The organism is Domibacillus aminovorans (assembly GCF_001643235.1).
In the GTDB taxonomy this organism is placed as follows: domain Bacteria; phylum Bacillota; class Bacilli; order Bacillales; family Domibacillaceae; genus Domibacillus; species Domibacillus aminovorans.
Genome location: NZ_LQWY01000023.1, coordinates 1 through 109,422, shown reverse-complemented (window position 1 = coordinate 109,422; position 109,422 = coordinate 1). Strand labels below are relative to the sequence as shown.

Genomic DNA, 109,422 nt, shown 5'->3' with positions numbered 1-109,422 from the left:
AACGTTGGCGTTTATTTTGTTCAGTTTTCAAAGATCAATTTCAACTGCTGTTATCAACGACAGCTTTAACATCATACCATTTATTCAATATGAATGTCAACATGTTTTCAGAAGTAATTATTCCGATAAAACATATCACTTGTTAAGAATTTGACTACATCTAAACATCCACTCACTCCAAGTTGATGTTATATCAGTAGCAGATCAACATTTTACCATTTCCCGAAACATAAAGTCAATAATTTTTTCCGAAAAATCACTTGTGGATAGTTATTATCGAATTTCAAATGTACTAGTGATTTACAAAGTCACAATAATTAGCGACAGGAATTAATATAACATACATTCAAAAATAAAGTCAATGATTTTTCAACTTAATTTTTCATCTGATCTACATTACCTTTTATAAAAAGGAGTTCTGCTTATTTAAATAAATACTCCTTTTTGATGCGTTTCTTCTATTAATCATAAGCAGCATATAAATGAATCGATATAAAAAGTTAAACCGAGGCATGTGAATGAACCTCTTTCCGAACTTCCCATGCATGCAGCAATTTGAAAATTGGCGGCAAAATGAGGCAGACAGCAATAATTCGTAGCACCTGTACAGCAACGACAAATGTCGAGTCGGCATCAAGAACAACAGCAGTTGTCGCCATTTCAGCGATGCCACCTGGTGCAAATGCAAGTGCCGCAGTCATGAACGCCATTCCAGTCATTTCCGAAACAGCATAGGCGCATGCAAACATTGCGACAATTAAAACTATGGTGCTGATGAACGCGACCGTTAACGTTTGTTTTAATCCGATAAACATTTCTTTCCGGAAACGCGAGCCAATTGATACCGCAATTAGAATTTGCGAAGCGACCATCACGCTGTGCGGCCAGAATGCGGCCATATCATGACCTACGTATGAGGAGCTAACGGACTGAACGATCGCAACGGCGACCATGCTTCCAAGCAGCCATGGCGCCGGAAATTTCAACAGTTTTCCTAACCGGTATCCTCCATAAGCAATAACAGCCAGTACCGCAGTCCACAAAAGCTGATTCAGTTCAAATGATAATGCCGCAGGCCCCGCCTCAACCGGTATCGATGCATGAAAAACGGGTGCCGACACGATGACTGGGATGATTAAAATAACGAGGAAGACACGCATCGTTTGAATGAGGCTGACGACCGCTGTGTTTGCGCCGACTTCTTCCGCCATTCCAGGCATCGCGGACAATCCACCCGGTGCTGTGCCAAAAAAACTCGTCAGCATATCCGTCCGGCTAAATTTCCATAGCATATAACCGGATAGCAGTGAAAACACGATTGACAATAACAACATGACGAGAATAACCACCCAGTGCTGCTGAAAAACGGATAAGACCGATAAATTTATTTTTTGCCCGAGCTCAATGCCTAAAATACATTGCCCGATATAAAGCCAGTATTTCGGTGTTCCTTTGGATCCCAGTAAATGTGGCTTTGCGAAAGAAATAAGTGCTGCCGTTAGCAGCGTTCCGAGCATCCAGCCGATCGATAAACCCGTCATCGACAATAAAAGACCACCCACACTGCTCATCGCCATAAACAACCATTTATTTTCTTTCATTATATCTTCCCTCTTTCTGTTTCTTGTACAATTAACTATAATATACATACAGAAATAAATAAAATAATGGTTTAATATGATCAATCATAAATAAAAATTATGTCTATTGGAGGGGATTTTATATGGATGAGCGTGATTGGCTCTTTTTGCAGACACTTTATGAAGAAAAAAATATTACGAACGCAGCAAGAACGTTGTATATTTCACAGCCTGCTTTGACAAATCGATTAAAACAAATTGAAAAAGAATTCGGCGTTCAAATCGTCAATCGCGGCAGGCGCGGTGTTCAGTTCACACCGCAAGGCGAGTATTTAGCAAAATGCGCGCACGAAACGATTCATCGCATGCAGCAAATAAAAGAAAATGTACTCAATATGGAAAATAAAATCGCCGGCACACTGCGACTTGGTGTCTCCACCTTTTTCACAGATTACAAACTGCCCGGCTTGCTGAAATTATTTAAAGAGGAGTATCCAGATATTGAGTTTAAAGTAACGACGGATTGGAGCAGTCAAATCGCTCATTTAATCCATAACCAGGATGTACATGTTGGATTGGTGAAAGGCGACTACAAATGGAAAGACCAAAAGCGGCTCTTATTTGACGAATCGATCTGCATCGCCTCAAAAGAAAAAATTGATTTGAGTGATCTGCCCGACTTACCTCGTATTGATTACCGCACCGATCAAAACTTAAAAATGATCGTCGACAATTGGTGGGCAGAAAACTATACAAAGCCGCCACTTGTCAGCATCGATGTCGATAAAGCCGGCACGTGCAAAAACATGGTCGCCAACGGACTCGGCTATGCCATTTTGCCAAGCATGATTTTAGACGATCTTGAAGACTTGCATAAAACCAAACTAAAAACGAGTGAAGGCGAGCTGATTATCCGTAAAAGCTGGATGTTCTTTCACGAAGAGTCTCTGCAACTAAACATTGTGCGAGCATTTGTTGAATTTATTGAGCGAATCGATCTGGAAGCCATTCATTAAAGTAGTAAAAACTAAGTAAAAAAAACGAGATGCCCCACCAATTTCGGGACACCTCGTTTCTTCATTGGTAATTAATTTCATTTTGAGCCATCCAGTATGTTTTGCAGACCAGCTATTGCTTGCTTTTGTCCAAACAGTGTGTACGGACCGGCAGTTGCCATAACACCACCTGCTTCCGTGACGAGTAATTGTCCGGCTGCTACATCATAAAACGCTGGGCTCATGTAAAGTGCCGCATCAAAACGGCCCGCTGCAATGTAAGCTAATGTTACGGCTGCAGTCCCAATAATCCGCACTCTGTACACATCATTCACAATTTTACCAAGAAGTTCGAGACGCTGCGTGTTCGCTTCTTTATTCCCGTCTTTTGCAAAATCGCTATGGGAAATGATTGATTCTGCGAGACTGACTTCACGCACCTGAATCCGCTCACCGTCTTTAAACGCACCGCTGCCTTTTGACGCCCAGTATACTTCATTCAACCCTGGAAATGAAAGGACCCCTACAACTGGATCATTTTTATATGTTAGTGCGATCGATACACCATATAAAGGAACACCCATGCTGTAATTAATCGTGCCATCGATTGGGTCAATCACCCATTCAAAATCACTGTCACTATCAATCGCCCCTGCTTCTTCACTAAAGATGCGATGATCAGGATAGGCTGCTTGAATGCGTTCGATGATCAGTGCTTCCACTTTCAAATCCATTTCCGTCACGAAATCTTTTGCGGCTTTCAACGTCTGCCCGCCTGCTTTGCCTTCCTGAGGTAAAATAAACTGTCCTGCTTCTTTTCCAAGCTCAATCGCAAATGCTAAATAATCTTTATACATATAATCGCTCCCCATATCTATGTATTCTTCCCCTTCTATCATACAGCATCCAAACAGATGGGTCATTTAAAAAAAGGATCAGTCCCAGGCGGACTGATCCTCTCATCTGATTTTCCCATCTTCAATCCGCACAATGCGGTCACATACATCAAGCATTCGTTCATCGTGTGTCACCATGATGGCTGCTTTATTGCGCCGTTTCACTCCATCGGCAATCATTTCAACAACGTCCCGGCCACGTTTTAAATCAAGGCTTGCAGTCGGTTCATCCGCAAGTAAAATGTCTGGATCATTCATCCAGGCCCGGGCAATCGCCACACGCTGCCGCTCGCCGCCTGACAGCTTTTCTGGATAATGACCGGTCCGGTGCGATAACCCAAGCTGTTCCAGCAGCTCATCCGCCTTTTTTTCACCAGCTGTCTGTTCTCCCGATAATTCTGCAATCAAAAGAAGCTGATCGCGCACCGTTAAATAGGGAATTAAGTTAGACGTTTGAAAAATGAAACCGATTTTCTCTAAACGAATACGATGGCGTTCTTTTTCAGACAAATAGCTAAGATCTTCTCCCCCAACCAAAACGCGTCCAGACGATGGTGTCAACAAAGCACCCGCAATCGATAAAAAAGTACTTTTCCCCGATCCGGATGGTCCGACGACGGCCACAAATTCGCCTGCTTTCACTTCAAATGAAATATCATTCAATGTATTTGTATCTCCGAATGACTTATTTACATGATCCAGTATTAGTTTCGCTCCCATTAAAATGATCCTCCCATCGCGTCAAGCGCATCCACTTTCGTTACTTTATACAACGACAACAAAGAACCAAGTACCGATACAGCCAAAAAAAGAAGCGAAGTGCCTGCCGTAAGCGATGGCGTCAAATAAAATGGCAAATCCACTGGCAAGACAAAAGCGATTCCATAAACGAGCGCAACACTAATGAGTAAACTTACGATCGAGATGATGATCACCTGATAAATAATCGTCCGTGCAAGATAGATTGAATGCGTACCGATCGCTTTTAAAACGCCAAATTGATGCATTTTTTGAATCGTCATGACATAAAAAAATACCGCAAGCACAATTGCTGCAATCATAAACAAAAAGACAATCATCATCATCAATGATCCTTGTTCTTCTTTATAACCAGGAATACTTTGCAACGCTTCTTTTTTTGTCAGCAATTCTACACCATCTACGTGTATACTCTTTGATTGAACGGCCACGGCACTGACAGGCCCCTCTGTTACAAAGATCGCAGGCGTATGGCTGAATGACTGTCCTTCTGTTAAGCCGGTCACCGTCATCACTTCTCTAGTAATAGAGTCCGTGAATTGATCACCAATTGTCATTTGCAGCGACTGATCTGCGACAACACCTGACTTACCTTCTACAATTCTTGGCATAATCTCACTTTCCGGATTCATCGAAAACACCGTTACATCGACTTTTCCAGTATGCTCAATCGTCATCATCCGAACACCGAACGGTTCGCCGCCAATCGCATCTACCTGTCCAGCCGATAATTCGGAACGATTCAGCCGGTTATCTGCTTCCTCCTGCAAAACAAAATAGTCGGCATCCATTTTTTGAATCACTGCTGCATTATCAGAAGCAAGCCCATTCGCAAGACCAGTCACAAACAGGACCAGCCACGCCACAAGCACCATAATGAGCCCGATCAGCGTATAACGGAGCTTCGCGTATTTCATTTCTCTAATCGCTAAAAACATCATTTATCCACCTTTCTTTTTCCTTGTACACAGTGTAAGAAAGAAAGATGAACGCAATATGAACGGATTATGACAAAATCGGCAGACTGACTGAAAATGTTGTTCCTCCTCCAGTTTCACTTTCTACTTTAATCGATCCATTATGCAAATGAACGATCTTTTGCACGATCGAAAGGCCGAGTCCTGTGCTGCCTTCTTTTCGGTTTCGCGCTTTATCGGCTCGATAAAAGCGATCAAATATAAAGGGCATGTCTTCTGGTGCAATTCCCTGCCCTGTATCCGTGATCGTAACGATACACATCCATTCCGTTTTCGATACATCAATTGAAATCGTACCGCCCGCTCCCGTATATTTAATACTGTTTGTAATCAAATTCACCCATACTTGATGAAGCAATTTCTCATCTGCTGTAATGGAGGCAGGCGCGATATTCAAACTGAACGCCAGATCCTTTTCCTGCCAGCTCCATTCTGTCATTAAGATAACCTGCTTTATTTGTGCTGAGACATCGTATGATTTTTTCTCCAACGTTGTGTCTTCCTTGTCAAGCGTGGCGAGAGTCAGCAGCTGCTTGCTTAAGCTGGACATTCGCTGACTTTCTTCTTCAATGATCGTTAAATAACGCTCGCGTTCGGCATCTGATAGCTTTTCAGTTCGAAGTGTTTGAGCGAAACCTTGAATAGAAGCAAGTGGCGATTGTATTTCGTGCGATACGTTTGAAACGAATTCCTGACGCATCTCATCAAGCTGCGATAAACTTTTCGCCATCTTAGCAAAATGATTAGTAAGCTTTCCGATTTCATCTTTCCGCTTTACATTCAAGTCGACATCATACATGCCTTGCGCGATTTTCTTCGTTGCATCGGTCAATGTCACAATGGGTTTGACGATGTAACGCGTACTCATAATCACGAGCACTATACTTATCAGAATTATCAGCAACACGAGCACAGAGAAGAAAAGGCGGAGTTCACCAAACTGCACTTCTGTATTCGGGCGTATAAACAGCGCATACCGATCACCATTTATCATCACCGGTACGCCAATCGTGTTGACTGCTTCATTGTCAAAAAAACCGGTCACAAATGCGTTGCCGGCAAAATGCGAAATGCCATGGTATGTTTCACCAGCTTGAACGCGCCTGATAATGTCTGCACCTAAGTTACGATCGCGAAATGCACCGCCATAGTCATTCCCACCCTGTTCATTAACGAGATAGATTTGGTAACCAAGCGCCCCAATGTGATTCAAATAGTTATCTTTATTCAATGATGGATTATTCTTTGTAAATGCTGCAATGTTCTGTGCCATAGCCGTTATTTTTTCATCATTATACGGCTTTAAAAATTGTTGATAATACACATTTGAAGCGATAAAGGCGATAAAACTGCTCACGAGCATGACAAAAATTGTTGTCCATACGATACGTAAATAGAGCGTCTTCATCATTGCTTTAACTCCATTTTATATCCTATACCCCTCACGGTTTTGATCAAAAAATCATCGGTCCGCCCTGAAAATCGCTCGCGAAGCCGCTTTATATGAACATCTACCGTTCGGTCGTCTCCCGAAAAATCGATGCCCCAAATGAGATGAATCAATTCTTCCCTCGTAAAAATCCGTCCTGGAAAACTCGCCAGCTGAGCCAATAATTCAAACTCTTTCATTGGCAGCATCATGAGCTGTCCTCCACACTCCACTTCATAGCTACGCCGGTCAATCGTCGTGCCATTCATGATGATTTTCTCTTCATTCACCTTCTGATACCGGCGGAGCAACGCCTTTATTCGAAACAGTAATTCCTTTGGAGCAAAAGGTTTCGTCAAATAATCATCCGTTCCGACTGCATACCCTTTTTCTTTATCCTCAAGCTGATCTTTCGCTGTCAATAAAATGACCGGCACATCGTAATGACGCCGAATTTCTTCGCATAGCTCATATCCGTTCTTATTTGGCATCATGACGTCGACGATCGCTAGATGAATCGTCTTTTGCTCAAGGAGAAGAGACGCCTTCGCTCCATCGTCTGCTTCAAACACGACATACCCTTCTTCCTGCAGTGAACGCCGGACAAGTTCGCGAATATGCACGTCGTCATCCGCTACTAAAATATGAATCATTCGCTCACATCCTTTTTTCATTCATCATAACGCAAACAGCCTGCAGAGAAAAATCTCTACAGGCTATTATCTATTTTCAACTACTTAGCCGCCGATGTACGACATGCCAATTTTCTTTCGATTCTTCGCCGTCTGCTCTGTCCGTTCATCCGAATAGCGGTCGTCTCGTTTTTCCCATATACTTCGGATAGCAGATGCAAGCTCCTTATCCTCAGCGCCAGACCGGATGATCGCCCGAAGGTCGTGCCCCGCTGATGCAAACAAACACATATAAAATTTTCCATCTGATGACAGACGCGCCCTTGTGCATGAGGAACAAAATGATTCGGAAACCGATGTAATAAACCCGACTTCCGCCGTCGAATCTGCGTATCGGTAACGACCGGCCACTTCCCCAAAATAATCAGCATCTACCGGCGTAAGATTTTCATTTTTTTGCAGCTGTGCTAAAATCTCTTTTTTCGTCACCACTTGCCGGAAGCTCCAGCCGTTATCATTACCGACATCCATAAACTCAATAAATCGAAGCGTAATGCCACGCTCTTTAAAATAAGCCGCCATTGGTACAACTTCGTGGTCATTCACACCTTTTTGTACAACCATATTTACCTTTACCTGAAAGCCGAGTGCCTTCGCATAGTCGATGTTCTCAAGAATCGGTCCCGGTCCGATGCCGCGCCCGTTCATTTTCCCGAACGTTTCTTTAGACAACGAATCGAGGCTTACATTCAATCGTTTTAAACCCGCTTCAAATAGGGCTTTGCCGTGCTGTTTCAGCAGCAGCCCATTCGTCGTCAGTCCAATATCATCAAGTCCGTCAATCGCACATAACATCCGAATGAGTTCCGGCAAATCTCTTCGCAGGAGCGGTTCGCCACCGGTTATACGAATTTTCTTCACGCCGAATGCAACAAATTGTTTCGCTAATCGTGTCATTTCTTCAAATGATAACAGCTCGCTTTTTGGCATAAAGGCATAATCATCGCCAAAGACTTCTTTCGGCATACAGTACGTGCATCGGAAATTACAACGATCGGTGACTGAAATACGCAAATCACGCAGCGGTCGCTTTAGCTGATCCAATACGTGGAGACTGGTCATGGCAATCCATCCTTTTTATTTGTCATTATCCTCCGCTGACGGGTGGAATAAAGGCGACATGGTCCCCTGGTTTCACGGATTCGGTTTCAAGTACATACTCTTCGTTCACAGCCACTTGTACGGCTGAAAAATCAAATGCCGGGTATGTATCCGCTGCCCACTTCACAATGTCTTCCACTGTTCCGTCTGCCCATTGAATGTCTTCTGATGCTTTTCCAGCTGCTTCTTTCAACCCTGCAAAATAATGAAGATGAATCATCGTCATTCACTCCCTGGTTTATATGATTGGTCGCCTATCCACTCTTCGCCATCTTCCCACATTTCTTTTTTCCAGATGGGGACGACTTTTTTGATTTGTTCTATCGCGTATTCATTCGCCTCATAGGCCGCTTTCCGGTGTGGCGATGATACAGCAATCACGACGGCAATATCTGAAATGGAGAGCGCTCCGATACGATGGACAATCGCAACACGGGAGCCCGGCCACTTTTGTTTAATTTCCACACCAATTTCCGCCAGTTTCTTCTCCGCCATCGGTACATATGCTTCATATTCTAAATACATGGTCCGCTTGCCATTCGTCCATTCGCGCACTGTACCCGCAAATAATGTGACAGCTCCCGCTCCTGGATGCGTGACATACTCTATATAACGCGCTGGTTCAAGTGGTTCGGTCGTGACTTCAAAAGGCTTCATTAATTGAGCACCCATGATTCCACCCCTTCTTCTGTTCCAATGAGCAGGACATCGACTTCATCGCCCTTTTGAAAGCCCCTTGTTCCACCCGGCAGGACAATAAAGGCATTGCCCCGAGCGATCGATGTCACTGAGTTTGATTTATTAAATCCAGCTGGTGCGATAAAAGAGCCTTTCGGTGTCGATTTATAGACCGCCCGGATAAAACGGTTAAACGGATTCGCTTTTGCAAAATCGGCTGTTAACACCGCTTTTGTATAAGCCAAATACGGCTTATCATTGCCCATCATCGATAATAGGACCGGTCTTGTAAATAGTTCAAAACCGACAAAGCAAGCGGATGGATTTCCAGATAAACCAAATAAGAAGGTATCGTTTACATGCGCTACAGTTGTCACACTCCCTGGGCGCATCATTACTTTGTTAAATAATACTTCCGCGCCGAGCCGCTTATATACGGCTGGCAAATAATCAAAGTCACCGACCGATACACCGCCTGTCGTGATGACCGCGTCACATTCATGGACAGCTTCTTTCACCATGTTAAAACAAGCATCCTCATCATCCGGCAGCGTGCCAAGCAATCGGCATTCGATCCCCATTCGTTTCAGCTGGGCCGCAATCATTGGCCCGTTTGAATTGCGAATTTTGCCCGGTTCAAGCGATTCATTTACGTCAAGCAGTTCTGTGCCTGTCGCTAAAAGCCCGACGATTGGCCACTTTGCCACCTGCACGTTTGCGTAGCCAAATGTCGCGAGCACTGCAATGACCCCAGGCTGAATAAATGCGCCTGCCTCTACGATGACTTCTCCTTCTTTTGCATCTTCGCCTTTTGGCGACACATTTTCCATTGGCGCAAACGGTTTACGAATGGTAAACGTTTGCCCATCAATCACAGTCTGTTCAAGCATGACGATAGCGTCCGCCCCTTCTGGCAACGGCGCCCCCGTCATAATTCGGACTGCTTCTCGTTCGCCTAACGTATGTGATGATACCGCACCTGCACCTATGTGATCCATAACGGTAAATGCGATTCGTGATTCACCGGATGCACCTTCTGTATCAACCGATCGCACTGCAAATCCGTCGTAAGGAGAACGATCAAACGGAGGAACGGGGTGGCTTGCTATAACCGGTTCGGCTAAAATGCGGCCATACGCTTCTTCAAGCAGCACCGACTCGCTTTTGACATGTGCCACCCGTTTCATCACTCTGTCTACTGCTTCTTTTACTGGAATCGGCTTCCGTTTTTCGACCACGATAAACGCCTCTCTTTCTTTTTCTCATGATATACTACTTTCATAACGCACTGAGAAAGGATGAAACTTATGTCTGAATTGACTCATTTTAACGAACAAGGACGAGCGAAAATGGTGGACGTATCCGATAAATCAGAAACCGTCCGAACAGCTATCGCGCACTCGTCTATCGAAGTAAGTAAAGTCATTTACGATCAGATCGCTTCTGGCCAAAATAAAAAAGGGGATGTATTTGCGGTCGCACAAGTTGCTGGTATTATGGCTGCCAAGCAAACCTCATCCATTATCCCCATGTGCCACCCAATCCCGCTCACAGGTGTCAACATAACGTTTAAATGGGATATTGACGTCTCAAACAACCATTATGCCGTACTAATTCATGCCGAAGCGAAAACAAAAGGCGTCACGGGCGTTGAAATGGAAGCATTAACGGCTGCATCCGCCGCAGCTTTGACAATTTATGATATGTGCAAAGCGGCTGACAAAGAAATGGTCATCGGCCCAACATTCTTACTTAGCAAAACCGGCGGGAAAAATGGGGATTACGAACGCGCACGCAATTAAGCGGCGTGTTTTCTTTCATCTGCATACGTGACAACATATAAGAATGCGGATGAAATGGCATCGATGCCAACAGAAACCGTTTCATCATTTCCTTACTTCATGAAGCAAATGTGCTGCTTCCGGCAAAATCAGTCGCTTCATTGCCAAATCTACAGCCCCCCGCGATCCTGGAAGCGCAAACAAAAGTTTATTTCCACCTGCTGTTCCGGCCGCTGCCCTTGATAGCATCGCCTTCGTACCGATATCTTCTGTGAAGCTCAAATGGCGAAAGATTTCCCCAAATCCCGGAATTTCTTTTTCAAAAAACGGTTGGACCGTTTCAATCGTCACATCACGTGGAGCAATGCCTGTTCCACCTGTCACAATAATAAGATCCATTTCTTTATCGTGAAGCCATTTTTGTATTATCCGCGCAATAGCTGTCTGCTCATCCGGCACGATGACGTAATCGATTATTGTATGTCCGGCCTTTTTGAGCAGCTCTTTTATATGAATACCACTTTTATCTGTTTCTTCTGTTCTCGTGTCGCTTACAGTTAGCACTGCAACAGATACAAGTAAATCATTCGAAAAGTCTACCGACATGGTCCGATCCCCCATTTTTTCAGCTGAATAATTGATTGTACAGCTTCATTGCTTTGTTTACATCCTGCATATCGTGAAAAAAGAGCCGGCCGTTTGCGAATAAGACAATCCGGCTGTCTTCGTACATCATTTGCAAAAAATAGGGTGTCCGTTTACGCGTTAGATCAAGTTGTTTAGCAATCCGTTCACCGTCATCAAGCGTTAACTGCCTGCCTGCAGCAGGTGTCAGTTGAATGATATCGCGACCACATAAAACAGCCGCTTTCGTTTCTTGCGATTGATTCAATGATGGATATGTTCGTTCTTTGCCGCATGACGGGCAGTCTGGCCGCTTCATTTTACGGAGGCCGAATTGATTTTGCTCATTCATCCATACATCAATCCGAAGCAGCTCTTTTCGCATTGCGTCGTGGTTCCCCGTCAGCCATTTCATCACTTCGGCACATTGATAGGAAGCCGTAATCTGTACAGCAGGCGCAATCACTCCTGCTGTATCACACGTTTCTCCAGATGAAGGCAGAACCGGGAGAAGACAGCGGAAGCAAGCTCCTTGATCCGGAACAAATGGCATGACCACACTTGATCCACCGACACACGCTCCATACACCCATGGAATACCATATTTCAAACTCGCATCATTGATGGCGAGTCTCGTTTCAAAATTATCTGTTCCATCTAGCAGAATATCACTTGTTGCAGCTAGTTTTTCAATGAGTGCGGCGTCTGCGTGATCCATCCACACTTCAACCCTCACATCGCTGTTAACTTCCGCAAGCCGCTTCTTCGCCGCAACGACTTTCGGAATCATGTCACGTGCATCTTTCTCTGTATAAAGCGGCTGTCTATGCAAATTAGACACTTCCACATAATCCCGGTCGACGATAAGTAGCTGTCCAACACCGGCACGTGCCAGTATGTCTGCTGCTGCTGAACCGAGCGCGCCGCAACCAATAATGGCGACCATCGATTCAGCGAGACGGTTTTGTCCATCTGCTCCAATCGGCCGGTAGGTCTGCTGCTTCCTATACCGGTTTTCCATGCTATCCTTCAACCCTCTTCATCATCATTGTTTATTCCTTTTATATGACCATCGCATAAAATGCTCTTTACCTACAGAGTACTTCAACAATTTATGTAATAAAGCATAACATTTTTTCACTATTAAGTTCATTATATTCTGACTTATTTTCATGTTTAATGGATTGTACGCCTTCTCTTTATAACAAAAAGACCGGCTAAACGTGACCGGTCTTCCTAAAAGATCATTTAATAGATTATTTTTTTGGATGACGTCGTCCAGTTTTCAAATGGCTCTTTACTCTTATCTATAACCAACTTTTTCATTTTCAACGAACGCTCTTCAATTGGCTGCCCCAGTTCTTCGTAAATAAACTGGTCATCAAATCCAATCGCTGCAGCTTCTTCTTTCGTACAAGCATAATACACCGCATCCGGCCGTGCCCAGTAAATCGCACCGATGCACATTGGACACGGTTCGCAGCTTGTGTAAATCTCACAGCCAGTCAACTGAAAGGACTCTAGATGCTGGCATGCTTCGCGAATCGCCTGTACCTCTGCATGTGCCGTTGGATCATTTGAAGCGGTTACTTCATTGCTGCCTCTCCCAATAATTTCTCCATCTTTGACGACAATGGCGCCAAAAGGGCCGCCATGTCCAGTATCAACGTTTTCTTTCGCCAACTGAATCGCGTGCGCCATTAATGATTCCTGTTTAGTCATGACTGATCAACTCCTCCATTCGTGGATCGCCTTCTAGCATTTCCTTGAATTGGACCACTACCCGGTCCCGAATCTGATCCGGCACCTGATTTAAAAACTGCTTCGCCTCAGATATCTTATCAATTTCTATAAGGACAAGGATGATACCTGCATATCCTTCTGTTTTATAAGGCGCTGTTTCAATCAATTCTTCATATTCCGTGAGTGCATCATCCGGCTGTCCAGTATACATATACGCATCGCCAAGCATTTCCCGCACAACCGCATCAGATGGATGACGTTCTTTCAATAGAAGCAAATGCTTCTTCGCTTCTTGAATATACTTCTCTTTCCCGCTTTCCGTTCCATGACTCATCGCCGCTGCCGCTGCTTTAAATCGCAAACTGTCATCATCGTGATTCGAGAGATAACGTTTCAACACTTTCAACGCGTCATCTGCCACACCTTGCTCGATGAAAAAGATAGCCAGCCTGTCGTACGCACGCGGATCGTCTGGCTCAAACTCAATCGCTTTTTCATAATATGCCGTCACCGTTCCAACAAGGCTCGCTGTTTTAATTCCGCTTGTCAGCTTCTTCAGAAGCCCACGATGCTCTTTTTCCGTCTGCTCCCGAACACACAGTACAAGTACATCAGCACTGTTTCGATAAACAGATGCTGTATCTTCATCCAGTAATTCCATCTCTCTTACGAACTTCTCGACTTTCAACAGCTTTTTCGATCGGTAAAGAGCTTCCACCCACGGTTCATATAATGACTCATTGTCAGGTTCTTTTTGAATGAGTGCTTCGATAAGCAACAATGCTTCTTTTATATTGCCTGCTTTTAAATACAATGAAGCCAGCTTTGCCTGAAGCTGGACAGATTCTTCTTGTTTGAGCAGACAGATCGCTTCATCTATATCGAGCATATCTGCGAGCGCACCAAGTCGCCATTCTTCATCTGTCGTTCCTTTTAATTTTCCCAGCTGCGTGATTACTTTTTGCCGCTCTGCAGGCGTTGACATCCACTCTGAAAAAAGATCGAAATCACACGCCTGTGGCATCTGCTCAAGCACATGAAAAAGATGTCTTTTTCCTTTATTGCAATCACTCGTTTCCATATATAAATGAGCAAGTTCATCATGTGCGGCTGTAAAATTATGATCCAGTTGAATACAGCGGCGCAGATGAAAGACCGCTTTTTCATACTCTTCAATAGCCCGATACAGTTTGCCGAGCCGGTAATGAGGAAACGTGCTTTTCGGATCAAGTTCCACCGCTTCTAAAAGCAGCCATTCCACTATCTCCATATTCTCCATCTGCTCATGAAAAATCGCTTCATAGCAATAAATGTCGCTGATCGGGTACCGGGCACGCAGCGTTTCCGAAAATAACGCCGCCCGATGAATAAACGGTGTGTCTTCCACGTAATCCACATACATGGAAACATGCTCCGATAAATCATCGCCTCCTGCTGTGAGACCCGCTTCCATAAAGTTGAGCGCCAGCGACTGCTGAATTTCCCGTTCTGCTTCTTCCATCATCATCGCACCGGCCCGCACAAGTATATCCGGCCGGGTTTCTGCGCGAATCACTTGTTCCGCCCGCTCCCAATCATCTTGTTTAATAATCGACTGTGCTTTATATACAACCGCTAGCAGTTCACCATCGTCATCGAGCCTCACTGCTCTGTCATACGCTTCTTCCGCATGATCATACAGCTCACGGCCCATCCGCGTATGGCCGATATACAGCCAGAGAATACCTGTTTTCGATTCCGGTACAAAATCCTCAGCTCCCGTGCGTAAATACGCTTCAGCCCGCTCCCATTTTTCTTCCTCCATCCGTATTTCTGCAATACGCAAATACGGATACGGTAAAGCCGGGTTCATATCAAGCGCACGCCTCAGCCATTTAGATGCCTGCTTATCGCCAAGCTCCATATAGCAGCGCCCAATTTCATATGCGTAATAATCATTGTTTGGATATTCTTCTGAAAGCTGTTCAAACGCGTGAAGTGCTTCTTGAACGGCACCTGACTCCAACAAAATAATTGCATATGTCGAACGGGTAAACTCATCTGTTCCGGCTTGTTCAAGGGCCGTCAATGCATGGTGTCTCGCCAACTGAAACTGTGAAAAATCCGCATAGCTTCTCGCTAAATATGCATAAGCAGACGGCTGGAACGGATCTTTTTCAAGTGACCGATTCAAATGAAAAATCGCTTGCTCCGTTTTGTCTTTCTGATAATCGACGACTCCCATCAAAAAATGAGCATATGCGTTTTTCTTTTTCACGTTATTCATAACATCTTGAAACTCTTTACCTGTTTGATCGTGCGTGTAATACGACTGCGCAATCAAAAGTTGCACATCTTCGTCATCGTCACCAAATCGCTCCATCACATGACGGATCCATTTTTCCTGATACAGCTTCGCTTTTTCATGCTGAATCATCGATAGACCGAGAATCGACGCAAAAATTTCGCCGTCATTGTTTTCCAGAAATGCAAGAAATGAATCGATTGATGCCTCTATGTTTTGTTCTATTTCTTCCAGATGAACGAACATGCTTTGGAAAAATTGATGTTCCTTTTCATCTAAAGGCTTAAGTAGATGCATCTGTTCTGTCGTGACGAATACGACAGACAGCCGATCTTTTAACCGGTACATTTTCGCCGCCTCATCATACGACACCATAACCGCTTCAAATTCATTCGGATCCTGCACTAGCAGTACGCCAAGTCGATCATCATACCCAACCACGACCTGCACATGCGAGTTGTTTTCAATCAACATATCGAGCATGACCGGGCAGCCTGCGTCAATAAACTGTTTATATAAATCGATCGTCCCTTTGAAAAACTTCGATGTAAAACCAAGCGACGTCATATAATCAATCGCGGTCATTAGCTTGGATCCTGTCACATCAAATACGTACTCCGCCACTTCATCCTGCGATATTTTTTGACCCAATGCCTGCAAAACCATCGACAACGCAGCCGGCACGCAGTAATTAAGCTTTTGTCTGACCGGCTGAATCGTGAGTTCTTTATACTCGCCATCAGGATTGATCGTCCGCTCGCCTAATTCAGTCGATTGCAGCACCTTTTCATGTTGTGAAATCCATGCCTGCAGCTCGTCCCATTTTTCAAGACGGTACAGCGCTTCTGCTTTTAAATAAAGGAAATAATCGATGTTTGCGTGAAATGGATTTTCTTCGTTTAACCATTCCACGTTTTCAAGAACATCTGCGGATCGGCCCATATGACGTAATCTGCGTATTTGTTCCAATTGAAGCGATGGCAAATCCGGAAACCTTTCCGCTCCTTTTTCCAAAAAGTGAAGCGCTTTTTCATGATCTCCCTGTCTTGATAACAGGTCAGCATAGACGAGATAAGAGATGTCACCCCGTTTGTCAAACGATAGATTGAGACCTTTCACAATCTCCTGTTCCGCCCGCACCCAGTCGTTCGTTTCCATGTAAAAAGCGGCGAGCTGATCCGGCAGAAGAACACCACCTGCTGTTTTAATGCGTTCCATGTATTCGTCCGCTTCCCGGTAACGATGCAGCTGGCACATCGTCCAAACGAGCAAAAGATAAGCCTCCTTTTTTTCTTCGACAGATAATGAATCGATGTCCTTGTCAAAAAGGTGCCGCTTCATTTTCGTCTCCGCTTCCATGCTTTTCCCCTTCTCAAGCAAACTGTAGCAGTACCACGAAAAAGTGCGCACTGATTGAAATCGCTTATTTGCCATGACTGCTAAAAAATGACTGTAACTGTGCATAGACCCAGCTTCCGCGAGCCGGATCAGCCGGTAATAGTCCTCTTCCGATTCAATTTTAGCAAGAAACTCGCGCAAAGCTTTATATGATTTCAATTCCCAGAGCTGCCGAATTTTCCCGATCAGTTCTGAAACAGTTTTAATATCAGATGGTTTCATATTGCAACGCCCTTTCTGAAAGTTTTCACATAACTTTCAGCGTAGCAGACATTCGAAGTACAGGCAAAGAGATTTGTTGTTGATTGTTAACGAATGGACCAATTTAGTGGAGATTAACAGCACGCTATCATCTCATACAAAAAGGATGATCTCAACGGTTATAGAATGAGCGCAGCCTTCATTCTTGATTCACGAATATCTTTCCCACCTCCTTGTAAATGGAGCTCCACGATCGTTTGGCAAAACAGATGGGGATCGACTGCTCGTTCGCTTTTCGTTTAATGACACTTGAAAGATTATGATTAATATAGTCTGTTAAGACAAGAATGAGGTCGACTTTTTGAGGGATATTCGTTTTTACCATTTTGGCCTTTCGACCGCTCACATGAATCACTTCATCAAATCCATGATGCTCCAATTTGTCTGCTAGTTTATCAATTTTGTCTCCACCTACAACTAATAATGAGGTCATCTTACTATCTCCTTTCTTTTTTTAAAACAAAAAGCTGCCTACCTTTAAAAGATAAGCAGCTTTCAGTCGCCTGATCAGCCTGTTTAAATCGAATAATCCTCTGGAATAAAAACACGAAGCTGGTTTGGTTTAACGAAAACGTCCTCGCCTACTTTTAGCTCCAGCTCTCGGTATCGTTCTCTCGTTAATTCCGCTTCTAAAAATTGATCGGTATCTTCTCGTTTCAACTCGATGTGAACAGATCGGCCGACGGCATGAACGTGGACAACCTTTGCTTGTACGGCTTCATTCGATGTATCTTCTCTGTCAATAGTTACGTCATGCGGACGAACGTAGCCGACAGCCTGCTGATTTTCTGCGCTCTCAAAGCCCGGTGCATCAATTTCCACATTTCCATAAAGCAGCTTTCCATTTTGAAGCCTGCCTTGAAATAAATTTACATTCCCCAAGAAATCATATACAAATGGACTGTTTGGATGATCGTACACTTCTTCCGGACTGCCGATCTGTTCAATTTTCCCTTCATTCATGACCACAATCCGGTCGGCTACATCGAGTGCTTCTTCCTGATCATGTGTCACAAAAATACTCGTAATATGGAAGTTATCATGTAGTCTTCGCAGCCAGCGCCGCAGCTCTTTCCGTACTTTTGCATCAAGTGCGCCAAACGGTTCATCAAGAAGCAGCACTTTCGGTTCAACGGCGAGTGCCCGTGCTAGTGCAACACGCTGCCGCTGTCCGCCGGAAAGCTGAGACGGGTAACGGTCCGCGAATGCGTCAAGCTTTACAAGCTCGAGCAGTTCATTCACTTTTGCTTCGATCTCTTTTTTCGACGGCCGCTCTTTTTTCGGACGTACTTTCAATCCGTAGGCGACGTTGTCAGACACGGTCATATGCTTAAACAATGCATAATGCTGAAAAACGAACCCGACTTTTCGCTCTGTCGTACGAATGTGGGTCATGTCTTCTTCACCGAATAAAATGACGCCATTGTCCGCTTCTTCCAGACCTGCGATAATGCGGAGCAGCGATGTTTTTCCTGACCCGGATGGACCGAGCAGTGCCACGAGCTCTCCGGTTTTGATATCAATATTTATATCATTCAGCGCGTTAAATGAGCCGAATGTTTTTGATACTTCTTTTATTTGAATACTCATATGAAAGCCCTCCTGTCTTATCCGTGCTGACTTGTTTTCCATTCAATGAAATTTTTCAAAACGAGCGTGACGATCGCCAAAATCGACATAAGCGATGCGACAGCGAACGAAGCGGAAAATTGATATTCATTGTATAAAATTTCAATATGAAGCGGCATCGTATTCGTCAAGCCGCGAATATGTCCGGAAACAACCGAAACGGCGCCGAATTCGCCAACTGCCCGGGCATTACAAAGGATGACTCCATATAATAAGCCCCATTTAATATTCGGCAACGTGACGAGAAGAAACGTTTTAAATCCGCCGGCACCAAGTGTTAAGGATGCTTCTTCCTCTGCCGATCCTTGCGCCTGCATGAGCGGGATCAATTCACGAGCAACAAACGGGAATGTGACAAACAGTGTGGCCAGTACAATACCTGGTACAGCAAAAATAATTTTAATGTCCTGTTCGAATAAAAATTCACCGAATAAACCGTGTGCGCTAAATAACAAAACGAATACGAGACCGGCAATAACAGGTGAAATCGCGAACGGCAAATCGATAATTGTAATTAAAAGGCTTTTTCCTTTAAAATCAAATTTTGTCACCGTCCACGCAGCGGCTACACCGAAAATAGCGTTAAGCGGGACCGTCAGCAAGACGACGATCAATGTCAATTTGATTGCTGACAGTGCATCCGGGTCTGTAATGGATGCGAAATACACACTCGCTCCCTGTTCAAATGCTTTTATAAAGATTGCAATGAGCGGCAAGACGAGAAAGATAAGCAAAAACCCGAGTGCAAGCGCGATAAGCAGGACGCGAATCCAAAGCGGTTCTTCTGCTGTCCGCTTGCCTGTGTTTTTACTGCCATGCTGCATTGGAATATGCCCGGCCATGAAATTCCCTCCTTAATTATGAACAAACTTCCGATTCGTCCACCACTGTATTCCGTTAATGAGCAGAAGCAGGACGAACGAAATGATGAGCATGACCGCCGCAATCGCTGTCGCCCCGGCATAATCATATTGTTCCAGCTTTGTCATAATAATGAGCGGTGTAATTTCCGTTTTCATCGGCATGTTTCCTGCAATGAAAACGACCGAGCCATATTCACCAAGCGCCCGCGCAAATGCAAGAGCAAAACCGGTAAGCGTCGCAGGCAAAATCTCTGGAATGATCACTCTAAAGAATGTTTGAATTCGGTTTGCTCCTAAAATAGCGGAAGCCTCTTCCATTTCCTGATCGAGGTTTTGAAGTACGGGCTGTACCATCCGCACAACGAATGGCAAACCAATAAATGTTAACGCGATCGTAATACCAATAGAAGTAAACGCAACTTTAAACGATAAAAACTGACCGATCCAGCCGTTTTCCGTATATAGTGTTGTTAATGCGATACCCGCTACGGCGGTAGGAAGCGCAAACGGTAAATCTACCAGTCCGTCTATTACGCGCTTGCCTGGGAATGAATAACGAACGAGCACCCAAGCAATAAGCACGCCGAATATCACATTTATACAGGCCGCTGCAAACGCGGCTCCAAAACTTAGTTTATAAGAGGCAACAACACGCGGTTCTGTCACTGTCGCCCAGAAATCCGCCCAACCCATTGATGAAGTATTAATAAAAATCATCGATAGCGGCAGCAAGACGAGCAAGCTGACATACAACATCGTAAACCCGAGCGACAGCCCGAATCCCGGTAATATGCTATGTTTCTTAAATCTCCAGTTCTTCGCCATGACATCACCTTCATTTCTATAATAAATAAACGATATAGTTTAAAAAATAACGGCGGGAACGAATCCCACCGTCTTCGCCTTATTGTGGCTGATAAATTTCATCAAACGTGCCGCCATCGTTAAAGTGTGTTTCTTGGGCTTTTTTCCATCCACCAAAATCATCGTCAATAGTGACGAGATTAATGTCTGGGAATTGATCGGCGTATTTCTTTAATACTTCTTCGTTACGTGGACGGTAGTAGTTTTTCGCGGCGATTTCTTGACCTTTTTCCGTGTACAAGTATTCAAGATACGCCTGCGCAACTTCTTCTGTGCCTTTTTTCTCTACGTTTTTATCGACAACCGCAACCGGCGGCTCCGCTAAAATACTAATTGATGGGACAACAATTTCAAATTCGTCTTTTCCAAGTTCGTTCAGTGAAAGAAATGCCTCGTTTTCCCAAGCAATCAGAACATCACCAATGCCACGTTCCACAAATGTCGTCGTTGAACCACGTGCACCTGTATCGAGCACTTCCACATTTTTATAAATATTTCCGACGAATTCTTTAATCTTCGCCTCATCGCCATTAAACTGCTGATCCGCGTATGCCCAGGCAGCCAAATAGTTCCAACGTGCACCGCCTGATGTTTTCGGATTTGGCGTAATAACCGATACGCCTTCTTTCGCTAAATCATTCCAATCTTTAATGCCTTTTGGATTGTCTTTACGTACTAAGAAAACAATCGTCGACGTGTAAGGAGTTGAGTTATCTTCCAATCTTGTCTGCCAGTCTTCTGCAATTAAATTACGGTTCGCGGCAACTTCATCAATATCTCCAGCAAGAGCCAGTGTCACAACGTCCGCTTCCAAGCCGTCAATCACTGCACGGCCTTGTTTCCCGGACCCTCCATGCGATTGCTGGATGGTGACTTCCTGGCCCGTTTCTTCTTTCCAATGTGTAGCAAATTCTTTGTTAAACTCTTCATATAATTCACGCGTTGGATCATAAGATACGTTCAAAATTTCAACCGGTTCTTTTTCAGCAGTAGAGTCCGTTTCTCCGCTCCCACTGCTTTCTTCTGAGCCGCAGCCCGCTAAAATAGCCGCTGTCGCTGTAATCGCAACTAAAAATTTGGATGCTGTTTTCTTTTTTTGCATCGTGTAAAACCCCTCTCACCTGTTTATTTTCATATAAAAAAGGCAGACTTTATTTAATATTTACTTATTAAAAAAGTCTGCCTTCAGTCTGTCTGATCGGCTTTTTATTGAATTCTTATTTGTTTTGGTCTTTCAAATGCCTGACTTTTCTTCAAAGGAAACCGCTGCTTTTCCAGCCGGTCAATTTGTGTAATTTGCGAATCATGTATGACAATTTCCACCGATCCGTATTCAATTCCCTTTAGCGACTGCACAATACGCTCAATCCACTGATCATCAATTCTTTTTTCTGACATGTCGTTCCCCTCCATTTTTAATCTTGACTATATCAGTCGACTTTTGCACAAAAAAGGCTCCAAGTAATCTACATTCAAAAAAACGTTTAGATTGCAAGGAGCCTTCAGTTGTCTGATCGGCAGTCTTTTGTATGTAGTTTTTTTATAACCAAGTATTTAGGTTTGTTTTATTTGATTAATTGGATTATAGCGCATCCTTTATAACATGTCTATACGTTTTTTTCAAAAAATTGAATTTATTTAAATTATATTGGTACAACTGGCCGCAATTTGCCTTGCAGTAAATCATCCAGTGTCGTTTGTTCTAACACGTAAGCGATCGTGTCTGTCATAAGTGTCTTTTCAGAAATTTCACTGATCGACATTAACTCTTTTCTTCTGTCCAAGTACGATTAAAGCACGCAGCGCATACTCTCCACGACTAGATACTTTTATTTTGAGTTCCTCCTTTCCCCAAAACCTACTAATTCGATAAGATTTATTTAAATTATATGTGGTTCCTAAATAAATGTCTATAAAAAAAATGAAAAAAGCGATCTAAATTCGATCGCTTTTTTCATTTCGTGCTCTATTCATCTGTGAAGCATTCAAAATAAGTACTTTTATATTCGTCATTGAATTCCTCCCATTTTGCTTTCATACAGTGTCTACCCTTTTTCCAGAAAATTAGTCTTCACTTCACTTTATTATATCCGTTCTCTCCATACGGCTGTAATTTTTCCAGCCACTTCTCTTCTAGCTTCTCGAGTTCCCTTTTTTCATCAAAAAAGCCGTTTTCTTTCTTTTTTAATACTTCAAGCACGTCGAATTCAAATGAATCCTTTCCGAACTCATTCCACTCTTTTTGCAGCTCTTTATGTGTACTTGAACCGGCTTCAAGTTCAAACTTGCGTCCGTTCAATGTTTTTAAATTCCGTGTGCTTGCAATGAAAGTCTTACCGTTCACCATATTTTTGATTTGATAAATCCCTGCTTCTATTGTTGTTTCTTTATATTGCTGTTTCAATTCTTTTTTGCGGTCCATTTTACTTTCCTCCATTACTCATTCACCCAGTAGGCACTGCCGTCTGATCTTCTTCTTAAAAATCCATATTCGATTAAATACCGTCTTACTTTGACGTAATCATCAAAAATCGCAGCGATGATTTCGTTCACTTCTTTTTCGTTATAAGTCTGCCCTACAGAAAACTTCTTGGCAACTTTTCTCATGACAATGAGGCGCTGTTTTTCTTTTGGTGGAAACGTAAGCAGTACACCATCCGGCATAAATTTCGCAATCGTCTTTGCCTGCTCCTCTTCCGTTACATCATAGCGGCTGTCAATCATCTTCGCTTTTTGATGAGGCGGCACGAGCGACGGCGCATGGGCATCTTTTTCTTTTAGCAGCTCCATTAATGCCAAAAACATTTTCGCCTGACGTTCTTTTTCTTTCAGCACAAAACGGTGATTCCGGATTGTCGACGCACTGCCAATTCCCATCTCTTTCTGTACTTCTTTATCATTTTTTCCTTCATAAAAAAGACGCATTAGATTATTTTGATGCTCCGTTAAGCCAGTCAGTTTTTTATCCATGCCTATAATGTAATCAAATACTGATTCATGCGATTGCTCTATGTGAAGCTGCATATATCGCTCTGCTTCATATAAGACTTCTTTCTCCGGATAAATAAGTCCCTTTTCAACTTTTGTTCCGCAAAGCAAACAAAGAAAGTTCTTTTTTTCTTCTACATACCCCCGCTTTAATTCATCTAGCGGCGCATTCCAAAAACGTTCCGAAACACCCATTAACCAAACACCACCTAAATAAGTTTCTCTATTAATAAACATATTATATTTTTGTTTGTTTTATGTCAACTTTCCGAAGAGATCTTATCTAAAGTTGATAATACTTTAGCCAAACACCATTCTTTATAGCGAAAAATGATTTTCGCAACTTAAATCGTGTATAATTTATACAAAAGACAGTCTCTAACAATTTCATATATTGCTGGATGAACTCGTGTCTTAAAATAGATGGGAGAATGAGAGATGGGTACGTTATATTCAATTGGTGAAGTATTGATTGACTTTATTCCGCTTCAAAAAGGACGGGCATTGAAAGATGTCGTGTCGTTTGAACGAGCTCCTGGCGGTGCACCCGCAAATGTAGCAGCAGCCGTTGCCAAACTGGGTGGCCACTCTAAGATGATCACGAAGCTCGGAGCGGATGCATTTGGTGATTTTTTATTAGAAAAATTAGAAGAAACTGGCGTGGATACAAGACATGTCATTCGCACACATGAAGCAAATACAGGGCTCGCATTCGTTTCACTTCGAGATGACGGCGAACGTGATTTTTCATTTTACCGGAAGCCGTCTGCAGATTTGCTTTTGACGGCTGATGAAGTGGATGAGTCAATCTTTGAAGCTGGCGATATTTTGCATTTTTGTTCGGTTGATTTAGTCGACAGCCCGATGAAGCAGGCCCATGTAAAAGCGATGCAATCAGCAAAAGAAAGCGGCGCCTTAATCAGCTTCGATCCAAACGTACGCCTGCCGCTCTGGGACAGCCCCGATGCGTGCCGCGAAACCATTCTCGAGTTTATTCCTAAAGCACATATCGTGAAAATTTCCGATGAAGAGCTTGCTTTTATAGCGGGAATAGAGGACGAGGATAAAGCGATTGCGTCGCTGTTTGTCGGTGATGTACAGACGGTTATTTATACGAAAGGGGCTGCCGGTGCAACGCTTTATGTACAGGATATAACAATTGATTCTAGCGGTTATTCTGTTGACGTACAGGACACCACCGGAGCCGGTGATGCTTTTATTGGTGCATTGCTGTATCTACTGCTTGAAGCTGGGGCAGATCAAAAAGGACTCTCTGCTGTTCTCGCACACCACGGCCATTCCATCCTGGCCTTCGCTAACGCAGCTGGTGCAATTTCGACAACCGGAAAAGGCGCGATTTCATCATTGCCTTCTAAAAATCAAATTGAAGACATGCTCAAAACCCCCTAAGCACCGTGCTTAAGGGGGTTCTGCTTGTTTATCAAGTTTTATGACCAGTCCACCTCATTTCTGACCGGTTATCGAGTTTTTTGCATACTTATGTAAAATAAACTTTTTATTACGGCTGAATTGTATATTGCCACACACCATCCACCTTTATTTTCGCAACATGTCCCCGGTTTTCCAAATAATCAAGATGACCGATCACTTCCGACATAACGAGAGAAAACTGATCGTAATAAACATTTTTATAATAACGTAAGGCGATTTCAGCTGCTGTAGCCGAACCGTTTTCAATAAAAGAAACAAATTTCCCCGCTTTTTTATCGATGCGGCTTAACCGATTTTGAATCAATGATTCCCCGTTTTCAATTAACGTCCCGTGTCCTGGGAAAACGATATTCATTTTTAAATCCAGACATTTTTTCATGGAATTCCTATGCTGGACAAGTGTCATCATTCGATTACCTGAAGAATCCGGTTCAACTAGCGCATTGCTCGATATGTGGCTGATCAGCAAATCACCTCCGAACAGCCATCCCCTTTTCTCATCATAAAGCGCCATTTGATCCGGCGCATGACCAGGCGTTTCGATGATACGTAATGAAAGACTTGTCAAAAAGTCATCCTCGATCGGTGTTAAACTGGCTTGCAGCGCGTTGTCCTTATTTTTTTCAATGGCCTCTCTAACAAAACGAGCCTGCTGTTCACCGGCTTCCCCGCATCCCATCTCTTTGTACAGTTTTTCAAAGAAATCGGCTCTTTTCTCCAAAAAAGCTGGTTCCCGTTTTAAACGTGGAACAGCCTCCTTGTGAACGAAAACGGGTATTGGATGGCGTGAGACAATTCGATCGACAAGTCCTACATGATCAATGTGATGATGTGTCAATATAATACCGGTTAAATCGCTAAGTGAAAGATTATTTACTTCGAGCGTATGTAGGAGTGTATTCCAGCATGCTTCATCGTTCATGCCAGCATCGATCAAATAAAGCATCTCTCTTTCCTTGAGCAAAAAGAAATTCACGCTTTTCAAACTGGAAGAGTTCGAAACGATCACCGGAAAAACAGTCTGTCCATCTCGTTCTATTTTCATCATTATCCATCCTTTTGTTTTTTCTTAACACATACGTGCAGACGAACGCACCATCGACGTTACAGATTCCCTCTACCGACACTTTGTCCATTTTCATTTTCGTCATTCGTTACTTTTTATCATGTTATGTATCCTTTTATCTGTAACATTCTTATATAAGAAAGAATAAACCTGTATAGGACAAGGGATGGATGGCGTTATAGATCGTCTTCCGGTTCATCTGTAACGGTTTTGTATACGAAGAAACCCGCAATCGTCCATCATCTTCTTCCATACTACCATCCCTTTATAAAAAAGATAAACCATTGCTCGTACTGGCGCATAAGCTGTCATAAATGCGTTAAGTCTAATTATTATTCGCCATTTAATTAACGAATGGCGCCATATCCTTTATAATAAGAATGATCAAATAAAAAGGATGGTGAGCAGCTATCGATGCGCTGCAGATTGTAAATGAATTAAAAACGAAGATAGATGAAAAAACGATTGAGTTGTTCTTCCCTTTATGGAAGCACACATATACAAAAACAGGCGGCACGGCAGACATTTTCATTAAGCCAAAACATATACAAGATCTTCAATTGGTCATCGAATATGCACAGTCGTATCACATTCCACTTACTGTTTTAGGAAACGGTTCGAATGTGCTTGTGCGGGATAAAGGGCTGCGTGGGATCGTTATTACACTTGAGCATTTTAATACGATTGCTGTAGAAGGCAATCAAATAATTGCCGGAAGCGGCGCAAAAATTATTGATGTATCACATACGGCATTAGAGCATCATCTGACTGGCCTCGAGTTTGCCTGTGGAATTCCTGGCTCTGTTGGAGGGGCGCTTGTCATGAATGCCGGTGCATATGGCGGCGAAACATCGACCGTTTTAAAAAAAGCGACCGTTTTTTCTCATTCGGGCGAACTTATTGATTTAGAAGAAAAAGACTTTCATTTCGGGTATCGTAAAAGTGTCTTTACCGAGAAAGACTACATTATTGTAGAAGCTCTGTTTGAACTGCAGCCTGGTGAGCATGCAAAAATTAAAGAAGAGATGGATACTTTCACAGCGCTTCGCGAAGCAAAACAGCCGCTTGAATACCCATCGTGCGGAAGTGTCTTTAAACGGCCAACCGGTTATTTTGCTGGCAAATTAATTCAAGACAGCGGCCTGCAGGGCGCGCGTATTGGCGGCGCCGAAATTTCAACGAAACATGCCGGATTCATTGTGAATGTGGACGGTGCTTCCTCAACTGATTATTTGAAATTAATTCAGCATGCACAAGATACAGTACGAGAAAAATTCGGCGTCGAGCTTGAAACAGAAGTGAAAATTATTGGTGAAGATTAAAAACGATTCCGTTTCAAAAGTACACACCTTTTGAAGCGGTTTTTTCTATTTCCAAGTAAAAAAACATGAAGGAGCGTTGTCCTTACTTTGAACCCAGTTGAGCAATTCAATTTTTGTTCTCACTGTACCATACTCCATTTTGCGATTCTAATTGAAGAAGATATTCTTTTAAATCCACGCCTCCCCGGTAACCAGTTATCGCTCCATTCTTTCCAATAACACGATGACATGGCACATTGATCAGTACCGGATTAGCACCAATCGCTCTTCCCACGGCGCGAACTGCCTTAGGTCTTTGAATGAGCGCGGCAATATCGGAATACGAATATGTTTTTCCATAAGGAATCTGCTTTAACGCTTCCCAAATTTCTTCTTGAAACGGCGTTCCTTTTACATCTACGGGTAGGAAGAACGATTGCCGCCTACCTTTAAAATATTCGTGTAGCTCATCTATATACGGCGTTAAAGCTTCTTCATTTTCCACAAGAGACGCTACTGGAAAACGTTTTTGTATCCAGGCTTCAAGCTCCTCATAAGATTCCCCAGGTAAGCCGACATAGCAAAGTCCCTTTTCCGTTTTAGCTGCGTATAATTGCCACTGGCCGTATTCTAGAATGGACCACTCGATTACTTTTTCTTTTTTATTCATCATGAATGAGTTCTCCTTCTCCTTGTTCACGTTTTGGTCGTATGTTTTTCGATAGCCAGATGGTGTTTTGCCAAGTCTCTTTTTGAACAATGTATTGAACTACCCACCACTTAGCACTCTTACGAGTTGCTTGAAGTGGGGGATTCCTAAGATCACCAACGTATCCGTCAGTTATTAATTAGGCTAACCCTGTCGTCCCGACAGTTAGAAGTCTGATCGCTTCATTTTGAAGATTCAAACTTGCGTTAATATCTCGATCATGGTGAGTGTGACAACCTGGACATGTCCATTCACGTACTACAAGATTTTTAACGTCTTTATTTTTATAGCCACAACAAGAACAAAGTTGAGAACTTGCGAATGTTTTTCCTACAGCTACAACCTGTTTTCCATACCATTTCGCTTTGTACTCAAGCATCGTTCTAAATTGCGACCAGGATACTTCACTGATCGCTTTTGCTAATTTTTGATTCTTTAACATATTCGATACTTGCAAATCTTCAATGCCGATTACATCGTGGTTTTTGATGATCTCGGTACTGATTTTGTGCAAGTAGTCGGTGCGTGAGTTGACCATTCGTTCATGAATACGAGCTACTTTTATGCGCTGTTTTTGATAATTCTTTGATTCGGATAGTTTACGCTTCTGCTTGATGGCCATTTCTTTTCTACGTGAAAGAATACGTTGCTCTTTCGCCAATTTCTTTTCAAGTGAACGGAAAAACTTTGGATTCTTATATACTGTTCCATCTGAAAGAATAGCAAAATCTTTCAATCCAACGTCAATACCAACGGATGAACCTGTTTTTGGTTTTTTTTCAACTTTTGTTTCGACAAGGATAGAGACAAAATACTTACCACTTGGATTACATGTAACAGTAGCATTAAGAATACGACCTTCAACCTCACGAGTTTTCGCGAATTTCACTAATCCAATTTTCGGCAGTTTGATTTTGTTATCAATAATCGCAATATTGCCGTTAGTATGCTTTGTTGTATAGGACTGCACGTTATTATTTTTAGATTTGAATCGTGGTGCTTTGTTCTGTTTTTTGAAAAATCGTGAATACGAATCAGCTAGATTTTTCAAAGACGATTGCACCGCAATACTATCGACTTCTTTTAACCAAACTAATTGCTTCTTTAGTTGTGTTAATTGAGCAGAACACGTATTATACGTCAATCCTTTACCTGTTTCTTTATACGTATCATTCCACTTGGAAAGAAAGTGATTGAAAACAAAGCGGGAACAACCAATTGTTTTGGTGATAAGGATTTCTTGTTTTTTAGTAGGATAGATCCGAAACTTATACGCTTTATTTACGATCATAACTTCCACCTACTTGTCTATTATGATACACTTATGATATCAAAATATATATTAATTGTATATCATTTTAGGAGTGACATCATGGAAAAACAATCAGTCGTGCTAAGATTTCCTAAAGTTCTTTTAAGCAGAGTAGACAAGTTCAAAGAAGAAAAAGGGTTTAGTACCCGTACTCAAACGATTATCTACCTCATTCAATATGCGCTCGAACAATCGGACAATCGAGACCGCTAAAGCGACCCCTTGTCTAATGAGGATTCATCCCCCCACTTCATACTGAGCTGCGCCCTTCACGTATTTGAAGATGAGGGTATTCTCGCCTGAAAGTCTGATAAAATAAGGCGTGTTCGAAAATCCCACAGCCGTTCCGATGTCAGCGATTGATTGCCCGGTTGTCTCAAGCCCATGGATTGCTTTTTCAAGACGTACCTGTTGAATATATTCTGTTGGCGATAGGCCTCTCACACGCTTAAACAATCGCTGTAAATGGTAAGGGCTGCCGTCGGAAATATCCGCCAATGTATGAAGTGTGAGGGGTTTAATATAATGTTGATCAATCCATTCAACAATTTGCTCGACCCACTCCTCCGCAGATAAATGCAATCCATCGGGTTTACACCGCTTGCACGGCCTGAATTTTTCCTCTAAAGCGATATAAGCATTTTTGAAGATTCGTACGTTTTCTTGATTGGGCACCCTGGATTTATAGGAAGGCCGACAAAAGATGCCTGTCGTTGTTACCCCATAAAAAAATGTTTCATCGTACGCTGCATCACATTCCGTAATGGCTTTCCAGTACTCAGCAGGAATGGTTGTTTTTTTCACTTCCATCACGTGTTCACCTCTACTTTTATTCTACACGTTAGCACTTATAAATAAACGATTTATCAATTAAAAAGCAAGATAACGTAATTTTTTGCATGTGATAAAATCTCTTTAAAAAAAGCGGATTTTACGGGATTCTAACAGATTTCTATCTTCAAACTATATCTTCTAATAAAAACAAAAAAGCCTATTTTGAATTAACGAAAAAATCCAGAGAGAAATTTCATTTCTCTCTGGATTTTCTTCATTTAGAGGGGTCTATGAGACATCCTCTTTCTATTTATGGCTGCGCAACCACCCAGTTATCATTCGACCAGCTGCCTTCTGCCGGGCGGTCGGTGACGATGAAATCCACCTGCTGCAAAGGCGCGATGCAGTGTGTGGCCCGCATGTTCATTTTTGAATAGTCCGCGAGCGCATAACTTGTTTCCACCTGCTCCATATACATCTGGCCGAGCACGGCTTTGTCGCTGTCGTAGCAGGAAAGGCCAAATTCCGGATGAACCCCGTCAACGGCAATAAACGCTTTGTCGGCATGAAGTTCCCGTACCACTTTCGTCGTCAAGCTGCCGGCCGTCCGCCAGTGATCTTTTTGTACGAGTCCACCGAGGAAAATGATGTCGCCTTCAAAATCCGTCTGCATTAACCGGTTGGCGAGCGGAAACGATGTGGTCATCACAGTGATCTCTTTAAACCGGCTCAGCCCGTCTGCCATTTGCAAAGTTGTTGTTCCTTCATCGATAAACACAACATCACCTTCTAAAATAAACGAGACGGCCTGTTCGGCGATAAGCCGCTTTTCCAGCCGGTTTTTCGTTTCCCGATTTAAAATCGGCGGTTCCTCTTTTTCACTGAGCCGAACCGCACCACCGTATACTTTTTTTAGCTTTTGATCTTTTTCCAGCTCATCCAAATAGCGACGGACCGTTTCCGTCGACACGACAAATTCCTCGGCAAGATCCGAAACTCGTACACTTCCATATTCCGCGACGTACTCCATAATCTTTAATTTTCGTTCTTCCGCCAGCATCGGCGTCCACCTGCCTTTATACATACGATTCTTCAGGCAAGACAGCTTTCTTTTCGATATGAACATGAATGCCTCGTTTTTCAAGCAACGGGAAAAATAATTCTGGATGGGCGCCAAATGCCTCTTCCGGCGTCAGCACACCCGTTTTTTCCACGTCTCCTTTCGCCATGCGTTCCGCCGCCACCGCAAACGGAATCGCCACATTACGCGTATACGCACGCAGCCCTTCCCAACCTGGCACGGACCCATCGCTTTTCGGGTGCGTATGCGTCAGCTCATAACAAATCGCCTCGCCGTCTTTTTCCCCGATCACTTCTATATGAAGCGCATAGCCATACAGTTCAGTCGACTGTCCTTCTTCTGATTGAAGCAAGTATGAACTGATGATATCCATTATACCCTCTTCTTCGCCGCCAACACTTACTTTTTCATTTCGTAAAATGCCATACTCATACAGCGCACGCACGAGACGCATGTTTTGCTCCGGCCATGTACCGCGTGTTTCAATTAGCTGGACGCCTTTGTCTTTCAATGCTTTGGCGAGCGTTACTGTTTCGGAATGCGGAATAATATACTGTACCGTATGACCGTACGGCTCCGGCAATTGAATATCACGCGGACGGGCAAACGGCTCCACCTGAACAAATTCACCGTTTTCAAATACGACACGCCCTGGCAGTTCTGGGTCATATTCATACGTCGTCGTTTCCGCAATGGATTTGGAAAATGCAATCGGACGGAACGACCCGTGGCTCACCCGGACGGACTGCACCGAATCCAGACGGTTCGCTGCGTACATCGCCATCATTTGCGTCAGGCCCGGCGTCATTCCGAAGCCTGGCAGCATTGTTTTTCCGTTTGCTTTAAACGTCTCTTCATAGGCAAACTCTTCCCCGAATCCATTCAAATTAATTCCATGGCAGCCCGCCGCTGCAATTAATTTCGTTGTTTGGCCATTCAATTGAATTGTCGTCCCGTCCAGCACAATATCAAACCCGGTCATCTTGGCGATCGTATCCGCTTCGTCAAATACATTTACTTTCACAAACGACACACGCGGATCATTCAGCCACTCTACCACCCTGGAGCCTTCTTCTTCATTGTAATCACCAATCACAATTTCTTCGAATACAGAATGCTCCACCAAATCAAAGACAGCTTCTCTGCTGATTCTACCTGCTCCACCTAGACAAAATATTTTCATATGCGTATCTCTCCTCTCACAGTCATATATGTTTTAATTGATTCAAGCAGCCGCTGAATATCCGAAACGTGTATATCACCAATGGTCCCGATCCGGAATGCAGGAAGATCCGTTAATTTACCCGGATAAATAATAAATCCATCAGCTTTTAACGCTGTATAGAAAGTGTCAAATGAAAACGTGCGGTCTGGATACAAAAACGATACGATAAATGGTGATTGAATTGATTTCGAGACGGCCGTTTTAAAACCAAGTGCTTCCATGCCGGCAATAAGCGTTTCTTGATTTTTACGGTAACGTGCTTCCCGCACCGGGACGCCGCCTTCTTCTATGAGTTCAGCAAGTGCCTGTGAAAACGCATGAACCGCATGTGTGGGCGAAGTGAACCGCCATTTACCGCCGTCATTTTCCATCGTTTCGAACTGATCGTACACATCAAGCGAAAGCGACGGTGCACATCCTTTTCGCGATTTTAACAACGCGCGGTTTGCTAGTACAAAACCAAAACCCGGCACACCTTGCAGGCATTTATTTGAACTGGAAACGAGAACATCCATGTTCCAATCAGCCATTGACATATCCATGCCGCCAAAGCTCGACATCGCATCGACCATCGTCGTTTTACCAAACTGTTTCGCAATCCGGCAAATGTCTTGAACGGGATTCAAAAGCCCCGAAGTCGTTTCCGAGTGAACGAACATCACGTGTGTAATCGATGAATCAGTCCGCAGCTTTTCTTCAAATGAAGCAACTTCAAGCGCCTTTGTATCATCTGCCGTCACCGTGCTGTACGGAATGTGTAAACGTTCGGCAATTTCCACTATCCGCCGGCCATACGCACCGTTTACGCCAATGAGCACATGATCTTCTTTCGATATAAACGTACCGATCGCCGCTTCCACTGAAAATGTGCCGCTGCCCTGCATCAAAACAGCGGTATACTGATCCCCGCCGCCAGCCAGTTCCACGAGCCGGCTGCGTATGCCGCGCGTCAGCTTTTTGTATTCTTCTTCCCACGTACACCAGTCACCCATCATTGCTGTTTTAACGGTATCTGTTGTTGTCAGTGGACCTGGAGTTAAAAGGAGAGAACGGACCATGATGATTCCTCCTTTTCCGAAAGAGTACGATCAAGTTCACGAATAAACGCCGGCAGCTCGCCAATGGAGAACAGCACCGCATGTGCACCTGCCGCCATTAATTTTTCACGAACAGCCGCTTCACGAACAGCGCGCTCGTCTTCTGTCAAATGCGATACTTCCTCTATTGATAAGCCAAGTTCACTTGAGCCATAAATTAACCCGACTGTCCATGCACCTGCATTCCGGCCTTCTTCCATATCGACGGTCGTGTCGCCCACTTTCACAATTCTGTTCATCGGATACACACCGAGCTTCATCGCCGCATAATACATCATCCATGGATATGGACGGCCTGCATCCACATCATCCGCTGTCACAGTCACATCCGGCTCATAGCCTTTTTCCGCCGCACCTGCACGCACAATATCGATCATCTCCCGCGTATAGCCTGTTGTTGTCCCAATGACTAATCCCATTTCCCGCAGTGTCTCGACCGCTTCCACCGCGCCTGGCACTGGATCTGTGTATTCATCAAGACTTTCAAACAAACACGCTTCAAACCGTTCATTCAGCTCACGAACATCCGCTTCTGTCGGCTCTCCTTGCCACTGTTTTCGAATCGACGGCATCTCAAGCATCGTCCGGATATGATCGATTTTCGCCATACCCATCGGCTCGCGTGTCTCATCCATCGTGACCTGAATCCCTTTTTCTTCAAATATTTTCACAAAACTTTCAACCGGCGCCATGCATCCGTAATCTACTGTCGTTCCCGCCCAATCAAGAAATACACCTTGAATTTTTTTCATCACGCAGTCTCTCCTTTTCGTTTTGTTCTTTTTCCTGCCATACGCAGCAGCTGTTCATATAGAAAACGCACAACAACATTCACAAGGACAATTAAAAGCCCCATCGCCGCTGCTGCTTCGATATTACCTGCATCATCCAGGCTGACAATCGAAACCGCCGCTGTTTTCGTATCCGGCGTGTACAAGAAAATAACCGCCGAGATCGTGACCATCGAATTGACGAAAAAATACATCGCCATTTCCAAAAGCGCCGGTGCACACGATGGTAGTGTGTAATGAAGAAACGTATCGATCCGCGTCAGCCCCAGTGTTTTCGCGACCTGCTCACATTCCGCATCCAGCTTCTTCAAAGCCGTCCGCGCCGTCATATAAGTAACAGAGAAAAAATGAAGAACCGTTGATACAATCACGATCGCCATCGTTCCATACAATGCGTGCAGCATATTTGGCACCACCAGTCCGAAGAATAACCATTCGGGGCGACTGAAAAACAGCACGTAGCTGATCCCGATCACAAGACCCGGCACCGCCATCGGAAGCAGGCTCATAAAATGACCCATTTTCGCGAGTGTAGCCGGCAGAGCACCATTTTGAAGCCAGTACGCAAACAAAAAGGCAAAAAGAGTACCGAATACCGCCGTACCAGTCGCTGCAATCAAACTGTTTAAAAAGACTGTAAACCCGTCTCCTGTGTAACTGTTAAACGTGAAATGCTCAAGTGAAAATCCGAATGTATATGGCCAGACCGGGGTCACAGACGCCACAATCATCATCAAAAACAAAACCGCAACAACGAGCGCCATGCCGTATGCGAATGAACCGAACAACACATCACGGACCCGATGTATGCCAATCTCAAGTGCTTTTGCTTTTGCATTCAATGAAAACGACGGCTTTTGTGACGCAGATTGGTCAACCACAAATGCGATCAGTGCCGGTGTCATTAGTAAGATCCCGGCTACTGCGCCGAGCGCAAAATTTTGCTGCCCGACGACTTGCTTGTACACATCGGTCGCGAGCACATTGTATTGTCCTCCAACAAGTTTCGGTGCACCGTAATCTGTAAAGCTAAGCGTGAATGCTACCATTCCGGCACTCACAAACGCGAGCCGAATGCTGGGAATCGTAATGCCGAAAAGCCGGCCCGCTGAACTGATACCCATCGTTTTCGCGGCATCATACAATCCTTGATCCGATTGACGAAGCGCGACGTACATAAGCAAAACGACTTGTGGGAAAGTATAGATAATCTCCGCCATCACAATGCCGACCGGGCCATACAATTCGATGTCAACACCTGGAAAGAGACCAAACAAACCGGTCGTCACAATCCCCTGCCGCCCAAATAAATAAATGAGCGCAATCCCGTGCATCATCGTCGGGACAAAAAGAGGTAACATGGCAAACCCGAGCAACACCCGCTTCCCTTTCACATTCGTACGCGAAATGGCAAATGCATACACAAAACCAAACGATAGTGCAAAAACCGTTGTCCAAAGAGCAATCGTCAGCGAATGCTGAAAGCTTGTTAACAAAGTCGGATTGGACAAATAGCTGATTGCCTGGCCAAATCCGGTCCATCTGCCTTCTTCATCTTTGGCCACTTCGAGAAACAACGCCGAAATTGGCATAAAAAGCAGACAGCCTAATGATAAGAAAATAATCGTTAATTGAAGCGGGCGCCACAATGAAACACTTCGCTTCAATATTTTCACACCAGAAAGTGTCGTCACACCATCACCACTTTTTTTGAAGGCCGTGCTTCATGCTCATGCACGGATAAATAGACAATCTTCCTTGGGCAAATGTTTCGGCTGTCCACGACGTCTGCCGGCAAATCCACAATGAGTTTTTCATTTAAAAGTGGCGATGTTCGATCTGTGACACTCACTTTCAGGCGGTAATATGCGCCTTTAAACATCATGCTGTCCACATACGTCTCCATGCCGGATTGGGCGTTAGCAACGAAGAAATGCTCGGGACGAATCACGCGTGTTTCCCCCAATTGTTCGATCTGGTTCGACGTTCCAATAAAAGATGCGACGAACGAATCAGCAGGAAACCGGTACACATTTTGTGGTGTATCGTACTGGGCAATGCGTCCGTTGTTCATCACCGCAATCCGGTCAGCCATGGTGAGCGCTTCATCCTGATCATGCGTGACCATAATCGTTGTCATACCAAATTCGTGATGAATACGGCGAATTTCCTGTTGTAGCTGATGGCGCACATTCGCATCAAGCGCCGATAGCGGTTCATCAAGAAGAAGAAAATCCGGTTCGATCACAAGTGCGCGCGCCAGTGCTACCCGCTGTTGCTGGCCACCTGACAATTGCTGCGGTGTCCGGTCTGCGAGTGCTTCAAGTCCGACAAGTTGCAGCATATGCATCGCTTTATCTGTGCGCGTCTTTTTTGACAGCTTCTTCGGCTTGAGAGCAAACTCAATGTTTTTGCGCACCGTCATGTTTGGAAACAGCGCATATGACTGAAACACCATGCCAATGTTTCGTGAAGAAGCAGACGAAGCTGTAATATCAGCTCCATCAACGTTCAACCCTCCTGATGTCGGCTGATCGAGCCCCGCAATGATCCGGAGCAGCGTTGATTTCCCGCATCCGCTCGGTCCAAGTAAACTGACAAACTCTCCTTTTTCAATGTCGAGATGAATTTCTTCAAGTGCGGTCGTCTGGCCGAATGTTTTCATTACCGATTTAATTTGAAGTGATTTTGCCATCATGATCTCTCCTTTATTCTTCCGGTTCGGCTTTCGTTCCATATTTTGATTCCCATTCTGTTAAAATCGTGTCCCGGTTTTCCGCCGCCCAGTACAAGTCATTTTCCTTATACATCTTTTCTTCTACGTTTTTCGGGAATGATGCCGGCAGCTCAAATTCCTTATTCATTGTCGTAAATCCATTTGCGTCAAAATACTTCTTCATCACATCTTCTTCGATAGCCCAGTCCAAAAAGGCATGCGCCGCTTCTTCATTGCCAGCATCCTTTTTATTGATTAACGCATTGGCTTCCACTTCCCAACCGAGTCCTTCTTCCGGCAGGATCACTTCAACCGGCGCGCCGTCTTCTTTCATTTGAACCGCTGTATAAACAAGTGAAATACCAATCGGATATTCACCTGCCGCCGCCATTTTCGCCGGTTTTGATCCCGAATGCGTATACGTACCGATATTTTCATGAAGCTTGTCCATGTAAGACCAGCCTTCTTTTTCGCCCATCATCTGCAGCCATCCATTGACTGTTAAGTAGCCGGTTCCGCTTGACGCCGGGTGAGGCATAACAATGAGTCCTTTATATTCTGGTTTCAGTAAATCTTCATATGTTTTTGGCACCGGTACATTCAGCTTTTTCAATTCTTCCGTATTCACTGCAATCCCCGTCATAAACGCCGTGTTGCCTGTCCATTTAAGTGGTTCATTTTTGTCTTTAAAATCCGGTTTAATGTTTTCCGCACCTGCTGGCGTGTATTCTTTCAGCATGTCTTTTTGATCCAGTGCCAGCAAACTTGATGCCGCAAGACCCCATACAACATCCGCACTTGTGTTTTCCCCTTCTGCGAGAAGCTTAGCTGTCATAATACCTGTCGAATCACGGACGATTTTGACATCCACCTCTGGATACTTTTCTTCAAAAGAAGCCATATAATCAGGGATCAATTCTTCTTCCACCGCTGTATACACGGTTAAATCGCCCGATACCCCGCTTTGTGCATCCGTCGGAACACTTTTTTCTCCTGAACAAGCTGATACGAATAATAAACTAGAAAGCACGGAAAACCACATGCGTTTTTTCATTTTTTCAAGCTCCTTTTATATGGTTTTGGTTGTGATTTCATTGTATCTTGTGATTATTAATGAAATATTAACGAATGGTTAAGTTATTGTTGTGGTTTTGTATGGTTTTATGTAGCTTTTTAAATATTTACTTGTTTTTATGAAACAAGTGGCGATTTTCCTTCTTTCTTTGTACGTAACAAATAAAAGGACTCGCCACTTTTTAGGCGAGTCCTTTTTTATTTCTTCACTTCAATCATAATCGCATCGCCTTGCCCACTGCCGGAGCAAATTGCTGCAATCCCGATGCCTCCGCCGCGGCGGCGTAGTTCGTATGCTAACGTTAAAATAATACGCGCACCACTTGCCCCGATCGGGTGACCGAACGCAACGGCACCGCCATTTACGTTCACCTTTTCAGGATCAATGCCCGCAATTTTATTGCTGGCAAGCACGACAGCCGCGAATGCTTCATTGATTTCAAATAATTCAATGTCATCGACCGATTTGCCTGTTTTCTTTAATAGCTCATTAATAACGAGTCCCGGCGTTTGCGGGAATTTTTCCGCTTCGACCGCTATTTCCGCATGGCCAATCACTGTCGCAAGAACGTTTTTTCCTTCTTTTTCAGCCCGCTCATCACTCATTAACACGAGTGCCGCTGCCCCGTCATTAATACCCGGTGCATTCCCAGCTGTGATGGTGCCGTTATTGCCGAATGCCGGACGTAATTTTTCAAGCACGTCTTTCGTTATCTCTTTGCGCGGTGATTCATCTGTATCGACAACAACAGAATGTCCTTTTCGCTGCGGCACTGCAACCGCAACGATTTCTTCTGCCATTGTTCCGCTTTCAATTGCTGCAACCGCTCGCTCATGACTGCGTATCGCCCACTTATCCTGCTCTTCACGTGTCAATCCAAACTCTTCTGCCGCTTTATCTCCATATGTCCCCATATGAACGCCGGTAAAACTGCATGACAATCCGTCATAAATCATTAAATCGACCATTGGCATATCGCCCATTCGTGTACCCCATCTTGCTTTAAATACCGCATATGGTACGTTCGACATTGATTCCATGCCACCTGCTAAGATCACTTCCTCGTCGCCCGCACGAATGATTTGATCGGCCATTGTCACGCTGCGAAGACCGGATGCACATACTTTATTCACCGTTTCCGTTTTAATATCCCACGGAATGCCTGCTTCACGTGCTGCCTGCCGTGATGGAATTTGCCCCTGTCCTGCTTGAAGAACATTTCCAAAAATGATTTCATCCAGTTCTTCCGGCTTTACGCCCGCGCGCTTCATTGCTTCTTTCATGGCCATGCCGCCGAGCTGTGATGCGGTTAAGGTGGAAAGCGCACCGCCGAATTTACCGATCGGTGTCCGTGCGCCTTCTACCATGACTGTTTTGACCATTTCCTTCACCTCCGCACGTTCTAGTGAAACGGCAAAGTCCGCTTCAATTATTTTCCGTAGTTTTTCATCGTGTCTTGCAGCTGAGCAATCCGCTTCATGCCATCTTCTCGTGCTTTTTTATTTTCTTCTTCAATCGCTCTCGTTTCATCGAGCCCTTTTACAATTGTGTTCCAGCTTTCTTCAATAGTTTCAATTTTGATGCTCGGTCCACCAGCAAGGCGGGCGATTTCAGTACTCTGGTTCGCAATGTTTTGCGAATTTCGCAGCAGCATTTCATTTGTACGTTTGTCTAATTCGCTCATAGAATCCGCTACAAGCTTTTGGCGCTTCGCTGCAACTGCTTGAATGATACCATTTTTAAAAATCGGAATCGTCGTAATGAAAGCAGAGTTGATTTTCCCAATCAATTTCGTATTCCCACGCTGCAATAGACGAATTTGTGGCGCTGTCTGCAGAGCGACCATTCTAGCCATTTCAAGGTCATACACTCGTTCTTCAAGCGATTGAACAGCGTTGTTCAGCGTATCAAGTTCCATTTGTGCCAGCTGATCACCGGCTGCCGACCTCTTTTCTAAACTAGGTAGATGACTTTTCAATTCTTCTACTTTTATTTGTCCGGCTACCACATATTTTTCAAGCGCCATGTAATACTGATAGTTTTGCTGATACATTTCATCCATATTGTTTGTCGAACGGATCATCTCATCTTTGTACTTAGAGATTTCAATATGAATTTTTTCAATATCTCGACCCAATGTCTGATATTTGCCAAATATTTTTTCAATCATTTTTTCGCCGCGATTAAACAGTTTGCCTAGAAATCCTTTCGGCTCCGCAAAATCATTTTTGTCAAATTGGTCCATTGTTTTTCCAAGTTGTTTTAATAAAGTCCCTGAATCTGTCACGCTTGTTGAACGCATCGATGCCAAAATCCGATCGGAAAATTGAGAAATTTCTACGGCTGGTTCTTTTCCGAATTCAAGCAGTCCTGTTTGATTTCGTATATCAATAGAGCGGGCTAAGTCCAGTACTTCCGGTTCATTACGAAGTTGAAGGCGCATGTCTTCTGCTTTATTTTCTGTTAATACTTCCAGTTCATTTTCTCTCATGTCCTGCATCTCACTCATTTCCTCCCATTTAAAAATTTAGAAATGAAGCCGCTTAAAATAGAGCTTTCTTTTTTATAGTGGTCAAAAGGCAGATCAAATACCATATCTTCAAGCAAATGATGATCAAAGTATTTTTTATTGATAAATAATTCTAGATCATTCAAGCCTGGCGGGTTATACAAAATAAGATCAAGACCAAATTCATTTAATAATAAGAGTAAAGCAGCATCTGCTCTGGACAACTGACCGTTTTTTTCATTATTATATAAAATCAATTTCGGTACTTCCTGAGAGTAATCAAATGTCTGCAATAATTGCAGGATTTCCTCCGGCATCGACATCGAATGTGTAAATAAAAACAGCTGAACATCTTCGTCTGTTTCTCCTGGTGATTTCTCCATTTTTGGATCTTCACACATCCGAGAGATAGCCGATGCAATGCTTTTTTGCAATCCATCATGCAGATGACCATATTGCCACCAGTTGCTTTTTACCATTTTTTCCGGATCAAGACGGTTTCTTTCACCAAGCGCGTGCTGGTAATGAAATTGATTGTTCACCTTTTTTTCTTTCATATAAGGCAATTGTTTGATCGTTAGTGTACTTTTTTGAGTACGCAACCGCTGCATATTTTCCCAGTATTCTTTTCGGTTTTTGGAAACGCCTGACACTTTAGCGAACAGTGCAGGAATTTTCACTTCTCCATCTTGTACAGAAAACCCCGGTCGAATAAATGAAGGCTCTTTTGCTAACAAAAAAATTTCATCGTAAGTCGTCTTTAATGTTACAGAAACCGGTAAGTAATCTCGAAATTGCCACGGTTTATAAAATGAGGATCCTTCATGGTTTAACACTTGTTCAATTTCTTTCGACGCGCGATACGCAACGGTTCCTTGCTGCTTCGGTTCCTCTTTTGGAAAAGGCTGTATCTTCATCTTTGAAGGATACTGTACGACGAGCGTATGTTTATTTTCTGGATCGATCTCTTTGAAATCGTCCTTTCCTTCTGGATGAATGAGTACAACGTCCATTCCTAAAAGAAGCAAATAATAAAGAAAATAAACTTGGCTTTTGCTCGCATCCCCATACCAAACAACATGAGGGATATCTTGTTCCATATCCAGTTCCTTCATCCATTGATCCAAATGGTTCCACGTCCATTTGATCAAATCAAGAAACACACGTCTAAATTCAGGATGGCCAAATGCCCCTGAATGATTGGATTGAAAAAGCTGCAATACGTCTATGAGCGCCGAACGAACAAGCCGGTTAAATTCAGGATTTTTTGCGTATTTAGGAAGCAGGCGCTCTCCGTCTAAAAAAGCGACAAAGCGGTTTACTGAGAGACTTGGTTCGTTTTGGATAATATGATAGATGCGCTGGACAGATTGAAACCGGTCGGGCGGCATCGATTTATCAAGTGTTTCAGACAATATATACACATGCGGCTGCTGGCTGATGAAATAAAGCGTACCCATATAAGCCGTTTCATCAAAGCCGGCACCGAGTATACGTGCAGCTATCTGACTGTATTGCATGTCATCCGTTTCTTTTTTTATCCGGGCCGATCTATAATCGACCGGCCGAGTTCATCGATCCAATTGGTTTCATCAATTGGCATGATGATCGATTTTCTCTTCAACTGCGCTCTCTCCTTTAGTCATCTTTATAAAAAAGTAAGGAGTGTGAGCTGGTGTGATGAACGGGATTTAAGGTTAGATTACAGTCTTTTGGACAGCATCGTTTCAATAATTTCCTCTGCTGCGATCATGCCTTCTGTTTGCGTCAATGGCAGATGAGCGTTCCTTGCGGCTGCTTCACCGTGTTTTGGAATTAAGCCAAATACCGCTTTTTCGACCAAACAGACATCAAGGTTAGAATCTCCTGCTGTAAATACCGTTTTCTTTCCCTCTTTTTCCGAAAGATAGTTCACTGCGTCCCATTTGTTCACAAAGCCTGGGATAAAATATACTTTTCTTCCTTGTAAGGAAAAGAACCAGCCGCGCTCCGCTGCCCACTCCGAATATTCATTCATCAGTTCTGCTGGAGCAAGTTCAGGTTTAATAAGTAAATAGATAAAAAAGTGGTCCACCACTCGAATGGAATCTAGCCATACAGGATCTGCCGTTTTTTCTATTTTTCTCTTTACATCTTCTAAAGACGTATGACTGTCATTGATTTTTGTTTGAACAAACTCTTCCCAATAACGATCTACTTTCCCATCTTTCAACACGACGCCGCCGTTACACGTAATCGCATATGCTGGCCGAATCTCTTCTTGGAAAAGTGAAATTCGGCTATACTGTTCGACTGTTCTCGTCGTCACAGGAATAAACATCATTTGCTCTGACAGTTCTTTTAAAAGCTGAATCGCTTTTTCTGTCATAAAAGAGATCTCTCTTCCATTATATACTTCAACATTACGAACAGACAGCTCTGTTTGTTTCGGATCGAAAAACTTGCTCGAATAAATGAGTGTGCGATCTAAGTCGCTTGCAAAAATCATCGGTCTTGCTCCAATGGCTTGATTAATCCGCAGCATGTATAAGACATTTCCGTAAATTCCTCCACCGGGACACCCCGTTCTTTTGTTAATTGAAAAATATGTTTCAAGCGTGGATCTTGCCGATCTTTCACAAGTATTTTCCATGGCATACGGCGCAATAGAACACGTGTCGTCTCTCCTACGCCCGGCTTAATCAAATTGATATCGTCTAGTCCATATTTATTTTGAATCATGTTAATGGACTTGAGTCCTTCCCAAGTTGGAGAGCGATCGCTTGTTTTGACCGTTTTTACTGCCTCTTGAATGAGAGGAGCAGCTGATTCAAATTCATCTGTAATAACATCAATATAATGAATCGATACATCTTCATCTTGCAGTTCTTTATATACTTTCGCCCCGTGGAAATCTGTTTCCTTCATCCACTGGTCATTTAAAACCGTCCGACTGACAAGCCCCGAAACTGTCGAATTTAAACATGCATTTGGAATAAGAAAATCTTCTCTCGTGCCATATAAAGAAGAGCAATAGCCGGGATCAGCCAGTACAGCTAGTTCATCATCCAATTTTATTCCATGTTTTTTTTCGAATTTATGAGTGGATTGCGTTAATTCTTTTGTAATAGCACCTTTTCCCGTCCATCCATCAATAAACACAAGCCGTTTACCTGGATGGTGATGAAGCATATAAAGCAATGCATTTTCATCTATACCGCGTCCTCGAATAATCGATACGCTGTAATGAGGTGGCGAAAAACCAAACGTTTTTTTTATATATCGCTTCATCAAAATACCAATCGGCGTACCTGCTCTAGCAAGGGAAACGAGAACAATGTCTCGTCCTTTTTTTTCAATAATAAGTTCAGAAACCGTTCCAACCGCCACCGCCACTTTTTGTTTATATGTATTAAGTGAATCGTGAAATAACGTCAAATAGTCTTTTGTCGGCTCGTATTCAACAGGAAGCATCTCTGAATAATGCACACCTTGTTGAATGGCTCGTTCCCGCTCATCTGTCTTTTTTTCAAGGCTTGCGTCTGATAAATCTTTTAATAAAAAGACGACATCTTCTGATGAATAACTTCCTGTGACCATTTGCATGTCTTGTTTAATCACCCGGAAATCCCCTTTCAAATGAAATCAACCACGTGAATGTGCGGCACATGATAAAACTGACGCAAGAGCGACTGTCTTCTTTCTTCACTCACTGTCCGTTCAAAAAAGAGAAATACTTCGTCATATTGGGAATTTAAGATGTTATACGCATATTGAACAATGCCTGGATCGTCCGGACTTTCAAATACGAGCCTGTTTTTGATCGGATATCCATCGTTATTTAACGGAAAGATCGGGCTTCTCGTTGTCGAATGGTACGATATGCCATCTCCCATATAAACGGAAGCTTTCATCGGTAAGTGCATAAACTCCCCTGTTCCGAGACAAAGCGTTTTCTTTCCTACTCTTTTTGTTTTTAAATACTGACCTACTTGACGGCAATAGTCTTCAATAGACTGTCTATGTTTTGAAGACAATCCAAACCTTCCTGTTAATGCTGAATACGGTGTATCGTTTTTCGTGCCGTGTGAATCAACAGATGAATATGGATAATGCGCAATAGGAGACGAAATGTCGCGAAGATGAATCGAATGGTCATTTATCTTTTCAAGTGGTATTTGTTCATCAGCGTCAACCTGTTCCTCCACATCAGGTGTGCCTTTCACTTGAATCGCACCGGACAATAAAGAATACGTTTTAATCTGAATTCCCCACATGTCCTCAAAATCCTTTAAACGCTGCCGATCCTCTTTCGTCCGCCAATCGAGAAGAGATAGCACCGTGTACTCTTTGCGCGGATATTTCTTTTGAATCGACGATATAATGTTCAAAGCCGTTTTCCCTGTTGTGATTTCATCATCCACCAGGCAAATGGGCTTGTCATGATCGAACATTTCTTTAGGTGCATAACAAAGCTGGTCTGTCGCATGCGAATGCTCTTCTTCAAAATAAAGAGTCACTTCTTGATCAACAATCCGTTCTCGCGTGGAATGAATATAAGATGCATTCGTAAAGCAATCAAACACACCGTGACCGAGCGCTGTCGCTGTTTCCGCAAATCCGATGAACACAACCGGTTCGTTCAGTGCAAAGCTGAGCTCTTTTGCGACGGAATAAGCCGCTTCCACACGCTCCTTTGATCCATCTTTCAACGCTTCAATAAGCTGCTCTTTTTCAGCCAGCGTTTGACTCATTTCTTCTTCGTAATAAATCGATGCAAGCAACGCCGACGAAATAAAAGGGATGCATGGATGCAACGGAATGTGTTTTCCCAGTACTTTACTGACAAATAAAAAAGATCGCTTTTTATTAATTCTTGCCGCCATTTCATATAGTGATTCTACCGGGAGATTATATGGATTCGCTTCTATTCGTATATCTACTTCCAAAGAGCCATTAATGTTATGTGTATACTGGTTCGGATAATAAATCGATGAATGTGTGGTTTTCATGAAACACCCCGTATATATCTGACTTTACTAACGTTTTTTGTGCCCACTTTAAATGCGGCTTTATTTCATTCATTTTGTTTTGAAACTCACTTTTAAATACGCCCTTTTCACCGTTCGCTTGCCTTACAATACTTAATGCGTCCACATATTCTTCTTTCGTCACAACATGCAATGCTTGTACAGGTAAAAGATGTGTTGGGTGAATAATCGTTTTCCCGACTAATCCATTTGCTTTATCAAGCAGCGTTTCTTGAATTAACCCGTCGAAGTTTTTACGAATTAATTCTTTTCTCAGAAGAATCCCTTCCGAACCGAGCTGTTTGAAAAATGGTGTCTGACGTAGTTGTGGCTTCAAAATTCGGCTATTTGCCGAAAAATGCTCCCATACAGGACCCGATATGACAAACCCGTTTGGTTCCCGTCCGAATATATTCACGATATCAGTAATGAGTTCATTTATGAGCGAAATTTCATATACGGTTGTCTGACTATTTCTTCTGATCCCGTACAATCCGCACAAATCCGTAGCACCAATCCGAATGTTCAATATAAGGTCTTTATAAAGAGTGGCGGTTTCTTTTAACTGAAGCAATTCTTCTACACGCTTTTCCTTATAAAGGACTTCGGGCGACTCTAAAATAGGCATCCCGTATAAAATAGTCCCTGACTCTTCAATAATGGACTGCAGCGTAGAAAGAAAACCTTCTGCGTTTGCTGAAGAAAACTTCGGAAAGACGAAACCCGTCAACGATAATAATGAACGATGCAGACGAACCGCCAATTGAGCCATTTGATGTGCACTTCTTACTCGAATAAAAATAAGCGGCATTCTATCATCTGTCAAACGTCCTTCATTCAAAGCTTCGGAAATTATTTCCATATGCGAAACGAGCTGATCTTCTGCCCGTTCTACTTCCAGATCTCCAACAGCATCTTCCAAACAAATAACAACTGTCGAAAGCTCTTTAAATTTATTACTAATAATTAATTCAGCAATATCAACTCTTGTTGCTGGCATGTATAAAACCGGTCCGAGACCGTAAGCAAGCATGTGTTTCGGTGAATGCTTATGAATCATTTTTGGTTTTTGATAAAAAAATCCTTCTAACTGAAACGCTGGTAAATGATGAAAATACTTCAAATTCAACACCTTCTTACATCAACTTTTTCATTTTTGTAAAAAAGAAAGAAGGAGACGTCTCCTTCTTTCTTTTTTTATCAACTCTTCTTATTCAGCCCGTTTACGTTGGATCTATGAAAGGAAGCGTATGTATCCATAATACCTTGATTAATCTCTATTTCTTCTCTTAGCAAAAAAACCAATAAAAGGATTAAAACCTTTTATTGGTATGTTGAATTACACTTCCAAACCATAATTTTGGCAAAGCGACATGAGTCCGCCGGAAAAACCACTGCCTACTGCACTGAATTTCCAGTCGTTCCCGTGCTTGTACAATTCACAAAACACAACAGCTGTTTCAATTGAAAAATCTTCTCCTAAATCGAAGCGAAGTAATTCCTGTCCTGTTGCTTCATCCGCAAGTCGGACGAACGCATTCGACACTTGCCCAAAATTTTGACTGCGTAATTCCGCATCATGAATGGTAACTGCAATACCAATTCGCTGTACATAAGAAGGTATTGTAGAAAAGTCGACAACGAGCTGCTCATCATCCCCGTCACCTTCTCCTGTCCGGTTATCCCCTGTATGCACAACAGCTCCACTCGGATGTTGAAGGTTGTTATAAAAAATAAAATCATGGTCATTCTGACAGCGGTTGTTTGCGTCAACGAGAAATGCCGACGCATCAAGGTCAAATGCCTGACCTCCTGAATATTTATTCGTATCCCAGCCGAGACCGATGACCCCTTTAACGAGACCAGGGTTCGTTTTCGTTAAATCAATTTTTTGCCCTTTTGACAATTTAATCGACACAGTGAAATCACTCCCAAGTGTGTGGTATGCGTGATTAAGCTTGCAAGCCGTAATCGTTGACGAGTGATGCTAATCCGCCTTGGTATCCGCTTCCAATTGCACTGAATTTCCACTCGCCATTATGTCTGTACAACTCGCCTACAACGACTGCTGTTTCAATCGAGAAATCTTCTCCAAGGTCATAACGGATCAGTTCTTCCTTGCTGTCATCACTTACGATACGCACAAAGCTATTCGATACTTGTCCAAAGTTCTGGCTCCGCTCTTCCGCTTCATGAATCGTGATCGTGAACGCAATTTTTTCAATCGATTGCGGCACGTCAGAAAGATTGATTTTCACTTGCTCGTCGTCTCCATCGCCTTCGCCTGTCAAGTTATCACCTTTGTGAACAACAGAACCATTGCCGCCCTCAAGATTATTAAAGAAAACAAAGTCTTTTTCACTTTCACATTTACCGGCTGCATTTAAAAGAAATATAGATGAATCAAGGTCAAACGATTTACCGCCATCATACTTATTCGTATCCCAGCCAAGACCGACTGTAATTTTTGATAAACCAGGATTACTTTTCGTTAAATCGACTTTTTGACCTTTGCTCAATGAAATTGCCATGTAAAAAACCCTTCTTTCTGATTATTTATTTTGATTTAAGCAAATTTTTGAACGATTTCACTCAATCCTGCGTCTTGTGTTCCAGTACCAACTGCCGCAAATTTCCAATCCGCACCATTTCGATAAATTTCAGCAACAAGCAAGCTTGTTGAACCTGAATAATCTTCTGATAAACTGAATTTAAGCAACTCTTCTTTACTAGTAGAGTTCACGACACGAATAAAAGCATTTTTAACCATGCCAAAATCCTGTTTACGTGCTTTGCAATCATAAATATTTACAACGAATACAAGTTTATTAACAGAAGCCGGGATCTTTTTCAACTCGATTAAGATTTGTTCATCATCCCCGTCACCATCGCCTGTTAAGTTATCACCTGTATGTACAATACTTCCACAGCTGCTTTTTAAATTACCGAAGTAAATGAGATTTTCTTTACCTGCAAATTTGTCATTTTGAAGCATAATAACCGAAGCGTCAATATCAAAACTTGAACCACCGCCGCCGCTAAACATACCTCGTAATCCGCCCGCTTTTTTCTGTACGGGATCCCAACCAAGACCAACCATGATTTTTTCCAGTCCTGGATTGCCTTTTGTCAAATCAATTCTTTGCCCTTTCTGAAGGACAATAGCCAAATCAATCACTCCTTAACAGTTAGTAAACGGAAAATCTCCATCGTTATTTGGATGACTCTTTCCATCTTCTACAAGTCTTATCATACTACATCCATCTTATTAATTACAAAAAAAAAGCCATGCAAACATTAAAATTGATTGATATGACGGATTAGCCTCCATGCAAAAAAGACCACGACTTATTTTGATTGTCGCGGTCTTCTTATTCTATTACGTGCAGAAGTTATTTATTCCATTTCACATTTTCTTGCTTCTCTTCATTTACCGTCAGTTGAAACACATCCGGTCTTGAGTAGTGGCCCGTGACATCAAAGTCAAACTGGCTAAGTGCAATGTCCTGCAAATTTATATCTGCTATGATAATATCTTCACGTCCATAAACAGGTTCTGCTATATAATCACCAAGAGGGCCCACAATCGCGCTTCCACCTGTACACATTTCATCGGGAGACGAAGCGAGTTCATCGTAGCAGACGAGATCAGTCGGATACATATCTTTCGTCACATATTGATTGCATGATAGAACAAAACAGCGTCCTTCCGCAGCAATGTGACGAATCGTTGACTGCCATAGATCTCTCGAATCCGCTGTCGGTGCAATATAAATTTGCACACCTTTTGCATACATCGCTGCCCGTGCAAGCGGCATATAATGTTCCCAGCAAATGAGCGCACCCATTTTTCCATACGGTGTATCGAAAACAGGCAAAGTGCTTCCATCGCCTTCTCCCCAGACGATTCGCTCCGCAGCAGTTGGCTTCAGCTTCCGATGTTTTCCAAGCAATGTTCCGTCCGGTCCGAAAAATAAAACCGTGCAGTACAGTGTCCCTCCACTCGTTTCCTGGTCCCGTTCAATGACACCAATCATTAAGTAAACGCCCGCTTTTTGCGCTGCTTCACCAAGTCGATCAGTCGCTTTACCAGGGACCGGAATCGAATTTTCTAAATAGCGAAGCCAATCTTGCCTACCTTCAACGGAACGGCTGCCTATTTTCGTACCGAATGAAAGACCGCGTGGATAAGCGGGAATAAATGCTTCAGGGAATACGACAATTTTCGCGCCTTTTTCAGCAGCTTCTATCGTTAAATCAATCGCTTTTTGCGTTGACGCTTCCCCGTCCATAATGACAGATGCCGCCTGTACAACAGCTACTTTTACCTTCATACTACCGTTCTCTCTTCATTCAAAATGGCAGCCATTTCTTTTATAAATTCGGCATTTTCTTCGAGTGTACCGACTGACACGCGAATATAATCAGGCAGTCCCCAGATTGCCCCATACCGGACAATGATCCCTTTTGCGAGCAGCTTCTCATAAAACTCTTTCGCAGCGGGACCTATTTGAACGAGCACGAAATTGCTCATACTTTTACTATAACCGACGTTCATTTTCTCCAATGCTTCATACAATTGTATGCGCCCTTTTTCGTTCACTATTTGGGAGTTTCGTACATGCTCATCATCATTGATTGCGGCCGTTGCCGCTGCCTGTGCAAGAGCATTAACGTTAAACGGTTCTTTCACTTTTAAAATTCGCTGAATAATATCTGCTCGGGCTACACCAAAACCGACTCTTACACCGGCAAGCCCGTAAATTTTCGAAAACGTCTGTAAAGCAATAACCGGATAACCAGATGCGATGTATTCGATTCCATCTGTGTAATCATCGGCCGCGGCATAATGCGAGTATGCCCCGTCAAACACAACGAGTATATGATCAGGCAATTTATTTAAAAGCTGTTCGAACTGATTCTTCGGTAAATAGGTACCGGTTGGATTATTCGGTGAACAAAGATAAACGATTTTCGTCCGGTCCGTTACCGCATCTAAAATTACGTTAATATCATATTCAAAATCTAGTTCTAGTTTTGCAAGAACTACGTTTGCCCCCATTAAATGAGCACCAAAATCGTATTCACTAAAAGATGGAGACGGCACGATAATTTCATCGCCATTTTCAAGAAATGTTTCCGATAAGAGCGTGATCAGTTCGTCCGCTCCGTTTGTAATGATTAACTGGGACGCAGCGACATTCAGCTTGTCCGCAATGGACTGTTTTAAATGCACGGCGTCCGCATCCGGGTAGCGATTCAACGTTACAAGCTGCTGCATAATCGCTTCAACTGCTTTACTCGAAGGACCGAGCGGATTCTCATTCGATGCCATTTTAATAACACGGTCAAGTCCAAGTTCTTCTTGTACTTCCCATATTGGTTTCCCCGGTGAATATGGTTGAATCTTTTCCAGTACTTTACGTGATTGAATCATTTTCTCTAACATCCTTTCTTTATAAAAAACCGGAGATCGCATAGGATTAGCGGTTTCTTTTAATAGTAGAGCAGAAAAGTATAAAAGGAGCAGCCAGTTTACTATATATTCAGTCTACCGCTTTCAGTTACTATTTAAGTGGAAGATCGTTTCTGATCACCTGCAGATACTTTTATTTAATGGCATGATGCTCTTTTATGACGCGTAATGATTTCATTGCATAATCTTCCCCACCCTGTACAGGTAGGCCTGCTTCTATATTTTTTTTCGTATATAATAGATTTTCCTCTGTAATAATTTCACCCGGAATAAAAATCGGAATACCTGGCGGGTATACCATGATGAATTCAGCAATAATTCTTCCTGCTGACTCTTCAAATGGGATTGCTTCAGTTTGAGCATAAAAGGCATCACGCGGTGTTAATGCAAGTGCTGGAATTTCAGGCAAAAACACAGAAGCTTCTACATTAAAGTTCGCCTGATGTTTGAACTCAATCGAAAGTTCTTTTAATGCATAAACAATTTTTTGTAAGCCTTCTTCTGTATCACCTGGCGTGATAATACAAAGAATGTTATACAAGTCAGACATTTCAACCTCTATGTTAAATTCATCGCGGAGCCATTTTTCTACTTCATATCCGGTAATGCCTAGATTCTTCACTGAAATAACAAGTTTTGTGGGATCCATAGCAAATGTAGCGTCTGTTCCTAGAATTTCATGACCAACACAATAAAGATCGTCAATTTCATTAATTTGAGATCGCGTTTGTTCTGCTAGACGAATTGTATTTTCTAATAAAGCTCTTCCTTCGGTCGCTAAAAGTTTTCTAGCTGTATCCAAAGAAGCAAGCAAGATATAAGAAGTTGATGTAGTTGTGAGCATACTTAAAATCATTTGCACACGCTCTTTTGAAACAAGACTTCCTTGTATATTCAAAATCGAACTTTGCGTCATGGAGCCCCCTAGTTTGTGCACGCTTGTAGCAGCCATGTCAGCGCCGGCTTGCATAGCAGAAAGAGGCAGCTCATGATGAAAATGAATATGAACACCGTGTGCTTCGTCTACAAGTACCGGTATACCATAGGAATGAGTAATGTCTACAATCCTTTTTAAGTCTCCGACAATGCCGAAATACGTAGGATTAATAACAAGGACGGCTTTGGCATCAGGATGCTGTTCCAGTGCTCTTTTTACAGATTCCGGCGTAATTCCATGTGAAATCCCAAGATTGAGATCTACCTCCGGATGAATGAAAATAGGTGCGGCACCCGAGAATACAATGCCACTCATGATTGATTTATGCACATTACGCGGCACCAAAATTTTATCACCAGGCCCGCAAACTGACATCACCATTGTCATAATGACGCCGCTTGTACCCTGGACGGAAAAGAATGTGTGATCCGCGCCAAATGCTATTGCTGCTAATTCTTGAGCTTGTTTAATAATTCCTTTTGGGTGATGCAAATCATCCAGGGGAGCGATATTGATCAAATCAATCGAAAGTGCATTTTTACCGATGAATTTTCTAAAGTCAGGATCCATCCCACATCCCTTCTTATGACCTGGGATGTGAAATTGGATCGGGTTTTTGTTCGCGTGCTCTACAAGAGCGGTAAATAATGGCGTTTCAAGTTGAGAGCAACTCTCTCTTCGCTCTCCGGTTTCTACACTAGGCCGGTCAAAATCGTACGTTTTATTCATCTTTCAGATCTCGCACCCCTTTATATATACAGTCAAACAGCTCTTCAATATCGTTTTTTTCCACACAGGAGAAGGCGATCCTCACATCCGTGTCATTAATTGCAATAATTCCGACCCCATACTCCTCCAGCAAATGTACTCTAAGATTTTCTGCATTTACATGTTTCAGCTGCAAACACATAAAATACCCTGAATTGAACGGGTAATAGATCCAATAAGGTTCGTATTTCTTCTTATTCAGTACTTCTTTTACTTTATCTGCTCTATTCTTCATCAACTGAAATTTTTGCTGCTTTTCTTTTTCAAATTCAGTTGATTGTAATGACTTCAAAATGACCGTTTGAGATAAGTGAGAACTGCTTGAAATCGTTCCGCGTATAATTCCTTTAGTTTTTTGTTCCAGTGCATTTTGAATAATCTCACTTTCGGCCGCATATGTAATAAAGCCGACTCTCAGTCCCCAAACATAATTTTCTTTCGTTGCTCCATCTACTTTAATCGTGAGAATCTTCGGATGCAGTCCCGCCATTTTTCCGAAGATTGATTCTTTCTCACAGTCTTCATAAAATAAGCCAAAATAAGCGTCATCCAGAATAGCTACAATATTAATTCCCTCTTGAGCTGCTTCATGTAAAGCGGCAATAAGAGCCTTCATTTCTTTAACTGTTGGTGTATAGCCTGTCGGGTTATTTGGAAAATTCAATATAACAATGGCCTTGCCTGTCTCTTTTTGATTCAATAAACAGCTTCTAAAAGCTTCTATGTTAAGTTGTCTGCTTTTATTAAAAAACGGATACGTGACGATATGGGCATTTCGCCGAACATAAAAGATAGTTTGATAATTCCCCCAGTACTTATCTGGAAGAACCACAGTATCACCCGGATCGATGAATAAATCAGCAGCGATGCTCAATCCATGTGTGAGCGCATTTGTGACAATTGGCAATCCAAACGCTTTACCTCGCATAGATGGATTGTCTTTTAGTAGCTTTTTTTTCCACTCTTCTCTTAATTGTTTTTTTCCGGCAGGTGGCGCATAGGGATAAATATCTTTAGGCTCATATTTGGTAAACTGATCTTGTATGTGCTGAAAATGCATCGGTGTATGATCTTCCGTAGCAATACCGATCGTTGCATTAAACCGGTACGCTTTTTGATCAGCTTCCATACTTTGACTTAATATTCCTTTTGGAGTATACAGATTTTTTCCTAAATCTGATAACATTTCATACACAAATCTATTTTCCTGCTGAATTGATGTATTCAATTGTTCAGCCATTTTATTCATATCCATTCCTCCTAAAATCGAGACAAATGTTTTTGTATGTTATATTATAAAATAAATATTGTGAAATATTTCACAATATTTATCGTATTTACCGTTCCATTTCAATAGGCTAAGAAACTGAAATAATTTGTTTCTTCTTTCTATCATAATTTTTATTTCAAAAAAGGAACCAGCCAATTGTAAGGCAATATCCCAGTCCAATTGAAAACATTCAGGACTCTTTAATGGAATTCAACCTTTTAATGAAAAAAAGATAGGGCTGTCCCCGGGGTCAGTTATTCACTGACTTTTGGGACAGCCCTATCTTAGCTTTTATTTAGTACAATCGATTTTTAATCCAGAACCCTTGTGTCGCTGAAGCAAGTTCATTTTCAAAATAGTGCATAATCTGTTCCTTTGCCTCTTCTTCTGTATCGAATCGATTGAATTTCATGCGTTCTTTGGCAAATTGTTCACGATTTAAGTAATAAATATGATCCGTTTCAAACACATATTTTTGATCAACATCTTTTTTCAAACGAAACTTGATCTTCTTTTTCCCAACCATAATTTCCCATTGTCCACATATTTCAAATACGTCTTTCACATAACTAATTTCATTCAATGAATGTATCATCACTTAAATCACCCTTTATTGACTGTTTGTTTAAAATATATTACTTGATTCATTCGATTCTGTAAATAAAAAGAAGAAAATTATATATATTAAAATTAAGTAAAGAGGCCATTCCTTGCGAAAAATGATAAATCGCCGGCCATATATTATGTGGCCAGCGATTTATCATTTTATTGACAACAGCAAAGTGCTTCTGCAAATCTCGCTATTCCTTCATTTATAACACTCGTTTCTTCCCTTCCAAATGTAAAACGAATATAGCCTTTTTGTGAACCAAAGACACTGCCTGGCACGAATGAAACGCCACGTTTCATTGATTCTTCCAGAAGCTGATTTTCGTTGACTGATTTTTTCGGCCGACACCAGATGTGAATGCCGCCTTCTGGAATAAAATAATCCACCTCTTCTTTTAAATAGCGATCAAAACTTTTGACAATTTCATCTCGTCGTTCCTTTAATTCTTTGCGAATCATATCAACATGCTCATCAAATGACGATGATTTCAAAAATTCATTCGCAGCCCATTGCGGAAAAATACTGTGGCCAAAATCAACCTGTTGTTTTGCATCAGCAAGACGCTCGATGACGTTTTTCGGCCCGATTACCCAGCCAATTCGCAGTCCCGAGGCAACAATTTTTGATAAAGAACTAATGTAAAGCACATTTCCGTTTTCATCCATCGCCTTCAGCGTATTACTCACTTTGCCATTAAAAGATGTTAATGAATACGGATCATCTTCAATGATCGGAATACCAAGTTCGGTTGAGATTTCGAGAATTTTTTTTCGGCGTGTCATACTCATTTTCGCACCCGTCGGATTTTGATAGTCCGGATTTAAAAAGAGCATGCGGATGCGATGCTTTTTGTGGAGTGCGATAACATCGTCCGGGTTAATGCCATGCCGGTCCATAGGCAACAATAACGTATTTAATCCGGCAGATTGAAAAACCGGCAATGAATAGCAATAAGACGGATCTTCAATTGCAATCGTATCACCTGATTTAAGCAAGCATTGAATAATGAGATGAAGTGCCTGCTGTGCTCCGGATGTAATTAAGATCGACGACGGTGACGTGTGAATGTTTTTATATTTTTTCACATGCTCCGCAATCGTTTCCCGCAGTGACACATTTCCTTGTTGATGGTCGTAGCCTAGGTGACCGAGAAACGGGATTTCCGCCATCATCGTTTTAAATTGTTCACTCGGCAATAGACTAGGCGATAATTCACCACTTGACAAGTTAATCAGATGCCGATTCTGATTTTCGGTACGAATGCGTTGGACAAGCGGCAAATTCGGCAAAAAAGAGCCGTCTTCCATGTACCGGCCCCAGTTTGGAATACGCTTATGTGATATCCCCCATATATTGGTGCTGATGCGGGTACCGCTCCCTTTTTTCCGCTCGACAATGCCGAGCGACTGCAGTTCATCATACGCCGCGACGACTGTACTCCGGTTCACATCGATCTCTTTCGCCAGAAGACGTTCTGATGGCAGTACACTTTCCGGTGAAAACAGACCGGTGGAAATGCCTTGTTCAATATAATCGGCAATTTGCTTATACACTGCTTTTTTCGCAGTCCGATCCGGTCTCCATTCCATATGATCACCTTCTTTTATGAAATAGCCGTAACGATAAACCAAATTGTCCCAACTGTGAATACGACAAACATGATCAAATAAATAATCGATAAATTAACAGTATTACGCTTCGTTGATTCCCCGTATTTCGCCTCTTCCCGTCTCGTTACCAAAAATGTACCGAATAGTGAAGCAGCTAAAATAATTATTATTATGGCAATAGCTATACTCATTTTTTATCTTCCTTTCCTTTATTATAATCCATTCCATTAGCGTTCCTCTTTTCTAACAAGCCGGTCACTGACAAAAAGTGTGACAAATATGCTGCCCATGATAACGACAGCGAGTCTGGCTCCTTCGATCATAAAAACATCCCTTAGTTCATTATACCCGTTGCCGCTGAGCTTAAAAACAGCGGCATGAATGTAACAAGCTTCCACACCCTCACAGTATGAGATACAAGGAACACAAACAGTGGTACCACCATCCACTTAACCGCCATACCCTCATCCTTTATCATAGAAAAGATCGTCAAAAAAGGGCCATCCAATTTCTTGTTATTTTCCCCATCCAATTTTAAAAACCTTTCCCTTATCATAGCAGGAAAGGCTTTATCAATTATTACAAATTTCCGAACGGCGCTTCATAAAGACGACGCTAGTGGCCATTTTGCTCTATTTTGTAACCGTTTTATTAATGTTCTGTAAAGATCTAGTACATCGATTGAATTACATCAGAAACGAATGTTAAAATCAATGACGATATTCGATGCTAAATGAATAAGAGGATGATTATGAAAAAAATAGATTTCAACACGTTAATAGAAATTTTGACTGTATCAATAAAGCTTGGTTTGACGTCATTCGGTGGACCTGTTGCGCATTTAGGTTATTTTCATGCGGAGTATGTGCGAAAACGCAAATGGATGGATGAAAAAAGCTATGCTGATTTAGTGGCACTCTGTCAGTTTTTACCTGGACCTGCCAGCAGTCAGGTTGGGATTGGAATTGGAGTTATGCGCGGGGGTGTCATTGGCGGGATTATGGCATTTATCGGTTTTACCATGCCGTCAGTCGTTGCATTAATTATCTTTGCTCTCATATTGCAAGGGCTTAACATTAGGGATGCCGGATGGATTCACGGGTTAAAAATTGTCGCTGTTGCGGTCGTCGCTCACGCCATTCTTGGCATGGCGCAAAAATTAGCACCTGACCTTCAACGAAAAGCGATTGCGCTCGCTGCACTCACGATTACATTACTTTGGCAAACGGTGTTTACACAAGTTGGTATCATTATATTAGCTGGTGTCACCGGGTTTCTTCTATATAAGGAGTACGTGCCAGACAAATCCGTATCCTTCTCATTTCCTGTATCACGCCGATTCGGTACATTTTGTCTCGCTCTCTTTTTCGGACTGCTTATTGCACTTCCAATTTTGCGTGAAATAACATCAGTAAACTGGATTGCCATGTTTGATAGCTTTTACCGTGCCGGTGCACTCGTCTTTGGCGGAGGCCACGTCGTCTTGCCGCTTCTTGAGCGCGAATTTGTGCCAACTGGCTGGTTACATGCAGAAGAATTTCTAGTCGGTTACGGAGCAGCGCAGGCTGTGCCCGGTCCATTGTTTACCTTTGCAGCTTACATCGGTACAGTTGTAAACGGCTGGCAAGGCGGCTTACTGGCAACATTTGCGATTTTCTTGCCGGCATTCTTACTCATTGTCGGAACTCTTCCGTTCTGGAATGGGCTTCGTCACAACCCGAAAATTCAAGGGGCGCTTACAGGTGTCAATGCGGCTGTCGTCGGTATTTTGCTTTCAGCGTTTTACACACCTATATGGACAAGCTCGATTATGGAACCGATTGACTTCGCTTTTGCTGCGATCTTGTTCAGTATGCTCGCTTACTGGAAACTGCCGCCATGGATAGTTGTTGTAACAGGAGCTGTTGGTGGTATGCTTATTTTCTCTACATACTGACTAAAGAACCGTTCAGGGAACAGATCACATCTGTTCCTTTTTTCATTTGTTTTCCTTTCTTTTATTATGAAAATCAAGAAAAGGACGTACGAACAGCATTGCAATCAGCACACAAAACACCATCATTTCTGCTACATGCATGACGTAAAAAGGATTCGTTACATTTCGTATTGCATCCCTCATACTAAGGCCCATCATTTTATCTATACCGAACATAAAAAGAATTAAACAAGCTAGTATAAATATCGCAATGGTAAGGTTTTTCATTTCGATCACGCTCCATGACACATAGTGTGTCCTTTCCTTACCTGTTTAAACAACCAATAATGTATAGGACTAGAAATACTCGGACAGAATGGATGAAAAAAGAAAGAAAGGTAAGTTAATACGATGCTTTCATTCTTTAAACAAAAGAAAAACAGAAGCAATCCACAACAGCCAAAAGAAGAGATCTATGCACAGAAGTCTTCTGTCATGATCGACTTTTCTCTCTCCAAAAATCTGGAGGACATCAAACGAATCACTGGAAACAGCCCGGATATTGTCATTCGAAAAGTCAAAATCGGCTCTCTCGCAAAAATAGACGCAGCGGTTCTTTCAAAACTACAATAGTCAGCACAAGTTGGGAAAAAGAGAAAAAAGCCATTGCCTATAAAGTGATGCGTCAAAAAACGAAGGTCTCTGCGACCCTTACAAATGGAAAGCCAAAACTATCGATTTCAACGCGAGCAGAAGGAGATATTGCGGAAGTAAAAGTGCCAGTGGATCTGACGGATCCGCACGTCATTAAAAAGATTGAAAAGGAGCTTGAAAAAGAAATCAAGAGCGAAATCGAAAAAGCGGTCCAGCAAGCGCAAAAAGACAAATCGGACATTTTCGGGTTTGGCGAAGTCGTGCACCGTACCGACCCAAAAGCGTGGAAAAAGATTGAAAAGGAGTGGGATGACCGTACGTTTGCGGAATTAGACGTCGACGTAAAGGTTGAGGCGCTTATACGCCGCACGGGATTAGTCAACAACTCCCTTCATACAACGTTGAAAAAGGAAGGAGAGTGATCATATTATGGAAAAAGCGAAAATAAGTGCCTATCAGCTCTTCACACTCATTCTTTTATTTGACACTAGCAGCAGTGCCGTATTTTTCCCGATTGCCATAGACGCGAAACAGGACGCCTGGCTGGCGGTTCTCATCGCCATGGCCGGCGGTTTTTGCCTGTTTTTCATTTCTTATGGCCTTTACCGCTACTATCCGGATCTTCCGCCGACGGAATATGTGCAAAGATTATTAGGATCCGTTTTAGGAAAAATACTTGCCTTCTGTTATGTTCTCTATTTTGTGTATACAGCCGCAGACGTACTGCGCAATTTTGGGGAAATGCTGGTCACCACTGCTTACCCCGCAACCCCTTTATTTATCATCAATGCCTTATTCATTCTGGTGATTGTTTATACGGTTTATAAAGGAATTGAAGTCATCGCCCGAACCAGTGAAGTGTTGTTTGTCGGCATGTGCCTGCTTCTCGTGAGCGGTGTCCTTTTAATTATCGTTTCAGGCATTATTCATCTCGAAAACTTAAAACCGGTACTGGAAGAAGGACTTCCGCCGGTGATCAAAACCGTTTTCACAGACACATTGTACTTTCCATTTGGAGAAATCATCGTATTTGCGATGATTTTTCCTTATGTCAAGGAACGTGAAAAAGTGAAACGGACCGGATTATGGGCAATAGGCATGAGTGGCCTCTTATTGTCACTTTTCGCAGCGGGTAACATAAGTGTTCTCGGTGTTGATCTTGCCTTACATGCCCAATTTCCTTCCCTAGCTTCGATCCAGTCGATTGAAGTAGCTGGATTTTTGGAGCGTTTGGATATTTATTTTATCCTTTTTGTGATGATCGGCGGTTTTTTAAAGATAAGTATCTTTTTCTATGTGGCGGTGATGGGAGCGTCTCATTTATTTCAGGTGAAACATCCTTCCCGTCTTGCTTATCCGATGGGAATAGTCGTTTTACTTGTATCCATAGTCACTGCAAGCAATTATGCGGAATATGATCAACAATGGAGGGTGGTTGTAGGGCCATATATCGATCGCTCATTTCAAGTCATCATCCCTGTTCTCCTTCTCATCATTGCTTTTTTAAAAAACAGAAAGAAAGCAACCTAGAAAGGATAAGATCACTTTTATCGTTTATTCGTCATCATCATTTCAGGTGTTTACTTTTGATTAAAATTCGTGCTAAATGTTGAAGGCTATGTCATTATGCTAATGGACGTGACAACGAGGACAGAGGAAGAAAAAGAGAAAGAAAAGTTAATTAACGCTTTATCCATTCCTATATTAAAAGTATGGAGCAATACCATTGCATTGCCTTTAATCGGTGAATTCGATATAGTCTATTTTGATTTATTGATTTCTGCCGTGTTAGAAGAATGCAGCTCTAATCAGATTGAGTTTGTGTTACTCAACTGACTAAACACAGAGTATTTAAACATAAAATCAACTTATTTATTGTTCCTTTTCCTCATCTTGAGGATTATTTTCTGGGTCTAGCTTATCGTCTACTTCGCCATCGTCTATCCCATTATCTTGATCTTCTCCATCTGCACACCCAGCTGATCCAGTAACATGATCTTGCCTCCCTAATTTATAATTATTATAAACAGATATTGACTTTCGTATAAGAAGTGTTATTATTATACTATCAACTAAACGACAAAAAGAGATATCCAGTCGAAGTTGGGATATCTCTTTTACCTCAAAAGGAGGAGAAAACATGAGCATGAAAAAAATCTGCCCTCGCTGCCATACACAATTGAAAAAATTAAAGCACAGTACCATTTGTGGATGCGGAGTTAAACTGACGACTGTTGCACAAGCAAAAAAATAACTGTTATTCCTTACTCATTAAAATCTTTCTGGAAAATCAGTAATGATCGCTTCCACAGGAACACCGCTTCCCTTTACACGATTCCACTCTTTCACGTCGTTAATCGTATAGAGCCGGAGCAGCATCCCGCTATTAATCGCTTCCTTCCCGTATTCACTCAGTGCAAATGGTATTTGCGTATGCAGCGCGGTCAACCCAAGCTTTTTCGCAGCCCTTACGGCTTCACGCGGAATACGCCAAACGAGACCTGCCACTGCAATGTATGGATCAAGTTCAATCACACGGCCAACACTTTCCGAATTAAAGGATGAAATGATCACTCTTCCTCTCATATTATATATGTCAATCAACTCAAGAACTTTTTGCTCGATACCGTAATATGGCACTTTATTCGTTTTTAATTCAATATTAATTTGCATAGTATTTCCCGTCGCCCAGGTCAAAAATTCATCCAGCGTTAGGATTTTTTCGCCTGCAAACTTGGGATGAAACCAACTTCCTGCATCAAGCTCCGCAATTTCCGCGTATGTCATTCGCTCAATGGCTCCTTTTCCATTCGTCGTTCGGTTGACTGTTTCGTCGTGAATGATCACAATTTCACCGTCTTTTGTCATTTGCACATCAAGCTCAATGCCATCTGCATCTAAACGAACCGCCGCTTCAAATGCCGCCATCGTATTTTCCGGATGCGTGCCGCTTGCGCCCCGGTGAGCGAAAATAGCAGGTTTTTTATTCATGTATCCCCATCCCTTTCACATAAATGTCTATACGATCATCTTACGTGAAAAAAGAAAAGAAGTCACAATTGTGGCAGTTGATAAGAATGGCAGTACCGTTCTTGCGAAAAACAGAAATGGACAAATTAGAGAAGTGTATATGATAACAATATAAAAAAGAGATCTTGCAATGTATACCTGCAAGATCTTTTTCACTATATATTCTACATTCACACTCAAAAAATTATTTTTTTATTTCGATAAAAAGCACTTTTAAATAATTGCCTTCCGGAAACTCTTCGATCGTCCGAAAATCATCCGGCAGCGTATACTGCTCTAGAATAGAATAAGCTACTCCTTTTTCTTTGCAGGCATCTTTAATAAACCCTTTAAACCTTTTTAAATCAACGGTGCTGCTATTCGTCGATGCCACGATCACACCGTTATTTTTCGTTAAATCAATCGTTTCTTTCAGCAGTTTTATATAATCTTTTGCTGCGCTGAACGTACGCTTTTTCGTTTTCGCAAAACTTGGCGGATCAACAACGACCAGGTCAAATGTCCGCTCTTTCCGTGCCGCATACTTAAAATATTGAAACACATCATCGACGACAATTTCATGTTCACCAGCATTTAGATCATTTACTTCAAACTGCTCGATTGTTTTGGCACGGCTTCGGTTTGCTACATCGACACTCGTTGTCTTTTTTGCCCCGCCAAGAGCCGAGCAAACGGAAAATGCGCCTGTGTATGAAAACATATTGAGCATTTCTGCGTCTTTTGAATAGCGCTCGCGAATCGCTTTTCTTACATCGCGCTGATCAAGAAAGATCCCTGTCATAGCACCATCGTTTAAATCGACCGCAAAATTCACACCATTTTCTTTCACAATAATCGGAAATTCACCTCGTTCACCCGCAACAAAATCATTATCTTCTATATACTTTCCTTTTTGATCAAATCGCTTTTTCTCATAGATTCCTATATAGTCAACCTTCTCTTTCATCGCAGCGAGAAGATCCTCTCGGAATGAATAAATCCCGAGACTGTACCAGTGAATGACGTAAAAACCGGCATAATAATCAATAATTAGCCCGCCCACACCATCTCCTTCTCCATTAAAGACGCGAAATGCCGTCGTGTCCGGATCGTCGAACAAATGCTGGCGCTGCTTCAGTGCTGTTTCGATTTTTTTCGTAAAAAAAGCAGCGTCAATGTACTCTTCCGGCTCACGAGTAATCACCCATCCTACACCTTTATTTTGCACACCATAATAACCCGTGCCAATGTAGTTCTTCTTCTCATCGAGAATACGGATAATCATTCCTTCTTCTTTGAGTACTTTACTGTTTTCCACCGCGTCTTTTTCAATAAGCGGGTACCCTTTTCGGAGCTTCACCGCTGCTTTTTTGTTCACTTTCACATTTACAATTGTTTTCATCAGAGCCCCCATAAGCTTTTTTCTTTATCTTATCAAAGTTCACATAAAAACGGCATCTATTCTTCTTATGTTACAATGAGAAAAACAGTATTGAAGGGATTTAGTGAACGATGATGAAAATGATAGCGGGTTCCTTGCAATGGGCTGTATTTTTAATTGCTTCATCTATTGCCGCACCGGTTGCCATTGCGGCACTTTTTCATCTGAACGGTGCGGATACAGCCTCCTTTATTCAGCGTACGATGCTCGTTCTCGGTATCGCTGGTATTTTGCAAAGTCTGTTTGGCCACAAACTTCCTATTAATGAAGGACCTGCCGGATTATGGTGGGGCGTGTTTACCATTTACACGGGATTCGTTGGTGTATTATACACGACTGCAGATGCTACGCTGCAAGTACTGCAAAGCGGCATGCTTTATAGCGGTTTACTCTTTATTTTATTCGCGGCTACTGGTCTCATGAACCGATTGAAAGAGCTATTTACACCGACCATCACATTCGTTTATTTACTGCTGCTCGTTCTTCAGTTAAGCGGTACATTTATTAAAGGAATGATGGGGCTGCCTAATGAATCAGGCAAAGTCGACGGTCTCATTATTTTAGGATGCGCAATCACAATGGCCTTCACATTCTGGATAAGCGGTCACCGGATTGCTCTGTTGCGAAGATACTCTGTTTTGATTGCCGTTTTTGTAGGGTGGCTCGTATTTCTTCTTCTTCAAAAAGCAGAAGTGCCGGTTTTCAATGGGATAGCGGCTCTATCCATTCCGGATGTTTTCGTTTTTGGTCCGCCCGTCATAGAACCTGGTATGATGATCACATCATTTTTCATTACGCTTTTATTAATCGCCAATATGATGGCATCGATCCGTGTCATGGAAGGGACATTAAAAAGGGAGTTTCACGAAGAAGTGCCGAACCGAGTGAAGCAAGCCGGTATTTTCGCCGGAATCAATCATTTTATTGCCAGCGCTTTTTCAGCTGTCGGACCGGTACCTATTTCCGGAGCAGCCGGATTCGTGTCTGCAACGAAAACGCGCGCGTTGCTGCCGTTTATTTTTGGCTGCCTGATCGTCGTAATCGTCACCTTTTTCCCGGCTGCGATGCTGTTACTATCAGCACTGCCTGCTCCTGTTGCGTATGCCGTTACATTCGTTATTTTCACCGGCATGGTTCGCATGGCTTTTCACGAGCTTGCCAGTGCGAAAAACACAGAACAGTCACTTAAAGTCGCGGCAATTGGTTTAATGACCGGTGTCGGCTTCATGTTCCTGCCGCCCGACAGCGTTGCTGAACTACCCGCCGCAATCGCCGCTACACTTTCAAATGGACTTATCACCGGAACCGTCGTGGCGCTCATATATGAACAATGGCTAATCTGGCGTAAGCGTAATTCGAAGGTGAGTGGTCAGAAATGCGTTTGAGTTTAAAAAAGCGACCTTTGCATTCCATGCAAGGCCGCTTTTTTAAACTCAAACTGAATCGTACCTTCTTTTTGATCCTTCCAGACAAATATACGCATCAAACGAACTTTTTCCTTTACAACCTTTCATTAAATTCGTCTTCCCGCTCTCAAGCAATTTCTTCCTGTTTACTGCAATGTATTTCCTTACTTAATTGGCACCCAGATCTCAGAATATGCATCAGGCTTGGTAGGATCAGGCTCTTTATATACTTCAATAGGTGCTATTGCAGCTGGTTCATATCGATTAGATGGGAACCATTCTGAATAAATTTGTTTCCATGCATTTATTAGAGCGATTGGGATAGGCCCTCGTACTTCAAAAACGACCCATTTAGAGGCCGGAAATTCAAAGGTCGATAATTCATCTAACACGTCACCGCTATATTCTGCAGCAATCCAGTAATCAATCGTGTTTTTCTCTTCATTAAAATTTTCAATAATACCTAATAGACCTTTAATTTGTCCACTGTTTAATTGGTACAATTGATTAGCTGTTCCACTTTTATGAACTCTATCCCAAAATGCTGGTACACCTGGAATTCCTATACCTTCTACACCACATGAAAATTCTCGTTTAACCCCTATTGCTTGAAATACATCTCTTTCAACAATGTGATATTTCATTGGTTTTGCTCCTTTCAGATTTATCTATATCGTTAGTCGGTTATAGGTTTGTAATTTTCCAATCCCTTTTGCTATTATGAAACCTTTTTTACACTATTTATCAAACTCCATCTTCCAGCTAAAATAATCATTATCTGCATTTTTCTCGTACTTTAACATTGCATCAAACTTATTCCCTTTTTTGCTTGTTAATCCCTTTACTTTCACAACTCCATTTTTCAACAGTGATTTCACCATCGTTTTCGTCGGTTTTTTCTTCATTGCAGTTAAAAACTTGTCATTTTTCCAAATAACAAACTTACAACCGCTTTTCCAATTGCTACAGCCAAACCCTTTTTGACCTTCAATTACGTCATGTCCACAAACAGGACATTTCCCCAGCACTTCATTTGTTTTGCGCTGCGTCACGACTTCTTTAATTGTTATTTCTTGTTCGCTTTTGATCGTCTGTACAGACTTCGTAGTAAAATCAAAAATTACCTGTAAAAATTCTTCTTTGCTAAATCTTCTTTTTTCGATATCAAACAAAGATTTTTCCAAGCGTCCTGTAAATTCTAAATCAAACAAATCTTTAATTGGAAACGTCTCAACCAGCATTCTGCCTAATTGTGTGCAAAACAGATTTTTATTTTCAGCAGTGATATATCCAACATCTTTTAACTTTTTAATCGTTTCGGCTCTTGTCGCTGGTGTTCCTATACTAAAGCCACTTAAAATCGTATTTATATTTTCTTCACTTTCCTCATTGCTATCGTAATTTTTACCACATGTCTCCATTACTCGCAGCAATGTTCTTTCCGTGTGCTGTTTTGGCGACTTTGTCACATGTGATGTAATTTCGTGATTGATCATATCAACATGATCATTGATCTGAACGAGCGGTAAAATCATATCTTTAGATTGAATTTTCTCTACTTTTTTCCACCCTTCTACAAGCTGTACCTTTCCTTTAGATACAAATAAACCTTTTAAATCTATGTTCTTCATTTTCGTTTCAATTCTTGTTTCTTCGTACTCTGCTACAGGCATAAACTGCATAATCAATCTGTTTTTTATGGCTGTATATACTTGCTCTTCATCTGTAGTCAGCTTTTTAGGTTTCAAATAAGTAGGAACAATAGCGCTATGACTTTCTACTTTTGAGTTATCAAATATCCTTTTAGACTTCACAAATTTGATTTCACTTTTATATGGCAGGTCTTCCGTTAACGTTTCTAATACCTTGGCTGTTTTACCAACGAGACTTTCTTCTAGAGCTACACTGGATGTTCGTGGATACGTAATGAACTTTTTTTCATACAAAGATTGAGCTACTTTTAATACTTTATCAGATGTCCAACCTTTATATTTGTTCGTAATATACCCTTGCAAATTAGAAAGGTTAAATAAATACGGTGGATACTCCTTTTTCTTCTGTACTTGCTTGTCACTCACAATGGCGGATTGATCTATTAATGCCTGTTGAATCGCTTCTAACGTTTCCTTACTTTTAAACTTCTCTTCTTTTCCTTCAACGTATGTTCCTTCATATTCTTGTTCATCTTTTGTTTTAAAAGTAGCTTGAAGCTTAAAATAATTTTCTGGAACAAAGTTCTCAATTTCTGTATCTCGGTCATAGATAATCTTTAACGTTGGTAACAATACTCGTCCAATATTTAAGGCCTTTCCCTTACCTTTTTGATATTTAAGGGTTGCCACTGATGTTAAGTTTATTCCAATTGCCCAATCCGCCCATTGACGGCTAACTCCCGCATCTTGTAGAGGCTTCAGTTCTGAATTCAGCTTCATATTTTCTAGCCCTTTCATAACCTCAGCCGGTGTCCATTCATTTAATAATAACCGGTAAACGTCTTTATCTGTTCCGAGGTTATAAATGATACTGTCCCCTATTAATTGACCTTCTCGATCATAGTCACAAGCAGAAATAATAGCGTCTACATCTCGCCTTTTCATCAACCTTTGAATAATTTTTAATTGCGTACTCGCGCCTCTGTCTGGCTTTTCTCTATTTCTTGGATCACCTTTTACTTTATATTTAAATGTTGACGGGATAAAAGGAAAGTTCTCCATTTTCCATGTGGACATTTTGTCATCATAATCTTTTGCATCGTATAGTTGAAGTAAATGGCCAAACGCCCATGTAACAATATAGCCGTTTCCTTCAAAATAACCGTCTTGTCGATTTTTTATTTTCAGTGCATCTGCAATATTCTTAGATACAGATGGCTTTTCTGCTAAAATTAATACAAGTCCCATTTACGAGGTTCACTCTCCTTTATTGTATATTTTTAAAGATATAAGCCTTATTCGACTTTTTTATAAACGTAAAATAACCTATATAAATCTGCATACAAGTAAAATAGTTATAAGCCCCAGAGCACTAATTATAGTTAAATGTATTACAATCGTTATAAGAGGAGATATTTAATGAAAGATTCTTTGTTTATTGTCAAAGATTTTAGATTTAGCATGGGAAATGTGATTAATAGTCGGTGCTTCCCCAACGCCATCAACCTAAAGGAATTAAGTACCCCCAAACGAGAAAAAAGAGGTTATATTACCATCTTACCAGTAATATAACCTCTTTTTTAATATCAAATTTCAAACTCCATTAATTCTTTAACATGTTTGACGTTTTTTTCTGAAGTTAATTTTTCAAGTAAGAGAAAAGCAACATCAAATCCAATAGCTGGATTCGCAGAAGTTATAAATTGAAGGTTATCATACGAACGTGTCCCTAAAAAAATTAGGACGGAACATCATGGCTCTTATATTATTTGAATCCAAGGACTGCAAAGCTCTTGCAAGTTTTTGTCACAAATTACAAAGTACCACTTTTAATTTTCTCATCCTTTATTATATTCGACTATTTGTTTTAATAAGTCGAACATAAATTTTGCAAATTATTTTTTGATTGGAAGTCCTTTCAAAAACGTTTTAATCATCATGTGAAAACTTTCATCAAGATTGAGCGGCAGACCGAATCCTCCTGTCTGCTCAATGGACGTGAAACCGTGAAGCATGCTGCGCAATCCCCGCACCATATGGAGAATTGTTTCTTCATCCAGTTTATATACAGCCAGCACTTGAACAACAATCTGCACGACTTTTTCCTGCGCTTCTCTTAAATCAGGTGCATGAAGGTCTGGTGCGCGAAACGTCGCTTCATACAAACCCGGGTGCTGACGTGCAAAGTAAACATACTCCAGGCTGAGCGCATACACCGCTTCATCGCCCGAGAGTCCGACAGCGGCTCCAATCATTTGTTCATATAATTTCCCACAGCCAAATACAGCCAGCCTCTGTTTCAACTCTGATAGACCGCCTATATGGTTATATAAAGAGGGGGGGCGAATTGATAATGCTCCGGCCAATTTTCCAATTGATAAGTCTTCATAACCATCCCGATCAATTATTTCAACTGCTTTTTGCAAAATGGTATCTACATCTATGCCTGCTCTTGGTGCCATTCCAATGTCCTCATTTCATCTTTTTTTCTGCATCCATTATTGCCCGTTCTATTGCTTTCTTGGGCTGCTCCAGCATCTCTCCATGACCAACTGCCAGAATGGAAGGCTGAAACGAATATAAATTCTTTGCGCTGTCAATCGCAGTTTGCTTATCCCATGTCGCAAGTGCCGGGAATGGGAAGAACGGTTTTACTGTACCGCTCACCGCCATGCCGCCTCTCGTCTGAAAAGCATCGCCAGCAATTAAACTGCGGTTCCGCCTGTCGATAAACGACATCGAACCTGGCGTATGTCCCGGAGAATAAATCGCTTCAAGTGATCCTATCCGGTCTCCTTCTTTCAACAGAATATCCGGCCGTGTCTTCATTTTTTTCGGAACGCCGCCCTTCACCGGCTTCTGTGCTTCCTCCGGATCTATCGATACGTCACCACCAAGCAGCCGTGCATCCCGCTCAGATATACAAACGGGCACATCCGGTAAAAATCCTTTTAACACGTCAACTGCTCCAATATGATCCTCATGCGCATGTGTCAACACGATATGTTTGATCGGCTTTTCAAGTTTTTTCACCATTTTCATAATGCCTTTCGCGCTGTAGGGTAGCGCCGCATCGACAAGTGTCAGCGATGTTTCTTCTTCAACAATATAACAGTTAACTGGAAAAAAACGCGGCATGAATGACAGCTGATAGAACGATCCGATTTTCGTAAGACGCATATTTCTTCCCCTTTCCTTCAATTAACTAATTTAATTATTATAATAACTAATAACATTAGTTATTACAACAAAAAAACAACCTCCATTGACTATAAAATCATTGGAGGCTCGTTTTATGTATGATTTACTCGGCTACTTTATAAAGTGAGTCTACGTTATAGCCTTTCGCTTTATAGTAGTCGAGAATACCGCAGTAAATCGCGTTTGACATGATCTTCATCGAATAATCCGACTTCATTTTGGCTGCATCTCCTGCATTGGAAATGAACCCAAGCTCCGCTAGTGCTGCTGGCATATTGTTTTCACGAAGCACAGAGAAGTCTCCTGGTTTTACTCCACGATCATTTAAATCCCATGCGGCCAACATACGTGCCTGAATTTTCGCTGCGAGCAATTTGCTGTCTGCCACATGCGGATTTCCTGCTGCATAATAATAGGTTTCCGTCCCGCTTGCACTGGCTGATGCAGAATTCACATGGATGCTGACGAAAATATTACCACCGTTGTTTTTGGCAAAAGTAGACCGGTCTTTCAATTTAATAAACGTGTCAGTAGAACGAGTCATTTTCACATTAAATGGCGTTTGTTTCAATAAGTCATTCACTTGAAGTCCCGTTTTCAGCACAACATCTTTTTCTTTCAGACCATTTCCAACCGCTCCTGAATCCGTGCCGCCATGACCCGGATCGAGAATAATCGTTTGACTTGAAAGCTGTGCATCACTGCCTTCTGTCACGGGAGGTGTCGTGACATCTGTTCCTGTACTGCTCAAATAAGAGGAGCTGATAAAACCAACAGTATTCCCTATTTTCACATAGGTCCATCCACCAACGGAATGAGCGCCGGCTACTTCTGTATTCGCAGCAATTTTCCCTAATGAGGCAAACGAAGTAGAAGGGCCTGAACGAACGTTTAAATTCCCTGCCGTTGACCAACGTTTGCTTGTAAAGTCACCGAATGATTTCAATCGAAATTCGGGATTAATGGCCCGTGCCAAAAAGACAGCGAAATCTGCCCGAGTGATCGTTTGATTCGAACCAAACGTTCCATCTGAAAGACCGCTTGCGATGCCTAAATCCATCAATGCTTTTTCAGCATTTGATGAATAGCCAAATGCCTTTGCCAGCATGATCGCCATTTCACCGCGTGTTACAGCTTTATATGGAAGAAATTTCTTGCCATCATAGCCTGACATAATTCCTTTTTCTACAACTGCTTGTACATAACCCGACGCAAAGCTGCTGGAGCCCAAATCCGTAAAGCCTGTTAGCCGCTGTGTTCCGTCCAGCTGAAGTGTACGCCCGATGAAAACAGCCGCTTCTGAACGAGTAATTGTTTTATTCGGCGTGAATGTTGTCGTCGATGTCCCACTCACAATTTTGCCTTCTACCAAGTAATTAACTTCCTTCAATGCCCGAGAAGGAACATCGATAAAACCAGCAGCTTGAACAGGTTTTATTCCAAAAAGAGTAACAATCATAAGAAATGACAGAGCAACAACCAAAAACCTTTTCACCTTTTTGCCTCCATTCACTAAATATTCCTCTTAATCTACTATTTAGTATATATGAACTTGCAAAAAGTGTTTATCATTTTTTAAAATATTTTGACATATTAGGAAAATAATAAGGCTTACTTCCCTTTTGAACGTCTGTCAAATGAAACCGAGTACACTTCACGTCGGAAATGCAGAACCGGGTCGTCCGTGCACGCAATCCCATTCGTCATAACGGTCGGATCAAATACGACATCATCTGCCTGATGTTCCAGTTTGTTCGTGATCGATAAATGTCCAAGCGTGATTTTTTTCCGTTCATCCGGCCACATAACCGTTGAATCATTAACGGAATCTCCTTTTTCACCTAGCCAGACGTTTAAACGAAAGCCAATTGGCCCTGTTGCCATCCTGTTTTCTAGCTCTTCATCTAAGTAATCAACCGGATGCATAACCGCTTCTTTTTTCGTCTTGATATTTACATTGTCGTCCGGTTCCCATTCATATTTAATCCCCTGCTGCTCCCCTTTTTCATTTATGAAATAAAACGCATGAATCGGAAAATAGCGGCTCGTTGAATAACTAATAAACGGCCGCAGTTTTTTCATAATGTGAAAAGCCGCTCTGCTTTCGGGATAGTTGATTAACATTTTTACGATATCACGAAGGCTCGATTTATCTCCAAGCGTGCGAAGCATCTCAACGAATACTTCCGGTGTTTTCGTAATAAAAACGGGCACCGTCGCACTAACAAGATTTGTCACGTTTCCATCTGGTAGCTGAAATTGAACAGACATTCCTTTTACTGGCGAAAGGATATCCACCATGTTCGGATTCGGTGAGCTATCAGAAAAACGAACGAGCGCCTTCACTTCTTTCTTTTGCAAATGAGCAGCTGTCGTGTACGGTGTCGCATTTCCATTCGGTGTAAAGATAGCTTGACAATACACACCTTTTGCATGTGCCCGCCGATACCCAGGAAACGTTCCTGCCATATTTTCAATTGAATCAACAGCCTGTTTCGCTAACTCAGGTTTATTTAATTTCATCTTTCTGCCTCCATTTTTATTAATTACTTACCACTTTTTAAAAATAAAAAGCCATCATAGATCCAGTTATGATCCATGATGGCTCCTTTCATTCAAACATCTTCCGTGAAAAAACTAAACCATCCTATTGTCCAAGTGCCCGTGCAAAGCCCATGGCCTGCTCCAGCGATGTGACGCAGCCTTTCAGCTGGTCAAATGAAACGATGATATTGTTAAACGAACTACTGCTAAGATCGAGCCCTTTCATGGATGTATCGGCGAAATTTGCCTGATTCATCTCACCACCGCTCAAATTCGATTTCTTCCAGCATTGGTATATTTGGCTTCTGGATTGCTACTTTTTTCTTCACGGCCATTTCCTCACCTCTTTCCGGAAATATTACCGGTTTTCAGTGCCGTTTACCATTCATATTGTTTATAATGATAAAGGCTCGATACAATGAAAAAGGTGATTACATGATAAGAACGGCTGCAATGACGATCGATCAGACGATTTTGCGCGATGTGCCGCTTGAGGAACTGCGCGGAGAACATATTCAATGGTACTGGGTGGATTTAAATGTACCGACAGACGAAGAAACAAACATATTAAACGACTTTTTTGCTTTTCACCCGCTGGCGATTGAAGACTGTCTTCATTTTATTCAGCGGCCGAAGCTTGATTATTACGACGACTATGATTTTATGATCATTCAATCCGTCAATCAAAAAACGCTGTCGCCGGAGGAGCTCGATATATTCTGGTGCGAGAATTTCATCGTGACATTTCACCGAAAACCGTCCGTTGAAGTTGATACCATTTGGGAACGGCTGCTTGAGCCGAAAAAAATAAAACATCCCGTTAATATTTTGTATCATCTCGTCGACAAAGTCGTCGATCATTTTTTCCCGAGTGTGTATCAAATCGAAGACAGCCTTATTCAATTAGAAGCGGAAGACGCAGACAATTACAAAACGAATGATTTATTTGACATTCGAAAAGAATTATTAAAGCTGCGCCGCATTATTTTTCCAATGCGTGAACTTTTGTATCGCGTGCTGAATTCAGACCGCGTACAAATATCCAAGAAAAACAAAGTATATTTTAAAGATATTTACGATCATTTGATTATGCTGACGGAGATTGTCGAATCGAACCGAGAGCTGACAAAAGATATGCGCGATAGTTATTTATCTGTCAATTCGAACCGGATGAACAACATTATGATGACGCTCACTGTCATTACGACGATTTTCATGCCGCTCACCTTTATCGCCGGCATATACGGGATGAATTTCACCCATATGCCTGAATTAACATGGCATTACGGCTACTTTATGGCGCTCGGTTTGATGGGCGGCATCGCGCTTTCGATGTTTGCGTTTTTTTGGCGAAAAGGATGGTTCAAACAGGATGATTAAGTTCTGACGGCGGTTGGTCATTAATCTTTCATCGATTTGAAATGCACCGTTTATAATTGCGTTTTTTGTTCATACTGTTGATAAACGGTATTAAAGGAGAACGCTATGAAGAAATTCTATTCTGTTTCAGCTTCATTTGCTCTAATGGTTTTGATTGCCGCCGGCTGCGGTACAAATGAAAGTGAGCAGCCTGTCAGAGATAATCAAACAGATACTATTGAAGAACATGCCCGAACTATGCCGAACAAACTAGACAACGTTGTTGGGACTTTAAAAGAACTGAAAGCGAGTATAGAGGATCCTGATAACGTGGGGGAAATTCAACAAGCCGGAAAAGTCTTGGAAGAACATTGGGATCTTGTTGAAAAAGAAATAGAAGAGCAATATCCGGACGATTATGAAAATATTGAGGAAAGCCTGTACCCACTCATCGCCGAAGCGAAAAAAGATGAACCTGATGTAGAAAAAATGAAGACATTAATTGATGATACAAACGGAAAATTAACAGAGTTTCTGGAAAAGGCTGAAAAGCCGAAAAGATCGCCGCAAAAATCATACTAATACGATTTAATTGCATCGAGTAATAAACAGACTAAATCCATTAAACGAGTTTAGTCTGTTTTATTATTTCCCGGGAAATAATAAAATTACTTGAAAGGACTGTACAATTTGTATACAGAATTTATGGAAGTGGAACAGCGCCCGTACCCATTACCTTCTTCACCATGGATTATGAAACAAACATGGACCAATATGCTGTTTGCCCACTGGCCAGTTTCTGCTGATCTTTTAAGAGCGCATATACCTGCGCAGCTTCAGATAGACATATGTGATGGTGCAGCATGGGTTAGTCTCATCCCCTTTCAAACCCATCATACAAGACTGCACGGCATGCCGAAGTTTCCGTTTTATCATTCTTATCTGGAATTAAATGTCCGGACATACGTCACTTATGAAGGGATTCCCGGCGTTTATTTTTTTAGTCTGGATGCCAATAAGTGGCCGATTGTCACCGGTGCAAAAATAGGAACTGCTCTTCCCTATAAACATGCCCGCATGAAGATGATGATAAAAGATCCGGTTGTGCACTACACAAGCCAGCGGCAGCACCCAGGCAGCCCAGATGAACTCTTTCAGGCAAGTTACCAACAATCATCGAGCATTTATGTACCGGACAAGGAAAGCCTTGAATACTGGCTTCTTGAACGTTATTGTTTCTGGACTTTAAAAGGAAATTCTCTTTATCGTGGCGATATCCACCATGACCGCTGGAGAATTACAAAAGCACAGGCTGACCTTTATCACAATACGATGGCTTCGTTCTTACCGCGGCATTCCTTTCAAAACGAACCTCTTCTACACTTTTCAAGTAATAAAAATGTGTTTACCTGGCCTTTGCAAAAGGTTCGATAAACACATTTTTTTATTTTTCTACATCAAAAACGATACCGTTCTGTCTGCGTGCTTCTTCCATAATTTGAATCACAATTTCACTTACGTTACGGAAATACTGGTATTTTTCTTGATCGTTTGATTCAATGATCTCGGCTATCACTTTTGCTTCATAGATCATGTCGTTCTCTTCTTCTGGTACAGCAAGCTGTTCTTTTTCACCTGTTCGGCGGTTTTTGAACTCGATACTTGTAATCGGTGCGATGTGATCAATGGCGATCGTGCCCTCTTCTCCGCCAATTTCACCAGGCAAATGCGAATCTGTAATTTTTGAATACATCGCTGTGCACGTATGATCCCCGTAATCGAGAACGACTGATCCGCTTCCATCTACACCCGTTGGCAACATCATCACGTGACAAGAGATATTCTTAGGTTTTCCGAACAATGATACAGCAAAACTAATCGGATAAACACCTAGGTCCACGAGTGCACCACCAGAAAATGCCGGTGAAAAAACATTCGGCTCTTCGCCTGCGAGCACGTTATCATAGCGGGATGAATACTTTATAAACTGGAAGAACGAATGGCGCACAGCCCCTACTTTTTCAATCGCTTCTTTCAACCGATCGTGGTTCGGTGTGTATAGATTACGGAATGCTTCAAACAAAAAGACACCGTTTTCATCAGCCACTTTAAATGCTTCTTCCAGCTCTTTTGTCGTCGAAAACATCGGTTTTTCACAAATAATATGCTTCTTATTTTTCATTAACAAAAGGGCTTGCTCAAAATGAAGAGAATTCGGTGACGCAATGTACACAACGTCAATCTCTTTATTAGCCGCTAACTCATTCAAGTCCGTAAACACGCGCGGCGCTCCAAGTTTGTCTGCTTTTTCTGCAGATCGGGAATACGCACCGGCAAACGTCAATTTTCCACTTTCCCTTACTGCATCCACAAATTGTTCTGTAATCCAACCTGTTCCAATTGTTGCTACATTCATGTTATATCCCTTCTTTCCTATCTTCTTTCATTAATCTACCATGTTTTGTTGATTGATTAAAGGGTTTCCATTTGAATATGTACATACGTTTTATTTGTGGCCTTGCAGCAATCCTTTTGAACGTGCTTCTTTTACCCAAGCCGGATATTCTTGCATCAGTAAATTGTACAATTCGTCATCCGGTATGGAGGACGGGTCTTCGATGCTGAAGAAATCGGCATTATCGATGAAGCGGCCGCTCATGTCATCTAATGCTTCTAGAAAACGAAAATCAGATGTGAAAAGGGAGTTGAACATCCCCTTTTTCTTTTTCAAAGATTTATTCGATTTGCCTATAGCCATGAATTGCCAAAACAATGGCTCATACGAAGCGCTTTGCAGCATACTTTTCGTTAATGATTCATCCATCGTTAAAATATTCGACAGGAAATGTCAATATTCCTATACTTTCTAGAGAATCCGTTTAAAAAGGTCCCTTTACAATAAAAAAGACTGCTCCCTCTATCTGTCGGAAACAGTTTTGTTCACTTTCATTATTTCATTTGTTAATACATTAATCTCTACCTGTACGCGATTGCTTTTATGTGATGTACATTTACATGAACATCTTGTTCTTTTACAGTCATCAAATCGAGAAAATTTGTTTCTTTATGGATAAGTTTTCCACTCATACTTTCTTTATCCCCGATATTGCATGTAATAAATGCACCTTGCATACTTTCGATTTGTTTATCAAGCGTTCGGGCGAATAGCTTAACTGGAGCATTCGGTTCTTGACGGATCGATTGACTAAATCCATAAGGATGTGAGGAAGCAGGGTAAGGAATAAGCCATTTTATATGTTGTAATGGAATAATCATTGTTTGATAAACAGGAGAGAAAAAGACAATATAATCATTCATCACATGTGTGATATGTCCGTGGACCGGCTGGTGGGCTGTAACATTTAATTCAACAAAGATCCCTTTCTCAGCTGCACGCAATATTTCTATTAAAGATAACTTATCAGCGAGTGGCGGCGCTGTGATAGCATCAAATTGTGTGAACGAATCGGCTTCTTCCTTTGATAACAGTCTTATCTCTCGAATATGAATTAATGGAATATAATAAAACTCATCTTGTTTACGCAAAACAAGAACATCGCTGCCAAAATCAATTAGTACACCCGACACTTCCTTCTTTCCTACAAGTTCTAGATGAATGAACTCTCCCACATACGTTTTGAGTAACTTCATCAACGACTCACCTCCCTATCCCTTTCATAAAACCACGTAATCCTAAAATAAGGAAAGAGAAAAACATAGCCTTCTATTACTTTATTCGTTCCCGATGCATCCGTTTTTCTTTTAACTTCATGTAATCCTTTTGCGCCTGTTTCATCAGTGAGAAATTTTGAGATTTTTCCGCCTGCTTCATCAGTGAATAATATTGTGTTTCGAGCATTTTTTCTTTTTCTTCCTGTGTCCAAACAGGCTGTATGAAATCTTGTTTTTCTTCTGCCACCTGTACAGTTGTTTGTATAACGCTTTGTTTTTCTTCTGCTTGCAGTCTTCCGTCTTTTTTGCTGTATTTTAATTTTTTGTTCTTTCGGTATGTTTGAGATTGAAGATCTTTTAAACGAGAAAAAGTCCCTGAATCATAACGAATGTTTTTCTTACTTTTAGTTGTTTGTATAACGCTTTGTTTTTCTTCTGCTTGCAGTCTTCCGTCTTTTTTGCTGTATTTTAATTTTTTGTTCTTTCGGTATGTTTGAGATTGGAGATCTTTTAAACGAGAAAAAGTCCCTGAATCATAACGGATGTTTTTCTTACGGGTAACTAGGTTTGATCGAAGTTTTCGATCGTACAGGGTGGAGTCAATCTCCTCGATTTCCTTTTCTCTAAATGGAGATTTATCTACACGATTTTTTCGCAAAGAAGAATCAGCAGTAAATGAATTCATTTCTCTTGCTTTTCCCTCGCTTGTTTCGAAAGATGAATTCACCAGCTCTACTTGATCATCATCTAACTCCTCTTTTTGTTCGACTTCATCATTATGCTGAAGTGCGTCTAAGCGATCTGTTGCTTCTGTCTCGTTAGCAGCAGATGTTTCATGTGAATGACTTATTGCGTCCAACTGGCTATTTGTAGATGCTTCATTTTCATTTGAATGATCTGTCGCTTCTGTTTCGCTATTTGTAGACGTCCCATTTTCAATTGAATTGTTCGTTGCGTTGGAATCACCTTCTTCATAAAATCCCGAAAAAATAGTGGATATATATGAATTTTGCATAATAACCTTTTCTTCACCACTAATTAAAATAAGATGGTCATCAAAGACCTTGCTAAGAAAACCGGTCAGCACTTGATCATTGTAGCAGTTAATTGTGACCCATCTTTGTTTGCATTGTTCTAAAATTTCCTGTAACTTCTCGGCCTGTAAATAATCATGATTTATTTTGTTCGTTTGATTATCTTTTGTGTTTTTTGAAACGGATTTAATTTGGTTAAGATGATGATAAAAGTGCTCTTCTTTCTCGTTCTGCAAAATAATATAATCCTCTTTAACGTCAACCAAACTTCCTTTAATTAAGATTCCATCGTTTGAAAAAATACCGATTGAATACCCGATAAGCGCTTTAAGTGTCTCTGAAAAATAAGGGCTTGACATGACTAACCCCCTCACAGGTTTTATCCCTTTTTTTTAAAAATTGAGAAAAGCCACTTTAAACGAATTTGAAACAATTCCTTGTCTCTCACCCTAATTCAAAAGTGGCGATGCTGGTCACACTGTCTGTCTCTGACGATAATTACTCGCTTTTATTTTTCCTTTTTTCATCTTTATTTTTACTCTCTTTTTTTTCTTCGTTTTCTTTTTTATCTTCTTCTTCACAATCTTCAACTTTCAGATCATAACTAATATTGCGAATATGAAACATGGCAATGCGAATGACTTCTTCGTTCGCAACCACTGTAATATACTCATCTTGCACATCATCCAGCACGCCTTCATACTTCTCGTGACCGCCACGATTAACTGTAACCCAGTGATATTTTAAATCGCACAGTACATCTTTAAAACAATTGCTCCGGATATACTCGAAATCTTCAGGTGCATAGAGGTTGAAATTGAGACCCTTTTTCAAGTTATTCGTTAAACTTTTGACGTGGTGGCCTTTATAATAAAGAACACCGTCTTCTTTAGTGAGTAGCACAAAGTAATCTTCCTCTACTGCCAGCAATTGTCCAACTCTGGAATCATGACCGCCGCGGTTTACCTTTACAGCTTTGCCAACTAAAGAACATAGTATTTCTTTATCCATTCATCCTTCTCCTCCTGTTTAGAAAGTCTCTGTAATTATATGCGGGAAGCAAGATGTTGTACTGCTTCATTCGCCCAGTTGGAGATATTGTCCAAATAAAAAAACCAGGAACCCGTAAAACAAGTTCCTGATTGAACGTCAATTATAGAGCTAGTATACCTTGCTGAAGTCAAATAACGACCGGCTTTCTAGTAGTTACTTCCTCAAATGATTTAATTCATTTGTACTTATCGTATATCCATCGTCACATTTGAAGACTCTGTCGTTTTATCCGCTTCTTAACTCCACACCCATTTCCATATTTCTTTCGGTGTGGCGTTTTTCCCGTACATGAGAATGCCGATTTTGAATACTTTTCCGGCGAGTTTCATGAACAGCCAAATGCTGATGACAAGAATGGCGAGTGAAATGATAATCTTCGTCCACGGCCATTCCTTAACTAGCGAGAAGCGGATCAACAGTACACCCGGCGATGTAAATGGAATGTATGAACCAATTTGCGCGATCACCAGTGGATATGGTTACTTGTTCTCTTAATGAATGCTCGATTTCTTCCACAAATATCCCTTTTCCTTGCGACGTGCGGCTAAACCTAGGTGTTCAAGACCTGATATGTTCGCCGTGTTATCATCACGCTCATGTCTAAATCTTTCGTTTGTTGTTCTTTTATCATTCATCTCAAAGGGGATGACGTTTTTCCTCCACTTCCACGCGCGTCGGCATACCGCCTTGTGCACCAAACTTTGTAACAGATAGCGATGCTGCTCGATTAGCGAATTGAAGGCTTTCTTTAAGTTCTTTTCCTTCTGCTAACGCCACCGCAAATGCTGCATTAAATGTATCACCAGCTCCCGTCGTATCAACAGGTTCAACTAGATATGAAGGCACGACTACTTCTTTCTCCCCGTCAAAATAACGGACACCATTTTCTCCCTCTGTAACAAACACCTTATTAGGATAATTATGTATATTGGTAAAAAACGCTGCTGCTTCTATTTCATTTGGTGTAATATAGGTCGCTTTCTCAATCACATTCTTTGAAATCGGACGTGCTGGTGCCGGGTTTAATAAAAGCGGTACATCGTTTATCGCGCATAGCTCACTTACATACTCAACGGTTTCTTCTGGAATCTCTTGCTGAACAAGCACAATATTTGATTGACGAATGACATGAATCGCTCGGTCTACAAAAGCCGGTGTGACAAAATTATTCGCTCCTTTCACGACAATAATACTGTTGTCTCCGTTTGCTAGCGTAATGTGTGCTGTTCCCGTTTCCACTTGTGTAACGGCTTCTACATAGTCCGTATGAACACGATTGTTTTTAAAGTTCTCCAATATCGTTTCTCCAAACGCATCCATACCGATACATCCCACCATGTATACGTCCGCGCCAAGCCTAGCGGCAGCTACTGCCTGATTCGCTCCTTTTCCACCGGGCACCGTTTTAAATGACTCGCCAAGTATCGTCTCTCCTTTATTCGGACGTTTTGTCGCTGTTACGACTAGATCCATAGATGAACTGCCGATTACTGTAATCTTCACCATTCTCCTCAACCTCTCTCATCATCTCCCGTACGACAATTACGACGAGTACTTAATATTCATTCCCATTTTCTACGCTTCTTTTCTTTTAGTTTATCATTTTTCAATTATTCCGAAACCTTTTCCATTTTCGCGCGTACTAACACTTGAATATAAAGGAGGATGACAAAATGAACAATCACGAAATTGATTATGAACTTTTTGGCGATGATATGCAGTTTGTTCAGGTAGAGCTCGATCCGAAAGAAACGGTTATCGCTGAAGCAGGCAGCTTAATGATGATGGATGACGGCATTAAACTGGAGACGGTCTTCGGAGACGGATCATCGAGGGGGAGCGGCGGATTGATGGGCAAGCTTTTAGGTGCTGGTAAACGGGTGCTGACGGGAGAAAGTTTATTTATGACGACGTTTACGAATGAAGCTCACGGGAAAAAACATGTCTCATTTGCTTCTCCTTACCCTGGAAAAATTATTCCAATGGATTTAAGTGAAATGAACGGGAAAATTATTTGTCAAAAAGATGCATTTTTAGCCGCAGCAAAAGGCGTTTCTGTTGGCATTGAATTGCAGCGTAAACTCGGTACTGGCTTTTTTGGCGGTGAAGGTTTCATCATGCAAAAATTAGAAGGCGATGGTATGGCATTCGTCCATGCCGGTGGAACAATCTATAAAAAGACGCTTGCGCCAGGCGAATTGATCCGCATCGATACAGGCTGTCTTGTCGCGATGACAGGCGATGTTGATTACAATATTGAATTAGTTGGCGGAGTCAAAACAGCATTATTTGGGGGAGAAGGTCTATTTTTAGCAACATTACGCGGACCCGGAACCGTTTGGGTGCAGTCCCTTCCATTTAGCCGACTCGCCAGCCGTGTTTTTGCTGCAATGCCGCAAAATGGCGGCTCAAAAGGAGAAAGCGGACTTGGAAGTATGTTTGACTTTCTCGGCGGTGACAGAGACTAAATTTTCTTATTAAAATGAGCGTTACTCAGCTTTTAGCTGCTTTATTCAGTTTCGGAGCACTTTACTCGGTTTGAAACACCGTTATCTATTTTTAGTTAGAAGGCTATTGCAATCTAATAATCGACGTCCTATAATAAAATTGTGAATTAATTCACATGCATGTGCCGACTTACTTTTTAAAAATAGGGGAGTGTTTTGAATGATTGATATTAAAGGCAATAAAGTCGTCCTTATCGGTACAGGTGCAGTTGGTTCAAGCTATGCATTTTCTATGCTGAACCAAGGTGTATGCGATGAGCTTGTATTAATTGATTTAAATAAACAAAAATCAATAGGCGATGTAATGGACTTAAATCACGGTGTCCTTTATGCTCCGACTACAACAAAAGTAAGGTTTGGTAAATATACAGATTGCGCTGACGCAGCACTCGTCGTCATTTGTGCCGGTGCGAATCAAAAGCCGGGTGAAACACGTCTTGAGCTCGTCGAAAAAAATATGGTGATCTTTAAAAACATTGTTGGGCAAGTAATGGATTCCGGCTTTGATGGCATTTTCCTCATCGCAACTAATCCGGTTGACATCTTAACATACGCAACATGGAAATTTTCCGGTCTACCGAAAGAACGTGTAATCGGTTCAGGTACTATTCTCGATACTGCCCGCTTCCGTTATTTGCTTGGCGATTACTTCGGTGTTTCTCCAACAAGTGTCCATGCATCTATTATCGGTGAACACGGCGATACAGAAGTAGCAGTCTGGAGCAGCGCAAATATTTCTGGTATTCCATTGAAGGATTATGCAGCTCATGACCATACTGAAAATCTAGAAGACAAAATGATTGAAATCGCCGTCCAAGTTCGTGATGCAGCGTACAAAATCATTGAAGCAAAAGGCTCTACGTATTACGGGATCGCGATGGGCTTAACACGTATTTCTCGGGCAATCTTGCAAAATCAAGATGTAATTCTAACCGTTTCTGCTCTATTAGAAGGCGAATTCGGTCATGAAAATATCTACATCGGTGTTCCCGCTGTTGTAAACCGTCAAGGTGTGCGTGAAGTCGTCGAAATCCCGTTAAGCGAACGTGAAAAAGAATTATTCGATATTAGTGTAAATACATTGAAAAAAATACAAGAACCATTCTGGATTTGAACAAAAAGAAACGATCTCACAAAGCTGCGAGATCGTTTTTTTATAAAATGTCATACACTCGTCCGACCTGTCCATCCTGCAATCGTACTTTAATTCCGTGCGGATGAAAACTTGAATTTGTTAAAATATCTTTCACAATGCCACGTGTTTTTGTACCAGTGCGTTGATCCTTTTTCAATATAATGTTTACTTCAATCCCCGGTTTAATGTCGCTTCTATTTTGTCCATTCATGTTCATTCCTCTTTTCTATGTTGGAACGCTTACCTTCTCACTTTTCACTGATAGTATATTAATTCAAATGCCCTTCTCTTATTTTAAAATAAAAAAAACAAAATAGAAAGGAAGCAAAACGATTACTTCATTCTGAATTATATATTAATACTATCTTGACGCCTCTTTTTTCCGTTGTTATGATAGGTCTATTCTATTAAATATGTATTTTATATACTTGTTTATATAAAGCCTAGTAAAGTCATCTGCAAATAGGAGGTTGTTTTGTTGCACCGAGTCATTTTCGCACTCTTTTTATTTTTTGTCCTGCTCATTGTAAAATCACCGATGTTTCGTGGCAACCGTATTGATGCATCATATGGTGCGATGGTTATGGCAATTGGTATTTTTCTTATCGGTGTCGCACCGCAATTTGACATTCCATTTGTTATTCCAGCTTATCTTGTTGATTTTTCACTTTTTTTCATCTGGTTATTCCTTATCTTGTCATTTATGAGAGCTGCGTTTAAAGGCGTATTCCGAAAACGATATTTAACGCACCCGGTTCAAAGCTTTGCAGTCGGTACATGGGTTGCCGCTACATCTATTTTATGTCTCGTCCTGTATCATCAATATTCTTTTTTCAAAAATAGTATTTTCATAGTAGCCTTATTAAATACTGGACTATGGGTTTTTTACTTATTTTTATGCATCAAAAGCTATAAAGTGATTTTTTCAGCAAAATACTATGAGCGTGTAAACGGCATCATTTTTCTATCGACTGTCAGCACTCAGTCGCTCATTATCGTCTTTAATACCTTATTTGATCATCCTATTTTACATCATATAAGCCAAGCTGCGGTTTTTGTCGGTCTTACACTATATTTTATCAATTTTGCTTTAATGATGATTCGCTTGAGGTCTTTCCAGCAGCATCAACTATTAGATGAGTGGAAAAACACAAATTGCATCGTTCATGGTGCAATGTCCATTACTGGTATAGCATCGATTACGTCCGGTACAATCCCAACCAACATCACCTTTCTTATGTGGATCTGGGCCGCTGCTCTCTTTGTTATCATCGAAGGCATCGAGCTTTGGCGATTGGCTGCACGTTTAAATGAATACACGCTTAATGAGGCAATTGGCCGTTACCATGTTTCCCAATGGGCTCGTAACTTCACGTTCGGAACTTTTTATGTCTTTACACTGAATATCGACTTATCTGGATATCACTCGGTCCTTTTGCACATTCAACATATCGTCATTGAATCTGGTGTACCGGTGCTGATCAGTCTCCTCTTGATTGAAACGTTTCTCTTTTTCAAAGATGCACTGCCTTGGCAAGAAAGTCGGCAGCATGTTATTCAAAAAAGACGTGCTTCATAATTCTTATTGTGCTTATTATTTTATAACCCAACCATTAAAATGCATAAAACAAAAATGGATCATTTTACATTTTCATTTCCGCACTCATTTACTATCGATTCACGTGAAATTTCGAGTCGTTTTCGGTACAATGAAAGAAGAATGGAGAGTGAATGATTGAAAAGGTTATTCCAACTTATATTGTTGCTAGTAGTTGTTTATAATACACGGCCGCTCTGGGACGAATTCGTAGAGCCTTATGTTGATTTATCGTTTATGGATGTGATCGGTGAGCAAGTAGAAACCGTTCGGGAAAGTCCCATTGTAATTGATGCAATCGATACAGTGACGAGCAAAGTTGAAAGCTGGGTTGGGGTTGGAGCCGAATCTGTTGTACAAGTTGAAAAACCAGCGCTTACGACACCAGATTCACAGACATTTTCTATCTACAATATACAGATTGGAGATGCACGAGCGGACGTTGAGCAAGAAATCGGCACGCCGAAACGTCATTCACAAAATGAATACGGCATAGACTGGTATGCATATCACGAAAATTATCAAAACTTTTTGATGGTATCCTACGATGAAAATGATCAGGTAAACGGTCTCTACACGAGCCATGATTTAATTTCATCTACTGTTGGTATTGCATTGGACACGCCAAAGAAAACCGTTCGAGCGAAATTAGGTGAACCGATGGATAAGCTGCGTAAAGGATTAACGTATTATATTTTGAATGAAACGGACGAGCATGATTACTTCCAGCTTGATGATAATTACGTGACCGTTTTTTATGACGTTCACGAAAACAACACGGTGACCGCCATTCAAATTATTGATAAAGATCTGGAAACGGCGAAAGGTTCAATGTATGCAGATGAAAGTGCTTCTTTAAAAGAAGGGCTTGAATATCAACTGTTCGATGTGACGAATGCTGCGCGTGTTACGCACGGATTACCAGTATTAACATGGGATGATCACGTAAGAGAGACGGCTCGTGATCACAGTCTTGATATGGCGGAGAATAACTATTTTGACCATACGAATTTAAAGGGCGAATCGCCTTTTGACAGGATGGAAGACGATGGGATTCACTTTATGGCAGCTGGAGAAAATTTGGCTTATGGACAGTACAGCAGTGTTTTTGCTCATGAAGGATTAATGAATTCAGCCGGTCATCGGAAAAATATTTTAAGTGACGATTTTGGCTATTTAGGTGTCGGTGTGGCGTTCAATGAAGAGTCACAACCGTACTATACAGAGAATTTTTTCGATAATTGAACTCTCACTGCTTTGTGCAGTGGGAGTTTTATGAATGATTACGGGCTATTTTATGTGCGAATCCGGTCTGTTGTGTGCGTTCTTATCGGTCATATTGGTCAGCAGCCTTTCCCATAATACACACACCAAAAAGGCAATCTCAGAGGAGATTGCCTTTTTACGAAGTCTATATGATTATGCTTTTTGTACGTTAGTTGCTTGTGGTCCACGTTGGCCTTGTTCAACTTCAAACGTAACTTCTTGACCTTCGTCTAAAGATTTGTAGCCTTCGCCTTGAATAGCTGAGAAGTGAACGAATACATCGTCTCCAGCTTCGCGCTCGATGAAACCGAAACCTTTTTCTGCGTTAAACCATTTTACTTTACCTTGTTCCATGTTATGTTGCCTCCCGATGTGCGATGTGCACAATATAATACTATTCCTGCTCAAAGCAATATCAAGACAATAAGCTTTACAGCACTTGTACTTCTCGAACAAAAATAATTCTTCTTTAGAATATCACCTTTAAAGAAAATAAGCAAGTCATTACAAGTGATTTTTTCATTTTGACGCTGTCGTTTCGCCCCGTTACATTGATGCCATAAACATAAGGCACATTCATCATCAAACAGTTACTGTTTTAATGCTTGCATTAAATTGCCTGCAATATCAAGGTCGTTAAAACTCAGTCCGAGTTGAATCGATGTCATCGCCACTTCCGGTCGAATACCCGACAATGTCGTTTTTACACCGACTAATTTCAGCGCATCAATCAAGTGAAAAATTTGCAGTGCAACCATTGTGTCGACAATCGCCACACCGGACAAGTCAATAAATAAATGATTAATTTGTTTTTCTACACATTGACTGATGGCTTGTTCCAGCAAGTGTTTCGCTCGTTCCGTATCGACAGATCCTATTATAGGCAGCAGCCCTTTTTGATTTTGCAGTGCGATGACCGGTGTACTCAATTCACGAATGACTTCCTGCTGGCTGCGAAGTTGTATTTGTGAAAATTTATGATTTTCTTTTACGAAGCGTTTCATCACTTTTCCAAACGCTTTAATGATCATCCGTGTCCAGCGGTTCGCTTCTTCATGTGAGTAGATTCCTTCGTTTCGCTGCACAAATTCATCTATGTAATTGAGATATTGTTCCTGCACATTTAAAAACTCGCTGAGAATAATATAATTTGGTGTATCCAAATGCCCAGAATCTTTTGCAATTTGAATGATCCAATCGTTAAAATCTTCAAAAAATTCCTGTTCTTCTTTAATAAATACTTCACATAAATGCTCGTGGAAAGCAAAGTTTTGCCGTTTTAATTTCTGGATAGCAACCGGGTCCGTCGAAGCGTATATGCCGGTCACTTTTGATTGATCAAGAGACGCGTACCACTCTTCCGTTAAGTCCCATGCCCGCTCGAGTAAAAATTGGTGCAATGCTGGATTTCTATGCATCTGTTCACAACTCCTGCGTTCAAATTCACCATACTTCTTCATTGTATCGAAATGCAGATGCCGTGTCGATTTTAATGATATATAAAAGAGCTGCCTCAACAACTGAGACAGCTCTTCCATCAAAAACGTAATGTACAGCTTCTTTTGCTGTTTTAATACTGGCATCAATACTTTATTGATGTGTAATGTATCAAAATATGATGGTTATTTAAACTTATTGTTAAACACCAACTGCAGCATTCGTTTTATTATAAAATTCAATAAAGTTTTTAACAACTGAATCTAAGAATTCAACTGTACCATTATCAGTTAGTTCACCAGCTTCATTAATTTTTTCGTGAACGGAACCAATATATACTTCATTACCTGGCAATAAAACAGGTGCTAAAGCCGGGTTTGATAAAATTTCTCTTAAGTGGATTTGCGCACGAACACTTCCTAGTACACCCATAGAAGAACCTATGATGAATGCAGGCTTGTCTTTAACTGTGAAATCGCCGCCACGTGATAACCAGTCGATTGCATTTTTCATTGTACCTGGAATAGAGAAGTTATATTCAGGCACTGCAAATAATACGGCATCTGAATCCTTCACATCAGCTTTAAATTTTTGTACGTTTGCTGGTGGGTTGTTTTCTATATCAATTGAAAAACTTTCAACGTCATTAATAAATACAGGTGTAATGTCTAATTGATCTGCATAACGCTTTTTCATATGTTCAACTATTTTTAAGTTGAATGAAGTTGAACTTGTACTACCGATAATTGCTTTAACTTTAATTGTCATAATGGTAAAACCCCTTTACATATAATTAATAACTTATTGCGTAACCTAGTTTATCCTGACTTTTTCTAAGCAATACACGTGATAAATCATACATTTACCACAGCCATTTCTTTAACTATTTTTAATAACAAGTGTATTGTACCATATAAATAGTTGTTATAACAACTATTTGAATTAAAAGTAATTCATTTCACATTTTGGCGAATTTTCAATAAAATTCGGTTCACTTCCTGCAACTCTTTATCTGTAATCCCGCTCACAACAGATCGGTGGAAACTTTCTGTAATGGGAATGATCTTATCACCCAGCTTATTGCCTTCTTCGGTTAAATACACGTGCAGAAAACGGCGGTCATTCGAGGACATAGATCGTTTAATAAATCCTTTTTGCTCCAGACTCGCCAGCATACGTGTAATATTCGTTTTATCTTTATCTAACTTTTCTGCAATTTCATTTTGTGTTAGGCCATCTTTTTCCCACAATAGCATCATAATGAGATTTTGCTCTGGGGCCAGATTAAAAGGCGCTAGCATTGCTTTTACGCAGCTGGTCAGCTTTAAGTCTGTCTGGTGAATCGTAATGCTTATATAATCCGTCAATGATAATTTCATTTCCATCACCTGCTTTCCTCGAACTGCATTATAGTGAAATTATGAAAACGTGTCAAATCAATTACTTGTGTATTTTTCCCTGTCATTCCCCTTTTTGTGGAAGTAAAAAAGCTCCCAATCTTTCGGAAAGATAGAGAGCTTTCAGTCATCTGATATCACCTACTTATATTTTTTCTTATAGAAGTCAAAAAGCGATAACAGTTTCAGGGTTAAGAATAACCACTCGGTATCGGATACTCTCCGGTTAATACCCAACGTCCAATATTTTTCCGCTTATATTCAATTGGGTTGTGGAGAGAGTGAGTGCGAACGTTCCGCCAAAATCGATCAAAATTGTTTTTTCTTGTCGCGGACCGTGCCCCCATGACCTCAAACATACTGCTTGTAAGGTCAAGGGCAACCTTTGTGCCAAATGCATTGGCTGCACCCGTAAAAATAACGGTTTCCCCTCGTTCTTCTTTCGTTAAGTTTCTATCCTTTGCCCAGGCTTCATCCACCTTTTTTCCGGCTTGTTCTACTAATTGAACTGCTGCCTGCACATCGATCCAAAAGTCACCATATCGTCGTTGAATAAACGGATCTTCAATAGCTTTTTCGTAATCAGATAAATACCAAGGTCGTGATTTTTTGAGTGTGTATTCGCGTGCTTCTGCTAATGCTCCTTCTGCACTTCCGACAAATACATTCGCTAAAACAATTTGTGAGATGATAGCATCAAATGTAGTGAAAGGTACCTCGTTTGATGCCGAATCATCAAAAATTTCGTCTGCTTCTACTACTACATTTTCAAAGGTGACAGATCCACTGTCTGTTTGTCTTTGACCCATTCCATCCCAGTCATCATTTACTGTTATACCCGTCCGATTCGTTGGAACAACGCCTACATATGCGCTTTTATCTCCGGGATTTTCAACCCATGAAATTAACAAACGATCGGAATCTTGGGCACCCGTGCTAAATGTGTTGTAGCCGTTGATAATAAATTGATTGCCTTTCTTTCTCCCAACTAAAGTAGGCTCGATTGGATTATAGGAATTTCCCCAAAACCAATTGTTTTTTGCTGATTCCGTATAATAATACTTTTTCTGTTTTTCAGAGCCTTCGACATGCGGATTCGTTAAATGTAAGAAATGATAGCCATATAAATGGGCGAGAGCAGCATCCGCTTTTGCCAACTCGCGAACGATTCGAAGAACGACAGACCAGGGCTGGCCTTCGCCGCCATACTCAGTAGGAATTAAAATCGTGAGCAGTCCGCTTTCCCGTAAAGCATCCCGTTGTTTTTTAGCTGTACCACCAATCTTATCGCGTTCTGCTGCGTCCTTTGCGAATTCTTTGGCTAGTATGACGGCGGTTTGCAAAAAAGTCGTTGGATCATTTCCAATCTCTTTTTTCATTTTTCTCCCTCTTTCATGTAATTTTGGTGGTTAACCTCCTGCATCTCAGTCGCCACCATTTCACCAAAAGGACTAGGAAAGGGCACTCCTTCAATATGAATATGCTTTCCTTAAAGTATGATTATTGGTTCAAGAATGTCCTTATATCTTCAAAAAATGTGTTCCATACAAACCAAATTGCAGGTATGGAAAATGCATAAGTACATGCAAGTTTGGTTGCATAACCATTTTTTAAAACTTAAGATATTCCGTGCCTGGTAACTACTCAGATCGTATTTGTAAAATCATATATGTTGGGTAGATCGTCAAAAAACTGGAGGATCGAAGGAGAAACAATTTGGGTGATTTTAATGATTTCTTGCTTGCTTAAGCTTTTTTGTTTTAGCTATTATGCCTTTTGCTTTACGTTTGTTTTTTTACACTCATTTCTCCAAACGGACTCATGTATGTTCGCTCATTTGGATCCTTCTTTTTATTCAAGGGCAGTTTCGGAAAAAGAAGTTCTGCTGTCCGGTAAGCTTCTTCGAGATGAGGATAGCCTGACAATATAAATGTATCAATACCAAGGTCTGCATACTCTTTCATTCGCGCTGCCACTGTATCCGGATCGCCGACAAGAGCTGTACCTGCACCTCCCCGAACAAGTCCAACACCTGCCCATAAGTTCGGACTGATTTCTAATTTAGACCGGTCTCCGTTATGAAGCTGGCTCATTCGCTTTTGTCCTTCAGAGTCCATTCGGGCAAATACTTCTTTGGCAGAGGCAATGGCTTTATCATCAACATGTTTGATTAACTCTTCCGCTGCTGCCCAGGCAGCTTCTTCTGTCTCTCTCACAATAACGTGAAGACGAATGCCAAATTTTATTTTTTTTCCCGTTTGTTTTGCAAGTTTCCTCACTTTTGTTATTTTTTCTTTTACCTGAACCGGAGGCTCTCCCCACGTTAAATAAACATCAATGTGATCGGCAGCTACTTTCATTGCCGCGGGAGACGATCCGCCAAAATAAAGCGGCGGATATGGATTTTGGACAGGCGGATAAAGGACGGTACCATTTTTAATTTGAATGTGTTCTCCCTCAAGAGTAACCACTTCCTCTTGAAGCAGTTTTCGCCACACATTTAAAAATTCATCCGTTAGTTCATATCGTTCATCATGGTTTAAAAACAAGCCTTCTCCGGCTAATTCAACTGGATCTCCGCCTGCTACAACATTCACAAGCAGTCTTCCTTGCGAAAAGCGGTCAAGCGTCGACGCCATGCGGGCAGCTACAGCCGGTGACATCAAGCCTGGTCTTACCGCCACGAGAAACTTTATGTTTTTTGTAACAGGAACAAGCGTTGAAGCAACAATCCAAGCATCTTCACATGATTTCCCGGTTGGAATCAATACTCCGCTATATCCTAATTCATCAACCGCCTGCGCAATTTGCTTGCAATACGCATAGCTTGCAGCCCTTGCACCCTCTCCGCTGCCTAAATAACGGCCATCTCCGTTGGTAGGAATAAACCAAAATACTTCCATTATCCATAACACCCTTCCAAACGTTCACTATTTTTATGAATACGGTGTAATCTCAGGCAGCTGATCGTTTAAAATAAAGTTCCCGATATCACGTAGTTTGTATTCAATCGGATCATGCAATGTAAGTGTACGAATATTTCTCCAGTAGCGGTCAAATCGATATTTTGCTGATACCGACTTTGCACCCATTACATCAAAGATCCGGTTCGTTACTTCTAAAGCCGTCCTTGCTGTCATGACTTTTGCCGTTGCGATCGAAATACTGCATTCTCCACGTTCCTGTTCCGTCAAAGACCATTCTTTCTCCCACGCAGCCTGCAAAGCATCAACTGCTTTTTCAGCAAGAGCAGCCGATGCTTTTAACTGTACATATAAATCACCATATTGGCGCACTGTATATGGATCGCGGGCAGCTTCAGCGGCATCAGATGTAAGCCATATGCGACTACTATGTTTCGTATATTGTTTCGCTTCTTCCAATGCCCCTTCTGCCATTCCAAGCAGAACATGAACAAGAATCATTTGAGCGATATGTGTGCGTATTGTTGAGAATACACCGTCTGGAAACTGAAGATAATGTTTAAGGATCTCCGTCTCTTTCAATTGAACACCTTGAAAGCGGACTGTCCCACTGTCCGTTTGACGTTGGCCAAATCCATCCCAATCACCTTCTGCAGCAACGCCTTTCCTACTCGTTGGAATGACGGCCAAAACAGTCTGATTACTTTCGACATTCTTAGCAGAAATAAGGAGTCGATCAGAATCCGTTGCGCCTGAACAAAAACTTTTCTCTCCTTGAAGCAGCCATTCATGATCTGCCTGCTTGATCATTAAACGACCGTCACGAGGGTTATATGCATTTCCCCAGAACAAGTTTTTTTCTGCCGTTTCTCTATAAAGGAATTCTTTCTGCCGCTCAGAGCCAAATAATTGCGTAGAAACAAGGCATAAAAAATGATAGCCAAATATATGTGCTATTGATCCGTCTACCCAGGCAAATTCACGGATAATTCGAAAAATGGTTTTCCAATTTTCACCGTAACCACCGTACTCTACTGGGATGATAAGAGCCAAAAGCCCGCTTTCACGAATAAGATCTCGCTCTTTTTTTGCCGTCCCGCCCCGTTCATCACGTTCGATGGCTGTCTTATCAAACTCTGCCACGAGTATTCTTGCTTTTTCTATATACGTGCTATTGATTTTTTTTTCTATACTCATCATCCTCCATCTGTGAAGTTTATATAATATACGCTTCATTTTCTTTTTCTTGTATAAATTGATGAAGTTTATTGAACGGTACTAGTTATAAACCGCACGTTTGTAAAATTAAGATATTCACGTTTCTGGATCTCAACGTTCACATAACCAAGCACCATGATTCTTGCCTTTACATCCACGTTTAATAAGGAATTGGATCCTTCAATATGCTTCGCCGTTACATATCGGCGGTCCTTTTCTGCTCTGGGATCTGCTTAACTTTTTCGCTATGATTATTTTTCCATAACACGATTCCACTCACAACGTACAGAAGAGAAGCTATGTAAAAAATGGCGCCAATTGTTAGAAAGTCAACAAGATAGCCAGTCACAATAATGGCGATTGCAGCACCGACTGACGTCCAGAAATGATAGCGGCCAATTGCAGCACCCGCTTTCACTTTCTCCACTTTGCGGGCAAGCGTCGTTTTTTCCGTATTTTTTTGTACAGCGCCGAGCACGCCCATCGTCATTTGCAAAACATACACTTGCCATACTTCTGTGACGAGTGGGAAAAACAGAAGCATAACCGCCATTGCCAGCGAATAAAACAGCAGCAAGTTTTGATCACCTATGCGATCCGAAAGCTTGCCAATGAGGGGATAGGCAAGTGCGGATGCTAGCGCAAAAAGACCATACGCCCAACCGAATTGGGAATAGCTATCCCCAACGTTTCGCAGCAGTAAAATGTAAAACGGAAAGATCATACTGCTTGCCATAAAAATAATACTTTGTGACAGGACAAACCGCTGATATGTCATCATTTGTACTCCTCATAAAAATAGTTCGTGAACCGTTCGTCCGAGTCATACTCTTTTTTCTTTTCAAAAAATTCACTGATGCGTGGATATGCTTCTGCCAACTGTTCTTTTGACGGATATAAATAATAAGGTAAATAATAACTCCCATTATGATTTAGTGTTACATCAATCATTTTTTGAATGACCGCTTCCGAGTGCTTTATCCCGTTTTCTGATTTCTCTTGATTAATGAGAAGAACGAGGGCAAACATGTCTTCTTTTGCATAAGAAAGGACAGCATGATCACTTTTCTCTACATACCGAATCGTAATATTAAGCAAATTAAACCCTTCTTCTTTTTCCAGAACGCTCCTTAAATCATCAACATAGCCTAGGAAATCATCAACTGGTACAAAATATTCCTGCAATACTTCTGTCCGTGTACTACTCTCATAATTCATAAAATTCGTATCTGACCGCATCACGTTATTTCTCGTTTCATACGTACTGCTCTCGTTGCCCATATACTTTTTTTGAACATCCCAAAAGAAGTTTTTCCCCCAATCACTGTAGCGGGATAAGCCGAGCAGAAACTTCGGCAGCGCCACGATGCGCTCTTCTTTCAAATCATTGTATTTTGAGAGTTCATTTTGATTATCTGCATATATGTAATCCGTCACGTACATCTCCCGCAAAAACGTTTCAGGTGCCACCGAAATGCGGGCAAGATGCATCTTAACAGCTGGATTTCCTTTTACCTCTTTTTCAAAATAAGAGCTGTATTCACTGTAATCCATCATGCTTGTCTTTCTTTCGTACAACTCATCGTCTGTCAAATGAAGCGTCACATCTAGAATAACGCCAAAAAGGCCGTATCCCCCAACTATGTATGGAAAAAGATCCGCATTTTCCTGGCTGCTTACATTCAAAATCTCGCCTCTAGGTGTCAATAGCCGAAACGATTCGATCGTATGAATCAGTGAATCGTTTCGAATATCACGCCCGTGTACATTCACACTTAACGAACCGCCGATTGTAAAAATATTTTGTGACTGCATCACTTTCACAGCCAGACCATATGGATTAATATGCCGTTGTATGTCATCCCATGTCGCTCCACTCTGCACAGTAATTGTTTTCTCACCCGGATCAAACTCAATGATTTTGTTATACGATTTCATATCAATCATCACGGCCTCCGGATAGTATGTCTGCCCACCTTGACTATGCTGCATACCCGCGATCGTCAATTTATCACCTGTTTCATTCGCTTTTTCAACAATTCTCCTCAGTGTCTCCTCGCCGTCCGCTTTTTCAATGCTTTTCACTGCAACCGGCAGTAACCGGCCTGCATCTGCCACAACCGGCTGGGAGCGAAGTTGCTTATACGCATAAAACGAACTGCCAAATAGCGCACAATAAATAAACAGAAACAGTAGTACTTTCCACATTGCCGTACACCCTCTATCGAAAGATCTATTTCTCAAAACGTGCTAAATCCACGCGACCATCCTTCGTGAATGACACGCCTTCCGCTTCAAGCAGCAATCGTTGAACTTCACGTGAATCGTTGTTCGGAACAGCTATTTCTCCTTTTGCATTGACGACTCGGTGCCACGGTAAACCGTATTTCTCACTCATTGAATGCAAAATACGGACAACTTGACGGGCAGCACGCGGACTGCCCGCCATCCGTGCAACTTGCCCGTACGTGACGACATATCCTGGTGGGATTTCTTTTAAAATTTGTACCACTTCTGCAGTAAATGGAGCTAATTGAGTAACCGATTTATGCTCCCTGTTCATTAATCTTCATACCCACTTTGATATGCTGAAACGAGTCAACATCAAACAACCCTTTATCTGTTAGCTTTACATGTGGGATAACCGGCAGGCATAAAAACGATAAAACCATAAAAATATTTTGTGACCCGTCTGCCACAACGGAAAGCTGTTCATTTAAATGATGCAATTCCTTAACGACTTCTTCATAAGGCTTTTCCGACATAATACCGCCAACACGGAGCGGAACGGAAGCCAATATTTTTCCCTGATCAACTACAATGAGCCCCCCCTGCATCTGTTCAATTGCTTCAATGGCTACGAGCATATCTTCGTCATTTGTGCCAGCGACGACAAGGTTATGAGAATCATGTGCAACCGTTGAAGCAATTGCACCGCTTTTCAAATTCAATCCTTTCACTATTCCCACGCCGATACTGCCCGTCGCATGGTGTCGTTCACATACTGCGATTTTCAGCTGATCCCGCTTCACTTCAGCTTCAAAAAAACCATTGTTTATCTTTACCTTTTCAATTATCTTATTCGTGAATAATTTCCCGGGCAATGCTTCAATCAACATCGCTTTTTGCCCATCTTGAAGTGGAATTCGCAATGACTCTTTATCCACCTTTTTCATGTTGATTGATTGTTTAATCGAAGCCGGAATCGCTGCCCTCCTCGTCTGCAGCGTATCTGCATCAACGACTTTTCCACCTTTTAGAATGGTCATTGGACGCAATTCCTTTATATCTTCAACAATCAACAAATCTGCCGCATAGCCCGGTGCCACTGCCCCTTTATCATTCAACTGATGACAGACAGCATTATTGATCGTCGCCATTTGAATCGCAATAAGCGGATCCAGCCCATGCTTAATCGCGAGCCGTGCCACATAGTTGACCGTTCCTTCTTCCACCAGCTCATCCAAATGCTTATCATCTGTACAAAATGAAAACCGTGTACTGTTTCTCTCGTTAATACTCGGTAAAATGGCCATCAAGTCTTTCGCTGCAGATCCTTCCCTCACAAGGACATGGATGCCTCGTCTAACACGGGATTCCGCTTCAATGGCTGTCACTGCTTCGTGATCATTGCGGATTGACGCTGTACTGTATACATTCAATCCCTCATCTGACAAACCAGCCGCATGCCCGTCCACCGTCATATTGTAATTAGTCGCCATCATGATTTTATCTAACATTCCATCGTCTGCTTTCAATACTGCTGGATAGTCCATTACTTCTGCCAGTCCGATCACGTTATGATGCTTGAGAAACGGACGTAAATCATCGGCTGTCAATGTTGCCCCATTTTGCTCAAACAGTGTCGCTGGTACGCAAGATGGCAGTTTTGTCATGATGTCAATCTCCGCATTTTCCGCATCATCCAACATATATTGAATGCCTTTTGTTCCTGCTACATTCGCAATTTCATGTGGATCTGTTACGACTGTAGTCACACCGTGTCTTAATAGTGCTCGTGAAAATTCTGACGGCGTCACCATCGTCGATTCAATATGAATATGTCCGTCAATAAAGCCCGGCATAACGTACTTGCCTGCTGCATCAATCATCTTTTTTCCTTCTTTATATGTACCAATGCCGACAATGTATCCGTCTTTAATGGCGACATCTGCATCAAATGTTTCAAGAGAAAACACATCCACAACTTTGCCATTTTGAACAATAAGATCTGCTTCTTCCGGGTGCTGTGCTGTATGGATAAGCGTTTTAAGTGATTGCCTCATGTACATCCCTCTTTCCTTTTTATAATCCGGTCATTTTTTAAATAGTGTACTTGAAGCACATCAATAATCAAACTAATTTCACTGGATTCTATTAAATTAGTTGACACCTGCTCAGTATGTAACAGATGATAGTTTTATATCATTTTATATAAAGGCGGCTATATTTATGCGCAAATTCATCTATCTTATTATCTTTTTTTCATTTTTTGATTTATTCACCCAACTGCCGATTATGAGTCCTTTTGCCGAGTCACTCGGTGCGACTCCTTTTTTAACCGGACTTGTCGTCGGGATGTACTCCTTTTCCAACACAATCGGCAACTTATTTTCCGGTTTTTTAACGGATAAAAAAGGACCGTTTCTTGTTTTAGTAACCGGCCTTTTAGCAACCGGTGCAGCGCTTTTGTTTTATCAGACAGCGACGGACGCCTGGTCTCTTCTAGCAATTCGCTTTGTGCACGGTTTACTAGCAGGGTTTATTACACCCGCGGCTTTTACCTATTTGGCTAACATAACAGCAAAAGAAAAGAAAGGAAAAGGAGCCGCGATCTCAGGTGCTTTTGTCGGTCTTGCCGCTATTATTGGTCCGGCATTCAGCGGCATTGTGGCCAGCCGAACGAGTGAGACAACCGTACTGAGTGTCACAGCGGGTGCGATGCTTCTTTTAGGTATACTCGCTCTTTTCTTTTTACGTACACCAGTTGCGCTTAATTCACTACTCAAGCAAAAAGAGGAAAAAATGGCGCAATCTCTTTTCCAAAACACGGATGTGCTAAAATCGTTTACCGGTGCATTTTTGCTTATGTTTTCGCAAGGGGTGCTTGCTTACATGCTGCCGCTTAAAGTCATGCGGCTTGGCTATGATGCTCAAACTAGCGGGCTTCTATTAAGTACATTCGGTATCGTTGCGATTCTTGTTTTTCTTTTGCCGATCAATTCACTCTTTGACCGGTTACGACCGGAATTAACGTTTTCATTTGGCATTGCGACGATGGGTGCAAGTCTGCTGCTCATTAGTCAAAGTGAGAGTGCTGCTTTTCTTTATACGCTGATGGGCTTATATGGCATCGGTTTTGCCTTTTTATTTCCTTCGATTAATTCATTATTAATTGGCGCAGTTGAACCGGCGCACCGGGGCAAAGCATACGGCTACTTTTACGCGTTTTTCTCTTTAGGCGTCGTTGCGGGATCGACTGTAATAGGCGTCCTTTCACTATCTCCAGCAAATGGGTTTCTTTTCACCGGCCTTTTGTTAATATCAGCAGGAGCCTTTGTCTTTTTGAGAAGAAATAAATAACGTTTCGGTCATGCTAAGGGAGGCTATAAAAATGAGTGCGATCGTTCTATTTGACGGTGAATGTAACTTTTGTGATTCTAGTGTACAGTTCATTCTAAAGCGTGATTTTAAAGAATACTTTTACTTCGCATCACTGCAAAGCGATGTTGGTCAGCAATTGTTGAAAGAGTATGATGTACCAGCAGGCATGGACAGCCTCATACTGATTGAAGACGGAACAGCGCATGTTAAATCATCGGCGGCTCTGCGCATTTGCAAACATTTAGCCGGTGGATGGAAGCTGCTGTACGCGATGTTGATCATACCGAGTCCAATCCGAAATGCACTTTATGACTTCATCGCCCGAAACCGTTACAAATGGTTCGGCAAAAAAGACGATCACTGCATGCTGCCATCACCCGACGTGCACAGACGATTTCTATAAGATCAAAAAGAGCCTGAAGAAACTTTGATACGTTTCTTCAGGCTCTTCATGATTAAATATACTTTGATCGCAGATTAAAGAGCTATAAAACTCTACTGATAGAAGTTTTACTTTATCAAAATCATTCTCCTGCTCAATTAAAATGCTGTCTGTTTTTACTCATCATGCTAAACAGATACCCTAATATACCGCCAACAACAGCTGGAATGATCCAGCCCAGTCCTACTGTTTGCAAAGGAAGTATAGCTGTAAATAACTCATTAATTGTTTGAATTTCTATTCCTGCTGCGTTTAATCCGTCAAAGAAACTGACAATGAACGTTAATAAGAAGCTCCCTAGATAAACTTCCGGCTTCCCTTTAAACAGTGTGTGAATAAATGTTAAAAACATTAAACAAATGGCTAACGGATAAATAGCTACTAATACCGGAACAGAAATGCTAATTAATTTCATTAAGCCAATATTAGCAAAGATCATGCTAAAAATGGATAAGTAGATCGTTAATCCATTGTAAGAAATTTGTGGAAACATTTTGTGAAAATAGGTAGCACTAGCCGTGATCAAACCGATACTCGTTGTTAAACAGGCCGCAATAACAATTAAACCTAGCAATACCCTGCCATAGGGACCAAAATAATAATTGGATACTCCTGCCAAAACGACTCCGCCGTTTTCTAAATAGCCTAGCTTTTCCACACTTCCGGCACCTATATAGGTAAGAGCTGTGTAAATGATTGCTAAAAGTCCTGCAGCAATTAACCCTGCCTTAAAACAAGTTATCATGACTTGTTTCTTGTCTGTAATCCCTTTTTCTTTAATTGCATTAATCACAATGATTCCAAAAACGAAAGAAGCAAGAGCATCCATTGTTAAGTAGCCCTCTTGAAAACCTTTAAAAAATGAATGTTCCATATAATTTTCAGTAGGCGCACTAAAATTCCCGATTGGATTAATGATTGCTGTCACAATAAGTATTCCTATAAAAATTAATAAAAGTGGAGTTAAAATTTTCCCTACAATATCTACAATTTTTGAAGAGTTCATCGAAAAATAACATGTAATCCCGAAAAATAAAATGGTAAATATTAATAAAGGAAGAAAGCCAGCATCTTCACCTAAAAAAGGCTTAACACCTATTTCATAAGAAACGCTTCCTGTTCTTGGTATAGCAAATAGCGGACCGATCGCTAAATAAAGGACTGTCGTAAAAATTAAGCCAAATAGAGGATGAGCTCGACTAGCCAGTGACTGTAAATCACTTTTACCTGAAAAACCAAATGCTAATACACCCAGTAAGGGGAGACCAACTCCAGTCACGACGAATCCAGCATTAGCTGTCCAAGCGTTATCACCCGATAATTGACCAAGCATTACCGGAAAAATTAAGTTCCCTGCTCCAAAAAATAAAGCAAACAGCATAAAACCAACTGCAATCACAAATGAAAATGACTCTTTTTTCAACAAAACTGTATCATCCTTCCAAAAAATAAATGGATCTACTTATTATCAATTAATACTTATCTTTTTTTAATTATAAACATAAACACAAATAATAATACTACTACTGTCATGGTCTTCTTGTCCATAAAAATATGTAATCTATCGATTAGTAAAATATCGATTATATGTAATTTAAAGTAATTTAAATTGCATAATACCATCATCCAACCCGTTCGAGCGGTTTTATAAGATCAAAAAGAGGGCTCTCCCTGTTTAGTGAGTGACTGAACGGGAAAGCCTTTTCTCAATGGATTACTTAGCGCCGGGAGCGGAATCGCAGGTGACCCGCTTCCCGAGAGGTCATTGCTCCGACACCACGTGCAACATCCGAGGCAATTTCTTGTTGAACTTCAGCAGGGTCTGTCCCAGCATATCCAGGTTCCATAATAGATGCCTGGTCTGGAATGCTGCCGAACTCCTGATCAAATGGCTGCTGAGCGATTGATTGCTGACATTTCAGTACTTGCTGAACAGGTCGATATATTCGTTTTCGCATAGCTTCTTCTCCTTTTTGGAATAATTGACACCATCTATAACATTTATCTTTGTTGTTTTTTATCATTCCCTGTTTTCATACAGTTAAATAAGTTATTTATATCCATGTAAGTAAATGAATTGTACCGATCATCTTCTGACAATCTCGTGAACGGTAGCTGAAAAGAGTGAATTCCTTTGTCAATTCGGTTATATTTAAAGAACAATAATGGTTTCTTAGGAGGAAATAATGCTTAAAACAACGATTGGCAAACTGCGATTTATGGGCTATTTTGAAGGAGTTTCTCTGCTTGTCCTACTTTTTATCGCGATGCCGTTAAAATACGGATTCGACATTCCGGAAGCTGTCCGCATCGTCGGCTCCATCCATGGTGCACTGTTCGTTACGTATTGCATCGTTATTGCCTATGTAACATTGAAAACGAGATGGAACATCGTTTGGTCTATTTTGTCCATTGTCGTGGCCTTCATTCCATTCGGTAACTTTATTTTTGATAAAAAATTGCACAAACTTGAAAAAACATACGGATAAAAAAAGCAGCCTGGATTATAACACAACGTCCAGACTGCTTTTTCGTTAATAAGGTCGATGAATAGCCACAAACATCGAAATTGAATGATCAATGAACATTCATTCTTTACTGAATAGTATTCGTTCCATTTTCCTAACAAAATAGTGATGTTATTCCTTTTGATTCGACAACACCTCTGTTACACTTAAGAAAATGATTTCAGGAGGAGATTGAATGCGCTTAACTGATAAAAAAGTCATTGCTCTTGTAGAAGATGAATTTGAAGATTTGGAGTTGTGGTATCCGATTTTACGTCTGCAAGAAGAAGGGGCAACCGTTCATTTAGTCGGTAAAGAAGCTGGGAAAAAGTATATCGGAAAATACGGTGTTCCGGCTATATCCGAGTATGCATTTACGGATATTCAAGCGGACGAATACGACGCAATTCTCGTTCCCGGCGGCTGGGCACCGGATAAATTACGACGTTATCCGGAAGTAATCGAATTCGTCCGCAGCATGAACGATGCGAAAAAACCGATTGGGCAAATTTGCCATGCTGGATGGGTATTGATTTCAGCGAATATTTTAGATGGAGTCAACGTGACGAGTACGCCAGGCATTAAAGATGATATGACGAATGCTGGTTCAACGTGGCACGATGAAGCAGTCGTTACGGACGGACACATTATCTCAAGCCGCCGCCCGCCCGACCTGCCGCCATATGTCAAAGCATTTGCTGATAAGTTAGCTGAATAATAGTAAGAAATCCCGCCGACAAGTGGCGGGATTTCTATTTTTTCGCTTCCAAAGATAGACACTGTTATTCAACTTTCCGGCGGTCTTTTATACAAATATCCCCACCTTTATATTTTCGATAAACATACGTGTATATACAGCGAGGTTTGATACGATTTACTAGTCGAGTATCACCACTGGATGATAAGCAGCGTATTGACGATTCCTTTTTTCAATACGCTGACTAATAATACAGCTTCCTTGCGACGAACTTAAACTGCGCAATCGTGACAATGAAAATGCAGAAAAAGAGAATCGCGCTTTCAGAACCGATATTATAGTTGATGAACGTATCTTTATAAATAGAATCAACAAATGTTGTCATTGATTCGATCGGGCCGTCCTTTGTCAAAATCTCAATTTGACCGAACGCTTGGAATGCATTAATAAACGATACCGTTATAACGAAAAATAGTGTTGGTAAAAGCATCGGAATGATGATTTTTCGTAATTTGTATGCACCACTCACACCGGCAATACTAGCACTTTCATACAGCTGTGAATCAATGTTTTGTAAGCCGCCCAGTAAAATGAAAAAGCAGAATCCTATATTCATCCAAATCGATCCAATAGAAACGGCAATCAACGCTGTCGATGGATCAAGCAGCCACTGTATCTCGGAATAACCAATCGCTATTAAAAAATAGTTTATTACCTCGATTGTCGGATTGTACATAAACATCCAGATGACAGATGATGCTACGACACTCATGCCTATCGTCGACGAAAACAGTTTGCGAAAAAAACGATTCTCCCGCAACTTTGAATTTGCGAAAAGTGCTAAACAAAGCGCAAGAATGACACCGATCGGAACGGTATACAACACGAATAAAACAGTCGCTTTTGCACTTGTTAGAAAAGCCGGTGATGTGAATAAATACGTAAAGTTTTCAATGTCAACGAATGTAGCGAGTGTGCCTTGCATATCCGTTATATACTTACTTAAATAAGCCGTCCGAACCGTTTTATAAAATAAAAACACCGTAAACAACATAAATGATGGCACTAAATACAAAAAACCTGCCTTCATGAGACTATACATTCACTCTCCCAACTGCCTGCTCGAGCCCTTCAACTTTATTTCTATATGCAGTATACTCACCGGACAGGTCCCCCCGGAAATTAGCAAGCTTTTCAGCATGGCTAATAATACGCTGACTGCTGCTCGTATCAAAAAAACATAAGTGCTGATCTTCAATATAGATCGACAACGATTTACCCACTTCAAGATTCCATTGTCCTGCCAAGCGAGCAATCCATTGATCACTACTTCCCATATGAAACGTAATCAACGTTTCTGTCCCCTGTACTTCCACATTAGCAACTGTCACGTCAAAACCGGGTTCATCCTGTCTAGCAGCACGGATATTCTCTGGCCGAACTCCGATCATCACCCTTTTCCGCTTTCCAATCAAATCAATCATGTCTGACATCGGCACAGTCCATTCATCAACAATTAGTGACGAACCATTCACTTCAGCTTCAATGAGATTCATTGGCCGTGCACCGATAAATGAAGCAACAAATGTATTCACCGGATAATTATAAATGTGGAGCGGCTTACCAATTTGTTGCACTTCACCACTGTTTAAAATCATCAGTCGATCAGCCACTGTCATTGCTTCTGTTTGATCATTCGTCACATAAATCATCGTCATACCGAGCTTTTGCTGAATTCCACGGATTTCAGAGCGTATTTTTGTCCGAAGCTTAGCTTCTAAATTCGACAGCGGCTCATCCATCAGACAAATCGGTGCATGCGTCACAATGGCTCTTGCTAGAGCGACGCGTTGACGATGTCCTCTCGATATTTCCTTCGGCTTACGCTTCAAATAATCAGTCAATCCAAGTATTTCGGCCGTTTCCAAGCAGCGCTGTTTCTGCTCCGCTTTCGACAACCTTTTCACGTGAAGTCCAAACGTTATATTTTCTTGTACCGTTAAATGCGGGTATAGTACATAGTTTTGAAAAACCATTGATAAGTCGCGCTGGCTTGGCAACAAGTGATTTGCTCTTTTTCCACCAATGCGCAGTTCGCCACCCGTCACATTTTCTAATCCGGCGATTATTCGCAGTATCGTGCTTTTTCCACAGCCAGATGGACCGACAAGAACGAAAAATTCACCCGGTTCAATCGTTACATCAATCCCACTTAATACATCTGTCCGACGATCATACGATTTTCGAACTTCTTTTAATTCCACTCGCTTCATCGAACAATCAGCCCCTTCACTTAACCCGTTTTTCTATTTTAACGAAAGAATGTAAAATAGCCGTTAATATGAATGGAGATGATTGTAAAGTTATGTAAAGTTTCATAACAATCAATTGCCGCCACTCAGCTTCCTGATTTCCCGCCGCTGCTTCCTATAATAGCAATTCTCTTCATAACTAAAATTCCTCTTCTCTTTTTACTTCATGCGGCGAAACGAACGACGCTTCACCGGTTAAAACGGTAATTCCATCTTTTTGATCAAGGTTATTAAAATTTTTCTCACGTAAAAAGGCCACTTAGTCATCTTTTTTCGAAATCGCTTTTGCGTAATTGACTGATTTTTTCGCCTGTTCCACGAGTGATTTCGTCGGAATGCAGGCGATATTAATGCATGTTCCGCCGTACATAGATGAAGACCGTTCAATGATTGCTACTGTCATGCCCTGCTTCACAAGGGCTGAAGCTAGTGTTTTACCGTCTTTACCAAGGCCAATAATAATCGCATCAAATTTTTTCGTCGTCTGCACCTCTTTCAGCTATAAGCGTAAAACATACAATTTTAATATACAAAATAAACCATTCTTCATATAACAATGTGATTCTTTTCATGATATGATCATAGGAGCTTCTATTAAAACGGAAAATGAATACACTTAAAATAAATGAAGGAGGAATGACGATGCAACGGTACAGAAAAAGAAATACCCCCGCTTTCACCGTACTGGCCTACTTCACATTTTTTGCAGGCGTATTTTTATTTTCAATCGGTCTTTACAATGCCGATAACCTGCAGCTGAATGAAAAAGGCTACTACATTGCTGTCATGATTTTAGTAGCAGTAGGCGCGATCTTGACCCAAAAAGTAACGCGCGACAACGCGGAAGATAACGAAATTATCGCCCAAGAAGAAGAAGAACGAAGACGAAATCTGCCAACTAACAAAGCAGAGTGATCTTGGAAGAAGGCGCCCATGCAGTGCCTTCTTTTTTATGTTTCTTTTTCAGTATATCTTCACTTCGCTACTTGCTACTCAGCCTCCAGCTATTTTACTCCGTTTCCGTACCGTTTACTCCATTTCGAATATTTTCTGACAGCAAATACTTCAATTTCTCTGGTTCATCTATCCGAAAAGCTAGTTCTGAAACACACTTTTTGCGTCCCATAAACATCGTTGCTTCAATCGGTTCATGCAGCACAATGGCCACTTGTGCTTCGACCGGTTCAAATTCTCTTAACATAAATTCAAGCGCTTCCTCATCCGATTCATCTCCCCACTTTACCTCTTTGATCATGGAAAGCGGCACGATAATTCGTCGTGTTAACCCTTGGGTAGCATAAAGTTTCCCGTCTTTAATTTCCACTGGATGGAGCCGGATGACCTGAGTTTCAGCAAGAAAGAAAATGATCGAATAAATATTTAGAACGAGTAAAATGATCGATAGGACCATCGATTTTTCGTGCAGCCACCAATGGATACCGATTGTTTCAATGACGACTGCATGAATAATCATCATATTCATCGCGATTGCACTCGTTTTCTTATGCATCGTCACGGTTCCTTTATGCGCTGGCGCCTTCTTTCGCCATGTGAAAAAAGCATAATAAAACATGAGAAATTCGGAAACAATGATGCTGACCAGCTTATTCTTTGTCTCTGTTTTTTCAATCGCGGGCAGCATCGAATAAATTGCGGGGTGATTGTTCATTTCCTGACGGATGTGTGGAATCTTTCGCAGTACATAGAAAACAAGAACTAGTTCCGCTGCAATTCCTGCATACAAAATTCCTTTACTATAAAAAAAGAGCACTCAAGGGATATAATGAGTGCTCCTTTTTATTATTCATTGAAAGTTTATCATATCGTTCATTATTTATCCGGTAACGCTTCACTAATGACGCCGCATGCGATACGGTCCCCGGCATCACCAGCTGGCTGTGATGTATTATCGTCCGCTTTCGCATGAATGACAAGCGCTGTTCCGGCTTCACTAAGTAGTGAATTTTGTTCACCTTGTTTTAACGTCACTTGATCAGCTATCACTTCTGTTTGAGCCGCTCCATCTTTTCCTACTTCAAGATTAGGAAGATCACCCGCATGTGGACCTTTTTCATGGTCAACACCGTGGCTAGCTTGTGCCGGATTAAAGTGTCCGCCAGCTGATTCAAAGTTCGGTGCTTCACATTTTCCAGTTTCATGAATATGAAATCCGTGCGTTCCCTGTTCCAGCCCTGAAGCTTCCAGACGAATGAGAACGCCTGCATCCGTTTGTTCCAATTCAGCAGTTCCTACTGTTTGTCCCTCTCCGTTCGTTAATTCCGCCATTGCCGTTTCGGCTAGTTCTGAATCCTCATTTACCGTATCTGTTTCTTCTTCGTTCACTGTCACGTTTCCAACTGTTTCTTCACTGTTGCCCATTGTCTCTGCCTCGTTATCATTGCTGCTTCCACAAGCAGCGAGTACAAAAACCACCATTAGAACGAAAGATAAAATTAACCAGCGCTTCATCTTCTCTCTCCTTCCTTTTATATGTTCTACTACAACACTGTACACGAAATGTAAGGAAGTTAAACCTCAAAATGTTTATTTAGCACCAGGAAAACTCGGCAAAAATGTAGACATGTCCGGCCCTTATAATAAAAAGGAGAAATTAACATAATTACAGCTATAAAACATAATCAATAATTCCCTTATTCTTTTTTTAAATGAAGGGCATTTTTTCGCCTTTTCACAAAAAACTCAAATAACATCGCTGTGAGAAGTCCAGCAAGCGTCATGAAAAGAGACAGCTTAAAATAAGGAGGATAATAAATAAGGTGTATATTGTTTTTTCCTTCTTTTAAAGCAAAAGATGTAAATGTATAATTCGCTTTTTCGATCGGCTGTTTTTCACCGTTTATCCGTAGTTCCCATCCTTTTTCATAAGGAATGGGCAGTATCATATATTTTTCCCTAGAATCATTATCAAAGTCAATCGATAGTTTGTTTTGTTTCCACTCGAATTTTAGATTGTGAGCTGCTTTTTCTGTTGCGTTTCTAAGTTCAAGATAATCCTCTTTATAAAACTTCAGTTCTTTTACGATGTAGGATCCTTCCGGTAAACGAATGGACACTTTTTCACTTTGCGGGACCCTGATCATCAAATCATTTACCCCTGTTTTGTAAATAGAATTCCCATGTTTTCTTGATGTACGGTAGTCGTTTACTTGAAGGGAAAAGCCTTTTCCGTTGATATTTTCAATGTACAAGCTGATATAAAAATCGCCATCACCTACGACCTGCTGTTCAGGGATCAGGTCTATCCCTCCTGTTTTTTCTGTAACTGTCATTATATTATTTTTGTAGATTGCGCCTATTGATTCAATCAGAACATCATTGATAAGATTTTTTTCTTTTGTATAGCCCTTCACCTGTTGATTTTCTTTTCTCAATATGACTCCTTCAAGCATCGCATGTTCCCTTTCGAGTGGAGAGGCGATCTGTAAATCCCGTTCAGAAAACACGTTTTTCGTTGTCCGTATAAAAGGAAGCGGCATCGTATTTTTGTATGCAACATAATGTTCGGATTCCATGAATTTTTCAAAACCGTACGGTGCATTCACGTTTTTGTTTTTCTCTCTCAACCAGTAGTTTGCCTGCAGCAAGCTGTGCAGATTCGCTCTATTGCCAAGCGTAGCATAACGGCTAACACTTTCTCTGCCCATATCAATTTTCAAATGATGCCAGTAAAAATACAATAACTCTTGATTGAAAATACTGGAATACAAACTCGTCCCATTAAAATTTTGCACAATTGGCGTATTATTTCGCACCCCATTCATCCAATCAATTCGAAACAGCCGATGACCTTCTTCTTTTTTTATTTCTTCCAGCAGCTGCCGTTGTTCCAGACTATTGTATTCCGTACTGTTCAAAAACTCACTTGAGACGGTATGAATAGGACCTTTTTCAGACATCATATATTTTCCATAAACATTGACAGCAAGAATACTTGACAGCAAAACCCATACTTGCAGCATCAGCAAAGCGCCGTTCTTTTTTTTCCAGATGAATAAAAGAATTAGAACAATCGTAATGGATAACATCATAAGTAGGGTACTCACTTGTATAGAGGGTTTCAGCGTGTTTTGTTTAGAGTATGCGCTAGAAATATAAAGAACGACAGCTCCTGTCATAGAAGCGAGAACCCAGCGAACATTCACTTCCTTTAGGTGATGCAAACCTGCTGCCACTAAACCCCCTGCTGTGAAAGAAAGTAAATACTCCCAACGATATTGCGGAGCTGAAAAACCATTAAAGGCACTTCCTACCAATGGGCTGAAATGCAGGGCGATAAACAATAAGCTGAGATAGGCAAATAATTTAAACACATGATGCCGGTAAATAGAAACTGTTAATACGAATAGAATAAAAATAGCTGGCAGTATGATGTATCGGCTTGAAAACAAAATATTATCACTGAAATCAAATAATGGTACTTCTTTTTGATAGGGAGGACGATGATTATTAAAATACCCATAAACGGCCGGTATAAAAGAAATGGCACTTATACAGAAGCTAATCAAACCGCTCACAAAAAATAGCTTCAGTTGTTTCCACTTATGTAATTCACCTTCCGTCAACGGAATCATCCACCGAAATAATACAAAGATCAACAAAAAAATTAAATTTATGTAAGCGAAGTAAAAATTACTGATTAGCATAAGTGAGACAGTCAATATGAACCAGCCCGGCTTCTCTTCTCGAATTATTTTTTCGATTCCTAATACAAGAAGCGGGACCCAAAGCATCGCGTCCGCAAAAAATTCCCAAAAAATTACATGCCGAAAATACATGACAGACAATCCATAAACAGCCGCTCCTGTAAAAGCAGCTATTGTATTGATGTTCATGTACCGATATACAATTGTGGCTGCCATTAAAATGAAACTTAATCGAAGAATGCTGACAATGATTGTGGCATTCATCCAGAAAAGGAGATCCGGGGGGCTGATGATATGAACAGACTCCATAAAAAAAACAACGCCTGCTGTCACTAGAAAAACAATAGAGGTTGAAAAATAGTACGCTAACTGACTATAAAATCCGCCTCCAAGGCCAAATTGGAGAGCGTAAAATATCTTGTGTAAATGAATAAACAGAAAAAGG

At 41.5% G+C, this 109,422-nt stretch carries 111 protein-coding genes and 3 pseudogenes; 24 read left to right on the top strand and 90 right to left on the bottom strand.

Annotation, left to right across the window (positions count from 1 at the left end; translation table 11 throughout):
* Window positions 1–500: 500 nt before the first annotated feature.
* Window positions 501–1,601: an AbrB family transcriptional regulator gene (locus tag AWH49_RS10370; protein WP_063965626.1), complete on the bottom strand. Its 1,101-nt coding sequence runs from the start codon at window positions 1,599–1,601 to the stop codon at window positions 501–503.
* A gap of 122 nt (window positions 1,602–1,723) precedes the next feature.
* On the opposite strand from AWH49_RS10370, the gene AWH49_RS10365 reads away from it, so the two are divergent.
* Window positions 1,724–2,596 (top strand): LysR family transcriptional regulator, encoded by an 873-nt coding sequence (locus AWH49_RS10365; protein ID WP_034288422.1) that lies wholly within the window; start codon window positions 1,724–1,726, stop codon window positions 2,594–2,596.
* Window positions 2,597–2,673: 77 nt separating this feature from the next.
* Here AWH49_RS10365 and AWH49_RS10360 read toward each other — a convergent pair whose 3' ends face one another.
* The 9 genes from AWH49_RS10360 to AWH49_RS10320 all read right to left on the bottom strand — a co-directional run bounded on the left by AWH49_RS10360 (window position 2,674) and on the right by AWH49_RS10320 (window position 10,345).
* The gene (locus AWH49_RS10360) at window positions 2,674–3,432 is read right to left on the bottom strand and encodes an inositol monophosphatase family protein (protein WP_063965625.1); all 759 of its coding nucleotides are present in this window, start codon (window positions 3,430–3,432) and stop codon (window positions 2,674–2,676) included.
* Between the two features lie 102 nt (window positions 3,433–3,534).
* Window positions 3,535–4,191, bottom strand: a complete 657-nt coding sequence (locus tag AWH49_RS10355; RefSeq protein WP_063965624.1) for an ABC transporter ATP-binding protein — start codon at window positions 4,189–4,191, stop codon at window positions 3,535–3,537.
* Window positions 4,191–5,168: an FtsX-like permease family protein gene (locus AWH49_RS10350; RefSeq protein ID WP_034288417.1), complete on the bottom strand. Its 978-nt coding sequence runs from the start codon at window positions 5,166–5,168 to the stop codon at window positions 4,191–4,193. Before AWH49_RS10350 ends, AWH49_RS10355 begins: the two co-directional genes overlap by 1 nt.
* 67 nt (window positions 5,169–5,235) lie before the next feature.
* Window positions 5,236–6,615, bottom strand: coding sequence for a HAMP domain-containing sensor histidine kinase (locus AWH49_RS10345; RefSeq protein WP_063965639.1), 1,380 nt, complete (start codon window positions 6,613–6,615; stop codon window positions 5,236–5,238).
* Window positions 6,615–7,289, bottom strand: coding sequence for a response regulator transcription factor (locus tag AWH49_RS10340; RefSeq protein ID WP_063965623.1), 675 nt, complete (start codon window positions 7,287–7,289; stop codon window positions 6,615–6,617). The genes AWH49_RS10345 and AWH49_RS10340 overlap by 1 nt, the downstream gene beginning before the upstream one ends.
* 84 nt (window positions 7,290–7,373) lie before the next feature.
* Complete coding sequence (moaA, locus tag AWH49_RS10335; protein WP_063965622.1) at window positions 7,374–8,390, bottom strand: GTP 3',8-cyclase MoaA; 1,017 nt, start codon at window positions 8,388–8,390, stop codon at window positions 7,374–7,376.
* A 25-nt stretch (window positions 8,391–8,415) separates the two neighbouring features.
* Window positions 8,416–8,649, bottom strand: coding sequence for a molybdopterin converting factor subunit 1 (gene moaD, locus AWH49_RS10330; protein WP_063965621.1), 234 nt, complete (start codon window positions 8,647–8,649; stop codon window positions 8,416–8,418).
* A 2-nt stretch (window positions 8,650–8,651) separates the two neighbouring features.
* The gene (locus AWH49_RS10325) at window positions 8,652–9,086 is read right to left on the bottom strand and encodes a molybdenum cofactor biosynthesis protein MoaE (protein ID WP_063965638.1); all 435 of its coding nucleotides are present in this window, start codon (window positions 9,084–9,086) and stop codon (window positions 8,652–8,654) included.
* Window positions 9,086–10,345 carry a molybdopterin molybdotransferase MoeA gene (locus tag AWH49_RS10320; RefSeq protein WP_063965620.1) on the bottom strand — a complete coding sequence of 420 codons (1,260 nt, stop codon included), beginning with the start codon at window positions 10,343–10,345 and terminating at the stop codon, window positions 9,086–9,088. The genes AWH49_RS10325 and AWH49_RS10320 overlap by 1 nt, the downstream gene beginning before the upstream one ends.
* A 69-nt stretch (window positions 10,346–10,414) precedes the next feature.
* Between AWH49_RS10320 and moaC the strand changes: the two genes are divergently transcribed.
* Window positions 10,415–10,909: a cyclic pyranopterin monophosphate synthase MoaC gene (gene moaC, locus AWH49_RS10315; protein ID WP_063965619.1), complete on the top strand. Its 495-nt coding sequence runs from the start codon at window positions 10,415–10,417 to the stop codon at window positions 10,907–10,909.
* Between the two features lie 84 nt (window positions 10,910–10,993).
* Here the strand turns inward: moaC and AWH49_RS10310 are convergent, their stop codons facing one another.
* The 12 genes from AWH49_RS10310 to AWH49_RS10255 all read right to left on the bottom strand — a co-directional run bounded on the left by AWH49_RS10310 (window position 10,994) and on the right by AWH49_RS10255 (window position 23,737).
* Complete coding sequence (locus AWH49_RS10310; RefSeq protein WP_063965618.1) at window positions 10,994–11,494, bottom strand: MogA/MoaB family molybdenum cofactor biosynthesis protein; 501 nt, start codon at window positions 11,492–11,494, stop codon at window positions 10,994–10,996.
* Window positions 11,495–11,513: 19 nt separating this feature from the next.
* On the bottom strand, window positions 11,514–12,533 hold the full coding sequence (locus AWH49_RS10305) for a ThiF family adenylyltransferase (protein ID WP_063965617.1): 1,020 nt from the start codon (window positions 12,531–12,533) through the stop codon (window positions 11,514–11,516).
* Window positions 12,534–12,760: 227 nt separating this feature from the next.
* The gene (locus AWH49_RS10300) at window positions 12,761–13,234 is read right to left on the bottom strand and encodes a nucleoside deaminase (protein ID WP_063965616.1); all 474 of its coding nucleotides are present in this window, start codon (window positions 13,232–13,234) and stop codon (window positions 12,761–12,763) included.
* Window positions 13,227–17,159, bottom strand: a complete 3,933-nt coding sequence (locus tag AWH49_RS10295) for a tetratricopeptide repeat protein (RefSeq protein WP_063965615.1) — start codon at window positions 17,157–17,159, stop codon at window positions 13,227–13,229. The genes AWH49_RS10300 and AWH49_RS10295 overlap by 8 nt, the downstream gene beginning before the upstream one ends.
* Window positions 17,160–17,337: 178 nt before the next feature.
* The gene (locus AWH49_RS10290) at window positions 17,338–17,631 is read right to left on the bottom strand and encodes a DUF2325 domain-containing protein (RefSeq protein ID WP_063965614.1); all 294 of its coding nucleotides are present in this window, start codon (window positions 17,629–17,631) and stop codon (window positions 17,338–17,340) included.
* Window positions 17,632–17,714: 83 nt separating this feature from the next.
* Window positions 17,715–18,788 (bottom strand): sulfate/molybdate ABC transporter ATP-binding protein, encoded by a 1,074-nt coding sequence (locus tag AWH49_RS10285; RefSeq protein ID WP_063965613.1) that lies wholly within the window; start codon window positions 18,786–18,788, stop codon window positions 17,715–17,717.
* Between the two features lie 17 nt (window positions 18,789–18,805).
* A complete protein-coding gene (gene cysW, locus AWH49_RS10280; RefSeq protein WP_063965612.1) occupies window positions 18,806–19,669 on the bottom strand; it encodes a sulfate ABC transporter permease subunit CysW in 864 nt (287 codons plus the stop codon).
* 12 nt (window positions 19,670–19,681) lie between these two features.
* Window positions 19,682–20,515 carry a sulfate ABC transporter permease subunit CysT gene (cysT, locus tag AWH49_RS10275; RefSeq protein ID WP_063965611.1) on the bottom strand — a complete coding sequence of 278 codons (834 nt, stop codon included), beginning with the start codon at window positions 20,513–20,515 and terminating at the stop codon, window positions 19,682–19,684.
* A gap of 79 nt (window positions 20,516–20,594) precedes the next feature.
* The gene (locus tag AWH49_RS10270; RefSeq protein ID WP_063965610.1) at window positions 20,595–21,656 is read right to left on the bottom strand and encodes a sulfate ABC transporter substrate-binding protein; all 1,062 of its coding nucleotides are present in this window, start codon (window positions 21,654–21,656) and stop codon (window positions 20,595–20,597) included.
* Window positions 21,657–21,760: 104 nt separating this feature from the next.
* Window positions 21,761–21,952: a YezD family protein gene (locus AWH49_RS10265; RefSeq protein WP_018395341.1), complete on the bottom strand. Its 192-nt coding sequence runs from the start codon at window positions 21,950–21,952 to the stop codon at window positions 21,761–21,763.
* 673 nt (window positions 21,953–22,625) lie between these two features.
* A complete protein-coding gene (locus tag AWH49_RS10260) occupies window positions 22,626–22,976 on the bottom strand; it encodes a GIY-YIG nuclease family protein (protein WP_063965609.1) in 351 nt (116 codons plus the stop codon).
* Window positions 22,977–22,990: 14 nt separating this feature from the next.
* Window positions 22,991–23,737 carry a DUF2087 domain-containing protein gene (locus tag AWH49_RS10255; protein ID WP_063965608.1) on the bottom strand — a complete coding sequence of 249 codons (747 nt, stop codon included), beginning with the start codon at window positions 23,735–23,737 and terminating at the stop codon, window positions 22,991–22,993.
* A 243-nt stretch (window positions 23,738–23,980) separates the two neighbouring features.
* On the opposite strand from AWH49_RS10255, the gene AWH49_RS10250 reads away from it, so the two are divergent.
* Entirely contained in the window at window positions 23,981–24,952 is a 972-nt protein-coding gene (locus AWH49_RS10250; protein ID WP_018395336.1) for a carbohydrate kinase family protein, read from the top strand.
* Between the two features lie 109 nt (window positions 24,953–25,061).
* On the opposite strand, the gene AWH49_RS10245 is transcribed toward AWH49_RS10250, so the two are convergent.
* Complete coding sequence (locus AWH49_RS10245) at window positions 25,062–26,039, bottom strand: MBL fold metallo-hydrolase (protein ID WP_063965607.1); 978 nt, start codon at window positions 26,037–26,039, stop codon at window positions 25,062–25,064.
* 431 nt (window positions 26,040–26,470) lie between these two features.
* On the opposite strand from AWH49_RS10245, the gene murB reads away from it, so the two are divergent.
* A complete protein-coding gene (gene murB, locus AWH49_RS10240; protein WP_063965606.1) occupies window positions 26,471–27,382 on the top strand; it encodes a UDP-N-acetylmuramate dehydrogenase in 912 nt (303 codons plus the stop codon).
* A gap of 106 nt (window positions 27,383–27,488) precedes the next feature.
* Here the strand turns inward: murB and AWH49_RS10235 are convergent, their stop codons facing one another.
* Both AWH49_RS10235 and tnpB read right to left on the bottom strand, forming a co-directional pair.
* Window positions 27,489–28,034, bottom strand: coding sequence for a methylated-DNA--[protein]-cysteine S-methyltransferase (locus AWH49_RS10235; RefSeq protein WP_063965605.1), 546 nt, complete (start codon window positions 28,032–28,034; stop codon window positions 27,489–27,491).
* Window positions 28,035–28,209: 175 nt separating this feature from the next.
* Window positions 28,210–29,361, bottom strand: a complete 1,152-nt coding sequence (tnpB, locus tag AWH49_RS10230) for an IS200/IS605 family element RNA-guided endonuclease TnpB (RefSeq protein ID WP_063965604.1) — start codon at window positions 29,359–29,361, stop codon at window positions 28,210–28,212.
* A gap of 81 nt (window positions 29,362–29,442) precedes the next feature.
* On the opposite strand from tnpB, the gene AWH49_RS20360 reads away from it, so the two are divergent.
* Complete coding sequence (locus tag AWH49_RS20360) at window positions 29,443–29,595, top strand: hypothetical protein (protein WP_169815991.1); 153 nt, start codon at window positions 29,443–29,445, stop codon at window positions 29,593–29,595.
* 24 nt (window positions 29,596–29,619) lie between these two features.
* Here the strand turns inward: AWH49_RS20360 and AWH49_RS10225 are convergent, their stop codons facing one another.
* From AWH49_RS10225 to AWH49_RS20355, 26 genes are all read right to left on the bottom strand, one after another.
* Complete coding sequence (locus tag AWH49_RS10225; protein ID WP_063965603.1) at window positions 29,620–30,192, bottom strand: bifunctional transcriptional activator/DNA repair enzyme AdaA; 573 nt, start codon at window positions 30,190–30,192, stop codon at window positions 29,620–29,622.
* Window positions 30,193–30,466: 274 nt separating this feature from the next.
* Window positions 30,467–31,240 carry a DeoR/GlpR family DNA-binding transcription regulator gene (locus AWH49_RS10220; RefSeq protein ID WP_169815990.1) on the bottom strand — a complete coding sequence of 258 codons (774 nt, stop codon included), beginning with the start codon at window positions 31,238–31,240 and terminating at the stop codon, window positions 30,467–30,469.
* Window positions 31,233–32,420, bottom strand: coding sequence for a saccharopine dehydrogenase family protein (locus tag AWH49_RS10215; protein ID WP_063965601.1), 1,188 nt, complete (start codon window positions 32,418–32,420; stop codon window positions 31,233–31,235). Before AWH49_RS10215 ends, AWH49_RS10220 begins: the two co-directional genes overlap by 8 nt.
* Window positions 32,417–33,520 (bottom strand): 2-aminoethylphosphonate--pyruvate transaminase, encoded by a 1,104-nt coding sequence (locus tag AWH49_RS10210; RefSeq protein ID WP_063965600.1) that lies wholly within the window; start codon window positions 33,518–33,520, stop codon window positions 32,417–32,419. The genes AWH49_RS10215 and AWH49_RS10210 overlap by 4 nt, the downstream gene beginning before the upstream one ends.
* Window positions 33,499–34,311 (bottom strand): phosphonoacetaldehyde hydrolase, encoded by an 813-nt coding sequence (gene phnX, locus AWH49_RS10205; RefSeq protein WP_082862772.1) that lies wholly within the window; start codon window positions 34,309–34,311, stop codon window positions 33,499–33,501. The genes AWH49_RS10210 and phnX overlap by 22 nt, the downstream gene beginning before the upstream one ends.
* A complete protein-coding gene (locus tag AWH49_RS10200; protein WP_063965599.1) occupies window positions 34,311–36,044 on the bottom strand; it encodes an ABC transporter permease subunit in 1,734 nt (577 codons plus the stop codon). Before AWH49_RS10200 ends, phnX begins: the two co-directional genes overlap by 1 nt.
* Window positions 36,041–37,045: an ABC transporter ATP-binding protein gene (locus AWH49_RS10195; RefSeq protein ID WP_063965598.1), complete on the bottom strand. Its 1,005-nt coding sequence runs from the start codon at window positions 37,043–37,045 to the stop codon at window positions 36,041–36,043. The genes AWH49_RS10200 and AWH49_RS10195 overlap by 4 nt, the downstream gene beginning before the upstream one ends.
* A gap of 13 nt (window positions 37,046–37,058) precedes the next feature.
* Window positions 37,059–38,120 carry a putative 2-aminoethylphosphonate ABC transporter substrate-binding protein gene (locus AWH49_RS10190; RefSeq protein ID WP_034288310.1) on the bottom strand — a complete coding sequence of 354 codons (1,062 nt, stop codon included), beginning with the start codon at window positions 38,118–38,120 and terminating at the stop codon, window positions 37,059–37,061.
* A 218-nt stretch (window positions 38,121–38,338) separates the two neighbouring features.
* Window positions 38,339–39,523, bottom strand: a complete 1,185-nt coding sequence (locus tag AWH49_RS10185) for an acetyl-CoA C-acetyltransferase (RefSeq protein ID WP_063965597.1) — start codon at window positions 39,521–39,523, stop codon at window positions 38,339–38,341.
* A gap of 47 nt (window positions 39,524–39,570) precedes the next feature.
* Window positions 39,571–40,641, bottom strand: coding sequence for a toxic anion resistance protein (locus AWH49_RS10180; RefSeq protein WP_034288304.1), 1,071 nt, complete (start codon window positions 40,639–40,641; stop codon window positions 39,571–39,573).
* Between the two features lie 5 nt (window positions 40,642–40,646).
* Window positions 40,647–42,170 carry a YceG family protein gene (locus tag AWH49_RS10175; RefSeq protein ID WP_244886800.1) on the bottom strand — a complete coding sequence of 508 codons (1,524 nt, stop codon included), beginning with the start codon at window positions 42,168–42,170 and terminating at the stop codon, window positions 40,647–40,649.
* Between the two features lie 182 nt (window positions 42,171–42,352).
* Window positions 42,353–43,138, bottom strand: coding sequence for an HAD family hydrolase (locus AWH49_RS10170; protein ID WP_034288301.1), 786 nt, complete (start codon window positions 43,136–43,138; stop codon window positions 42,353–42,355).
* Complete coding sequence (locus tag AWH49_RS10165) at window positions 43,135–44,235, bottom strand: cysteine protease StiP family protein (RefSeq protein ID WP_063965636.1); 1,101 nt, start codon at window positions 44,233–44,235, stop codon at window positions 43,135–43,137. The genes AWH49_RS10170 and AWH49_RS10165 overlap by 4 nt, the downstream gene beginning before the upstream one ends.
* Window positions 44,236–44,264: 29 nt before the next feature.
* Window positions 44,265–45,641 (bottom strand): phosphoribosyltransferase family protein, encoded by a 1,377-nt coding sequence (locus AWH49_RS10160; protein WP_082862771.1) that lies wholly within the window; start codon window positions 45,639–45,641, stop codon window positions 44,265–44,267.
* Window positions 45,592–46,782 (bottom strand): HpcH/HpaI aldolase/citrate lyase family protein, encoded by a 1,191-nt coding sequence (locus AWH49_RS10155; protein WP_063965596.1) that lies wholly within the window; start codon window positions 46,780–46,782, stop codon window positions 45,592–45,594. Before AWH49_RS10155 ends, AWH49_RS10160 begins: the two co-directional genes overlap by 50 nt.
* Window positions 46,783–46,998: 216 nt before the next feature.
* Complete coding sequence (locus AWH49_RS10150; protein WP_018395303.1) at window positions 46,999–47,577, bottom strand: TerD family protein; 579 nt, start codon at window positions 47,575–47,577, stop codon at window positions 46,999–47,001.
* 34 nt (window positions 47,578–47,611) lie between these two features.
* Window positions 47,612–48,190 carry a TerD family protein gene (locus AWH49_RS10145; RefSeq protein ID WP_018395302.1) on the bottom strand — a complete coding sequence of 193 codons (579 nt, stop codon included), beginning with the start codon at window positions 48,188–48,190 and terminating at the stop codon, window positions 47,612–47,614.
* A 35-nt stretch (window positions 48,191–48,225) separates the two neighbouring features.
* Window positions 48,226–48,828: a TerD family protein gene (locus tag AWH49_RS10140; RefSeq protein ID WP_018395301.1), complete on the bottom strand. Its 603-nt coding sequence runs from the start codon at window positions 48,826–48,828 to the stop codon at window positions 48,226–48,228.
* Between the two features lie 223 nt (window positions 48,829–49,051).
* Window positions 49,052–49,993, bottom strand: a complete 942-nt coding sequence (locus AWH49_RS10135) for a carbon-nitrogen hydrolase family protein (protein ID WP_063965595.1) — start codon at window positions 49,991–49,993, stop codon at window positions 49,052–49,054.
* Window positions 49,990–51,096, bottom strand: a complete 1,107-nt coding sequence (hisC, locus tag AWH49_RS10130) for a histidinol-phosphate transaminase (protein ID WP_082862770.1) — start codon at window positions 51,094–51,096, stop codon at window positions 49,990–49,992. The genes AWH49_RS10135 and hisC overlap by 4 nt, the downstream gene beginning before the upstream one ends.
* Before the next feature lie 172 nt (window positions 51,097–51,268).
* Window positions 51,269–52,801, bottom strand: a complete 1,533-nt coding sequence (locus AWH49_RS10125; protein ID WP_082862769.1) for an aminotransferase class I/II-fold pyridoxal phosphate-dependent enzyme — start codon at window positions 52,799–52,801, stop codon at window positions 51,269–51,271.
* Window positions 52,794–54,089 carry an aminotransferase class I/II-fold pyridoxal phosphate-dependent enzyme gene (locus AWH49_RS10120; RefSeq protein WP_063965594.1) on the bottom strand — a complete coding sequence of 432 codons (1,296 nt, stop codon included), beginning with the start codon at window positions 54,087–54,089 and terminating at the stop codon, window positions 52,794–52,796. The genes AWH49_RS10125 and AWH49_RS10120 overlap by 8 nt, the downstream gene beginning before the upstream one ends.
* A 316-nt stretch (window positions 54,090–54,405) precedes the next feature.
* Window positions 54,406–54,705 carry a hypothetical protein gene (locus AWH49_RS10115; RefSeq protein ID WP_018395298.1) on the bottom strand — a complete coding sequence of 100 codons (300 nt, stop codon included), beginning with the start codon at window positions 54,703–54,705 and terminating at the stop codon, window positions 54,406–54,408.
* Window positions 54,706–54,875: 170 nt separating this feature from the next.
* Entirely contained in the window at window positions 54,876–56,309 is a 1,434-nt protein-coding gene (gene pdxR, locus AWH49_RS10110) for a MocR-like pyridoxine biosynthesis transcription factor PdxR (protein WP_063965593.1), read from the bottom strand.
* 14 nt (window positions 56,310–56,323) lie between these two features.
* Window positions 56,324–56,521 (bottom strand): hypothetical protein, encoded by a 198-nt coding sequence (locus AWH49_RS10105; RefSeq protein WP_018395296.1) that lies wholly within the window; start codon window positions 56,519–56,521, stop codon window positions 56,324–56,326.
* Between the two features lie 36 nt (window positions 56,522–56,557).
* Window positions 56,558–56,728, bottom strand: a complete 171-nt coding sequence (locus AWH49_RS20355; RefSeq protein ID WP_169815988.1) for a hypothetical protein — start codon at window positions 56,726–56,728, stop codon at window positions 56,558–56,560.
* A 353-nt stretch (window positions 56,729–57,081) separates the two neighbouring features.
* Between AWH49_RS20355 and AWH49_RS10095 the strand changes: the two genes are divergently transcribed.
* On the top strand, window positions 57,082–58,266 hold the full coding sequence (locus tag AWH49_RS10095) for a chromate transporter (protein WP_157723706.1): 1,185 nt from the start codon (window positions 57,082–57,084) through the stop codon (window positions 58,264–58,266).
* A 42-nt stretch (window positions 58,267–58,308) separates the two neighbouring features.
* Here AWH49_RS10095 and AWH49_RS10090 read toward each other — a convergent pair whose 3' ends face one another.
* Window positions 58,309–58,533: a YczF family membrane protein gene (locus tag AWH49_RS10090; protein WP_063965590.1), complete on the bottom strand. Its 225-nt coding sequence runs from the start codon at window positions 58,531–58,533 to the stop codon at window positions 58,309–58,311.
* Between the two features lie 123 nt (window positions 58,534–58,656).
* On the opposite strand from AWH49_RS10090, the gene AWH49_RS19175 reads away from it, so the two are divergent.
* The 4 genes from AWH49_RS19175 (at window position 58,657) to AWH49_RS10075 (ending at window position 60,735) form a co-directional block, all read left to right on the top strand.
* Window positions 58,657–58,878, top strand: coding sequence for a hypothetical protein (locus tag AWH49_RS19175; RefSeq protein WP_244886799.1), 222 nt, complete (start codon window positions 58,657–58,659; stop codon window positions 58,876–58,878).
* A complete protein-coding gene (locus AWH49_RS10085; protein ID WP_342341786.1) occupies window positions 58,875–59,321 on the top strand; it encodes a Ger(x)C family spore germination C-terminal domain-containing protein in 447 nt (148 codons plus the stop codon). The genes AWH49_RS19175 and AWH49_RS10085 overlap by 4 nt, the downstream gene beginning before the upstream one ends.
* Window positions 59,322–59,328: 7 nt before the next feature.
* Window positions 59,329–60,429, top strand: coding sequence for a GerAB/ArcD/ProY family transporter (locus AWH49_RS10080; protein ID WP_063965589.1), 1,101 nt, complete (start codon window positions 59,329–59,331; stop codon window positions 60,427–60,429).
* A gap of 69 nt (window positions 60,430–60,498) precedes the next feature.
* Window positions 60,499–60,735 carry an STAS domain-containing protein gene (locus AWH49_RS10075; protein ID WP_063965588.1) on the top strand — a complete coding sequence of 79 codons (237 nt, stop codon included), beginning with the start codon at window positions 60,499–60,501 and terminating at the stop codon, window positions 60,733–60,735.
* A gap of 36 nt (window positions 60,736–60,771) precedes the next feature.
* On the opposite strand, the gene AWH49_RS10070 is transcribed toward AWH49_RS10075, so the two are convergent.
* The 3 genes from AWH49_RS10070 to AWH49_RS10060 all read right to left on the bottom strand — a co-directional run bounded on the left by AWH49_RS10070 (window position 60,772) and on the right by AWH49_RS10060 (window position 63,310).
* Window positions 60,772–61,047, bottom strand: coding sequence for a hypothetical protein (locus AWH49_RS10070; RefSeq protein WP_063965587.1), 276 nt, complete (start codon window positions 61,045–61,047; stop codon window positions 60,772–60,774).
* Between the two features lie 123 nt (window positions 61,048–61,170).
* The gene (locus AWH49_RS10065) at window positions 61,171–61,890 is read right to left on the bottom strand and encodes a glycerophosphodiester phosphodiesterase (RefSeq protein WP_063965586.1); all 720 of its coding nucleotides are present in this window, start codon (window positions 61,888–61,890) and stop codon (window positions 61,171–61,173) included.
* Between the two features lie 223 nt (window positions 61,891–62,113).
* The gene (locus AWH49_RS10060; RefSeq protein ID WP_063965585.1) at window positions 62,114–63,310 is read right to left on the bottom strand and encodes a class I SAM-dependent rRNA methyltransferase; all 1,197 of its coding nucleotides are present in this window, start codon (window positions 63,308–63,310) and stop codon (window positions 62,114–62,116) included.
* A 110-nt stretch (window positions 63,311–63,420) separates the two neighbouring features.
* Between AWH49_RS10060 and AWH49_RS10055 the strand changes: the two genes are divergently transcribed.
* The gene (locus tag AWH49_RS10055) at window positions 63,421–64,734 is read left to right on the top strand and encodes a purine/pyrimidine permease (RefSeq protein ID WP_082862768.1); all 1,314 of its coding nucleotides are present in this window, start codon (window positions 63,421–63,423) and stop codon (window positions 64,732–64,734) included.
* A gap of 185 nt (window positions 64,735–64,919) precedes the next feature.
* On the opposite strand, the gene AWH49_RS10050 is transcribed toward AWH49_RS10055, so the two are convergent.
* From AWH49_RS10050 to AWH49_RS20350, 3 genes and pseudogenes are all read right to left on the bottom strand, one after another.
* Entirely contained in the window at window positions 64,920–65,399 is a 480-nt protein-coding gene (locus AWH49_RS10050) for a GyrI-like domain-containing protein (protein ID WP_063965584.1), read from the bottom strand.
* 93 nt (window positions 65,400–65,492) lie between these two features.
* Window positions 65,493–67,655, bottom strand: a complete 2,163-nt coding sequence (locus AWH49_RS10045) for a type IA DNA topoisomerase (RefSeq protein WP_063965583.1) — start codon at window positions 67,653–67,655, stop codon at window positions 65,493–65,495.
* Between the two features lie 338 nt (window positions 67,656–67,993).
* A pseudogene (locus AWH49_RS20350) lies at window positions 67,994–68,107 on the bottom strand (DJ-1/PfpI family protein); the annotation flags it as partial.
* A gap of 2 nt (window positions 68,108–68,109) precedes the next feature.
* Here AWH49_RS20350 and AWH49_RS21250 point away from each other — a divergent pair.
* A pseudogene (locus AWH49_RS21250) lies at window positions 68,110–68,217 on the top strand (AsnC family transcriptional regulator); the annotation flags it as partial.
* Window positions 68,218–68,302: 85 nt separating this feature from the next.
* Here the strand turns inward: AWH49_RS21250 and AWH49_RS10040 are convergent.
* The 5 genes from AWH49_RS10040 to AWH49_RS20000 all read right to left on the bottom strand — a co-directional run bounded on the left by AWH49_RS10040 (window position 68,303) and on the right by AWH49_RS20000 (window position 72,423).
* Entirely contained in the window at window positions 68,303–68,869 is a 567-nt protein-coding gene (locus AWH49_RS10040) for a TetR/AcrR family transcriptional regulator (RefSeq protein ID WP_063965582.1), read from the bottom strand.
* Between the two features lie 10 nt (window positions 68,870–68,879).
* Window positions 68,880–69,587, bottom strand: a complete 708-nt coding sequence (locus AWH49_RS10035; protein WP_063965581.1) for an MBL fold metallo-hydrolase — start codon at window positions 69,585–69,587, stop codon at window positions 68,880–68,882.
* Between the two features lie 124 nt (window positions 69,588–69,711).
* Window positions 69,712–71,103, bottom strand: coding sequence for an N-acetylmuramoyl-L-alanine amidase (locus AWH49_RS10030; protein ID WP_244886798.1), 1,392 nt, complete (start codon window positions 71,101–71,103; stop codon window positions 69,712–69,714).
* A 116-nt stretch (window positions 71,104–71,219) separates the two neighbouring features.
* A complete protein-coding gene (locus tag AWH49_RS10025; RefSeq protein ID WP_063965580.1) occupies window positions 71,220–72,131 on the bottom strand; it encodes a catalase family peroxidase in 912 nt (303 codons plus the stop codon).
* A 124-nt stretch (window positions 72,132–72,255) separates the two neighbouring features.
* The gene (locus AWH49_RS20000; RefSeq protein WP_157723705.1) at window positions 72,256–72,423 is read right to left on the bottom strand and encodes a hypothetical protein; all 168 of its coding nucleotides are present in this window, start codon (window positions 72,421–72,423) and stop codon (window positions 72,256–72,258) included.
* Between the two features lie 164 nt (window positions 72,424–72,587).
* Between AWH49_RS20000 and corA the strand changes: the two genes are divergently transcribed.
* The 3 genes from corA (at window position 72,588) to AWH49_RS10010 (ending at window position 74,945) form a co-directional block, all read left to right on the top strand.
* Window positions 72,588–73,532: a magnesium/cobalt transporter CorA gene (gene corA, locus AWH49_RS10020; protein WP_018395274.1), complete on the top strand. Its 945-nt coding sequence runs from the start codon at window positions 72,588–72,590 to the stop codon at window positions 73,530–73,532.
* A 105-nt stretch (window positions 73,533–73,637) separates the two neighbouring features.
* Window positions 73,638–74,093 carry a hypothetical protein gene (locus tag AWH49_RS10015; RefSeq protein ID WP_063965579.1) on the top strand — a complete coding sequence of 152 codons (456 nt, stop codon included), beginning with the start codon at window positions 73,638–73,640 and terminating at the stop codon, window positions 74,091–74,093.
* A 108-nt stretch (window positions 74,094–74,201) separates the two neighbouring features.
* Window positions 74,202–74,945, top strand: coding sequence for a YqjF family protein (locus AWH49_RS10010; RefSeq protein ID WP_082862776.1), 744 nt, complete (start codon window positions 74,202–74,204; stop codon window positions 74,943–74,945).
* 10 nt (window positions 74,946–74,955) lie between these two features.
* On the opposite strand, the gene AWH49_RS10005 is transcribed toward AWH49_RS10010, so the two are convergent.
* The 7 genes and pseudogenes from AWH49_RS10005 to rbsK all read right to left on the bottom strand — a co-directional run bounded on the left by AWH49_RS10005 (window position 74,956) and on the right by rbsK (window position 80,776).
* Window positions 74,956–75,927, bottom strand: a complete 972-nt coding sequence (locus AWH49_RS10005; RefSeq protein ID WP_063965578.1) for a Gfo/Idh/MocA family protein — start codon at window positions 75,925–75,927, stop codon at window positions 74,956–74,958.
* Between the two features lie 90 nt (window positions 75,928–76,017).
* The gene (locus AWH49_RS10000) at window positions 76,018–76,335 is read right to left on the bottom strand and encodes a VWA domain-containing protein (RefSeq protein WP_063965577.1); all 318 of its coding nucleotides are present in this window, start codon (window positions 76,333–76,335) and stop codon (window positions 76,018–76,020) included.
* A gap of 152 nt (window positions 76,336–76,487) precedes the next feature.
* A complete protein-coding gene (locus AWH49_RS09995) occupies window positions 76,488–77,162 on the bottom strand; it encodes a hypothetical protein (RefSeq protein WP_063965576.1) in 675 nt (224 codons plus the stop codon).
* A gap of 76 nt (window positions 77,163–77,238) precedes the next feature.
* Window positions 77,239–78,576, bottom strand: a complete 1,338-nt coding sequence (locus tag AWH49_RS09990) for a DUF2642 domain-containing protein (RefSeq protein WP_063965575.1) — start codon at window positions 78,574–78,576, stop codon at window positions 77,239–77,241.
* Between the two features lie 139 nt (window positions 78,577–78,715).
* Window positions 78,716–79,228, bottom strand: a complete 513-nt coding sequence (locus AWH49_RS09985) for a hypothetical protein (protein ID WP_063965574.1) — start codon at window positions 79,226–79,228, stop codon at window positions 78,716–78,718.
* Window positions 79,229–79,506: 278 nt separating this feature from the next.
* A pseudogene (locus tag AWH49_RS09980) lies at window positions 79,507–79,737 on the bottom strand (ABC transporter permease); the annotation flags it as partial.
* Window positions 79,738–79,906: 169 nt separating this feature from the next.
* Complete coding sequence (gene rbsK, locus AWH49_RS09975) at window positions 79,907–80,776, bottom strand: ribokinase (RefSeq protein ID WP_063965572.1); 870 nt, start codon at window positions 80,774–80,776, stop codon at window positions 79,907–79,909.
* Between the two features lie 167 nt (window positions 80,777–80,943).
* Here rbsK and AWH49_RS09970 point away from each other — a divergent pair, with 167 nt between their 5' ends.
* Complete coding sequence (locus tag AWH49_RS09970) at window positions 80,944–81,738, top strand: TIGR00266 family protein (protein WP_063965571.1); 795 nt, start codon at window positions 80,944–80,946, stop codon at window positions 81,736–81,738.
* Window positions 81,739–81,937: 199 nt separating this feature from the next.
* Window positions 81,938–82,891 carry an L-lactate dehydrogenase gene (locus tag AWH49_RS09965; RefSeq protein ID WP_063965570.1) on the top strand — a complete coding sequence of 318 codons (954 nt, stop codon included), beginning with the start codon at window positions 81,938–81,940 and terminating at the stop codon, window positions 82,889–82,891.
* 40 nt (window positions 82,892–82,931) lie between these two features.
* Here the strand turns inward: AWH49_RS09965 and AWH49_RS09960 are convergent, their stop codons facing one another.
* Window positions 82,932–83,123: a YwbE family protein gene (locus AWH49_RS09960; RefSeq protein ID WP_018395261.1), complete on the bottom strand. Its 192-nt coding sequence runs from the start codon at window positions 83,121–83,123 to the stop codon at window positions 82,932–82,934.
* 267 nt (window positions 83,124–83,390) lie between these two features.
* Here AWH49_RS09960 and AWH49_RS09955 point away from each other — a divergent pair, with 267 nt between their 5' ends.
* Both AWH49_RS09955 and AWH49_RS09950 read left to right on the top strand, forming a co-directional pair.
* Window positions 83,391–84,491 (top strand): SLAC1 family transporter, encoded by a 1,101-nt coding sequence (locus AWH49_RS09955; protein WP_063965569.1) that lies wholly within the window; start codon window positions 83,391–83,393, stop codon window positions 84,489–84,491.
* A 156-nt stretch (window positions 84,492–84,647) separates the two neighbouring features.
* Complete coding sequence (locus tag AWH49_RS09950; protein ID WP_063965568.1) at window positions 84,648–85,754, top strand: CAP domain-containing protein; 1,107 nt, start codon at window positions 84,648–84,650, stop codon at window positions 85,752–85,754.
* 174 nt (window positions 85,755–85,928) lie between these two features.
* Here the strand turns inward: AWH49_RS09950 and AWH49_RS09945 are convergent, their stop codons facing one another.
* From AWH49_RS09945 to ade, 11 genes are all read right to left on the bottom strand, one after another.
* Complete coding sequence (locus AWH49_RS09945; RefSeq protein ID WP_018395257.1) at window positions 85,929–86,129, bottom strand: cold-shock protein; 201 nt, start codon at window positions 86,127–86,129, stop codon at window positions 85,929–85,931.
* Window positions 86,130–86,365: 236 nt separating this feature from the next.
* Window positions 86,366–87,193, bottom strand: coding sequence for an STAS domain-containing protein (locus AWH49_RS09940; RefSeq protein ID WP_063965567.1), 828 nt, complete (start codon window positions 87,191–87,193; stop codon window positions 86,366–86,368).
* A gap of 220 nt (window positions 87,194–87,413) precedes the next feature.
* Window positions 87,414–87,980, bottom strand: a complete 567-nt coding sequence (locus AWH49_RS09935; protein WP_018395255.1) for an NADPH-dependent FMN reductase — start codon at window positions 87,978–87,980, stop codon at window positions 87,414–87,416.
* A gap of 185 nt (window positions 87,981–88,165) precedes the next feature.
* On the bottom strand, window positions 88,166–88,597 hold the full coding sequence (locus tag AWH49_RS09930) for a MarR family winged helix-turn-helix transcriptional regulator (protein WP_094777160.1): 432 nt from the start codon (window positions 88,595–88,597) through the stop codon (window positions 88,166–88,168).
* A gap of 203 nt (window positions 88,598–88,800) precedes the next feature.
* On the bottom strand, window positions 88,801–89,988 hold the full coding sequence (locus AWH49_RS09925) for an acyl-CoA dehydrogenase family protein (protein ID WP_063965566.1): 1,188 nt from the start codon (window positions 89,986–89,988) through the stop codon (window positions 88,801–88,803).
* A 402-nt stretch (window positions 89,989–90,390) separates the two neighbouring features.
* Window positions 90,391–91,512 carry an FMNH2-dependent alkanesulfonate monooxygenase gene (gene ssuD / locus AWH49_RS09920; protein WP_063965565.1) on the bottom strand — a complete coding sequence of 374 codons (1,122 nt, stop codon included), beginning with the start codon at window positions 91,510–91,512 and terminating at the stop codon, window positions 90,391–90,393.
* 33 nt (window positions 91,513–91,545) lie between these two features.
* Window positions 91,546–92,730: an acyl-CoA dehydrogenase family protein gene (locus AWH49_RS09915; RefSeq protein WP_063965564.1), complete on the bottom strand. Its 1,185-nt coding sequence runs from the start codon at window positions 92,728–92,730 to the stop codon at window positions 91,546–91,548.
* Window positions 92,731–92,947: 217 nt separating this feature from the next.
* Window positions 92,948–93,529, bottom strand: coding sequence for an MFS transporter (locus tag AWH49_RS09910; RefSeq protein WP_063965563.1), 582 nt, complete (start codon window positions 93,527–93,529; stop codon window positions 92,948–92,950).
* On the bottom strand, window positions 93,529–94,959 hold the full coding sequence (locus AWH49_RS09905) for an FAD-binding oxidoreductase (RefSeq protein ID WP_063965562.1): 1,431 nt from the start codon (window positions 94,957–94,959) through the stop codon (window positions 93,529–93,531). Before AWH49_RS09905 ends, AWH49_RS09910 begins: the two co-directional genes overlap by 1 nt.
* 25 nt (window positions 94,960–94,984) lie before the next feature.
* Window positions 94,985–95,314: an MGMT family protein gene (locus AWH49_RS09900; protein ID WP_018395247.1), complete on the bottom strand. Its 330-nt coding sequence runs from the start codon at window positions 95,312–95,314 to the stop codon at window positions 94,985–94,987.
* Entirely contained in the window at window positions 95,298–97,037 is a 1,740-nt protein-coding gene (ade, locus tag AWH49_RS09895; protein ID WP_082862766.1) for an adenine deaminase, read from the bottom strand. The genes AWH49_RS09900 and ade overlap by 17 nt, the downstream gene beginning before the upstream one ends.
* Window positions 97,038–97,185: 148 nt before the next feature.
* Between ade and AWH49_RS09890 the strand changes: the two genes are divergently transcribed.
* Both AWH49_RS09890 and AWH49_RS09885 read left to right on the top strand, forming a co-directional pair.
* Complete coding sequence (locus tag AWH49_RS09890; RefSeq protein ID WP_280512819.1) at window positions 97,186–98,334, top strand: MFS transporter; 1,149 nt, start codon at window positions 97,186–97,188, stop codon at window positions 98,332–98,334.
* Window positions 98,335–98,365: 31 nt separating this feature from the next.
* Window positions 98,366–98,758, top strand: a complete 393-nt coding sequence (locus tag AWH49_RS09885; RefSeq protein WP_063965559.1) for a thiol-disulfide oxidoreductase DCC family protein — start codon at window positions 98,366–98,368, stop codon at window positions 98,756–98,758.
* 133 nt (window positions 98,759–98,891) lie between these two features.
* Here AWH49_RS09885 and brnQ read toward each other — a convergent pair whose 3' ends face one another.
* Together brnQ and AWH49_RS09875 are read right to left on the bottom strand one after the other, a co-directional pair.
* Window positions 98,892–100,223 (bottom strand): branched-chain amino acid transport system II carrier protein, encoded by a 1,332-nt coding sequence (gene brnQ, locus AWH49_RS09880; protein ID WP_082862765.1) that lies wholly within the window; start codon window positions 100,221–100,223, stop codon window positions 98,892–98,894.
* Window positions 100,224–100,515: 292 nt separating this feature from the next.
* A complete protein-coding gene (locus tag AWH49_RS09875) occupies window positions 100,516–100,755 on the bottom strand; it encodes a hypothetical protein (protein WP_018395242.1) in 240 nt (79 codons plus the stop codon).
* Between the two features lie 228 nt (window positions 100,756–100,983).
* Here AWH49_RS09875 and AWH49_RS09870 point away from each other — a divergent pair, with 228 nt between their 5' ends.
* Both AWH49_RS09870 and AWH49_RS09865 read left to right on the top strand, forming a co-directional pair.
* Window positions 100,984–101,286 (top strand): DUF3817 domain-containing protein, encoded by a 303-nt coding sequence (locus AWH49_RS09870; RefSeq protein WP_034288176.1) that lies wholly within the window; start codon window positions 100,984–100,986, stop codon window positions 101,284–101,286.
* A 214-nt stretch (window positions 101,287–101,500) separates the two neighbouring features.
* Window positions 101,501–102,022 carry a type 1 glutamine amidotransferase domain-containing protein gene (locus AWH49_RS09865; RefSeq protein ID WP_034288173.1) on the top strand — a complete coding sequence of 174 codons (522 nt, stop codon included), beginning with the start codon at window positions 101,501–101,503 and terminating at the stop codon, window positions 102,020–102,022.
* A 223-nt stretch (window positions 102,023–102,245) separates the two neighbouring features.
* Here the strand turns inward: AWH49_RS09865 and AWH49_RS09860 are convergent, their stop codons facing one another.
* From AWH49_RS09860 to AWH49_RS09850, 3 genes are all read right to left on the bottom strand, one after another.
* Entirely contained in the window at window positions 102,246–103,103 is an 858-nt protein-coding gene (locus AWH49_RS09860; protein WP_063965558.1) for a carbohydrate ABC transporter permease, read from the bottom strand.
* The gene (locus AWH49_RS09855) at window positions 103,096–104,274 is read right to left on the bottom strand and encodes an ABC transporter ATP-binding protein (RefSeq protein ID WP_063965557.1); all 1,179 of its coding nucleotides are present in this window, start codon (window positions 104,272–104,274) and stop codon (window positions 103,096–103,098) included. The genes AWH49_RS09860 and AWH49_RS09855 overlap by 8 nt, the downstream gene beginning before the upstream one ends.
* Window positions 104,275–104,572: 298 nt before the next feature.
* Window positions 104,573–104,803: a hypothetical protein gene (locus AWH49_RS09850; RefSeq protein ID WP_063965556.1), complete on the bottom strand. Its 231-nt coding sequence runs from the start codon at window positions 104,801–104,803 to the stop codon at window positions 104,573–104,575.
* A gap of 152 nt (window positions 104,804–104,955) precedes the next feature.
* On the opposite strand from AWH49_RS09850, the gene AWH49_RS09845 reads away from it, so the two are divergent.
* On the top strand, window positions 104,956–105,228 hold the full coding sequence (locus AWH49_RS09845; protein ID WP_018395235.1) for a YiaA/YiaB family inner membrane protein: 273 nt from the start codon (window positions 104,956–104,958) through the stop codon (window positions 105,226–105,228).
* Window positions 105,229–105,322: 94 nt separating this feature from the next.
* Here the strand turns inward: AWH49_RS09845 and AWH49_RS09840 are convergent, their stop codons facing one another.
* From AWH49_RS09840 to AWH49_RS09830, 3 genes are all read right to left on the bottom strand, one after another.
* Entirely contained in the window at window positions 105,323–106,057 is a 735-nt protein-coding gene (locus tag AWH49_RS09840; RefSeq protein ID WP_157723704.1) for a hypothetical protein, read from the bottom strand.
* An 86-nt stretch (window positions 106,058–106,143) separates the two neighbouring features.
* Entirely contained in the window at window positions 106,144–106,782 is a 639-nt protein-coding gene (locus tag AWH49_RS09835; RefSeq protein ID WP_063965554.1) for a superoxide dismutase family protein, read from the bottom strand.
* Window positions 106,783–106,964: 182 nt separating this feature from the next.
* Window positions 106,965–109,422 (bottom strand): YfhO family protein (locus AWH49_RS09830; protein WP_157723703.1); only part of this gene is annotated, 2,458 nt, incomplete at its 5' end.

What these genes read in the sequence shown, in the direction of transcription:
- AWH49_RS10370 (WP_063965626.1), bottom strand. Translation starts at nt 1,601, where the DNA reads ATGAAAGAAAATAAATGGTTGTTTATGGCGATGAGCAGTGTGGGTGGT.
- AWH49_RS10365 (WP_034288422.1), top strand. Translation starts at nt 1,724, where the DNA reads ATGGATGAGCGTGATTGGCTCTTTTTGCAGACACTTTATGAAGAAAAA.
- AWH49_RS10360 (WP_063965625.1), bottom strand. Translation starts at nt 3,432, where the DNA reads ATGTATAAAGATTATTTAGCATTTGCGATTGAGCTTGGAAAAGAAGCA.
- AWH49_RS10355 (WP_063965624.1), bottom strand. Translation starts at nt 4,191, where the DNA reads ATGGGAGCGAAACTAATACTGGATCATGTAAATAAGTCATTCGGAGAT.
- AWH49_RS10350 (WP_034288417.1), bottom strand. Translation starts at nt 5,168, where the DNA reads ATGTTTTTAGCGATTAGAGAAATGAAATACGCGAAGCTCCGTTATACG.
- AWH49_RS10345 (WP_063965639.1), bottom strand. Translation starts at nt 6,615, where the DNA reads ATGAAGACGCTCTATTTACGTATCGTATGGACAACAATTTTTGTCATG.
- AWH49_RS10340 (WP_063965623.1), bottom strand. Translation starts at nt 7,289, where the DNA reads ATGATTCATATTTTAGTAGCGGATGACGACGTGCATATTCGCGAACTT.
- moaA (WP_063965622.1), bottom strand. Translation starts at nt 8,390, where the DNA reads ATGACCAGTCTCCACGTATTGGATCAGCTAAAGCGACCGCTGCGTGAT.
- moaD (WP_063965621.1), bottom strand. Translation starts at nt 8,649, where the DNA reads ATGATTCATCTTCATTATTTTGCAGGGTTGAAAGAAGCAGCTGGAAAA.
- AWH49_RS10325 (WP_063965638.1), bottom strand. Translation starts at nt 9,086, where the DNA reads ATGAAGCCTTTTGAAGTCACGACCGAACCACTTGAACCAGCGCGTTAT.
- moaC (WP_063965619.1), top strand. Translation starts at nt 10,415, where the DNA reads ATGTCTGAATTGACTCATTTTAACGAACAAGGACGAGCGAAAATGGTG.
- AWH49_RS10310 (WP_063965618.1), bottom strand. Translation starts at nt 11,494, where the DNA reads ATGTCGGTAGACTTTTCGAATGATTTACTTGTATCTGTTGCAGTGCTA.
- AWH49_RS10305 (WP_063965617.1), bottom strand. Translation starts at nt 12,533, where the DNA reads ATGGAAAACCGGTATAGGAAGCAGCAGACCTACCGGCCGATTGGAGCA.
- AWH49_RS10300 (WP_063965616.1), bottom strand. Translation starts at nt 13,234, where the DNA reads ATGACTAAACAGGAATCATTAATGGCGCACGCGATTCAGTTGGCGAAA.
- AWH49_RS10295 (WP_063965615.1), bottom strand. Translation starts at nt 17,159, where the DNA reads ATGAAACCATCTGATATTAAAACTGTTTCAGAACTGATCGGGAAAATT.
- AWH49_RS10290 (WP_063965614.1), bottom strand. Translation starts at nt 17,631, where the DNA reads ATGACCTCATTATTAGTTGTAGGTGGAGACAAAATTGATAAACTAGCA.
- AWH49_RS10285 (WP_063965613.1), bottom strand. Translation starts at nt 18,788, where the DNA reads ATGAGTATTCAAATAAAAGAAGTATCAAAAACATTCGGCTCATTTAAC.
- cysW (WP_063965612.1), bottom strand. Translation starts at nt 19,669, where the DNA reads ATGGCCGGGCATATTCCAATGCAGCATGGCAGTAAAAACACAGGCAAG.
- cysT (WP_063965611.1), bottom strand. Translation starts at nt 20,515, where the DNA reads ATGGCGAAGAACTGGAGATTTAAGAAACATAGCATATTACCGGGATTC.
- AWH49_RS10270 (WP_063965610.1), bottom strand. Translation starts at nt 21,656, where the DNA reads ATGCAAAAAAAGAAAACAGCATCCAAATTTTTAGTTGCGATTACAGCG.
- AWH49_RS10265 (WP_018395341.1), bottom strand. Translation starts at nt 21,952, where the DNA reads ATGTCAGAAAAAAGAATTGATGATCAGTGGATTGAGCGTATTGTGCAG.
- AWH49_RS10260 (WP_063965609.1), bottom strand. Translation starts at nt 22,976, where the DNA reads ATGGACCGCAAAAAAGAATTGAAACAGCAATATAAAGAAACAACAATA.
- AWH49_RS10255 (WP_063965608.1), bottom strand. Translation starts at nt 23,737, where the DNA reads ATGGGTGTTTCGGAACGTTTTTGGAATGCGCCGCTAGATGAATTAAAG.
- AWH49_RS10250 (WP_018395336.1), top strand. Translation starts at nt 23,981, where the DNA reads ATGGGTACGTTATATTCAATTGGTGAAGTATTGATTGACTTTATTCCG.
- AWH49_RS10245 (WP_063965607.1), bottom strand. Translation starts at nt 26,039, where the DNA reads ATGAAAATAGAACGAGATGGACAGACTGTTTTTCCGGTGATCGTTTCG.
- AWH49_RS10235 (WP_063965605.1), bottom strand. Translation starts at nt 28,034, where the DNA reads ATGATGAATAAAAAAGAAAAAGTAATCGAGTGGTCCATTCTAGAATAC.
- tnpB (WP_063965604.1), bottom strand. Translation starts at nt 29,361, where the DNA reads ATGATCGTAAATAAAGCGTATAAGTTTCGGATCTATCCTACTAAAAAA.
- AWH49_RS20360 (WP_169815991.1), top strand. Translation starts at nt 29,443, where the DNA reads ATGGAAAAACAATCAGTCGTGCTAAGATTTCCTAAAGTTCTTTTAAGC.
- AWH49_RS10225 (WP_063965603.1), bottom strand. Translation starts at nt 30,192, where the DNA reads ATGGAAGTGAAAAAAACAACCATTCCTGCTGAGTACTGGAAAGCCATT.
- AWH49_RS10220 (WP_169815990.1), bottom strand. Translation starts at nt 31,240, where the DNA reads ATGTATAAAGGCAGGTGGACGCCGATGCTGGCGGAAGAACGAAAATTA.
- AWH49_RS10215 (WP_063965601.1), bottom strand. Translation starts at nt 32,420, where the DNA reads ATGAAAATATTTTGTCTAGGTGGAGCAGGTAGAATCAGCAGAGAAGCT.
- AWH49_RS10210 (WP_063965600.1), bottom strand. Translation starts at nt 33,520, where the DNA reads ATGGTCCGTTCTCTCCTTTTAACTCCAGGTCCACTGACAACAACAGAT.
- phnX (WP_082862772.1), bottom strand. Translation starts at nt 34,311, where the DNA reads ATGAAAAAAATTCAAGGTGTATTTCTTGATTGGGCGGGAACGACAGTA.
- AWH49_RS10195 (WP_063965598.1), bottom strand. Translation starts at nt 37,045, where the DNA reads ATGGCAAAATCACTTCAAATTAAATCGGTAATGAAAACATTCGGCCAG.
- AWH49_RS10190 (WP_034288310.1), bottom strand. Translation starts at nt 38,120, where the DNA reads ATGAAAAAACGCATGTGGTTTTCCGTGCTTTCTAGTTTATTATTCGTA.
- AWH49_RS10185 (WP_063965597.1), bottom strand. Translation starts at nt 39,523, where the DNA reads ATGGTCAAAACAGTCATGGTAGAAGGCGCACGGACACCGATCGGTAAA.
- AWH49_RS10180 (WP_034288304.1), bottom strand. Translation starts at nt 40,641, where the DNA reads ATGCAGGACATGAGAGAAAATGAACTGGAAGTATTAACAGAAAATAAA.
- AWH49_RS10175 (WP_244886800.1), bottom strand. Translation starts at nt 42,170, where the DNA reads ATGCAATACAGTCAGATAGCTGCACGTATACTCGGTGCCGGCTTTGAT.
- AWH49_RS10170 (WP_034288301.1), bottom strand. Translation starts at nt 43,138, where the DNA reads ATGATTTTTGCAAGCGACTTAGATCGCACACTCATTTATTCGAGCAAG.
- AWH49_RS10165 (WP_063965636.1), bottom strand. Translation starts at nt 44,235, where the DNA reads ATGCAAATGGTCACAGGAAGTTATTCATCAGAAGATGTCGTCTTTTTA.
- AWH49_RS10160 (WP_082862771.1), bottom strand. Translation starts at nt 45,641, where the DNA reads ATGAAAACCACACATTCATCGATTTATTATCCGAACCAGTATACACAT.
- AWH49_RS10145 (WP_018395302.1), bottom strand. Translation starts at nt 48,190, where the DNA reads ATGGCAATTTCATTGAGCAAAGGTCAAAAAGTCGATTTAACGAAAAGT.
- AWH49_RS10135 (WP_063965595.1), bottom strand. Translation starts at nt 49,993, where the DNA reads ATGAAGGTAAAAGTAGCTGTTGTACAGGCGGCATCTGTCATTATGGAC.
- hisC (WP_082862770.1), bottom strand. Translation starts at nt 51,096, where the DNA reads ATGATTCAATCACGTAAAGTACTGGAAAAGATTCAACCATATTCACCG.
- AWH49_RS10125 (WP_082862769.1), bottom strand. Translation starts at nt 52,801, where the DNA reads ATGAATAAAACGTACGATTTTGACCGGCCTAGTGTAGAAACCGGAGAG.
- AWH49_RS10120 (WP_063965594.1), bottom strand. Translation starts at nt 54,089, where the DNA reads ATGAATAAAATGGCTGAACAATTGAATACATCAATTCAGCAGGAAAAT.
- AWH49_RS10115 (WP_018395298.1), bottom strand. Translation starts at nt 54,705, where the DNA reads ATGATACATTCATTGAATGAAATTAGTTATGTGAAAGACGTATTTGAA.
- pdxR (WP_063965593.1), bottom strand. Translation starts at nt 56,309, where the DNA reads ATGGAATGGAGACCGGATCGGACTGCGAAAAAAGCAGTGTATAAGCAA.
- AWH49_RS10105 (WP_018395296.1), bottom strand. Translation starts at nt 56,521, where the DNA reads ATGAGTATAGCTATTGCCATAATAATAATTATTTTAGCTGCTTCACTA.
- AWH49_RS10095 (WP_157723706.1), top strand. Translation starts at nt 57,082, where the DNA reads ATGAAAAAAATAGATTTCAACACGTTAATAGAAATTTTGACTGTATCA.
- AWH49_RS10090 (WP_063965590.1), bottom strand. Translation starts at nt 58,533, where the DNA reads ATGAAAAACCTTACCATTGCGATATTTATACTAGCTTGTTTAATTCTT.
- AWH49_RS19175 (WP_244886799.1), top strand. Translation starts at nt 58,657, where the DNA reads ATGCTTTCATTCTTTAAACAAAAGAAAAACAGAAGCAATCCACAACAG.
- AWH49_RS10080 (WP_063965589.1), top strand. Translation starts at nt 59,329, where the DNA reads ATGGAAAAAGCGAAAATAAGTGCCTATCAGCTCTTCACACTCATTCTT.
- AWH49_RS10070 (WP_063965587.1), bottom strand. Translation starts at nt 61,047, where the DNA reads ATGCTCATGTTTTCTCCTCCTTTTGAGGTAAAAGAGATATCCCAACTT.
- AWH49_RS10065 (WP_063965586.1), bottom strand. Translation starts at nt 61,890, where the DNA reads ATGAATAAAAAACCTGCTATTTTCGCTCACCGGGGCGCAAGCGGCACG.
- AWH49_RS10060 (WP_063965585.1), bottom strand. Translation starts at nt 63,310, where the DNA reads ATGAAAACAATTGTAAATGTGAAAGTGAACAAAAAAGCAGCGGTGAAG.
- AWH49_RS10055 (WP_082862768.1), top strand. Translation starts at nt 63,421, where the DNA reads ATGATGAAAATGATAGCGGGTTCCTTGCAATGGGCTGTATTTTTAATT.
- AWH49_RS10050 (WP_063965584.1), bottom strand. Translation starts at nt 65,399, where the DNA reads ATGAAATATCACATTGTTGAAAGAGATGTATTTCAAGCAATAGGGGTT.
- AWH49_RS10045 (WP_063965583.1), bottom strand. Translation starts at nt 67,655, where the DNA reads ATGGGACTTGTATTAATTTTAGCAGAAAAGCCATCTGTATCTAAGAAT.
- AWH49_RS10040 (WP_063965582.1), bottom strand. Translation starts at nt 68,869, where the DNA reads ATGGCACCAAGAGCAGGCATAGATGTAGATACCATTTTGCAAAAAGCA.
- AWH49_RS10035 (WP_063965581.1), bottom strand. Translation starts at nt 69,587, where the DNA reads ATGCGTCTTACGAAAATCGGATCGTTCTATCAGCTGTCATTCATGCCG.
- AWH49_RS10025 (WP_063965580.1), bottom strand. Translation starts at nt 72,131, where the DNA reads ATGAAATTAAATAAACCTGAGTTAGCGAAACAGGCTGTTGATTCAATT.
- corA (WP_018395274.1), top strand. Translation starts at nt 72,588, where the DNA reads ATGATAAGAACGGCTGCAATGACGATCGATCAGACGATTTTGCGCGAT.
- AWH49_RS10015 (WP_063965579.1), top strand. Translation starts at nt 73,638, where the DNA reads ATGAAGAAATTCTATTCTGTTTCAGCTTCATTTGCTCTAATGGTTTTG.
- AWH49_RS10005 (WP_063965578.1), bottom strand. Translation starts at nt 75,927, where the DNA reads ATGAATGTAGCAACAATTGGAACAGGTTGGATTACAGAACAATTTGTG.
- AWH49_RS10000 (WP_063965577.1), bottom strand. Translation starts at nt 76,335, where the DNA reads ATGGATGAATCATTAACGAAAAGTATGCTGCAAAGCGCTTCGTATGAG.
- AWH49_RS09995 (WP_063965576.1), bottom strand. Translation starts at nt 77,162, where the DNA reads ATGAAGTTACTCAAAACGTATGTGGGAGAGTTCATTCATCTAGAACTT.
- AWH49_RS09990 (WP_063965575.1), bottom strand. Translation starts at nt 78,576, where the DNA reads ATGTCAAGCCCTTATTTTTCAGAGACACTTAAAGCGCTTATCGGGTAT.
- AWH49_RS09985 (WP_063965574.1), bottom strand. Translation starts at nt 79,228, where the DNA reads ATGGATAAAGAAATACTATGTTCTTTAGTTGGCAAAGCTGTAAAGGTA.
- rbsK (WP_063965572.1), bottom strand. Translation starts at nt 80,776, where the DNA reads ATGGTGAAGATTACAGTAATCGGCAGTTCATCTATGGATCTAGTCGTA.
- AWH49_RS09970 (WP_063965571.1), top strand. Translation starts at nt 80,944, where the DNA reads ATGAACAATCACGAAATTGATTATGAACTTTTTGGCGATGATATGCAG.
- AWH49_RS09965 (WP_063965570.1), top strand. Translation starts at nt 81,938, where the DNA reads ATGATTGATATTAAAGGCAATAAAGTCGTCCTTATCGGTACAGGTGCA.
- AWH49_RS09960 (WP_018395261.1), bottom strand. Translation starts at nt 83,123, where the DNA reads ATGAATGGACAAAATAGAAGCGACATTAAACCGGGGATTGAAGTAAAC.
- AWH49_RS09945 (WP_018395257.1), bottom strand. Translation starts at nt 86,129, where the DNA reads ATGGAACAAGGTAAAGTAAAATGGTTTAACGCAGAAAAAGGTTTCGGT.
- AWH49_RS09940 (WP_063965567.1), bottom strand. Translation starts at nt 87,193, where the DNA reads ATGCATAGAAATCCAGCATTGCACCAATTTTTACTCGAGCGGGCATGG.
- AWH49_RS09935 (WP_018395255.1), bottom strand. Translation starts at nt 87,980, where the DNA reads ATGACAATTAAAGTTAAAGCAATTATCGGTAGTACAAGTTCAACTTCA.
- AWH49_RS09930 (WP_094777160.1), bottom strand. Translation starts at nt 88,597, where the DNA reads ATGGAAATGAAATTATCATTGACGGATTATATAAGCATTACGATTCAC.
- AWH49_RS09925 (WP_063965566.1), bottom strand. Translation starts at nt 89,988, where the DNA reads ATGAAAAAAGAGATTGGAAATGATCCAACGACTTTTTTGCAAACCGCC.
- ssuD (WP_063965565.1), bottom strand. Translation starts at nt 91,512, where the DNA reads ATGGAAGTATTTTGGTTTATTCCTACCAACGGAGATGGCCGTTATTTA.
- AWH49_RS09915 (WP_063965564.1), bottom strand. Translation starts at nt 92,730, where the DNA reads ATGAGTATAGAAAAAAAAATCAATAGCACGTATATAGAAAAAGCAAGA.
- AWH49_RS09910 (WP_063965563.1), bottom strand. Translation starts at nt 93,529, where the DNA reads ATGACATATCAGCGGTTTGTCCTGTCACAAAGTATTATTTTTATGGCA.
- AWH49_RS09905 (WP_063965562.1), bottom strand. Translation starts at nt 94,959, where the DNA reads ATGTGGAAAGTACTACTGTTTCTGTTTATTTATTGTGCGCTATTTGGC.
- AWH49_RS09900 (WP_018395247.1), bottom strand. Translation starts at nt 95,314, where the DNA reads ATGAACAGGGAGCATAAATCGGTTACTCAATTAGCTCCATTTACTGCA.
- ade (WP_082862766.1), bottom strand. Translation starts at nt 97,037, where the DNA reads ATGAGGCAATCACTTAAAACGCTTATCCATACAGCACAGCACCCGGAA.
- AWH49_RS09885 (WP_063965559.1), top strand. Translation starts at nt 98,366, where the DNA reads ATGAGTGCGATCGTTCTATTTGACGGTGAATGTAACTTTTGTGATTCT.
- AWH49_RS09875 (WP_018395242.1), bottom strand. Translation starts at nt 100,755, where the DNA reads ATGCGAAAACGAATATATCGACCTGTTCAGCAAGTACTGAAATGTCAG.
- AWH49_RS09870 (WP_034288176.1), top strand. Translation starts at nt 100,984, where the DNA reads ATGCTTAAAACAACGATTGGCAAACTGCGATTTATGGGCTATTTTGAA.
- AWH49_RS09865 (WP_034288173.1), top strand. Translation starts at nt 101,501, where the DNA reads ATGCGCTTAACTGATAAAAAAGTCATTGCTCTTGTAGAAGATGAATTT.
- AWH49_RS09860 (WP_063965558.1), bottom strand. Translation starts at nt 103,103, where the DNA reads ATGTATAGTCTCATGAAGGCAGGTTTTTTGTATTTAGTGCCATCATTT.
- AWH49_RS09855 (WP_063965557.1), bottom strand. Translation starts at nt 104,274, where the DNA reads ATGAAGCGAGTGGAATTAAAAGAAGTTCGAAAATCGTATGATCGTCGG.
- AWH49_RS09845 (WP_018395235.1), top strand. Translation starts at nt 104,956, where the DNA reads ATGCAACGGTACAGAAAAAGAAATACCCCCGCTTTCACCGTACTGGCC.
- AWH49_RS09835 (WP_063965554.1), bottom strand. Translation starts at nt 106,782, where the DNA reads ATGAAGCGCTGGTTAATTTTATCTTTCGTTCTAATGGTGGTTTTTGTA.